This is a genomic window from Desulfoluna sp., from assembly GCF_030145185.1.
Taxonomy (GTDB): domain Bacteria; phylum Desulfobacterota; class Desulfobacteria; order Desulfobacterales; family Desulfolunaceae; genus Desulfoluna.
The window spans coordinates 1-87475 of sequence record NZ_JAQYWB010000019.1 but is presented as its reverse complement, the minus strand read 5'-3'; the positions used below and the strand labels follow the sequence as shown (position 1 = coordinate 87475).

The window sequence follows — 87475 nt, the reverse complement described above, 5'->3', positions numbered from 1 at the left end:
GGTATTCTGTCTGATTTTCTCACCCTTCGGGCGAGCCGGGTGCACTCATCTGCCGCGTTATCAGAGCTTTGAGGTAAACCACTACATCTTCAGCTCTGATGCCTTGCATATGAGCGCACCCAACTCGTGAAATATCCGGGCTAAGTAAGACTTTTTTTTGTACGATGTGTTGGCTTGTGCTGCATCTCCGTTTATAATAACGGGGTGCAGCATTTTTTTTTGTGTAAGGGGCCGCCTCAAGAGCTGCTCTGTTTTCTCTTCCTTTGTGCCCGTCAACCACCCTGTCAGAGCTCCCATTTTCTTTTTTGCCTTTCTTAACCCGTGTCCCAGGTGACGTCGATGAAAAAAAAGACGAATTCCCGGCTCCATGAACGCGAATTTCAGGCGCTGTTCGATAATCTTCCGGCATTGGCGGCCTATGTGAGATTCGATGAGATCTATCTCTTTGCGAACCGGCAGTATGAAAAGCTGAGAGGATGGGCGTGTCGGGATATTGTCGGGAAATCCATGGCCGATGTGTTGGGGCCTTTGGTGTATGAAAAGGTGAAACCTTTTGTTCTGAAGGCCCTTTCAGGTGTGGCCGTCTCTTTTGAGGTGGAACTGCCCTTTGCGGACGGGGGGCTGCGGTGGCTGTTTGTGGAGTATAAGCCGGAGATTGATGACAAGGGCTTCGTGAAGGGTTTTATCGCTCTTGCCACGGAAATTACCCGGTTGAAGCTCTCCGAGCAAAGTTTGAAATCCAGTGAGAAGAAATACCGGCAGTTGTTTGAACTGGCCCAGGAGGGCATCTGGGTGATTGACGTCGAGTCGGTGACGACCATGGTCAACCCGTCCATGGCCAGGATGCTGGGGTATTGCGAAGAGGAGATGGTGGGCAAGGTTCTCTTTGATTTTATGGATGCGCAGGCGCGTGAGCAGGCCACTGAAAATATTATGAGGCGCAACGGGGAACTTGGTGAATACGCTCGATTTGAATTTATCCGGAAAGACGGGGTCCGAGTTTACACAACCATGCATTCGGCTCCTATGTATGATGAACATGGGCGGTATGCCGGAGCCATTGCCGGAATTATTGATGTCACCCAGCGGAAAAAGGCGGAGGAAGAACGCACGCAGCTGGAAAATCATTTGATTCAGGTCCAGAAGATGGAGGCCATCGGCACCCTGGCCGGTGGCATCGCCCATGATTTTAACAACATTCTCTCTGTGGTGGTGGGCTTCTCCGAGTTGGCCTGTGAGGATGCCAGGCAGGGGTCGGTGCAGCTTGAAAATCTCGGGGAGGTTCTTTCAGCCGCCCGGCGGGCCCGGGATCTGGTGTCGCAGATTCTTATCTTTGCCCGGCAAGGGGATGTGGAGGTTCGGCCGGTTCGTTTTTCCACTATCTTGAAAGAAGCGGTGAGGTTTTTACGATCCACCCTTCCGTCCTCCATCGAAATTACCACCCGTATAATCTCGGATGCCAATGTGATGGCCGATCCGACTCAGTTGCATCAGATTATTATGAACCTGGGCACGAATGCGGCCCATGCCATGGGGGATAAAGGACACCTGACTCTTTGTCTGGAAGAGAAGACGCTGGGTGAGCGGGAGGTGCGTCATGCCCCGGAGGCAAAGCCCGGACGCTTTTTAAGGCTCCGGGTCTCGGACACGGGGTGCGGTATTGTCTCCTCCCTTGTTGCGTCGATTTTTAACCCCTATTTTACCACCAAGGACAAAGGGGAAGGTACCGGCTTGGGGCTCTCCGTGGTGAAGGGGATTGTGGATCAGATGAAGGGGATGATTGAGGTGGTGACGGTCCTGGGGGAGGGGAGCAGCTTTGATGTATTTGTTCCCCTGCTGGCGTGGGAAGCTCAGGATAAGGATCTCACGGGAAAAAGGGTGATCGGAGGCCATGAACGGGTTCTTTATGTGGATGATGAACCGGCCATCACTTTGATCGGGAAGGGGCTCCTTGAAAATGTTGGGTATCGGGTGGAGGTTAGCCAGAGTGCCATAGAGGCCTTGGAGAGGGTCCGGGAAAATCCGGAAGCCTTTGATGTGATTATTACCGATCTCACCATGCCCCGTATGCGGGGGGATGCCCTTGCACGGGAGATTCAGGCCCTACGATCCGATCTGCCCGTGATTCTTTGCACCGGTCAGGATTTTCCCGTTCCCCAGGAGCATCTGCAGAAGATGGGGATCTCTGCTTTGTTGAAAAAACCCATCGGTCGCCAGGAGTTGGCTCAATCCCTTCGCGAGGTACTGGACAGGGGAAAGGGCACCTGATGGGGAGAGGTTCCTGATGGGACGCCCGGCTGATGATTAAGGAAGCGCCCGCGGGTGACACTTCGCCCGTCCCGGATCCGCCGGGTTATCCTTGCCGCGAGGTGTCTCGGCCGAAAGGAATGCCCAGTCGTCTCAGTTGGTGGCGCAGGGTGCTGGGGTGAAGGCCCAGGAGGGCCGCTGCGCCGTTTTCTCCTTGTATTTTCCCCTTTGCCCGGTTCAGAACGTGGATGAGATGCCGGGTGATGACCGTCTCAAGGAGAGTGGGGTCGTCCGTCTGGAACCGATTATTCGTTTCGGTGGTCGGTCCGGGCGTGGTCATGTCGGAAAAATAGAGGGGCGTGTTGCGACTCCCTGAGTAATTGCGAATGAGTTCACGCTCCACGGCGTTCTCCAGCTCACGGACATTGCCGGGCCAGTGGTGCCCCTGGAGCCGTTCCAGGGCGCCGGGGGCCGGGACCGGGCAGTAGGGCAGCTTCATCTCGTGACTTTTTTTTTCGATGAAGTGATTTACCAAGGCTGGAATATCGGCTTTTCTCTCCCGCAAGGGGGGAATGGTGACGGGAAAAACGCTGAGCCGGAACCAGAGGTCTTCCCGGAAGGTATGCTCCCGGACCATGGCCCCAAGGTCCCGGTGGGTGGCGGTGATGATGCGCACGTCCACCTGAATCTGTTCGCTTCCCCCCACCCGTTCAAAAGTTTGGGTTTGAAGCACCCGGAGCAGTCTCACCTGGGCAGCATGGGGCAGCTCGCCGATTTCGTCAAGAAACAGGGTGCCGCCATGGGCCCGCTCAAACCGGCCTCTTTTCCGCGAGAGGGCGCCGGTGAAGGCCCCCTTTTCGTGTCCAAACAGTTCACTGTCCAGCAGGCTCTCGGGGATGGCTCCGCAGTTGACCTTGATAAAGGGCCCGGAAGCTCGCGGTGACCGGTAATGAAGGGCGTTGGCGATGACCTCTTTGCCGGCACCCGTCTCTCCCAGGAGCAGCACCTGGCTGTTAAGCGGTGCCACCTGCCTCACTTTTTCCATCACATCCTGAAGACCAAAATTTTCCCCGATAATGGTGTCTCCGCTCATGCGGTGGAGCTCGCTGGTTAAAAACCGGTTGTCGTCTTTGAGCATCTCCTGGAGGCGCAGCACCTCCTGATATCTTAGGGTGTTGCTCATGGCCACGGCAAAGGGGTCGTGGAGCAGGGAGAGGAGCCGGGCGTGCTCTTCGGTGAACTGTCCCTTTTGCAAGGCGCTGACGGCCACCACCCCCAATCGCTGATTTTTGGTCATGAGGTGCAGAACAGCCGATGAGAAGTCGGACGTGATGCCCATCTGTATTGCCACGCGTTTCGCCACCGGGTTGTCATCGGGCAGGTGGCTCAGGGTGGTTTGGCAGCACTGGGATTCGATATAGCCTACCTCACTTTCGGAGAGCTGGATAATGGTCCCTGGAGGCATGAGGGGAACACCGGCCTGGGCCACGGAGCAGATCCCTGGGATGGCGGGGTCCAGGTAATCCAGGGTGATATTATCGGCCGGCATGTAACGCTGCAGAAAGGTGAGGCACTCATTGAGGGCTTCGTTTATGTCGATGCTTCCACAGATGGCCAGGGTGGCCTCGTGGAAAAATTGGATGTCATCGGTGCGGGGCATGTTTGGGGCTCCATGGTTAAAGCCTGTTGAGGTCGTTTAGCCCGGATATTTTATGAGAAAATGATCAAGCCAAGACAATAAAACGATTATTACAGTGGCAGCTATGATGCCTTGAATATGGGTGCACTCGACTCGTGAAATATCCGGGTTAGGGCCTTTTGCCCTTCGTGCGAGGCGTCACTGTGAACCCTTCACGACGGCCTCTGTGTTCATCGTAGGTGAGGGCGCGCAGATTTCAAAATGTCATATAAGATATATATCGAAGATAAATACCATATACAACATTTTAAAGTGTCTTATGTGGTGCCTCTTGAAGAGGGCTCGTCCTAATTCACTGAAAATAAACAACAAAAATCATGGCACGGTTTTGGCAAACAAAATGGAGAAGAGTGCCGGTGGCGGCTTTTCTCCCCTTTCTCTGTTTCTTTCGGGTGAGAACCGGTGGTGAGCCCGGGGAGGCACCGCCGTCTGATTTACTTTTGGGCGGCACGGATTCCCCCTCCTTTTTTGAAAGGCTGGGAAGGTGGGACGATTTTCTGCGTTTCTGGACTTTTTATGGTGTGCCATTAACCAGGGTCATTTGCAGTGGGATGGAGCAAGAGACATGGATTCCAGAGAAGAGATCACGGTGAGGCTGACGGACTTGGGGAGCAGCCGCAATATTCCCCTGCTTTTTACCCGATTTTGTAAGGGGTACTGGGCTGGGGATGCCTGCCGGCTTTATCGGAACGCACGGATTCAAAACGATTGGTCCGTGGTCATTGAGTGGTCCCGGGTCACGGATTTTCAGACGATGAAGACCGAGCGGGATTGGCTGGTGTGGGCCCTTGAGAACTTGGGGTCTGTGCATGTCTCCTTATGGGAACAGTGGAAGTAAAGAGTGACTCGAAAGTGATGCATAGGGCGGGCGTTGCTGCGTTTCGGCAATGAATGAATCATACAGATCGTATGAACAACAACGAACAGGAACGACGAATGATGAAACGAAAAGGGAAGATGATAGTGCGGGCAGGGCTTCTGCTTCTGGTGGGGTTGATTTCGGCTCTGGCCCTGGCGGGCTGTTCGGAGAGTGAGGCGATTAAGATCGGGGAGGCGCAAGGAGGGCGTCCGGTCAAGACGGTGACTCTGGCCGGAGGCGATCAGAAAACGGCGTGGCGTTTTCCCGGGGCGGTGCGCTCCTTGCGGGATGTGGAGCTCTCCTTTCGGGTGGGCGGGCCTGTGGTGGCGATTACCGTGGACAGGGGGCAAAAAGTTCGCAAAGGGGCGGTGATTGCCCGCATCGATCGCCGTGATTTTGAGGTGGCGGTGAAGACCCTTGCGGCCAATCTCGCTGTGTCCAGAGCTCAGTTGAAGGAGGCGGAGCACCAGTACAGGCGTTATGAGACCTTAAGCGCTCAGAATGCTGCGGCCCAGGCTACCTTTGATGGCATCATCGCGGCTTATGAGGTGGCAAAAGCCAGTGTGGACGCCTCCGGCAAACGGCTTGAAGAGGCAAAAAACAGCCTGAACGACACCGTCCTTATCGCTCCCTTTGACGGGTATATTCATCGGAAATATATCGACAGCCATGAGACGGTGGCCCAGGGCCAGCCTGTGGTTTCGTTGGTGGACCTGGATCATCTGGAGGTGGAGGTGGCCATTCCTGAGGGGATGCTCCCCATTATTCGAGAGGTCGGCAGCATTGCCTGCCAGTTTGACGCCCTGCCGGGTGAGACGGTCTCAGCCACGGTTAAAGAGGTCTCCAAGACCCCGAACCCTTCGAATCGTTCTTATCCCCTTTACCTTACCCTTAACGGCAACGACGATCATCGGATTCGCCCGGGGATGGCCTCCGAGGTGACCTTGACCGCCCGTGGTCGACAGGTCGGGTTCCTTGTACCGGAAACCGCGGTGGTCAACACGTCTCAGGCCAGCACCTTTGTCTGGGTGGTGGATGAAAAGGAGATGTCGGTACGTCAGGTCCCGGTGCATTTGCTGGGCATGGCTCAATCAGGGCTTCGTGTTGACGGCGCCCTTGAAGAGGGCATGCGGGTGATCGCTGCTGGCGCGCGGGGACTGACAGAGGGTCGCAAGGTGCGATTGCTGCCGGCACCCAGCCCCACCAATGTCGGTGGGGAATTGTAAACGCGTGCCTCCGGCGGCGAGGTGAGCTACCTCGAAAGCTGCTTGCGAATGCGCTTTGCTCCCTTGTCACGGCGTAGTCGGCTTTTAAGCGAAGACGGATCGCTTGTCGCGCCGTAGACCACTGACGTGGGTTGAATGGTGATGGGCGGACTTGTCACGCCGGAGGCTTTTGCGTAGGCGGATTCCTCGGGCCAAATCACATCCGCATTTGGGCCGAGGTAATGCTGAAAGATAGTTAAGGCCTGTTTGTTAAACTTTTCAAAAGTTTAGCCCCCGGCAGGGCCGCCGGAGGCATATTTTGATCTAAATAAAGGAAAGAAGGGATGAACTTGCCCGATTTTTCGTTGCGTAATCAGACAACCGTGGTTTTTGCCATGGTGCTTCTGCTCCTGGGGGGCACCTGGGGCTATTTTCACCTCGGCAAGCTGGAAGATCCCGTGTTTACGGTCAAGACGGCCATGGTGATGACCCTTTACCCCGGGGCCTCCCCCCATGAGGTGGAGCAGCAGGTGACCCGGGTGATTGAGGAGGCGGTGCAGGGGGCCGATGAGGTGGACAAGGTGCGCTCGGAATCCCGCGCCGGTCTTTCCCTGGTCTATGTGGATTTGAATGAGTGGATCCGATCCGATGAGCTTCAGCAGCTCTGGGATATGCTGAGACGGAAGGTCGAGGCAAGTCAGGGCAAGCTGCCGAAGGGCGCGTTGCCATCTGAAGTGATGGATGATTATGGGGATGTGTACGGGCTCTTTATGGCCCTGTCGGCAGATGGGTACTCCCTGGCTGAGTTGAAGACGTATGCCGACTATATCCGGCGGGAATTGATGCTGGTGCCCGATGTGGAGCGGATCACCTTTTACGGGATTCAGCCGGAGGTGGTGACCGTCGAGGTCTCCCGGGCCCAGTGTGCCACCCTGGGCATTGCGCCGTCCCGCATCGCCGGGATGCTTTCCGCCCAGAACGCCATCGCACCGGCAGGGGCCATGGATATGGGCAGTTATCGGGTCCGGATAGACCCTTCGGGGGTCTTTGCCTCTGTGGAGGCGATTGGCGGGCTGGTGATTCAAGGGGAGGGAGAGGAGCAGGTGTTTTTAAAGGATCTGGCCACCATCTCCCGGGAGTATCAGGCACCGGCAGAGCCCATGATGCGCTTTAACGGCAGGCCCGCTATCGGGATCGCTGTTGCGGCTGCGGGGGGAGCCAACGTGGTGACCCTGGGAGAGGCGGTGAACCACCGCCTGACGGATCTTATGGCCGGTCTGCCTGTAGGAATTGATCTGGACAAGGTCTACTACCAGTCCGATTTCGTGAAGAATAAAATTGAGGGGTTCATGCTCAACCTGGCGGAGTCCGTGGCCATCGTTGTCGGGGTTCTGCTCGTCACCATGGGGTTTCGAAGCGGCTTGATCATCGCGGCCAACCTGGTCTTGACCATTATGGGGACCTTTCTGGTGATGCTGGTCTTGGGGATTGACCTGCAGAAGATCTCCCTGGCGGCGTTGATTCTTGTGATGGGCATGATCGTGGACAACGCCATCGTGGTGGCGGACGCCGGGCTCGTCAACCTTCAGAAAGGCAATGACCGTTTCTCAGGAATTGCCGATCCTACCCGGCAGAGCGCGATGCCCCTTCTGGGGGCCACCGTGATCGCCTGCCTGGCCTTTTTTCCCATCTACATGGCCCCCACCAACACCGGTGAGTTCTGCGCCAGCCTTTTTCAGGTGGTGGCCATCGCCTTGATGATCAGCTGGGTCCTCTCCATGACCCAGACGCCGGTGTTCTGTTATCGGTTTCTCACCGTTCCGAAAGGGAAGAAGGGCAGTGAACTTCATGTCGGTGTGTTTTTTCGCGGCTATCGGCGATTGCTGGCGCTGGCCCTGAGGCACCGTCTGGCGACCCTGGGCTTGATGGTCGGGCTCCTGGTCCTGGCCGGGGCCGGGATGGGCATGGTGGAGAAACGGTTCTTTGCCGATGCCGACACGGCTCAGTTTGTGGTGGACTACCGGCGGCCCGAAGGCTCCCGTATTGAAGCGGTCTCCGATGATCTTAAACTGGCGGAATCCTTTCTTCTGGAGTTGCCGGGCGTGACCGGCGTGGCCACCTGTGTGGGCCAGGGGCCGCCCCGCTTTATGAACTCCGTCAACCCCGAGCCCAAGCTCGCCAGCTACGGGCAGTTGATCATCAATGTGGATGATTACCGAAAGATAAATGGGATGATGGCGACGATAGAGCCCTGGTTCGCCGAGACCCTGCCGGAAGGGGAGCCTCATATCGCCAAGTACATCAGCGGCCCCAAGGCCGACTACCGGGTGGAGGCGCGTTTTACCGGGCCTGACCCGGCCGTGCTGCGTTCCCTTTCGGAGCAGGCCAAAGCGGTGATGGCAGACAGCCCCAACGCCATGAATGTCACGGATGACTGGCGGGAGCGGACCCTGGTCTGGGAGGCGCTCTATGCGCAGAACAAGGGGCGACGGGCCGGCGTGGAGCGGACGGATCTGGCCCGGGACCTTCTGGGGGGCACAGACGGCCTTCTTGTGACCCATTATCGTGAGAAGAATCACCTGATTCCTGTGAAGGTGGTTTATTCATCCCCTGATCAGACGGACCTGTCGGCGTTGCCCGTCTGGGGGGCGTCCTCAACCGGTGTGCCCGTGGCCCAGGTGACCGAAGGCAGCGGTCTGGTGTGGGAGGATCCTGTGATTCGTCGCTACAACAGGCGCCGAGTGATTCGCGCTCAGTGCGATCCCGTGGGGAACCTGACCTCTGATACCCTGCTGGCGCAGATTCGACCGGCCATTGAAGCCCTCCCCCTGCCTGCCGGCTATACCCTGGAATGGGAAGGGGAATATGAACTCTCACAAAATGGGAATGAGGGGGTGAAAGCCTTTTTACCGGTGAGCCTGGTCGCCATGGTGATGATTCTGGTGGGACTGTTCAACGGGATCCGTCAGCCCCTGATGATTTTCGTGACCCTTCCGCTGGCCCTTGTGGGCATGGCCGCTGGCCTGCTTCTCTTCGGGCAGCCCTTTGGGTTTCTCGCCATGCTGGGGGCTTACAGCCTCATTGGCATGATGGTTAAAAATGCCGTGGTGCTGATTGACCTGATTGATGAGGACATCCGTGGGGGCAAAGAGCCTCTCGACGCCGTCAAAGAGGCCTCCCTTGACCGGGTGCGTCCGGTGATGCTGGCGTCCATTACCACGATTTTCGGGATGATTCCCCTGGTATTTGACGTGATGTTTGTTTCCATGGCCGTCACCATTATGGTGGGGCTGGCCTTTGCAACGGTGCTTACCCTGGTGGTGATTCCCGTGCTCTACACGCTCTTTTTCAGAATTCAGACCGGAATGCCGGTAGGGGAGGTGGCATCATGATCAAGCGATACATTGTCTGGGGATGGATCGCCACACTCTGTGCTGTCCTCGTTTGTGAGGGCGGCGCCTGGGCCACGGAGAAGATGACCATTGACGCTGTGGTGGGGCAGGCCCTTCGCCGTAATCCAGCCGTGGCCGGGGCGGAGGCCGAGCTGGCGGCTTCCAAGGAGGTCCTGATCAGTGCCCGGGCCGATCGGCTGCCGTCCCTTTCTGCCGGGTACTCCTGGACAGGCCTCCATCGGGAGCCCATCCAGAAGAGTGTGGGGGGTGATTTTCCTGTGGGGTACCGGAAGCAGTCCGGTTGGGATGTCCAGGTGGCCCAGCCCCTGTTCACAGGGTACGCCCTGAAATCTGCCCATGGCCTGGCCCGACTCGGGGTGGACGCCGAAGGGCTGGAGCGGCGAGAAACCTTTCAGCAGTTGGTTCTTGCCACACGCCAGGCCTGCCATCGGCTGCTTCTGGCCCAGCGGCTCCTGGCTGTGGCTGAAGATGAGGTGGCCTCACTCACGGATCATAAACGGGTGGCCACGTTGAATCACGGGCAGGGCCTGATCCCCTTAAACGACCTGCTAAAATCCGAGGTGGCCCTGGCCGGAGCTGTGCAGAACCGCAACCGGGCCGAATCAGAGGCCGAGAAAGCCCGCATCGCCATCAACCGGCTCATGGCTCGAGCGCCCTCCACCCCTCTGGCCTTAGATGAGGTGCACGTCCCACCGGTCTGGAGCCAGGAGGCAGAGACGCTTGAAGGGCTGGCCGTCTCACGGCGACCCCGGGTCTCCCTCCTGCGCCTGGGGGTTCGTCAGGCCAGCCTTGGAGAGACCGCGGCCAAAAGCGGCTATTACCCCACCGTATCGCTGGTGGGGCGCTATGCCAAAAACGGCGAGGCTCCCTTTCCCGATGAGAATGCCTTTACCCACACCGATTCGGCCAGCCTGACGCTTGAAGCCTCCTGGACCCTCTGGAACTGGGGCAAGACTGGGGCAGGGGCCGCAGAAAAGGCTCACCTCCGGCGGGCTGTGGAGGCCGCCTTGTCCGATGCCGAGGCCGCGGTCCGGCAGGATGTGCAAAATGCCCTGCTGGATCGCAGCGTGGCCCGAAAGAACATCAACACGGCGGAACGGTCCCGTGTGCAGGCCCGTGAGAACTGGCGCATCACCAAGGTACAATACGATCAGCAGGTGGCCACCTCCACGGATGTGATCGACGCCCGAAGCTACCAGACCTCCGCCGACTCCAATTATTATCAGGCCCTGTACGCTTACATGGATGCCCTGGCCGTGCTGGACTACGCCACAGGGGAGCCCGTGGCACCGATGAGTCCTTAACGTTGATTTGTATCAGCGATTTTCAATTTGACGAGAGCCTTTTCGGCCCTCGTCGTTCGGTTTCGAAAGGTCTGAACAGCCTTTCGGAAGGTAAGTCTCCTTAGCGACCAGGGAGGGGCTGTGATTTTGGCCCCTCCCTGCTTCAGTAAATAATGATGCCCGCCTGGAGTCTGAATATGATATAGTGTGTTCGGTAAATATAATAATGACAGGTATCTATCCATGATAAAAAATATCCTTTCGAATCTCTTTTTTCGAACTGTCGCCTGGTGTTTATTTTATGCCTTCCTGACAGGAGGGATGGCTCTTTGTATTATTTGGGAAGCGGTCTATACGGATCTGAGCTCTCTTTTCAGTGAGAATTCGGTCCTGGAATATCTTCAGGTCACGGCCCTTTTTTTTACCCTTATATGTGTCTGTTTATCGGGTCAGCGGGATCCCTCCCGGGGCCCCCTTGTCGCGCTTTTGGCGGGCGCTGCAAGCATCGCCTGCATACGGGAATTTGATTTTTATCTGGACCGATGTTTTTTTGACGGCGCCTGGCAGCTTCTGGCTGTGGTCACCGCTTTTTCTGCTATCACCCGGGCCGGACGATATCCTGATGGGTTGAGGGCTTCCCTCCACGATTTTTTGGGCAGGTCAAGCTTTGGGCTGATGGCCGGGGGTTTTATGACGGTCTTTGTTTTTTCGAGGCTCTTTGGCTGGCAGGTGCTCTGGAGAGCGATTATGGGGGATGGGTACATGCGGGTCGTGAAGAATGCGGTGGAAGAAGGGACGGAGCTTCTCGGCTATACATTGATACTCATCGGTGCAATGGAGTTTCTTCGAGAGACCGTCCATGCCGTTGAAAAGGCACACCGTGTGGATATTGCGATTGATCATCTGCGGCAAAATGGGATAAACTAACTGTTCAAAGTAAGCGCGGCTGTGCCCATGCCGCCCGGGGAGGAGATCAGAGCAACCCGACATCAGAACCCGTTGGCGAGAGTGGAGGGAGGATGATGACGCAGGAACAGACGACCATACGCCGGATGGAGCAGGAAGAGCTGGCCCTTGCTATTTCGTGGGCCGGTCAGGAAGGGTGGAACCCGGGGATTCATGACGGGGCCTGTTTTTACGCCTGCGACCCGGAAGGGTTCTGGATGGCCGAAGTGGATGGCGAACCGGTGGCGATTCTCTCCTCCGTTCGATACGCGACCCGAATTGGTTTTATAGGCTTTTATCTGGTCCGGCCGGATTGCCGGGGGATGGGGGTGGGGCGCGTGGTGTGGCGCCAGGGCATGGATGCCTTGTCCGATTGCACGGTGGGCCTGAACACCGCCTCTTCCTGTGAAGCCAAATATGAAAAAATGGGGTTCAAGACCGCCCATCGCGTGATCCGCTACCGCGGGGATGCCGGGGGCGTGCTTCAATCGGACCCTTACCTGCTGCCCCTCACCGATATCCCTTTTGATCGCGTGGTGGCCTTTGATACGACTTTTTTTTACGGTCAGCGCGAATCTTTTCTCGCCTCCTGGATTACGCGGCCCGGGGTCATCGCTTTAGGGATTCTTCAGGACGGTCACTTGGCCGGTTACGGTGTCCTGCGCCAGGCCTGGGATGGTTTTCGCATCGGTCCTCTCTTTGCCGTGAACCCGGCCCACGCTCACCGGCTTTACAACGCCCTTAAAGCCTATGGTGGCGAAGGACCGGTCTATATAGACATGCCGGATACCAATCCCAATGCCCTGGATCTCGCCAGAGAATTCGGGTTGGAGCCTGTGAAGGAGACGGTGCGCATGTACCACGGAGCGCCTCCTCCCCTGCCGCTTTCTGGGATCTATGGACTGACGTCGTTGGAGCTTGGCTGATCAGGAGTTCTCATTACTCAGCAATAAAGAGGACGGGGCAGAGAGCATCGTTTCGGCCATTGAAAAAGACCCCGCCCCTATTGCCGATGGCCTATTGCTCTTTCCATGGCCGGCGTGACATCCCCTACACAAACAAAAAGAGCGTGATTCGTTTGAATCACGCTCTTTTTTTATCGAACGGGGCGCTGCCCTGCACGCCTGCAGAGGCTGCATGGGGCATGGCTTCCCTGCTTATTTGTCTTTGGTAAAGTAGACCACCAGGCTCTTGCCCATGACCGGGTTCAGGAGCCGGTCCATGAACTTGGTGATTTTAGGCTGAGAGAGGATGTCCCACTCCAGAAATCGTTTGTACAGGTTGACCGCCCAGTGATCGGTCCGGGTGGGGCCGACCAGGCATTTCAGCCACCAGTAAGGGGCGTGGATGCTGTGAGCATGGTGGGCGTTCCAGTAGGTGGCACCCTGTTTTTCGATGAGTTTTACCAGGGGCTTTTTCTTATAAATACGGACGTGACCCATGTTGGCGTTGAAGTATTCATCGGAGAGGAGCCAGCAGATCTTCTCGGGCCAGAAGCGGGGGACGGTGACCACGAGGTTATGCCCGGGTTTTAAGACCCTCAGGATCTCTTTGGCGGCCACATCGTCGGTGGGGATGTGTTCCATCACCTCTGAGCAGAGGACCACATCAAAGCTGTCGTCGGCAAAGGGGAGGTTGGTGATGTCTGCCATGGTAAAGGCCCAGGAACCCCCTTTGTGGGCGCCCAGGTGATCATGAAACTGAAGCCTTTTAACCCCTTGTTGCAGGTCTTCGTGGGAGAGGTCAGCCCCGATGGCGGTGACCTTTTCGTACTCGTAGGCGGCGCTGATGTGGCGGCCGGGGCCGCAGCCAATGTCCAGGATACGATAGCCGGGCTTGATGTCTAAAATATTAAATCTTACGGTAATCACGGATGGCCTCCCTGTATGCTGCCACGGTCTGTTCTGCGGCATTTTTCCATGTGAACTGCTCGTGAACACGCTTGTAGCCCGCCTCACCCAGTTTTTTTGCCTTCTCGGGGTTATCGAAAAGTTCGCAGATGGCCTTGGCAAGGGCCTCTGGATTCTCGGGCGGGACCATCATGGCCGCATCTCCGGCCACTTCGGGGAGAGCTCCTCCGGTGGTGCTGATGACTGGAATCCCGCTGGCCATGGCTTCACCCACGGGCAGGCCGAACCCCTCATAAACGGAGGGCACCACGGCGATGGAGGCCTTGGCGTAATGTTCCCGGAACTCCTCGTTGGAGACCCGGCTGGTGAAATCGATGAGGTGGCCGATATCCAGCTTCTTCACCAGCTTTTCGATGCCGCCGCCCTCTTTGGGGGTGCCGATGACGGTGAGGCGGATGTCCCGCTCTTGGCTGATCGCGTGTACCGCCTGGAGGAGATAGTAGAGTCCTTTTAAAGGGGTGTCCGCGCTGTTGGTGACGATGAGACGGTTCGGCTCTCGCTGGATGTGGGGCAGGGGATAAAAGAGCTCGGTGTTGATGCCGTTGGGCACCACGTGGAACCGGTCTGCCGGAACGTTGAACTCTGCGTGGATATCCGTTTTGGAGAACTCGGAGACCGTGATGAACTTGGGCAGTCTTTTGACCACGCGTTTCTGCATGCCGATGAAGGAGTACCATCTGAGGTGTTTCAGTTTCTTCCAGAAGCTTCGTACACTGCGTATCGCGATCTGGCGATCCCGTGTGATCGGATGGTGGATGGTGGCTACGGTGGGGACCTTGCGGCTCAGGGCCCAGATTCCATAGGAGAGGCTCTGGTTGTCGTGGATGATGTCAAATTCGTCGACGCGGTTCTTCAGGTGATTGTAGGCCCGGTACCCAAAGGTCTTGGGCTCCGGGTAACCCATGGTGGAAATACTGAGCCATTCCAGGAGATTGATGGGGTTACACAGCTCTCTGGCGGTGGGCGTTCTGAAGGGATTTTCCGCGTTGTAGAGATCCAGGCAATCCAGCATGGTGAGTTTGGCCGTCGAATTCAGGAGGGGGTCCGGAGGCCCGGCAACCACTTCTACGTGGTGTCCCAGTTCCGTGAGGGCGCTTGCGAGGTTCCTCACATAGACACCCTGGCCGCCGCAATGGGGATTGCTGCGGTAACTGATGATACAGATACGTAAGGGGCGATTTGAATCACAGGTCATACCGCTACCTCCCAAGAATATTGCCTGACGTCCTTGCACATAAAAAACTCCTCACCTTCTGAGGGCCTCGGGGGTCACCGAGGCCAGGGTACTGCCATTACTCTGGATATGCTTGAAACCTTAAAGATGTGCCGTGAACCGTGGCGAAAGCATAAGAAACTATACTTACCCAACGGCCTGAAACGAGGTCAAGCACTTTTTAGTATGTGGTAAAAATGGTCTACAAAACTATCAATGATAGCTGGAGTGGCAGACGTTATATCGGGGATGTTCTGGCACCTGGTTTTTTGAAGCGGCTTCCCCTTGCGGGCCGGATCTTACCCTGATAGCAATAGAATGTTCCTGCCTTAAAAAAACAAGAAACGGCGGGTCCCTTTTACAGGTATTGACCTGCCACCCGAGGAGAGACGATGAAGAATCCCATTGATACCTATTGGAGAACGCGCCTGGACTCTGTAAAGGCGCGCCTTGAAGAGAATAACTTTACCGTGTTTATCGCAGATGCGCCGGAAGATGTTCAAGGCATCGTAAAAGAAGAGATTCTTGCCAAATCAGACGGGAAAACCATCTCCTGGGGCGGTTCCCTGACCCATGTGGAGACGGGGCTCTACGAGATGTTGAAGAACACCGCAGGCCTTGAGGTGCTGGATACCTATGATAAAAATTTCACCCCGGAAGAGGGCCTTGAGAGGCGAAGGCAGTCCCTCCTCTCCGATCTTTACGTCACCGGCACCAACGCCCTCGCCGAAGACGGCTATCTCGTTAACCTGGATATGATTGGCAATCGGATCGCCGCTCTCACCTTCGGCCCCAAAGAGGTGATTGTCCTGGTGGGGCGAAATAAAATTGTTCCCGACCTGGAATCCGCCATGGACCGCGTGAAGAATTATGCGGCTCCGGTTAATGCCATGCGTCTGGATAAGAAAACCCCCTGCGCCAAAACGGGCATCTGCCATGACTGCAAAAGCCCGGACCGTATTTGCAACAGCTGGTCCATCATGGAAAAATCATTTCCCAAAGGCCGGGTGAAGATCATCCTTATTAACGCCGATCTGGGTTTTTAAAAAGAGGCCTCCTGCGGCCTTGTCTGCGGCGAAGCCCTGAGGGTGCAGAAAGAAAAAAAATGTGATAGAGTCATCGGCGGCTGCGATTGCCAAACTGCAATCCCAGCCGTTTTTTATGCATGAAACCGACAACTCAAAGACAAAACAGAAGGTGGTAGACCCATGGTCGTAGATTTCAAAAAAGTGAGCTATATCCTTGCCCAGAGCATCGGCGGCGACTTCAAGCACAAAGGCTTTGACATTGACGCGGAGATTTTTTGCGACTCCTTTAAAGCTGCCATGCGAGGCGAGCAACCCACCATGCCTCCCGGTGAGATGCAGCAGGTGATGATGGCTTTCCAGCAGATGCTCCAGGAAGAGGCTCAGAAAGCCCAGAGCGAAGTGGGGGACAAAAATCGCGCTGAAGGCCGCAAGTTTCTCGGCGAAAACGCCAAAAAAGAGGGCGTGGTTGTGACCGAATCCGGTCTTCAGTACACCGTGGTGGAAGAGGGCTCCGGCAAGAGCCCCAGCTCCAAAGATCAGGTCACGGTTCACTACGAAGGCCGCCTCTTGGACGGTTCCGTCTTCGACAGCTCTTACAAGCGGGAGCAGCCCGCCACCTTTCCTGTCAACGGTGTGATTGAGGGATGGCAGGAAGCTCTTCAGCTGATGAAGGAAGGCGCCAAGTACGAGCTGGTGATTCCCGCATCCATCGGTTACGGTGCCCAGGGCGCCGGCGATGCCATCGCTCCCCACGCTACCCTTTGCTTCACCGTGGAGCTGATCAAGGTTCTCGGGTAGCACGCAGCACCCGCTTTGCCCGGCAACACCACGCAGTGAATACAATGCGCAGGTCCCGTGGCCAGGACGTTTAAGCAAAAACCCTCGTTGAGCATGGATCAACGGGGGTTTTTGTTTGGCAGAGGCCGTCCCGTATTCTGGGGAGAGCCGGGACGTGAAATATCCGGGCTAAATGATTTGACATATGTTTGATGTCCAACTATATTGCCCAACAGCAAGTGTGGGGCAACGAAGGAATGGGAAGCGGTCCTTTTATCAGGCTTTTGGGAGGATGAGGAGGGTTTGATCGTTGGTATTGCGTTCGTCTGTGGCAAATCTATTTCAATCAAAATGACGTATTTACACTTGTTGTAAGTGGCTTGTAGGCTCTTCCGGTATCCCTCTGTCACATGTCGAGAAGGACCCGGGGTATGTCCCCTATGTAACGCTGAACAGTTGTGACGTTTTTTTTAATTAGTTTGATATCAAACCTAACAGGGGCCTTTGCATCATGCAGAGCGCCTGACTGACACAAAAAGGCGAATCGTATGAATTCTGGCATGGTTTCTTTGATCCCGGTAACGCTCACCCTGCTCCTGTCGTTTTATTCCAGGAACGTTATTCTGGCCCTGTGTGCCGGGGTGTTTGCAGGCGGTGTCCTGCTTGATCTGGCCCACGGCACCCTCTTTGCCGGAATCAACAGCATCACCTCTGTGTTTGAGAGCAGCGGGTCTGCCAAGGCCATTCTTTTCGTTTTGTTGACAGGCTCACTGGTTCATGTGCTGGAGCAGTCGGGGGGAGTGAAAGGGTTTGTCCGGCTTCTGACGGAAAAGCAACACGCGGTGAAGAGTGCACGGGGGGCGGAAGTCCTCGCTTATCTGCTTGGGATGATCCTGTTCGTTGATACCACATGCTCCATTGTGGTCAGGGGGGTCTCGATGAAACCCTTCTTCGATACGTATCAAGGGGACCGGGAAAAGCTGTCCTATATACTCGATTCCACGGCCTCATCCGTTGGGTTTTTGTTACCCGCCACCAGTGCAGGGGCTTTTCTTGGTGCGTTAATCGGGGTTCAGGTCTCCAGGGGGGTGATCCATGGCGATCCTTTCAGCTTCGTGCTTCAGGCCGTTCCGTTTCAACTCTATTCCATGGTCTCCATTCTCATCGTCGGTTTTACGATTGTTACGAGAAAATCCGTGGTTTCGGCAGGGCGGGACCTTGGGGACAAAGAGGTCGTACCCCACCCCGAAATCACCCAGAGCACCGTGGAACCGAAGGCCATTAACTTGCTGTTGCCCCTGGGGCTCTTTGTCACCGGTATTTCCGGGCTCGTACTTCTGACCGGCGACGGGTCCACCGCCATTTTTACGGGAATCATTTTGACACTGATGGCGACCGGCGCCTTCTACAAGGTCCAGGGTCTTGCAGACACCCAGGAGTATATGAGGTGGTGCATCCAGGGGATGGCTTCTTATCTTGAGATTTCCCTGATTTTGACCCTCTCTTTTGCTTTGAGCGATCTGTTGAATCAATTGGGGACGGGCGCTTACCTGGCTGGGTTCGGGCAGCATGTGACGCCAGCCTTCGTACCGGCCATGGTTTTTGTTTTCGGTGCTCTTATCTCTTTTATGAGCGGAACAGGGGGCGGAACCCTCTCTATTCTGGTTCCCCTCTCGATCCCCCTGGCCGTCGCCCTGGGTGTCAACGTTCCTCTGGTGATCGGGGCCTGCAGCTCCGGGGCCGTCTTCGGGGATCACTGCTCCCCCATCTCCGATACCACCGTTCTGGCCGCCAAAGTCTCGGAGGTGGCGGTTATGGACCATGTCAGGGCTCAGATGCCCTTTGCTTTGATCGGTGGCCTGATCAGTCTTTTGATGTTTTTAGCCCTGGGGATTGCCTTTTAGCATCCGCATACACTGAATTTAAAAACGGGAAGTGATGATGAACATAACGGACATTTACGGAAAATTTGATCGGATTGGTTGCCTTGTTTTTGCCACGCTTGACAAGGATACCCCGCAAACACGGATCGCCCATCTGTTTGCCTGCGATGACGAAGGCCTGTATTTTCGGACCATGGTCACCAAGGCCTTTTACAAACAGCTGAAAGAGACGGGAAAGGTGTCTATCTGCGGCATGTACCCGAGCACTCAGGTTCGTCATGATGAGGAAGGCATGCCCTGTTTTGATCCGGGGTATACCATTCGTGCGACCGGTGACATCAAGGAGGTCGCTCTTGAAACGCTTCGAGGTAAGGGTGAAGGAGATGAGAGGTTCAAGCTTGGGGTCATGGATATTGAACGGTACCCGGCCATGACCACCTTTTGCCTCCACCGTGCCTGGGGAGAGGTGTACGATTTTGATTTTGACATGGCGCATCGGTCCCACAAGTTGCTGCGAATCCCTTTTTCTTTTGGCGGGCAACCGGTTCCGTTTCAGGGGATGCGTATCACAGATGCCTGTCTTGGGTGTGGGGCATGTATGGACCACTGCTCCTTTAAAGCGATCTCTCAGGACCAGGATCAATTCGTGATTGATCCTGTCAGATGCGATGTCTGTGGAGACTGCTACACGGTGTGCCCGAACCACGCGGTGGAAATTGTTATCGAGGGCGCTGCGGCATCATATGAACGGGAGGGCTGCCATGTGTAAAACCGCTTGACGTCTGTTTGACGTAAAATTATATATGCGGGCAGAGGCATTGACGCAAAGGATTGACGCGAAGGAGTCGACAGTGAAGACGGATCACATTATCGCCCTGATCTCTCAGGTCAGGGAAAAATCGAACGCATTTATCCTGAGCAAGCTCAAAGAGCTGGGTATTGAGGGACTGGCTCCTTCCCACGGGGCCATTCTCGTTAATCTCTTCAGGGAGTCCCCCCTGGCCATGAAAGAGCTGGCGCTCAGGATCGGCAGGGACAAATCAACCCTGACCTCTCTTGTGAATAAGTTGGAGAAGCTCGGGTACGTTGAAAAACAAAATGATCCCTCTGACAGTCGGGTGACCCTCATTGCCCTGAGCCTTTCAGGAGACGAGTTGCAGCCCGATTTTGACTATGTCTCCGCCAAATTGCTTGGCCGGGCATTTTACGGGTTCAGCGAGCCGGAGAAAGAGCAGGTGGTGCGGCTTTTGGAACGCATGAAAGGCAATTTTTAAAGCGAGTACCGTCGCCTTCAGGGCGATGGCTTTTTAACGCAGCAGGTCGACAAAGACGCTGCTCCACTCTGTGGTCCGGATCCAACTGGACCTTCTTTCCGTATGGTCTGAGCGTCGCTCGAAGATATCGCGTTTTTCTTCTTCAAACAAAATGGGTTTCAGTCGACGGTCTGTTTGATTACGGCGGTCAAAAAGTTTGCGGGCGATACGTTCTTTTTCCGGCATGAGCTCTCCTTTGGAAGAACCTGGGTGTGAAAATCCGGTGCGTGGGGGACCTTACCTTGAAGAAAGGGGCGCTTTGGGTGGACACAGGGGAGCGGCGGTTTGTTATCTACAATAAATCAAGGCTGATAAAATTTAAATAAGAATGTGCCTGCTGACTCTCACCCTGGTTCGGTCTCACGCAAAAAAACGAAGAATTCACATCAAAATGCCGCTGTTATTTGACCCGAAGACCAAGGGTTAAATGACAACGGCAGTCTGCTTTCAAGGGGGCTCACCTTACGGCCGGAGGCCTCGGTTTTTGTACGTTTGATGCCGGCCCTTACATGATTTTATGCGTGCCATCTTCCAAAACATGCTCTTTAAGCTTGGCATGGGAGATATCTCTGGACAGCACGCGCCGTGAATTCGGTCCTGTGAGAATGGTTCCTTCCATGAGTAGGCCGGATGAATGAACCTCGGGTCTTTTCCCCTGCTTTGTGGTCCAGGAAGCCACGGCATGGTACTGCTTTTGAAGCTCTGCCCAGGCTTTTTCAAGGGGGACGATCGTCTCTTTCATACGGTCAATCGAGTCGCACAGGGCGTCATCTTGTGTGAAGTGTTCATGTATTTGGGTATCAACGGCGTGTAATTTTTTTTGCGTGGCGAAAAGCTGGTGTTTATTTTCATCCTTTCTTTCACGGTCCGGCTGTTTCAGGCCGGCCTCGTCTCGAAGCAATTGTTCATGCATGCTGACAAGGGAGGCTGTTTTGCTTTGAAGGGTGATCAGTCTGGATTCAAGGCCGGTTAAAAGGAGCTGTTCTTTGTCGAGCTTTTCTTTTGCCGATTTGAGCCGAATAGTCAGGTTGGTCAGGACATTTTTCACGTGGTCATTGACGCCGATTTTAAGGTGGCAGGGCCGGGAAACACCCGTTCCCACATTTTTGATAAAAAAACCCTTGAGGGCGGCAATTTCAGAAGAAATAATTTCCCCTCGTTTGTTGACGAAGCGGCCACTCAAGCGAAGGTTCGAGTCCATGATTTCATGGGCGATAATCACGTCTCCGAAGGCATCAATTTGTGAGTTGGAGACGTACTTGGCCTGAAGGCTGCCCTCAACGCTGACCTGGGAGTCGATAATACCCTCGGTGATCATGACCCCGGAGGATGCCTGGATGATGGCTCCTTTGAGGGCTCGGGCGGTGATATGCATTCCCTGGACACGAAAGCCCTCATGGACCACCCCTTTGATGAGAATGTTTCCATTAAAGATGATGTGGCCGGTGCGTAATCCGACATCCCCCTCAATGAGGATCTCTGGAGCCACGGAGACCGTTCCATCCAAAGCCAGATGGGGGGATCCATCACGCGCTGCATAGATCGCGAGGTTATCCGGAGAAAGAGAGGTCCCGGGACCTGCAGAGAGCATCTGACCGGTTGGCACAGGGGTCTTTATCTCTTTGCCCTGGACAGTGATTCCGGGGGTCTCCATCACAGAGGGAATCATTTCAGCCAGAAGGGTTCCTTCCCGTGTGAAGGGGATGGTTCCCCGGTTTTTGTAGTCGATGCGTCCATCAGCGCTGATTTGTCCTGCACACAAATAGTCTGTTTCAAAATGATACTGAAGGGTGGGCGCTCTGCCCGGGACCGGTTTTCGGCCATGGGCCACCTGGAGGGTGTTTGTCGGTTTGTCGAGTTGGGGCAGGAGGGTGGTGAACCAGGTCTCATCGGCCAGTCCGAAAACAATTCCGGATTGGGTAGCCATGTACCTTAAATGCGGATACGTCAAGGCACCAGCTTCCGCGCGGGTCAGGGTCAGGGTGGCTGATAAGCCGTCTTCTGAAATTTGAATCTGCAGGTTTTCCATTTCTGGAGATACCGGTGCGGCTTTGAGGGGGGGGGAGGCTCGACCCTTTTGTGTTCCGGAGATACGATGGCGCTGTCCCCCAAGATGAGCTGGTGAATTTTTTCCGCATCGGAACCCGAGAGCCGTTTTTTGATGACCAGAATTTCTGAAATGCTCCGGATCTTCCGGGTGGCTTTAAATTCCTCCAACTGCTGATGGAAGGCCCCCTGGAGGTCTTGTCCGTTGAGCATGCCCAACTCCATGGCCAGTTCACCAAATTGTTTGTCGGTGATTCCGATGTCCTCGATCGATTTCATCATACGCAGTCTGACGATGACATCGGGGGGCACCCATTCCTTGAGGACTAAAATTTCATCGAGGGAGCTCCTTTTTCCGGCATTGAGGTCATCCTTGAGTTGGTTCAAGGCCTCTCGAAGCCTGGCCTTTGTAATATAGCCGCTTTTGACCACAAATTTTCCGAACTCGACGCTGTTTTTCAGTTGCCTGTAAAGGTGGCGTTTGACCCATCTTTTTTTGGGGGTTACGGAGCGGGGGGATGCATCCACCGGACCTCGACCCTGGGATTGGAGAATCTCATTGCATTGATCGAGGGTTAACAGTCCGTTGTCCAGGAGGATGTCACTGACGAGACGGACCCCTGCTTTTTTGCGCCCTTTGTCCTGGATTGCCAGGGCCCGATGGACCTGATCTTCAGTGACTATTTTTTTTTCTAATGCAATGGCGAGGAATTTACGATCCAGAATGCGTTCGGTTGCCGCCATCAGATCTTTCAGTTTCTCTTGAGAAATCAGCTTTCGATCTAAGAGAATGGTGTCCAGGTTGGTTTTTTCATCGCAATCTTCCTGGTTCATCTCTTCTAAAATGGTTTCCAGCTGGGCGGGTTTTAACAGCTGCTCTTCAACGGCAATCATTCCGATGACATCTTGTTTCGTGTCAGGCGTCTCTGGATCCGCGTGCCGGGGAGGGTAGTCACTGGAAGGGAGAAACTTGTTCCGTTCCTGGTATCCGAACATAATCAGGTCGTAGTGCTGTTGTGACAGGTAGCCCTGCTCACGGAGCAGGTCTCCAATCTGGAGGAGTCGTGATTTTTTGAACTCTTCGGCTTGGGTTTTCAGCGCCTGGTCGATGGCATCGGAAGGAACGATTCCTTTTTCAAGGGCGATGGCTCCAAACTCCTGATCCAAAAAACGAACGGTCGCGGCAAAAAGATGATGCAGTGTGTGCAGGGAGATGAACCCCAACCGGTACAAAATGCTGTCCAGAGAGTGCTTTTTCCCGAGGGATTCGGCCATGGCTTGAACCTTGAGGGCGTAATTCAGCTGGGCTTCGGTGATCACCCTTTTGCTCAGGACAATGCGGGCCAGGGGAGAATAATCGGGGATCGTTGATGGGGCAGGTTCTTGAAAATTTTGGCCGATGGGATGGACCGACCGGTTCATTTCGTCCCGGTCTGCTGGCTTTGGGGGCACCTGTTTGCAATGTGGGCATGAGGTTGCAGTCATTAAATATTCCTCACAGGGTTTGCATTAAGGGCTTTTCCGCGTAATCGCAATGGCGCGGGGTGTGAGATCAGCCGGTGTCTGTTCTGCCCAAGAGACGAAAAAGGGTTCTGCCGGCAGAAGACAGGGAGATGGGTTTACACCGAATGGCTGATAGCACGATAAATATAATTTCTTGTGATGAAAAATGTTTTTTTACTAAATATCGGTTCTTTTCGCCTTTTTCTGAAATTGATTTTTTTTAACGATCTCATTAAAAGTCAGCTGAGTTTTAGATAGAAACCGATGCCGGGCATAATCCACGCTTTACGCTATGTCGTACTCTCCGTTTTCCATGGTTTTCTCCGTGAGACGGGGACGGATCATATTTTTTAACAGCACACGTTTCGAATGGGGTCCCGTCAGGAGGGTCCCTTCCATGAGAGTTCCCGAGGCCTGGAGTTGGGTTTTGCCTTTTTGATTCCTGGCCCAGAAGCTAAGAGCGTTATACTTTTTTTGAAGGGCTTCGATGGCTTCCTCAAGGGAGAGGAGCTTCCCTTTGATCTGGGTAATTTCATCGCTTAGCGTGTCATCCCGGTCAAAACAAACCTGTATCTGGGTCTCAATGGCTTTTAATTGTTCAGGGATCCCGCGGCTTGTTTTTACTATAAGAAGTTGTTCCTGCCTGTTGACCAGGGTGGCGGTTTTCCCCTGGAGGGTGGTCAGTTTCGCTTCAAGCCTTTTCAGGGCCTGGTTCTCTTTGTCCATTGATTTTTCGGTCGTTTTCAGTTGGTCCATCAGTTCGGCCAGCCACGCGTTGACGTGGTTATGGACTCCGATTTTAAGATGGCAGGGAGAGGACATGCCCGTGCCGACATTCCGAACAAAAAACCCCATCAGGGCGGCAATGTTCGATGAGATGATCTCACCCCGGCGGTTGATGCAGCGGCCACTCAAGCGCAGGGTGGAGTCCATAATTTCGTTTAAGACCACCACGTCCCCAAAGGCGTCGATCCGGGAGTTGGAGATGTATTTGGCTTGCAGGCTGCCTCCGGTTCTGATTCGGGCGTCTATGATTCCTTCAGTGACTCTCAGCCCTGCCGAGGCCTCGATCTGTCCCCCCCTGATGGCTCTCGCTGACACATGGATCCCTTGAACGTGAAATCCTTCTTGAACGGTGCCGGTGATCTGGATATTTCCGTTAAAATAGATGTGGCCGGTTCGCAACCCGACATCCCCCTCAACAAGAAACTCTGGCACCACGGAGATCGTGCTGTCCCATTCCGCATGGGGAGATCCGTCTATTTTTGCATAGACGGCCTGGCCATCCGGGGAGAGGAAGGCCCCGGATCCAACAGCGAGGGGGGGCCGGTCGGTAACAGGGGCGACTAGTGGTTCCCCTCGAACGTTGGTTCCGGGGGTCTCCAGACGCGATGGGGTGCTTTTTGCCAGCAGGGTGCCCGTCTTGACATAGGGGATGGTGCCCAGGTCCTCATCGTCGGTGTGCTCCTCCTCAAGGGTTTGACCGGCGCACAGGCAGTCGGTTTTAAAATGGTATTCGAGGGTGGCCTCCTCTTTTGAGACAGGCGCTTGGCCCTGAGCCACCAGGATGGCCCGTGATTTTGTATCGGGCTGCTGCAAAAGAGCGGTGAACCATGCCTCATCCACCAACCCGAAAACAATCCCTGCATCGGCGGCCAGGGTCTGCAGGTGCCGGTGAGTCATTGTATCCAACAGCTCATCAGGAACGATTAGGGTGGCCGATAAGCCGTCTTCGGACACGTTAATCCTCAGGGCTTCTATTTGCACGGGAAGTGCGGCTGCCTCTGGAGATTCACCGCCGTTTTTCTGGATGGGCTTCCGGGCTGCGGAAGGCGCGCTTTTTCTTTCGCTTATGAGGCGATGAATTTTTTCAGTGTCAGATCCCGCCAAACCGTGTTTAATCACCAGAATTTCTGAGAGACTTCGCAGTTCCTGATCATTTTTTACGTCATGGAGTTGCTGCCGGAAGGCTTCTTTGATGTCATGGCCTGTGATGAGTCCGAGTTCAATGGCCACCTCACCGAATTGTTTGTCTGTAGCCCCCCTTTGGGTTAACCCTTTGATCGTTCGCAGCATGGTGATGACGTTTTGGGGGACCCACTCTTTGATAACAAGGATGTCATCAATTGACGCTTTTTTCCCGGCGTTGAGCTCATCTTTCAGCCTGGTTAACGCCTCTCGGAGCTGGGCCTCGGAAATATAACGGTTTTTGACCATCATCTGGCCGAATTCCACCCCGCTCTTGAGTTGCTTGTACAGGGGACGTTTTATCTGCTTTATGGGGGCGACGTCTTTTTTTTGAGGGGATTCTATCTCGGTGTGTTGTTGGCTGCACAGAATGTCGTTGAACTTCATTTAAGAGGATCCAGGCCGTGTTTGTCATTTAGAAAAAAATGTCCCTGCGAGGCTCAGGCGCATGAACGGGTACATTGAAAAGGAGGGGAACGACAATGGCGCTGTGATATCAGCTTACTATATTTAATGAATCAGCATTGTTGAGTCCTGTCCTTTTGCCTTGAAAGGCACACCTATTATATATCGGATGGCTGTCGCAACTTATGAAGTTCCTTTTTAGGGAAAAAAGACTGTTGCGTCGTTTGTTGCGCATAAATGGTTGGCTTTTTTATTTAAGCTTTAAATAAAGACCCAGGCCTATCATGAGCATGGCCTTGGCAAACCACAGGGGAAGGGTCGCCCGTTTGGCGGCGCGGTGGATCTCTCTTTTGCGCAGGGCCAGCAAGGTGAGGGGAAGGGAGAGGAGAAACAGGAGAGGGTAAATCCAGACGAAGCCGACGATGATCCAGGCGAAGGGGTCTGATTCTGATCCGGGGCTGTCAAAGAGGAAGAGAGAGGCGACCCCGAAGGGGGTCCAGGCGAGAAGAATAAGAAAACAGAGGGCGTTTCGCATTCGGATGGCCCTGGGGGTGGCCGGGGCGATCCAGGTCAGATAGCTTTTTGTGAGGCGATATGCCAGGCTGGCCATCAGGCAGGCCCTTTTTGCAGGAAAGATTCTTTTAACGCCAGGATGCGGCCCGTCGCGACGGCATGAGCCTCGGGGCATTTGGCCGCCAGGGTTTTCAGGGTCTCTGCCAGGGTCTCGTAGCGGGGGCTTCGGTGGCAGATAAGGGCGATGTCGACGTCTGCGTTCACCAGTTGATGTGCCACGGTCTCCATATCGCAGGTGATGGCCTTCATGTCGAGGTCGTCGGTCATGACCACGCCCTTGTACCCCAGGCGTCCTCGGAGCAGTCCTTTGACCACCTCGGGCGAGAGGCTGGCGGGCCACTGGGGGTCAATATCAGTGTATTTGATGTGGGAGAGCATGACGGCGGAGGCGCCGGCATGACATGCCACCTGGAACGGGACCAGATCGGCTTGCATCAGCTCGGAAAAGGGGGTGGCCAGTTCCGGCAGGGTGAGATGGGAATCCAGGGTGGTGCGCCCGATCCCGGGGAAATGTTTGACCACGGAGAGAACCCCTTCCGCTTCAAGGGCTTCCATGACCTGAACGCCCCGTGTGCCCACCTCCCCAGGAGATCCCGGAAAAACCCGTTTTTCCATGATGCCGGAAAACCCCTCGGGCTGCACGTCCAGCACCGGGGCCATGTCCATGTTAAAGCCGATGGCGGACAGCTCTTTTCCCGTGGTGCGTCCGAAGTGCTGCGCCGCTTCAAACGAGCCTAAGGCTGGAGCCCCTTCTGGAAAGAGGGTCAGGGGTTCTTTCATGCGGGACACGACGCCCCCCTCTTGGTCTACAGCGATGAAAAGAGGGGGAAGCCCGCAAGAGGCCGCATGTTTTTGCATTGCATTGCAAAGGGAGGCCACCTGGTCTGGGGACTCGATGTTTCTGGCAAAAAGAATGACCCCGCCTACCTTGAGGGTGTCGATGAGGTATTGCAGGTCGTCGGTAAGGCCGGTGCCGTCAAAGCCCACAAGGAGTCGCTGCCCCACCTGTTCGACCAATGTCATGCTTGAAAAATGTGTCATATCACTTTCTCTGGTTTTCGGAATAAAACAATAAAGAAGCTGCCTCCGGCGCAAGGTGGGGGCACCTTGAAACCCAATGGCGAATGCGTGGAGGTCGTCGTTATGCGTGCGCTTTCGGGGCATTCGCGCGAAGGGTGAAATCCGGCAGCCGTCGCTGAAGAAGATGCCGGTTCTATTTTTCCACTGTTTGTTCTTTTATTCGTTGACGCCTCTAAGTCTTGGGCTACTCTCGCCTTTAGCCTTTAGCCTTTAGCCTTTCGCCTTTCGCCTTTCGCCTTTGGCCTTTGGCCTTTCGCCTTTAGCCTTTAGCCTTTGGCCTTTCGCCTTTGGCCTTTGGCCTTTCGCCTTTCGCCTTTGGCCTTTCGCCTTTAACCTTTACCTTTTCCTCAGCTGATACGTCCGCACGGCCTTCCCGTGTTCTTTTAAGCTTTGCGAAAAGTGGTGGGTCCCATTTTTTTTAGAAACAAAGTAGAGGTACGATGTTTTTTCGGGGCGGACGGCGGCGGTGAGCGCGGCCAGGCCTGGGCTGGCAATGGGGCCTGGGGGGAGTCCCCTGATGACATAGGTGTTGTAGGGGGTTTTTCGGCGCAGGTCTTTTCGGGTGATGTTTCCGTTGAAGTCTTTGATGCCGTAGATCACCGTGGGGTCCGTTTCCAGCCGCATCTTTTTTTTCAGGCGGTTGTGGAAGACCGAGGAGATCAACGGACGTTCAAAGGTGGCGCCGGTCTCTTTTTCGATAATCGAGGCCAGGGTTACCACCTCATTGGGGGTAAGCCCCAGGGCCTTTCCGTCGGTTTGCAGCTGAGGGGTAAAGACGCTTTTAAACCGTTTGACCATGGCTGTAATAATGGCCTCTTCGGTCGTTCCTTTTTCGAAAAAGTAGGTCTCCGGGAAGAGGTAGCCTTCCAGGGAAGGCGCTCCTTTCGGGAGGTTCATGCGGTGGATAAATTTTTTGGAGAAGCAGAGCTGGGAGAGGCGTTCCGCCTTTCCGAGTCCGTTTTGTTCCACCACCTTGGCGATCTGTGAGACCGTGTAGCCTTCAGGGATGGTGAGTTTGTGGAGGTGGACTTTGCCGCGGGTGAGGCTGGAAAGAATCGCTTCAGGCGTCATAGAACCCGACAGGCGGTATTCTCCGGCTTTGATTTTTTTGTCGAGGCCGTAAAGGGTGGCCATGAGCCGGAGTTTGGTTTCTGAGGTGCAGATCCCGGCCTGGGCCAGTTGACGCGCCGTGGTGTTAAAATTTTGGCCACGGCCGAGGGTATAGATCAGCGTCAGGTTCGGGTCTCCCTGGGGGGTGCGGTAGAACCGGTGAAGGTGTACTGCCGAGCCTCCGGCGGCCACTGCAAGAAAAAATATCAGGAGGAGGAGGGGCCAGAGGATCTTGAGTGTGCGTGGTTTGGTCTTTGTTTCCGTCATGGGTACCCAATTGTCTGGTTCAAATCACGGCATCGCTTTGTCGCTGCTGACGATGCACCATCACCGCGATCATATGTCAGGCCCTGGTTGTTTGTCAAAGTGTGCCTTGCGTGGGCCGTCGTCAGAGAGGGCGGGATTGTCCCCTCGGAACGTTCAGAACCGGGGAAGGGCCGCATGCAGAGCAGGCGACCCTTCGGTGGATCCGTGGGGCTCGAAATACAGTGCTTTACCGGTGACCCTTTTGGCGGATGCCACTCGACTCGTGAACGATCCGCGAGAGGGGTCGTTTCTCAGGCGATGATCGATCCTGCCCGAACGGCTTTCAGGTAATTCATGCAGAAGTTGTCCTGGCCCAGGATCATGGTTGAGGTCTTCAGGACCGCCATGATCTCGGTGTCCAGAGGGTCCATGATGGCGGAGTCAAAGCCACGTGCCATCATCATGGACAGGAAGATACGGTTGACCACTTTGCGTTGGGGCAGGCCATAGGAGATGTTGGAGAGGCCGCCGGTGGTGTGAACCCCTTTGAGCTCCGTCATGATTTTTTCCACCGCATCCATGGCCATGGTGCCGTTTTCGGCCGCCACGCTTATGGGCTGAATCAGCGGATCGATAAAGATGTCATTTCGTTTAAAGCCAATGCCTTCCAACTCTTCGACCAGGGTTTTGGCCCGGGAAAAGATGTCGTCTACGTCCTTGGGCATTCCAGAGTCATCCATGCACAAGGCGATGATGCGGCACTCTTTGCCTTTAAGAAAATGGATCATCGGGTCAAAACGATCTTTTTCGAGGCTGATGGAGTTGATCATCGGGGGCTGATCGACCATGCCGTAAGCCATCTCCAGGATGGCCGGGTCGGGGCTGTCGAGGCATAAGGGGAGCCGGGTCGCCTCTTTGACCACGGAAAGAAGCCATTGCATATCGTCTTCTTCGTGGCCGATGCGGGCGCCTGCGTTGACGTCGATGTAGGTGGCTCCGGCAGCCTGCTGTTTTTGCACATCGCCTCGGATGTAGGCAGCATCGCGTTCAGCGGTGGCGGCCTTTACTTTTTTAAGGGTGGTGTTGATGCGTTCTCCGATAACGGTAAACATGGCGTCTCCTTAATATGTAGTGCCTTGTTGAGCGCCTCGCAACATGACATCGGTGTTGCGAGGCCATCCTGAGGTTCCGATTAGTTGAGAAGGGCTTTGGCCAGTTTGCTGGCGGAACCGGCATCGGAGGCATACCCGTCGGCACCGATCTCGTCGGCAAAAGCCTGGTCAACGGGGGCTCCACCGATCATTATTTTCAGGGCCTTTCTGTCCGTCTGTGAGCTGATTTTATTGACTGTCTCGCGCATCATGGGCATGGTCGTGGTTAGCAGTGCGGAGAGGCCGACGATCTGGGGTTTGTGCTCTTCGATGGCTTTCAGGAAGGTGTCCGCGTCCACGTCGACGCCCAAGTCCGTGACTTCAAATCCCACGCTCTCAAGCATCATCACCACGAGATTTTTTCCGATATCGTGGAGATCTCCTTTCACGGTGCCCATGACCACGCGACCGGCTGAGGACGCCTCTCCGGCAGCAAGCAGGGGGGTCAGGATCTCTACGGCTGTTCCCATGCAGTGGGCCGACATCAGGACCTCCGGGATGAACATCGCACCGGACTCCATGCGTTCGCCTACGATGCCCATGCCTTTAATAAGGCCCTGGCTCAGGATATCACTGGCAGAGGTTCCCTGGTCCAGGGCTGCTTTGACCTGGGTTGTCAGGGTATCGAGGTCGCCGGAAATAAGGGCTTCAGTGATGGCATTCAAATCAGACATAATGACTCTCCATATTTAAATGTGACGTGTTGGGGCTTTCCTGTGAAAATGAAGGTCAGAGATCGGGAAGCCCGGGTGTGGGGGTTGTTCTCAGAGTGGCCTTCCCTTTTCCTGTTCAGCATATGAACGGTGTTATTTTTCAGGGCAGAAAAAATCATCCAGAGGAGACCTCATATGCTGTGCTGCTTCCGTGGGGTGGTACCTTTTCAGTCGATTTCTTTTTAAGCACATAATTCCATACTGTGCAATATATTAAATGAATATCCATATTATGGAATAATAATCGGCTCGGGAAGCCGTCGTCTGTTCGTTTTCGCGGGGGGCTCCTCGATTCAAATGGCAAGGGCATTTGTTTCTGGCGCGTTGCATTCTCGTCAGGGATGTCTACATTAGTGTATTGATGATGACTCTGGACAGAAAAGTGAGGATACGATGAAGACAACCTGTGAGTATGAAGGTTTTGAGCAGGGGCCCATCCGGCCTCCGAGTGAGGCCGCGAGCCTGTTGATTCGCGTGTCGCGGAACTGCCCGTGGAACCGTTGCACCTTCTGCCCGGTGTATAAAGGGGCGTCCTTTTCCCTGAGGTCGGTGGAGGATGTGATCCGGGATATCGATGCCGTGGCCCGGTATGCACTTCCCCTCCATGAGGTGCTGGCAGAAAAGGGTCGGGTGACGCGTCAAGACATCGAGGGGGTTCAGCAGACGGTGAGCGGGGGGGATATCTATGCATTTCAGGCGGCCGTCAACTGGAGCCGGGGGCGGATGAAGTCGGTGTTCCTTCAGGATGCCAACAGCCTCATCGTCAAGCCGGAAGATCTGATTCGGGTTCTGGAGTACATGAGAGAGGTTTTTCCATGGGCGTATCGGATTACTTCGTATGCACGGTCCCACACCGTCGCCCGCATCAGCGACGCACATCTCACCCGTATGTGTGCGGCGGGGCTTAACCGGATTCATATCGGCATGGAATCCGGCTCCGATGCGGTCTTGAAACAGATGAAAAAGGGGTCTACCAAGGCCATGCATATCGAAGGGGGCCAGAAGGTGAAGCGAGCGGGCATGGAGCTTTCCGAGTATGTCATGCCCGGTCTGGGGGGCAAGGCGCTTTCCCGGGAGCACGCCCTGGAGACCGCCGATGCCCTCACGCAGATCAACCCCGATTATATTCGGCTTCGGACCCTTGCCATCCCCGGTCACACCGAGCTCTACACGGATTGGAAAGAGGGGCGCTTTGAAAAAATCACCGACGAGCAGGCTGCCGGGGAGATCCTTCTCTTCCTGGAGTCGCTGGGGGAGATTACCAGCACCCTTGCCAGCGATCATATCCTGAACCTGTTTCAGGATGTGGAGGGGCGCTTTCCCGAGGACCGGGAGGCGATGTGCGAAAAGATCCGAGCCTTCCTTGCCATGGCCCCGGTTGAGAAGATGCATTACCAGGTGGGGCGGAGACTGGGGCTGTTTCACGGCATCGGGGGAATGCAGGGGTCTGCCCATATGAAGCAGGTGGAGGCGACGTGCCGGCAGTACGCCATTACGCCCGAGAACGTGGACGAGGTCATTACCCAGCTCATGACCCAGTTTATCTGATCGATCCCGTCTGCGGGTAACCCATGATGAGTCTGAAAAGGGGCACGTGCGGTTTCGCCCGCTCGGCATGCTTCATGATCTCGGCTCGCCGGTCAATCCGCCTGTTCGAGGGAGATGCGCTCGAATTCTTTTTCAACGGCAAAAAAGGCCTCCACGATTTCGGGGTCGAAATGTCTGCCCCGCTCCTCCCTGATAATCTGGCAGGACGTTTCGTGGGAGAAGGCCTCTTTGTAATACCTTTTCGTCCTCAACGCATCGTAGACGTCGGCCAGTGCCATGATTCGGGCGGAGAGGGGAATGCTTTTGCCGGCCAGCCCCGCCGGGTAACCGCTGCCGTCCCATTTTTCATGATGGGACAAGGTGAGCTGAACGGCAATCGTGAGAAAGGAGCGGAATTTAAGTTTCTCCTGGGCTTTGCAGATGATATCGGCGCCATATTGGCAGTGCTGTTTCATGATCTCAAATTCCTGGGGAATGAACGGCCCTTTTTTCTGGAGAATCTGATCCGGGATGGCGACCTTGCCGATATCGTGGAGCGGGGCGGACTTCACCAAATCCACGATATACTGATCTGTAAGATAAGAGGATTGGGTGGAGTCCTTTTTTAATTGCCGGGCAATGATGCCTGTGTATTCCGCAGCGCGGGTGACGTGGCGACCGGTTTCCCCATCGCGGAGTTCCGCCTGATAGGCCAGGGCCAGGATGGTGACGTCTTCGGTCTGGAGCAGCTGACGGTTGATGGTGAGGAGTTTTTCCTGCTCCTCTTTCAGCGCGATGCTGATGCTCACCGTGCTCTTGTAGCTTTCCTGGATGGTGCTGAGCATCCCTTTGTGAATGCCGTTGCCCATGGCCACAAAAATCGCTCCCCAAAAAAAGACCAGCGCCGTGATGAGCTCAATCCCCGTGTCGGCGCCTGCGAGAAAAAAGAATAAAAAGCCGATGTAGCCGAAGAAAAAGAATGCCATCATCGTCAGGTGAAGCGTGATCATCCGCGATAACTTTTTGCTTTTGCGAATATAAAAGGCTTGCAGCAGTTGAATTGTGCTTCGAAACTGCCGGATGCTGTATATCATTATTCCTGCACCTGAAAGAATAAAAAAGCTGATCATCAACGTGTAGAAGTCCATGGATACTCCAGGTTTAGAAATCAATTTGAAGGGCAGCGTTATTGTGACGGTACTCCCCTCCCGGGGATATTTTTTTCGGAACATACAGCCATCGTGTTGACTGGTTTTAGAAACAGAGAGTCACGTCTATTTTCTGATACTATCGGCAGCATGAGTGAAATCTTGAGGCAGGAAAAGAGTCCGAAGGGTCGGTTAGTCAAAGGATGAGAAAATTGAACAGAAAACCGAAAATGACATTTTGTGTTTTTCAAACACCCGATTCTTCTTCAGAGGAGACAGCCCCGCCTCCTGATTTGGGGGAGCGTTTACCGGTGCCGGCGGGAGCCTGACGGATCGCAATGGAAACGAGAACATCCATGGGGAATGTCTAAAATCGGCCGGTTCATTGATTGAAGGGTCTTGCCTTGTTTTTGAATGGGGAAAGATGAAATGATCGGGGGGCGTATCCATGGAACCAAGTTATTGAGGCAGAGGCCGCTGCGGGTGGGGAGGGCCGTTTTACGTGCTGAGGTGCGAATAATTTTTGGTGATTCTCCTTATTTTCATGGGCACGGATCAGTGACAAAAAATCTTGCTAAAGCCGATAGGCTTGGAATATACTAGCTAAAATAATTGAAGAGTGAGCGGTTCATGATGACCGCTTGATTCTTTTTGTCTTTCGTCCATAAGGGCCGCTCTCTTTTCCCCATCTCGGGGGTTGGACCAGAATATAAAGCATAGAAGGTATTATTATACATGTTAAATTTGTTCAGTCGATTCATCGCATTCTTACCTTTATCGTGGGCCATGGCCTTGGGACGCTGTCTTGGGTGGGTCTGGTTCAATATCATCCCGGTCCGAAGAAAATTGGCGTTGCAGAATATCAACCGTGCACTCGGGCATGAACTCTCGGCGACGCAACAGAAGCAGATGATTCGGGAACTGTATTCGAATTTTTGCATGTATATTATGGAAATTCTTCGTATCCCTCACATGTCCCTCGAAGAAAATAAAAAATTGGTTCAGATTGACGGGTGGGAACATGTTGACGCGGCCCTTGCGCGTGGGAAGGGGGTCATTCTGGTGGCGACCCACCTTGACAACGTGGATATCGGCGGGTGTTCCATGGCCATGCGGGGTGCTCCCATCGCAGTGGTCGTGAAAGCCATGAGTAAAAACGCGGAAGCGTTTATCTCCATGGTGCGTGAGAATACCGGTGTGACCATTATTTCCCGCAACGGAACCAAAAATTACATTAAAGAGCTGCTGGCAGAAAATAAAATTGTCACTCTGGTCATCGACCAGCATCTTGCCATGCATCGTTCCATCGTGTGTGAATTTTTCGGGCAACTGGCATCCACCACCCCGGCTCCCGCGCGTTTTGCCCTTGAAACCGGTGCCACCATTATCCCGGCGGTGATCAACCGAAAAGAAAAAGCCGGGTATCACCATGTCAAGGTCGGTCCATCCTTTGCCCTGGAAACCCCCTATGAAGACCGGGACCTGAATATCCGGCATAACACGGAACGGCTGAACCGCATCGCGGAATCCTGGATTCGTGAAACCCCCAACCAATGGTGGTGGTTTCACAAACGCTGGAAAGTTCAGGAAGACCCGGAGGGCTGGGACATCCCCGAATCCCTCATGAAGCTGAAGACCGAAAAATCGAATGCAAGCTGACAACACCTTCGGGTGCCGGTGACATAAGGATGATGCAATGAAGCAGCTATGGCCGGAAGAGCTGGGCAGGTTTTTGAAAAGGCATGGGGAAGGGGAGTACACCCTGGTGGACGTGCGGGGGGAAGAGGAGTACGAGGCAGAGCACATGCCAGGCTCCATCTGCATCCCGGCGCTTGAACTCGGTGCGCGTGCCGGGGAGCTGGATCCCAGCCTGAAGACCGTGTTTATCTGTGCCCGGGGAGCCAAGTCCCTTGCCACGGCACTGATCTTCGAGGAGAAGGTCCATCCCGAGGGGGACGTCTACAACCTCATGGGCGGTCTCGATGCCTGGATGGGCCGGCTCGCTTATGGCCTGCCCCGGATCCGACTCGTGAGCATCCATGACGACCTGCCCCGGATGCTGGTGACGGCCATGGACCTTGAAAAAGGGGCGTGGCGGTTTTACCAGCGGCTGGAGATGCTGATGGCAGGCGCTGGCCCTGAGGCCCTGGTGAGACGGCTCGCCGCCGTGGAAATCTCCCACCTGAACCTCCTTCATACCCGCCTCAAACGCATCGACCCTCAGGCCCCGGATAATATGGCCCTTTTTAATTCGCTTCCCGGCGTCCTGGCCGAAGGGGGGGAAAGCGTGTCCCTTTTGTTTCAGCGACTTGAAAACGGCGATCTGGGCTGGGAATCTCTCTTTGAGGTGGCCCTTGAAATCGAAATGGCCGCCTATGAAATGTACCGCAGTCTGGCAGCCGGCATGGACGGCGAAGGGCGCGGTACCTTCTACGCATTGGCCGAGGCCGAAAAAGGTCATATCCGTATGCTGTTGACTGAAATGGATGCTGAGGCGGGGTCTGTCTTGTAAGGTTATCTGATCGTTTGTGGCCTAGTCACTGCAGACGCTTTTGACCTCTGCAAGGGTGGTCTTTCCGTTGATGACTTTTCGAATTCCGTCCATTTTCAGGGTTCGCATTCCCTGGGTGAGGGCCATCTCTTTGATGGGGCCGGAGGCGCTTTGTCTGTGGACGAGGTCTTTGATGTCCGGTGTGGCCACGAGGAGTTCGTGGATGCCGGCTCTTCCCCGGTAACCGCTGCTGTTGCAGAAATCGCACCCGGTGGGTCTGTAGAGGGTCAATTCCGTAGTGTCCGTAAGGCCAAGCTCTTCGGCACGGGCCTTTCCGTACTCATTGATCAGGGCATCGACTTCCTGGGGGGCGGGGGTGTAGGCCTTTTTGCAGTGGTCACAGAGAAGGCGTACCAGGCGTTGTGCCAGAACCCCCAGCAGGCTGTCGGCGACGTTCATGGCGTCGATGCCCATTTCTGTTAAGCGGGTCACGGTTTCCGCGGCGGAGTTGGTGTGCAGGGTGCTCAGGACCAGGTGGCCGGTGAGGGAGGCCTCCACGGCGATTTTTGCGGTCTCCAGGTCGCGCATCTCCCCGATCATGATGATATCGGGGTCCGCGCGGAGAAGGGACCGCATGGCCCGGGCAAAATCCAGCGGGTCGGCTTTTATGCTGCGGTTTACCTGAACCTGGCGCAGGCCTTTCTGGGTGATTTCCACGGGGTCCTCCACGGTCCAGATTTTCTTTTCCGGGGTGTTTAAAATGTGGATCAGGGCGTGGAGCGTCGTGGTTTTTCCTGATCCTGTGGGACCCACTGCCAGGAGGATTCCATAAGGCCTGCGGATGATTCTGAGCAGTTCTGTTCGGTTGGCGTCCGAAAAATCAAGGGCATCCAGTGATAAAAATCCTCCTCCTCCTGAGAGAAGGCGGAGGACGGCGTCTTCTTTTCCGCCCATCGTCGGGGTGATCTCCACCCGTAATTCGATAATTTGATGGCCGTTTTTCAGGCGTATTTTTCCGGATTGGGGGAGGCGGTGTTCATCCAGTTTCAGGCCGGCCAGCAGTTTGATACGATTAAGGACAGACTGGGAGAGGGCGGGGGAAATGTCGGTGTAGGGAAAACAGGCACCGTCCGATCTGAACCGTACCACGGTCTTATCCCGTCCCGTGCCCGGCTCGAAGTGGATGTCCGAGGCCGATTTGTCGCAGGCATCCAGGATCATTTTGTTGACCACCTGGATGACCAGGGGGGCATTTTCGTTCAGGATGTCTTCAACGTCATTGTCCCGTTCATCCACCATGGGCTCTGAGAGTTGGGCTTCCATAAGAGAGGCAACGTCACCATGGGGGGATATCATGCTTTCGACGGCGTCAATGTACCTTAAAATGTCCTTTCTGAATCCGACATAGAGCTTGATTTCATCCACCATCATGGTTGTTTTTATCTCATTGACCACGTCAGAGTTCAGGGGGTCATCCAGAAGCAGGGAGAGGGTCCCCGCCTCCTTTGCAATGGGGATGGCAAAGGAACTCCGAAAATAGGTTGTGTTAAACCCTTTCAACAGGTCCGGGGAGATGATTCGTGTCTCGGAAAAGAACAGGAAATCGGTAAGATAGTGACGGGAGAGGGCGGCGGCCATCGCCTTTTCAGGGATCTGGAATCTCTCCAGCAGCACGCTCACCACATCGCCGTTCAGGGGGTCTGAGCTGTGCTCGCGTGCCGCCCGGGTGGCCTCGTTCAGTTCATCTGTGGTGAGTTCCCCTTTTTTCAGCAGGAGATCGAATTTTCCTGCGCCAGGGTGGCTGTGGTCACGGTGAAACAGGGTGGCCGATACGATTTTGCCGAGGTGGGTCAAAAAGTCGGCCACGTCGGGAGAACGGGAGGTCTCGTCTTCGGTGTTGATCAGCTGAATGATTCCGATCAGCTCTTTACCCTTTAACAGGAGAGGAACCGAGAGGATGGATTGTATCTGAACGCCGGTTTTTTCCTCATAGCGGGGGTCGTATTTCATGCCGGGGTACCTGGCGATATCCTCTGGATCCCGCACGTCATTGACATTGACCACGATTTTGTTCTGGGCGGTATACCCGGCCAGGGTGTCGTTGGAGACGGGAAACCTCAGACCGGTGTAGATGTCGTGGAACTTGAACCTTGTGAGAAGTTCATGGGTTTTTGCATCGAAGGCAAAGAGGCGGACCTTTTCAGCGTGGAACAGGGTGGTGATTTGTTCAGCCAGTTCGTTGAGGAGGCGTTCAACGTCGGTGGCCTGGCTGAGGGAGAGGGCAAGTTCCAGGATATCACTGGCCTTCGGGTGGCTGATGGAGATCATGGGCCGTTCCTGTGGTACTCATTGGGGTGAGGCGGGTGCCGAACCAGGGTTTTTTTGTGGGCCGTTTTCTAATCTGTCAGGGCGTCTTTCAGGAAGGCAATTTTATCGTCCCCTTCCTGGAACTGCAGCACTTTGCCGTTGAGTTTCATGGTCAGTGTGTAGTTGTCTCCCACCCGCCCATAGTCGATAAAATCCCTGGCATTGAGTGCTTCCGGGAGGTTGATGGGCAGCTCTCCCTGCTCGCTGCGGAACTGGTCAAGAAGATCGGCCGCCGTGATGATTTCCAGCCGGGCCGCGTGTTCGATCTGCCGTGCCTCGGGCCGGTGAAAGGGATGAAACATCTGGTCATAGTGCAGGATGAATGAGGCGATGAGGACAAGGAGGGTTATCACCAGGATCCATACGGTCAGGCGTGCCCTCTCCGGTGATTCTCCGTGGGCTTGTTTTGCGTGGGACATTTTGATTGCCTGGTCCTGGGCGGCTTGTACAAGTTCATCAATGGCTTTTGCATCGCTGATTTTTTTATGAGGATCATCTTGTGTGTTCTTTTGGTCAGCCATAGTTGCTCCCCTTGTGATTACATGATTTTTACCTTTGCCCAGCTGTGCCCCATATAAAATTTAAATCTGTCGGGTCCCATCATCTGCTGAAGGGTGATCAGGAGCTTGTCTGCTTTTCCATATTGTCTTGATCCGAATATCAGATAGGGCTCGTTCATTTCAGCGAAGCCCCTGTCGGCTCTAAATATGTTCGGCGCCCCGGATCTCAGACGGATCACAATGGTATCGGGACCATTGAAGATCTCATCCGTGAGGAAACCCTTCATGGAATTCGGTGCCTTGCCGGCGGCGGCTGTTTCAAAATCCGGGTACTTGTTCTCTTCTGCGTAGGCCACAGCCAAGGCGGTTTTAATGATTTCAATTTGGCCCACAAGTTTCACGGCTTCGGCCTTGAGAATATACTGGTGGTAATTGGGTAGAGCGATGGTGGCCAGGATGCCGATGATCGCGACGACTGTCATCAGCTCAATCAGGGTAAATCCGTTTTGGCTCTTCCATCGTGATGTCGTTTCCATATGTCCTCCCCTGGGTTTGGGATGAGGTGTTCCCTTTGTCGGGGAGCACAGGTCATGAAGAAGCGGGGTCTGTAAAGAGGGGCTGAACAACGCAGGCGGGTTACCGTGAGGGTGAAACAGAGAATTTCGATGCCTCTCTGTGTGTATTTGTTTGCATGAAAAAAGAATGGTGGCGCTTGTGGCGACTGGCTATCTCAAGGGGACGATTTTATTTATTTTATAGTGTTCGCGTGGCAAGCGCAATCTCAATATGAAGGGGCGGCTTTTTCAGGCTGGCGTAAGGAAAATCGGAAACTGGCGATACCGGAACCAGAATGAATGTGGGGGGGCAAGCTCTTCTATTCAAGTGCATATTGATCTGATTTGAGTAAAAAACCGTTGAGAGTGGTCGTCTGGAGCGAACGAAATTTGCCTGTCTTTTATGGCCTGTTTTTCGGTGGGGCAGGGTTTACAAACACACGTCTATAGACATGTCGCTGTGATTTGATCCGGATGTGAGGTGTATAGAATAGCGACAGCCGCAGAGCATTCGCAAACCCGCTTTTAAGGTGGCTCACCTTGCCGCCGGAGTTGTTCATGGGCTGAATCCTTCCGGTTAAGGTCAACGGCTGAGTTGAATTCTGCCCATCTACAGCTCATGCCCTTGCGACGCACTGTGCGTTTTCTTGCACTTCACGCGAATGCGGACGCGAGGTGTTTGGAATAGCGACAGCCGCAGAGCATTCGCAAACCCGCTTTCAAGGTGGCGCCACCTTGCCGCCGGAGGCATCGTTTATTGTATGTTTTATTTTTGCTTCGTCCCTTATCTTTCTAAAGGGCGTCCCCATGAATCTTCCGTGTTTCCCATGTCCGTTCTAAAAAGGCCAGGTACTGTGTTTTGGTCAGTCTTGGGGAAAAGCCTTCGATGATGGTTTTCCCCTTTTTGGCGTCGTCCCAGAGCAGGTCGATAAGGGTTCCGGCCAGGGCCTTGGCAGGGAAGAGGATGGCGGTTTCCTTGTCGGCGACGGTGAAATTTCGGGTGTGTATGTTGCCGGAAACCCCGCCGGTGAAGGGGTGAAGGCAGGGGATGAGGTGTGCGAGGTCGCCCATGTCAAAGGAGCCTGCAAACTCGGCGCCTTCGATGAGACGGTTTTCGCAGAAGGGGCGGGCATTTTCTTTAAAGAGGGTGTCGAGCTCCGGCGTGGTGAGAAGCGGCAGGTAACCCGGCAAGTTCTCGATGGTGACTGAGGCTCCCACGGCCATGGCGCCGGCGGCGATGGCACGGTCTACTTTTTTTGAAGCGTCCTGCATGCCGTGGAGGGTGCGTCCGCGGACGTGGCTCTCCATGCGGACATCGGCGGGGACGACGTTGACGATATCGCCGCCTTTGGTGAGGATGGGGTGGACGCGGATGTGGTCCTCGTCCTGAAAGGTTTCCCGTTGGGCGTGGATGTTGTTCATGGTGAGCATGGCGGCGTTGAGGGCGTTGACGCCCTCATGGGGGGCGGCACCCGCGTGGGCCTCTTTGCCGATGAACCGAATCTCTTTGCCGATAAAACCGTTGCCGGTGGCTCCGATGACGGCGGCGGGGCCGGGGCCGAGGTCCAGGGCATGGATCATCATGGCGATGTCTGTGGTGTCGAAAAGACCTTTTTGAATCATCTCCTGTTTGCCACCGTACCAGGTTATTTTTCCCTCTTTTTTAAGACGGGCCCGGAAATCCATCTCCACGAACTCTTCGGCGGGGACGGCCATGAAGTTCACGCTGCCACCCAGGAAGGGAAAGGCGTTGGCGCGCTGAAGGCCCAGGGCGATGCCCACCATGGCCGCGATCTGCAGGTGATGTCCGCAGGCGTGGACGGCCCCGGTCTGCGGGTCGGCGTCCGGGTGATCGGGACAGACGATGGCATCAAGTTCGCCGAGGACGGAGACAGTGGGGCCGGGCCGGGATGTCAGAGAGCGTGCGATCACCCCAGTGACGGCGATATTTTGTTCCACCTGAAAGCCTAACTCAGTCAAGAGTTGCGCGACCGTTTGCGTGCCGAAATGTTCCCGGTAGCCGAGCTCGGGGTGGGTGTAAAGGGCCTCTCCGAGGGCAAAAAGGGTCTCTTTTTCTGCGTCAATGGCCTCGAACACTGCTTTTTTCATCTGGTCGCGGGTCATGGGGCTCCTTTGCGGGGTTATGAATAAGAAGCGTGCCTGCTATGGCAACGGCGCAGGCGGGGTTATGCGCTGACAAAGGCTGCCATATTTTATAACGCGAAGAGGCGGAAAAACAGGCTTTTATCAGCCCTTGACTGCAGGGGGTGCCGTTCCGATTTGGTAGATCGCAAAGAGCATGATCGTGGCGCTGAACCACTGGATCGGAGAGAGGACGTTTCCGTTGAAGATGTAGTCGAAGAGGATACTGGAGATGGGAAAGAGAAGTTCGCAGATGGTGGCCACCCCGGCTGAGATGTGTCTCAGGCCGTAATAGTAGAGGAGAATGGCGCCGCTTCCGGTCGTCAGGCCGATGATGCAGAAGAAGACCCAGTTGGTTTGGGTGGTGACGGCGACCTGGGAGAGGGTCCCGGTTGCGAGGACGAAAACCAGCATGATCAGAGTCGTTAAGCCGTATCGGAAAAAAAGAGCCGTCTGAAACGGGAGCAGCCCTAAGATGCGTTTGCCGAAGACGGTGGCGCTGCCGAAGGAGAAGGCTGCCAGAAGCGCGAAGAGGGCTGCGGGCAGCATTTTACCGTTGTGGGCAAGGGTGGGGACATTGAATTCAAAGGTGAGAAAATACCCGCCGATGATGGCAATGATACTCCAGAGAAGAAAGTATTTGCTTAAGCGTTCCTTCAAGACAACTCGGGCCAGGAGAATGGCAAAGACGGGTTGCAGCTTTTGTAACAGCGCCACCACGGTCAGGTGCTTGAACTCCACCAGAAAGAGGGCCTTTACGATGGCTATGGTGCCGATGGCTCCCCCGAAAAGGGCCACGAGAAAGAGAAAGGTGAGATCGCTGGGCCGCATCTTTTTAATCCAGGCATATTCCCGGAAAAGGATGGGCTGCATGACAGCAAAGGGCAGGGCATGGAGCATGAACACGACATAGATCACGTTCAGGTTGAAGAGGCGCGGGGTAAGCACGACTGCGTCAAATCCCCACATCATGGCTGCCATAGCCACAAAATATGCTCCGATTTTTTGACTCAATGCCGACATGGAAAATCACTTTCAAATTTAGAGCCTCGATTCAAACGAATTGTTTGATATGAGGTCGCCTGATTTTTTTACACTCGTCTTATGGAGTGGTGGCACTGTGTCAAACCTCCCGGGGGAGGTCAAGGGTTTTGCCCCCATGAGGGCTGGATGTTCCCTGCCCGTCTACTTTTTCCGCTTCAGAGCCCCCAGGGCCATGGCCACCTGTTCCCTCCAAAGTCCCGGGGAGAGGTCCCATCGCTGCAGGTCCCCAGGCTCGGGGTCTCCCTGCATGGCGGATTTCAGGCGACGAACATCGCTGTGGTCGTAAAGCCAGGAGCTGTAGGAGCTGTCTTCCAGAAAGGTTGAGGGGGTGGCGTCCGGGTTTTCGCGCATCAGTTCAAGAAGGTGATCGTAGTTTCGGGCGTTCATAAAACCTCAAAAAAATCGGGTATAAGGTGAAGGGCAAAGGGCAAGAACGTTTTCTTGTAACTATTCAGACAGTGCCTCCGGCGGCCCTGCCGGGGACCAAACTTTTGAAAAGTTTGATAAACAGGATTTTTGCATGATTTCAAGATTACACTACAATCAAAGGCGGATGTGATTTGCCCGAGGAACGAGGGACAAAGCGCATCCGCAAGCAGCTTTCAAGGTGGCACACCTTGCCGCCGGAGGCTGCTTTTTAAGAGCTGAACAATTACGTTTTTTTTATACTGTCTCGGCCACAATCTCCACCGAGCCGACGTACTCCTGCACGGCGGTGGAGGTGAGATGGAAGAGGCGTGCGCCGTTGAGGGTGACAAAGGCGTTGTCCGGGCTTCCACAGAGAGAGGCGAACTTGGGGCCCACGGCCTGCACCGGCTCGCCGGAACCGGCCTCTTCCATGGCGGCAAGGTAGGTGTTGAGGCGCTCTTTAAGGGCCTCGAAGTAGTCGACCTCCGCCCCGGTGGTGAGGTGCAGGGTCTCGGAAAGGTTTTTGGAAAATTCCCGGATAATCAGCCAGAAATTTTCAGCCAGGGTCTCCTTTTCGGGTTTTCCATCCATGTAAACGTTGATGGCCCATCCGGCGCTGATGATTTTAAGGAGTTGGAGTTCGTACTCCACGGTCACCAGGTTAACGGTGTCATCGGCCGGGAGGGTGGCCAGGAGCTGCTTGATGTCCTCCCGATCCACGGCAAAGGCTGCCAGATTTTCACACATGGTTGAAAGGGTGACGTCGCGTTTTTCTGCTGTGGCCATGGGGGCTCCTTTATTCCGCATCGGCCAGTACCACGGCCCGGACAGGGGCGGGGTAGCCTTCCACGGTTTGGGTGGGGTCGTTGGGATCCAGGAACATCTCCAGGGATTCGGTGTTGACCCAGTCTGTTTTCCGCTGCTCGGCAAGGGTGGTGGGGGAGACGTCCACGCAGCGGATGTTGGTAAAACCAGCCCGCGTTAGCCAGTTGGCGAGGCAGGGGACGGTGGGGATGAAAAAGACGTTTCGCATTTTTGCGTAACGGTCCACGGGAAAAAGAGCGGTTTCGGAGTCCCCCTCAATGATGAGGGTTTCCATGACCAACTCCCCGCCAGGGCGCAGGCAGGCGTGGATCTCTTTCAGGGTGTCGATGGGTGATTTGCGGTGGTAGATCACCCCCATGCAGAAGATCGTGTCAAAGAACGCTTTGAGGACGGGCATCTCTTCCATTTTTGCGGGGATGAAGTAGAGACCGGGGATCTGCAGGTACTTTTGAAGTGCCTGGTACTGGAAATAAAACAGGATCTGGGGGTCGATGCCCAGGACCATCTCTGGCTGGTGGGCCGCCATGCGGAACATGTAGTATCCGGAGCTGGCGCCGATGTCCAGAATGCGTCGCCCTTCAAGGGAGGCGATGTGGGGGGCCAGGCGATCCCATTTGACGTCGGAGTTCCATTCGGTATCGATGTCGACGCCAAAGAGGCCGTAGGGGCCTTTGCGCCAGGGCCGGAGATCCTTAAGCCCCTGATGAAGGGCCTCGATCTCTGCGGGGTCGTGATCGTCTCGAGGCAGAACACTGACACGCCTTCCCGTGATGTCGATGTCGGCCCCGTGCATCTCGGGGAGGTTCTCCACCAGGGTGTGGAATTTTTTTTCATTGCCGAAATCGCGTCCTACCAGGGCTTTTTTCTCTTCAATCAGGGCGGTGAGCTCTTTCTGGACAGGGTCCAGGCCCAATCGGTTCAGGTCATGTAACAGGGCGTCCATCTTATTTCTTTTCCTCGTCTTTCATGCAGATAAAGCTGGTGAAGTTGAACCACTTCTGCCAGATGTCCACCTGGGTAAAGCCTGCGGCGTTGAATCGTGCTGTATGGGATTGCACGGTTTCGGGCACCAGCACGTTCTCCAGGGCGTCTCTTTTCTGACTGATCTCCAGGTTAGAGTACCCGTTTTCCCCTTTAAATCGGTAGTAGAACTCCTGCTGAAGTGCGGAGAGGCTCTCCATTTCGTGCACCACTTTTTCGGTGATGAGAAGAATGCCGCCGGGGATGAGGGCCTCGTGGATGCGGGCCACAAGGGTGTCCCGCTCCGCCATGGGGAGGAACTGCAGGGTCAGATTCAGGACCACCACCGAGGCGGGCTCCATGGCCAGCTCCTGGATATGGGCTTGAACCAACTCGATCTGATCGCCTGAGGGGTGGTTGTCAAGGCGTTCCTGATAGATTTGCAGCATGGGTGCCGAGTTGTCCACGGCCACCATGTGAAGGGGGTGTTTGCCCATCTCATTTAAGAGGCGCATGCCGAAATTGCCGTTGGAACATCCCAGATCGATGACCGCTGTGCCTTCCTTATAAAAACGCGCGGCGAGTTGGGCCTGCCGCTTGACCGTCTCCCGATAGAGGGGGACGGAGCGGTGAATCATGTCATTAAAAACTCCGGCCACATTTTCATTGAATTCAAAGGGCGGTACGGAGGGCAGTTTTTTTGAGTAAATTTTATCCTGGCTCATATTCTCATGTGATCCTTGGTGCATCAGACGCGTGAAATCCTCGGGAGAGGGTGAAACCGGCATGTACGGTGTGGCGTAAATTCCCATTAACAGTTGAAAAAAAAGGGAAACCCATTCATGATGGAAAACCGCACCAGCCATTTATTACCAATCGCAAGGCGGGTGTCAAGGGGATTTCAGCCTGATCCATCCCCCCTTGCGTACCGCGGCATCCGTCTGTGTGTTCTTTGTTTGGGGGTTTTTACAAGAAACCGAAACCGGGAGAGACCATGCATATCTGGCATCAGGCCGTGACCCTTGAAGAGGTGAAACCCATTGTGGAGGTGGCGATGCTCCATCATTTGGGGATTGAACTGGTGGCCCTGGGAGATGACTGGCTGAAAGGGCGTATGCCCGTCAACGAGAAAACAAAACAGCCGGCCGGGCTCCTTCATGGCGGCGCTACCTGCGTGCTGGGGGAATCCCTGGCCAGCATCGCCTCCGCCCTTTGCGTTGATCTGACAAGCCATGGCGTGGTGGGAACCGAAATCAGTGCCAGTCACATTCGAAGCGCCAAGGACGGGTGGGTCTACGGCACGTGCAGACCTTTTCACCTGGGGCGGCGCAATCACGTCTGGGATGTGCGCATCACCGATGAGAAGGAGAAGCTCATCTCCGTCGTCCGCATGACCGCGGCCATCCTGGCCTATTGATCTCACGAAGTGGCCGGTAATTTGCAACGGCTACAATCAACGGAGTCCTTATGGTGCGCATGAAACGCGTGAGATTACGGATCAGCGGTGGGGTGCAGGGGGTCGCCTTTCGGTATCATACCGTGGATGCCGCCCAGCGATTTGGGGTGACCGGCTGGGTTCGGAATGTCCCTGACGGGACGGTGGAGGTTCTGGCCGAAGGGGAGACCGCCGCTGTGGATGAGTTTGCTTTCTGGTGCCGGATGGGTCCGCGTATGGCACGGGTTGAGGACGTGAAGGTCAAGGTGGAAGCCTATGGGAACAGTTTTGACGGGTTTGAGGTGTGGGGATGAGCGGTTGGATTCTTAGAGCTTGAGTCTGCTGCTGGGGTTGGTATAGTAGCGTCCAACATGGACCCATGTTTTGTTTTAATCTGCAGAGCCGTGCTTTACGGCCGAGACCTTCAACCCCCTTTTATTGAGAATCACGCCTCATGTCATTTTCTTCCCTTGGACTCTCTGCTCCACTGCTTCGTGCCGTTAACGACGAGGGGTATTCGGCCCCTTTTCCCATTCAGGCCCAGGCGATCCCTGCGGTGCTTTCCGGCCGGGATGTCATGGCCGCGGCCCAAACCGGCACGGGCAAAACCGCCAGTTACACCCTTCCCATGCTTCAGCGTCTTGCAACCGGCCCCAGGGCCCGAGCGAATCATATTCGTGCCCTGGTGCTGACGCCGACCCGTGAGCTGGCGATACAGGTTGCCGGGAACGTCGCGGTTTATGGCCGTCATCTCTCCCTGACGTCGGGCCTCGTTTACGGCGGGGTCAAGATTAATCCTCAGATGATGAGATTGCGCAGAGGCATCGATGTCCTGGTGGCGACTCCGGGGCGGTTGCTGGATCTTTTTTCTAAAAACGCCGTCACGTTTTCGCAGGTGGAGATCCTCGTTCTCGATGAAGCGGATCGTATGCTGGATATGGGGTTTCTTAAGGATATCTATAAGTTGATGGCCCTGTTGCCGAAAAAGCGGCAGAATCTTCTTTTTTCTGCCACCTTCTCAGAGGAGATCCGCCAGCTTACCGATACCTTCCTTGAGGCCCCGGTGATGATTGAGGTGAGTCCCCGAAATACCTCGGCGCAGAGCGTGAAACAGTGGGCCTACGAAGTGGATAAGGGCAGGAAGGGGGCCTTGCTCAGCCACCTGATCCGTACCCATGGCTGGGCGCAGGTGCTGGTTTTTACCCGCACCAAAAAGGGGGCCGACCGCCTGGTGCGAGACCTGGGTGAGGACGGGGTGCTGGCTGTGGCGATTCACGGCGACAAGAGTCAGGGGCAGCGCAGTCGCGCTTTGGCTGATTTTAAGGCGAACAAGAGCCGGGTCCTGGTCGCGACCGACCTGGCTGCGCGTGGCCTGGATATCAACGAATTGCCCCGGGTGATCAATTTTGAGTTGCCGAAAGTCTCTGAAAATTACATTCACCGCATCGGGCGTACCGGGCGCGCCGGCCTGGAAGGGGAGGGGATCTCTCTGGTCAGCGCCGATGAGGTCACACTCCTGTCCGCCATTGAGAGCCTGATCCGCCAGACCCTGGTGCGTGAGGTCGATCCTGATTTTGTCCCCACATTTAAAGTGCCCCTCACCCGTCAGGTGAACGTGCGCCCCAAGAAGCCCAAAAAGCCGAAAAAAAAAGGGAACTCTTCAGCTTGTGCCTCCGGCGGCCCTGCCGGGGACTAAACTTTTGAAAAGTTTAACAAACAGGTTTTAAATACATATTCCAGATTTACGTCGACCCAAATGCGGGTGTGATTTGACCCAAGGACTCCGCCTTCGCCCGTGCTTGTGTGTCATCATGACAACCCGCGTCGGTGGGCTACGGCGCGACAAGCAATCCGTCTTCGGCTGCGGCTTCGCCGTGACAAGGGGGCAAAGCGCATTCGCAAGCAGCTTTCAAGGTGGCACACCTTGCCGCCGGAGGCTGCTTTTCCTGAGCTGAATAGTTATTTTTTTTTGTTTTGGAATTGAACCAAAAAACCGGGTTCTCCCTTATGGGAGACCCGGTTTTTTGTGTTTTGCGATGGCTGATCTTGCATAGCGCCTATTGTGTGGGGGATGGCGCCGTGGGTCGTTTCGTCTGCATCGGTTGCGGTCGGGGCGGATGCGCTGTGCCTAAGATTTAGAGGGAACGAAGCGCATCCGCCGGAGGCCTTTTTTGTTTTAATGAATGGAAATTTCCTTGCCTTCCGGTTCTGTGGCGTTGGGGATCGTGATGTGCAGAACCCCGTTTTTGAATTCTGCCTCGATGTGATCCACATCGGTTTTAGGCGAGAGCCTGAACGCCCGCTCAAAGCGTCCGGAGAAGCGTTCGCGTCGGTAGATATTTTTCTTTTCGCTCTCTTCCTCGGCTTTTCGCTCGCCTTTCAGGGTAAGAATTCCCTCCTCGGTGCGGATGGAAATGTCTTCTTTTTCAATGCCGGGGAGATCAGCCTTGATGATCACGTTCCCCTCCTCTTCGTAGATGTCCACCTCCGGGCTCCAGCACTTTGCAGGGTTTGCGGGAAGGCGATTTGCGTCGGTAAAAAAGTCGTCAAAAAGGCGGTTGATTCGGCTGTTAACGGACGGGGCGGTTACAAAGGGGTTAAATCTGACACGTTCCATGATGAGGCCTCCATATGTGTTGTTGAGTGTGTTGTTTCTTTTGTCTGAAACAAAAATAGTCATGATCTTTATTGTGTCAATTAAAAAATATGATATTTTTGTATCATTACGTAAAACAAATAATAAAATAAAGTAATGAGAATGACGAATGGGCTTATCTTTGATATAGAAAGGAGAGGAGGTCATATGAAAAAAAAGAACGATCCAATAAATATAATGGCAGGCCCCGGCGGTGCATCGTTGCGGGATCTCATGGGCAAACAGTCGGTGCGGGCCACCTTTCGCATCTCATCACGGGCCATTGAGTCCATGGCCGTGGTGGCGGAACATTTCGGGATTAAGCAGAAATCCCTTTTTGATCATCTGGTGGAGGATGTGGACACGCTCAACGCAATTGCCGGAAAGTTGACCGCCGATGCCATGAAAGAGGTCCCGAGGGTGCAGAAGACCTTTGTGATCAGCCGCCGGACCCTGGATTCCCTGGAGCTGGTGTCCCGGCAGTTTGGCGCTCCCAGAGACGCCCTGGTGGAGTTTTCCATCCAGCGGTTGGGGGAGCTTATTGATGGCGAGCGCAAGCGCCATGCCATCCGAAAGGCCTTGTTAAAAAGGGTTGAGGAGAGAAAAGAGCTTTTTTACCTGAGTCTCTCTGAGTCGGCTCAGGCGTTGGGGGAGGCGGATCCCTTTGTGGAGCGTCTGGCCCATATTTGCGGCACCCTGGAACACACGGTGGACGATTTGAAAGCCCTGGTCAAACGGGGTGAGGGACTGGAAGGGTTATGATGGAACGTCGTCTTGATCAGACGCAGGCAGGGGTCCGCCCTTTTGCCTTGGATTATGAGGGGTTTCGTGACGCCATGGTGGCACGGCTGGGGCTTGATCGGTACGCATCGGCGGAGCTTTATTCCATGGTGATCCGCACCGGATCAGTGGACCTTGCCGCCCTGACGCGGCTTCCCGACCGGGACGGTTTGGCCGAGGCCATCAGGGGGACCCTGGTTTTTCCCGAGCCTGAGCTGGTCACCGTCAAAGAGGCGGAGGGCGTGGTGAAATTCACCGCCCGCCTTCACGATGGGCATGAAGTGGAATCGGTGGTGCTTCCCATGATGAACCATTATACCCTTTGTGTCTCCTCTCAGGTGGGATGCAAGAGGGGCTGCGTTTTCTGCACCACCGCGAAAATGGGTTTTGTCCGGGATCTCACACCGGTTGAGATTATCGATCAGCTTTATCTGGCTCGTCACCGGTTGAACTATCCCATCCAGAATATCGTTTTCATGGGGATGGGAGAGCCCCTGGACAACTTTGATGCCGTCGCCGATGCCGTTGCCATCATGAGCGATCAGAGGGGGTTTGATATCCCTTTGAGGCGGATTACCGTCTCCACCGTGGGGAGTGTCGAGGGCATTGAAACGCTGGCCGGTTCCGATATCTCGGGCGTGAATCTTGCCGTCTCCATTAACGGCGCCACCAATGAGGTGCGTTCGTCCCTGATGCCCGTGAATCGCAAGACTCCCTTGGAGCGTCTTGTGAAAACCCTGGCAAGGTTTCCTTTTGCCCGAAAAGGGGCTCTTTTTGCTGAGTACATCGTCATCGAAGGGGTGAATGACAGCCTCGAGGATGCAGAGGCACTGGTGGCGATCCTTTCCCCTCTTTCTGTTCGTTACAACCTGATTGGCTTTAACGCGGGCCCCGGAGCCCCCTTCCCTTCCACCTGCCAGGGCGCTGTGGAGCGTTTTCGTGACCTGCTGATCGCCAGGGGTGCTTACGTGCGCATCCGGGCCTCTAAAGGGCGTGATCTTGTGGCAGGCTGCGGGCAGCTGGGGAAGAAACATGTGCCGTCGCAGTGACCTGAGAATCGTATACAAAATAATGTGTACCCAAAAGCGATGCCTTTTACGCCTGAACTTTATCCCCACGATACAGAGGCCCTGCCCAGGGGCAGGCCCTCGGAGGAACATATCATGAAACGAATCGGAGCCCACGTGAGTGCGGCGGGTGGCGTGGAGAACGCACCGTTGAACGCAGCGGCCATCGGAGCCACGGCTTTTGCCGTGTTTACGAAGAATCAGCGGCAGTGGAAGGCCAAGCCCCTGACGGAACAAAGTATTTCGGCGTTTCGGACGAATTGCGAGGCCCACGGTTTTTTACCGGCGCACATTCTTCCCCACGACAGTTACCTGATCAACCTGGGGCACCCGGAGGCCGAGGGGCTGGCCAAGTCCAGGGAAGCCTTTGTCGATGAGATGATCCGGGTGCGTCAGCTGGGGTTGGATCGATTGAACTTTCATCCCGGCAGTCACCTGAAAAAGCAGGATGAGGCGACCTGCATCGCCCGGATTGCCGAGTCCATCAATATGGCTCACCAGGAGGTGGCAGGCGTCTGCGCCGTGATTGAGAACACGGCGGGGCAGGGGACCAATATGGGGTATCGTTTTGAGCATTTGAGGGACATCATAGCTCAGGTGGAGGACAAAAGCCGGGTGGGGGTCTGCCTTGACACCTGCCATACCTTTACGTCTGGGTATGATCTTCGAACCGTGGAGGCCTGCAATGAAACGTTCGCCCGGTTTGAGGCGGTGGTGGGATTTCCGTATCTCAAGGGCATGCATTTGAATGACGCCAAGCCGGAGCTGGGAAAACGAGTGGATCGCCATGCCTCGCTGGGGAAGGGACAGCTGGGGATGGCGGTGTTTCGTTGTGTGATGAACGACCCGAGATTCGAAGAGATTCCCATGGTTCTGGAAACACCGGATTCCAGTCTCTGGGAGGAGGAATTAGTCCTTCTTAAATCACTATGTTAAAAAGTATTTCATAAAATCATACGACTCAAAAGGCACCGTTACTCCTTTCACAACAAAAAATGAAGTTTTTTGGGGGCCGTCACAGGAGGGTGACATGCAGAAGTGTTCACCAGAAACGGGCCATGGCACAGGACAATGGAAAAAGTCGAAGATCGCCGTATTCAGGGCGTCTCAAGAGTTAGTATACCTCGAATAAGCCAACAAATGCTATGCAGAATTCTTGAAGTGTTTCTTAATACAGACCATTCTGAAGGGTGAAAAATTTTACCGGAAGTTAAAAAAAACTGTACAGCCTCGTTTGGTTTTAGTAATATCCCGCCTTTGGTTAAGGGTTGTTGTTTTGACTGTTGAAGGAAAGAGGTTGGAAATTATGATGACTAAATTGTGTTCCAAGTGTGGAGAGGAGAAGCCGGTAAACGAATATTATCGGCAGAAAGGCGGGAAAGACGGGCTTCGTGCAGCATGTAAAAAATGCTTCATCAAAGCAAATACGGAGTACAGGGCTCGCAGCAGCGATAAACTTCGTATGGGGTCAAAAGAGTATTTTCGAAATCTTAAAAAAGTCAAAGCAAGTTATGATTACGAGACCGTTTATTGATCTCGTGACGCTTTGAAAGCATGAAAAAGCATGGCAGCCCATGGGATGCGCAATCCTTTGGCCAGTCCCATGGGCATGCTGTTATGAATGGCCTTGATGCCTGTGTTTCCTTATTCGGAGACAAGGTGTTCGGGTTGGTTTGAACGGGCGGTTTCGAGTGTTTGCCTCTCGCCTGTCTCTTTTCTGCTTTTCTGCGGGCTTTCTCTCCGTTGAGGAGAGACGTGCGCCCACGTCCCCCTATCGTCTTTCGACGTCCAATGAACCTTCTGTCATTAGATCCTGTCTTTATTTGCGTTGCAGTTTCTCACGGCCTGTCCGTCTTAGCCCGGATATTTCACGAGTCGAGAACGGTGAATTACATTTTGCATTTTTGAAATGTCTATGTCTTTTTCGGCAACCAGCTGTAATAACGGATTATCTTCTTACTCAGGTCGTTTTCTCATGAAATATTCGGGTTAGTAGACGTCTCGGATTCCTTCATAGGTCAGGAGCTCCGGGGGTCTTCCGGCCGTGGATTTTACCTTCTTCTCTTTCAGGCTTCGGATCGTGTAGTGGGTCCTGATCATCTTTCGGAAATTGGCCGGGTCAATGGGCTTTTCCAGCACCGCTTCATAGATGCACCGCAACTCCGTCCAGGTGAACCGGTTTTCCAGGAGGGCGAAGGCGATAGGGGTGTAGGATATTTTCCCTTTGATTCGATCGTAAAAATCGCGGAGCAATGCCTGATGGAACGGCGACATAGAGGGTTTTTCGGTGTGTGTGATCTCTCGAAGGGAGAACCATGCGTCTGCCTGATGGGCCATGGCGTTTTCCGAGACCAGGGCAAAATAGCTGGTCACGAGATGCCGTGCCCCGTCGTATGTTTTCAATTGTTCCATCCAGGTGTTTTTCAGGCCGGTCATGGCCTCCAGGATATGGGTGGCACACGCTTCAAGGGCGCCGCCATCGGAGGGGGTGAAGGGCAGGAAGGGGAGGGCTCGAAAGTCAGGCTTACCGGGTTTTGGGGGCAGCAGGACCTTTATTTCTCCTTGTGAAAAGGCGGCAATGACCATCTCCACCGAGACCGTGGGCAGGGGGCAGGTGGTTTTAACGTTGTAGATGCTCGGATCGCTTCCGGCCTGGGTGGCGTGCCACTCTCCGCCTTTGGCAAGGGGAGGGAGTGCTTCGTCATGGGGCATCCCATCCATCAGCCGGGCGTAGGGCGTGGAGAAGTATTTGCCGTAGATGTCCGAATCGTCGATGTGGAGTTCAATGCCGTTTCTCCGGCAGTATTCTGCCTTTGAACGGCTCCAGATGCGGTTGTCCATGTAGGGATTGCCGTCGATGTACGTGACCTCGGTGCCCTCTTTTTTGTGGTAGGTGGTCACGGAAAAGAGGTGGGTCCAGGAGAGGCCCAGTTGATCTTTCAGATAGAGTTCCAGGGCTCGGGTGTGTTCGGCTCCTGTGATGATGTGTACTTCATGGCCCTGGCTCACGAGTTCCCGGCTTACCTTGGAAAAGAAGTCGGGAAAGGTGTCGGCCACCCCATGGACATCAATACCCAGCTTGATGATTTCATCCTTTTGTTTCATGTTTGGTTCACAGCTTTAGTGGAAGGGGCGGAGGAAGCCGCCGTTGTTTATTAAGGGCCCAGGATTAAAGGAGCCCTGGTTCGCACGACGCAAAAGGCAGACGAGACTCTGGAGAGGATGGGCCGTGACGGAGCCCGGGCCTGGCCTTGCGCAGACGGTGTTTTATCCGACCTCGGTGGAGGTCGTTGAGGTTCGGACACCGGCCGCAGCCATCTCGACAAAAAAGGCTTCACTCAGGTGGTGAAAACCGCTAACGGGGCTCATGGCATCGGTGAGGAGTGTGACCCGTGTCGCCAGCGTGGGACGTGCGGTGATCAGGTCTCTGAGGCTGTCGGCCACGCAGTGGGACGAGGCTTCGCCGGCGACATAGATTTCATCAAAGCCAGAGAGGTCGTCCAGCAGGGCCTTGTGAAACAGGGCGGCAGGTTCTCCCTCCCGTTTGACTTTGGGCTGAAAAATGGAAAAGTGTTCCGTGTGCCGGCAGTGGCCTTTGGGGATCATGACAAGATCGGTGTGCCGGTTGGCCCAGCGGTTTAAAATGGCGTCCAGGGGGTGGTAGACCGCATGCCCCCAGGTGCCCATGATGCAGTGGGGGGGCCAGATGACGTGGGGGGCGCACTGTGCCAGGTACGCCTCGCTCCACGCCTGGTCGGAAGGGTTTGCAGCGCGCCAGGCACCGTTTGTCACCTCCTCTTCGGAGAGGAGGGTGAAGGGCGCTGGAGGGTTGCCTTGTTTGTCCACCCACCAGGCGGGGTGGGCAATGTGCATGCGGTTATGAGAGTCCAGGGTCACCACGATCCGGTCGAAGGCGTCGCCGTTCATTTCAATGAAATCGGTGAGACGCTCCATGTCTCGACTGGCCCCTTCCACAAAGAGCTCGCCTGCGGGGTCGCAGAATGAATTCTGGGGGTCAATGATCAAAAGAATCCGTTTCATGGTTTTTCTCCTCGGTTTAGGCCTTCTTTCTCTTAAGGTTTTCCAAACACCCGCTTCATGTAGGCCAGGTATCCCTGATCGTCGCACATCTGTTTGCCCGGCGAGTCGGAAAGTTTGGCCACTGGCGTTCCCTGGCAGCGTGTCATCTTGATGACGATTTGAAGGGGCTCGCCTACGACGTCATTGGTCAGGTTGGTGCCGATGCCGAAATAGGTGATCAGACGATCCTTGAAGTGACGGGCGATTTCAAGGGCTTTGGGGAAACTGAGGCCGTCGCTGAAGACCCCTACCTTAGAGGTGCTGTCAATGCGCAGCTTCTGATAGTGGCTGATGAGTTTTTCGCCCCATTCGATGGGATCGCCGCTGTCGTGGCGACATCCGTCGAAGAGTTTAGCAAAGTACATGTCAAAATCTTTTAAGAAGGCGTCGAAGCCCGCCACGTCGGAGAGGGCGATACCGAGGTCGCCTCGGTACTCCTGGGCCCAGTGCTCCAGGGCGAACTTCTGGCTGTCCACAAGCCGGGGGCCTAAGGCCTGACTGGCCATGAGCCATTCATGGGCCATGGTGCCTACGGGCGTGAGGCCGTATTTCCAGGCATAGAGAATGTTGCTGGTGCCCATGAAGTTTTCGGGAATGGCCTCGGTGAGGGTTTTGATGACGGTCTCCTGCCAGTCCCGTGAGAAGCGTCGGCGCGTGCCGAAATCGGAAAATTTAAGAGGCAACCCTTGGGCGTTCGCGTTTTTTACCAGGTCGATTTTTGTCTGAAGCCTTGCGAGTCCCTCGGCGAGGTCGGCGTGGGGGTGGTGGTGCCGAAAGTAGACCTCGTTGATGATGGCGAGGACCGGGACCTCATAAAGAATGGTGTGAAGCCAGGGCCCCTTGATTTTCAAGACATAATCATCGCCGTCCATTTCGGATGTGATGAATTTGCGATTGAGTTGAAAAAGGCGGAGAAATTCGATGAAATCCCGTTTGATAAATCGCAGGCCTTGAAGAAACTCGAGCTCTTCTTCTGTAAATCGAAGGCCGCAGATGTGATCGAGCTCTCGATCCACTTCGTCGGTGACGGATGCAAAGTCGATACCATGATTGCGGCAGCGAAACTCATATTCCACTTCCGCCCAGGGAAACTGGTGAAGAACGCCCTGCATCATGGTGAGTTTATACAGGTCGGTGTCCAGCAAAGATTGAATGATCGGGGTTGTCAACGGATGGATCTCCACTGTTGTGGCGCCGAAAAGGCGAAATCATTTCAACGGGCGCCCCTGCCCGGGGTCACCAGGAGTCGGTCTCCACGGCCTGAGTGCTGAGGAGGGTGAATGCATCGAGCCCGGAGGGTCGTATTCAAGGCGCTTCAACCGGGGTGGATGGCCCTTGGAAATCATCCAAAGGTAGGCCAAAGGTATACCCACCACACCAAATGTCAAGTTGAATTTATGTTGTTTATACCAAAACTATAAATCAGGGGAAACATGCAGGCAATCTCAAAGGCTGGCGGCCGTCTCAGCTCGATTGGTTTTGTCTTTGGCGTTGCCGGGAAATGGTGATTTTCTCGAGTCGGATGGAGTCTGGGGCTCCCTTTCAGGGAGCCCCTTTTTTTGAGTGCCTGTTGAGCTGAAATTATGCGAAATCGGTTTGAGATTTAGAAATCAATGGCTGTTCCGTCGTAACAGGCCTGGAAGATCGCTTTAATCTCTTCAAACTCAGGTTTTCTTGGATTGAAAAGGGTGCAGGGATCCTTCATGGCATTTTCGGTGAGAGTATCCAACGCGGCTTCCCACTCTTTTTTATCGATGCCATACTCTTTCAGTGAGCCGGCAACCCCTGTCGAGGCACGCAGGTCTGAGACGGCCTGGGCAAACTCTTCAGCGGTTGATTTACCCGACAAGGCTGCCAGGTCCTTATACTTGTCGGTTACCTTGGCGTTAAAACGAATGACGTTGGGCATGAGGATGGCATTGCCGCAACCGTGGGGGACGCCGAAGGTGCCTCCGATCTGATGCGACATAGAGTGAACAATACCCAACCACACGTTGGTAAATGCCATGCCTGCCATGCAAGAGGCGTCGTGCATGGCCTGGCGAGTCTCTAAGTGGTTGGGCTCTTCAACGGCAGTGGGAAGATGCTTGAACACCAGATCAATCGACCCCTTGGCCAGGGCATCATTATAACGGTCCGCAATGTTCGAGACATAAGCCTCCACACCATGGCTCAAGGCATCGAGACCGGTATTGGCCGTAATGTGCCTGGGCATGCTGGCACAAAGCTCACCGTCAATAATCGCCACGTCAGGGGTTAATTCGTGGGAAACGATGGGGTACTTTGTCCCTTTTGCTCTGTCGGTAATGACAGAAAGACCGGTGATTTCGGTGCCCGTGCCGCTCGTTGAGGGAATGGCCACGAAATAAGCCTTCTTGCGCAGTGGCTTCACCGCGAAGGGAGCGGCCAGTTCTTCAAGGGTTGACTCCGGGTGCTCATAAAAAACCCACATGGCCTTGGCCGCATCGATGGCTGAACATCCGCCCAATCCGACAATGATGTCGGGCTGCTCCTGCGTGAAGAACTCCGCACCTTTCATAACGGTTTCAATGGACGGATCGGCCTCGACACCCCCAAAAACAGCGGATTTAATATTCGCTTCAGACAAGAAGTTCTGAGCTTTTTCCAAGGTCCCGTTTTTCTGAACGGAATGGCCGCCGATCACAATCACCGCTTTTCCGCCTTTGAGTTCTTTGAGGTTCTCAAGAGTTCCTAACCCGTGGTAGATTTCTTTGGGGACGATAAATTTTGTCATGGTTTTTCCTGCCTTTTTTCGTGACGTGCTTTTGTAAGAACAAAGCCGTATTGTTCCGATATGGCTTTTCCTGGGATCGTCAATTCTTTGTTGGTTTGCTTCTGCCTGTATAATGCCGGGCCAGCTGTTTCGCCCCTTGCGGAATTTACTTTCCGCAGGAGACGTTTTTTGTCCGACGTGGGGCAATAAACCTTTTTTAAAATTCCCTGTAAAGTAGGCACTTTTTCGTGTTTCAGTATGCTTTTGGTGGCGTGGTTCCCAAAAGGGAACTATCTTTCGGCTGGGTGCAATTCTGTGTTATGGCAGGAAATGCATGCGATGGAGGGTTTCCAGGAAGAAGCCTTTCGGGCCTTGCGACCGGGTGCTCGATTCGGAAAAAAATAGGATAAGATAGCTCTTAGAGCAGAAATAGAAGGCTGGAGGTGCGTGATGCCGGAAGACAGGACCCATAAAGTCAGTTGCAGTTCGTATGTTAATGAAGTGGAGGTCGCCTTTGAAATTCTCTCAGGAAAGTGGATTCCGCTTATCGTCTGGACCCTCTCAACAGAAGGCACAAAAAGGTTCGGCGAGTTGAGACGCATCATGCCGTCGGCAACCCAGAAAATGCTGACTCAACAACTGAGAGCCCTTGAAAAGCATGGAATCGTCAGCAGAAAAATCTACCCGGAAGTTCCCCCTGTTGTTGAATATTCGTTAACGGACATTGGCCGGAAACTAAGCCCTGTCTTGCAAGACATCAGCACCTGGGCCATTGAATACCTGGCGGGCCGAAATTCCAGCTCCCGGTGATTCTGGCGCACCTTGCCGCCGAGGCACGTTTTTGCCTCGAACTTTAACCATAGAAGGCTGCTTTTCATGAGCTGAAGGGTGGGACAAACATCCCTTTCAGCCAACCCCAAAAAGCCCGTCTCCAGACATATTTTGGAGACGGGCTTTTTAGCGTTCATAGCGTTTGATTTTGCGTCATCCTCGGCTTTATTTACTCTGTAAAAATGAGATACTCCCGGATTGGGGCGTCGGACCGGAAGGAGGGCAGAGGGTTGTTCTTTTGGCGCGGCTTGATGGTGATGATGAGAACCCTTGCCAGGGGATCGTAGAGGGACAGGTGTTCGGGAATACCCAGCCCCCCTTCTGAGTGGAAGGTGCCGGAGATATGCATCACGAGGTTTTTCGGGTCCTGTTTTCGGGCTTCGGAAATGGACCAGGCCATGGTGGCATCCCAGAGGGCCTGGGCATCGGGGAGACTGTGTTGGGTTGGTTTTTTTATCCCCTTTGTCTCCTTTATCCCCTTTGTCTCGAAGCGTTCTTCAAGGGCTTTCAGCTTGGCGAGATAGGCGGGTGAGGCCCCCTGGTAGGGAAGGGGGGCGATCCAGCTCCGGGCTTCGGGGCTGAGCTGTTCGAGGGCCGCTTTTCCTTTACGTGAGACAAGGTTGACATAGCGCCTTGGGGCATTGGCAGCGATGACGGGGGCACCCTTCTCTTTGGCCAGGTTGAGCGTTTTTCGGTATGAGGGGCCGTAGTTTCCCCAGGGGCGGGAGGCCGCCATGAAGTGCATCTCGGTGATGAGGCCGGAGAGGTATTCGTCGGTGACGGGCTGGAGATCCCGGGCCAGCATCTCAAGGGAGAGAGCCACCCCAGGGGTCTCTCCCGACTTTGCCCGCCTTTCAAGGATTCCTTTGAAAAGGGCATACTCCAGATGGTGGGCGGAGGGGTTGTCGTGGGTCTCCCCCACCAGCAGCACGTCTGCCTGTGCGGCCTCGTCCAGAAGATCAGCCTGGCTTACCTGGGTACCGTCGGGATGGAGGATGGTGTAGCGGGGTTGTTCCATGGTTTTTTTTCCGAAGCTGTTGCATCCGGTTGTCAGAAGAAGGGTCACGATGAGAAGGCCCAGGGCGTAAAGGGGACGATTTATCACAGGGCACCTTTGGGGTTGGGCTCCCCATTAAAATGGGGAGCGCCATGGGGGGTCAGGGGATTAAAAATTACGGTGGATGCGGATGGTGCTGTTTGCGATGCGTCGGTTAAACATCTCTTTGGCCCATGCCTTGATGCGATTCCGGGAGGTGGGGATCAGCAGAAGGATGCCTGTACAGTCGGTGAGGAGGCCTGGAGTGATGAGGACGATACCCGCGATGAGGATCATGAAGCCGTCAATGAGCTCTTCGGTGGGCGTGATGCCCTGATCCATGCATGCCCTGATCTTCATGATGGTTTGAAGTCCCTGGATTTTGGCAAGGGAAGCCCCGGCAATGCCGGTGCCGATGACTAAAGCAATGGCGGCAAAGGGCCCCATGATTGACCCGATCTTGATGAGGAGCCAAAGCTCGATAACCGGGATCAGGGTGAACAAAAGGAAAAGACGTAAAACCATGGGGCATTTCTCCATTCAAATCGTGAGGGGTGGCCCGCAGTGATGCGGTTCCTTAACAAGATGGGGCAGATTTGGGAAATGTCAAGTCAGGGGTTTTCCAGCGAAGTCTTGCCACGGGGGCGGGCTGAGGCGTCACGATTCAGCTTATGAAAAGCGGCCTCCGGCGGCAAGGTGTGCCGCCGGAGGCCGGTGTTTTATTTCTTTTTGCTGCGCGGGTGTTTTTTGATGGATTTTAAAAAGCGGTCCACACGGGTTTTGACGATGGGGAAATCGTCCCCGCGGTCGTCGATGCAGTCCCCGTCGATGGTGAGGATGGGGATGCCCGCTTTCTTGAACATTTCGTTTTCCATGATGGATCCGCCGTGGAAGTGGCGACAGGACTTCGGGTAGTAGGCAATGATCCCCTCGGTGTCGTCCGGGAGCTCTTTGATGGCGATTTCGGTGCGCGCCGTGACCGATGAGAAGGCCGGGTGGAGGACGGTTCGCCTGGCAATGGAGCGGATGGGATCGGATGGATCCAGAGGCTCCCAGAAGGCAAAGTTAACCTGAGACGCGGAGATGTCGATGCGCTCATCCAGGTAGGGCATCAGGGGGGACTTGAAGTAGGGGCGCAGGTGGAACCAGGCGATGCGCGGACGGGTTTCGCTTTCGTCGGGCGCAGGATTTGCCTTGTATGCTTTGCAGCGGGATTTGTAGACATCCACGATGCGTTCGGTGCCCCAGGTTTGCATGAGGTTGGCGGCGTAGTCGAGCTCGCGCACCCCTTTTTTGGCCGAGGCGAACTGCTGAAGGATCACGTCGTTGCCTTCATTGAGCCAGGTGCGGGCTTCGTTGGTCCATCGGATGACCTGGCGGAGTGTCTCTTCTTCCAGGGTGAGGCCGGTGTGCTCGGTGATAAAGGCGATCATCTCAAGGAGCTGTTCGTGAACGTAGGCCACGCCCTCTTCCACCCGTTTGATGTCTTTTTCATCACGGCTGCTTGCCAGATCGTAGAGGCCGTAGGGGATGTCTAAGACAAACTCCGGGCGTTTGTAGGTGTGGGAGGCCAGCTCGGCGTATTTGGCCGAAGGGTCGCAGAGGTGGGTGGAGGTGATCAGGACATCCGGGGTGGGGAGGATGTCTTCAATCACGCCGCCTGCCACGGTCTTCATAAAGGAGCAGAGGTCGATGGAAAAGTCGTTGGCCTCGGCGGTCTCGATGCGTCCTCTGGCTGCCCCGGTCATGGCAAGCTGGGAGGCAACCATCTCCGAGGTGAAGGGGAGCAGGCCCATGGCGTACATGATTTCAGTGGGGACAAAGAGGCTTCGCCAGGCCATGGGCTGGTAGACGAATTCTCCGTTGGTATCGAGATTATAGGCGTTAAAAAACTGCTCGGTGTTGAGGTAACCCCTTTTGGCTGAAGGGGAGAGCGTGTCAAACGCTTTGGGAAAGGCCATCTTGACCGCATCCCCCGGTTCGATCCCCTCAAGGCCGTTGACGCGAAGCAGGTTTTTTACCTGGACCTTTCGTTGCTCCGTGTTCTCTTTTATCATGTCCGCTCGGTTCATCTGTTTCTCTTTCTTCTTTTTTTGAGTCGCTTGATAAATGACTGAATTTCACACTCGTTGATCTCGGTGCTGATGTCTCCGTCCAGGACCTTCATGGGTACATCAATGGGGCTATCATTTTTAAGGCGTGCCCACTGCATCTGCATGTTGGAGCAGAACTGCATGGAGTAGTAAAGGACGCCATCCACCCGGTACTCTTTGATCAGAGATTCGATTTCGCTGATGGCATCCTGGGCCGCCTTACCGAGCATGCGGGGGCAGGGGGTCTGGGTGAGGTAGAGGTCGGCCAGCTCAAGGAAGGGGTCTTCGTTGAAGGCGGCCTCGCCGGTATAGGCGCGCAGGCCGGTGCACATGTGTTCTACCACAGAAAGAGCCCCTGCAGCCTCGATGGTTTTTATGAGAGAGCCGTTGCCTGGACCGCCGATGATCATGATGCGCGGGGCGTTCTTGTCTCCGGTTTGGCCCTCTTTGTCGGCGATGAAGGTCTCTAACCGGGCGTTGAAGGTCTCCCTTGGCATCTCCCAGGATGCCGCAATCAGTTTCTCCACCTCCCGCCCGGTGACGGCCGGGGCCTCCTTTTTACGGAGGGCGTCGATGGCTCTGCAAAGGGCTCGGGTTTTGTTGCATGTGGCCATGGAGGCCCTTAAGGCCTCTTCAGAGATGGGTCCGACATGGGCCTCTATGTCCTCTTTCATTCGTCTCAGGCCGCCGGCAAAGAAGGCGATGCTGGATTGGGTGACGATCTTCGGCACGTCTAAGAGGTGGAGCATTTTAGGCTTGATCTCATCTTGGCGATAGAGCCAGCCGTCGGCTAAACGTCTCATGCACTCGCAAGAGTGGGCGATGACCACGCCAGAGAGGGCGTCGTAGGATCCGGTGAGGGCGCCTCCCATGCAGGATCGGACATAGGAGCACATGGAGTCTCCCAGGACCACGTCCTCATGCTCGGCGCCGGAGTCTGATTTGAGGCCCACGGGAAGGGCTCCTGCCGCGTGGAGTATTTCTACGGGGGTGTACGTGCAAAACCATCCGATTTTTTTCAAGTGGGCTAGCCTCCGACCTTTGTGGTTAATATCTCATCTGCATAGGCCGCGGGAGTGTTCTCGTATGCTTCGCAGGCGTAAAGGGTCTGGATCACCTCGTCGCCTCTGGTCAGGTGTACGAGGTCGCAGAGCATGGTCCGGTTGCAGCCGATTTCCCTCGCGCGGGTGCACTCGGTGAAGGTGGAGGTGATCTCCTGGATGGCCTCAATGCCTCGGAAAGAGCCCCTTTCTTCCACTTCGTCACGGGCAAACAGGGCCATGCCGATGGCGCCCATGACCTTGTGGTGTATGGGGATAAAGAGTTCGGCCTTTTCGCCCCGTGCTTCACCGAGGATATCCTCCATGGCTTTTTTGACCCCGCTGTTGGAGGCCACGCCTCCCTGGAAGGCGATGGGGGTTTTCAGGCGTTTTTTGTTGATGCCCAAGGTGGAGTAGAAGTTCATGGCCAGGGACCGGTGAAGGCCGGCGATAATGTTCTCTTTGGTGTTGCCCTTGGCTTGCTCGGCGATGAGGTCGCGTCCCACGAAGACCGTGCACATGCTGGAAAAGGTGTAAGGTTTTTTGGCTTTCAGGCCCGTCTCGCCGAATTTTTCAATGGGGATGCCGAGGCGGTCTGCCTGGGCGTCGAGGAAGGCGCCGGTCCCTGCGCCGCATTTTTTGTTCATGCACGCATCCTCCAACTCGCCATCTTCGATGTACATGACCTTGGAGTCCTGGCCACCGATATCGAAGATGACCTGGGTCTCGGGGAGGAGGTGGAGGGTCGCCTCGGCGTGGGCGTCCAACTCCGTTTCGTAGACATCGGCGCCCAGCAGAGCCGCAGAGATCTCATGGCCGCTTCCGGTGACGCCGGAGCCCAGGATGTCGATGTTGGCGGGCAGCTTTGCCGATATGCGGGAAAAGGCTTTTTTGATGTTATTGATCACGTCCCCTTCTGTCAGGGTGTACTCGGTATCAAGGACCACGCCTGCCTCGTCAACGAAGGCGATGTTGATGGAGATGGAGCCGGCATCCAGGCCGATGAAGCCCTTGATGGTGTTGCCCCAGGTGCCGCAGACCAGGGGAAAGGCCAATACCCGGGTTTTTTCGCTGATGTATTTGTAGGCCGGTTTTTTCAGCCCCTGGATGAGGGTGTCAATTTTTTGAAACGGGGAGGCCGGGGTCTGGTCGGCTGTTTCTGCTTTGATCCAGAGGTCAGAAGCGGTGGTGCTGATCTCGACTCTGGAGCCGTCTTCACATGTAAAGGTGGCGGTGTCTTCTTCGTTGATGGTGTGGGTTCGCGTCTCTTTTTTAAGGATGTCGATGACCGGTGCCACAGACCCCCAGGCATCCTGGACACGGTCTTTTGCTTTTTGAAGAAACAGGTAGGGGATTCTATAGAAGATCTGTCCCGGCTTGAGTGGCAAAGACGCAAAGCCTGTGATCTTGTTGGTTGAGATTGTGCCATTATTTATCATGCATTTTCTCTCTTACTCTGTGTTTATAAATGTTTTTGGCCATGAATATGGATAGCCTTTGAAAACGCTGTTTAACTTGAGTTCGACAAAAAATATCGGTTTCCCGATCTGCCCCCCTCCCCTCTGGTGTTACCGGACCGTAAATTCAGCATCCACACCTTTATAAAAAAAACCGTTAGAAAGGTGATTTCTTTGAAAAAGTTGCTGGTAAGCGATCTGCGGTTGATCTTCGACTTCGACAGGCGAAGCCCCGAAAGGGGTGGCTTATTTTTTCCGCATTGATTCATTTTAACTCATCTCTCCTGTTCTGATCTTACATCAGACGCTCGGGAAAAACCTTGATTTTCACCTATTCCCAAGTCTTAACCGGGCGCAGGGAGACGGTCATCAAAACAAAAAAGGATTACCATAAGATCTATCATTCGACAAGTATGGAATGGGAAAGGGGTCTGGGGCCAGACGATGGCGATGGCGGCAGATGTCGTTAAATAAAGTTTTAAAAAGGGTCGTGTGGTTTTCGCTGGACGGTTTGAATGATTTGCCTGGGGGGTCGTTATCCGTTTGTCTTGGAAGGCCTTTCGATAAGAATTTAGTCTTTTTGCTTTTAAGCTAACGATGTCTAAATTAAAGACTGGCGATATATAACCAATTTAGCTAAAATGCCCGCATTGATTATTCAGGCGTAATGAAACTCCTGGTGGGGCGCATTGATTCGTTGGTTTGTGACATGTCTCTGGGCAAGCTGCTTATTTATTGGATTATTGTCTCAAGCCGTCGCGCACGTATGCATACGCAGTGAAAGGAAATTCATGATAATTTTGGAAAGATTGAAAATTGGGACCAAGATACTGATTACATTTTTAATTGTTGGTATTGTTCCCTTTGCTGTGATTGGCTCTGTGTCTCTTTTTAAATCGAGTGAAGCCCTCTCCGAGCAGTCCTTTGAAAAACTTAAAATTGTTCAGGAAATTAAAAAAGCTCAGGTTCGTGAATACTATTCCCGTTGTCTCGGTGATCTTACCGTGCTCTCAAAAAACTATGCCCTTTCTGAGGCCCTCAACCGGTTTCCCCTGCTCTTTGATGAAGATGGGGCCATCAATATGGAGGGTTACGATTTTTACGATACCCGGTATGGGGATTCGATGAAGCTTGCCGTCAAGGAGTATGGATACAATGACCTGCTTCTGATTCAAGCCAGTGGCCGGATCGTCTATTCGGCCCGGAAGTCGCCGGACCTTGGGCTGTCGGTCCTGGAGGGTCCTCTTGCTGAGTCTCATCTGGGTCGGGCTTTTAAACAGGGGCTTGAGGGTATAACGACCACTGATTTTCACCCGTACGCGCAGGCTGATAATCAGCCCATTGCGTTTATTCTTGCCCCCATTGAGGTGGTTGACAAACTGACTCAGGAAACCAAGGTCACGGGCCTTGTGGTTCTGAAACTCGATAACAGTCAGCTCAACACGATGACCAATCGCCGGGAAGGGATGGGGGAGACCGGTGAGTCCTTTCTTGTTCGAAAATCAGGCGGTGGCACCTACTTTCATACGGATAACAAAACCGGCAGTGCCGGTGATGTGGCCTCTCTGACGTACCTGGAGGATGCCTTTTCCCAGGACAGCGGTGCAGGGACCTATACGGAAAATGGCGTCAAACAATTGATCTCCTATGGTAAGATGGGACTTGATGGCCTTGACTGGGTCTTGATTTCAAAGATGGATCAGAAAGAGGCCTTTGTCGCGGTCAGTCAGCTGAAGACCTTGATCGGCATTGTGGCCTTCCTGGGGGTGGCGGCCATCATCCTCGTGGCCTTTTTCATTGCACGATCCATCACACGGCCCATCAACGAAATTGCGGCGGGAATGAAAGATATTGCCGATGGTGAGGGGGACTTAACCGTTCGCCTGGAAATTAAAGGCAGGGACGAATTGTCCGAGCTTTCCCATTGGTTTAACACCTTCATTGAAAAGGTGCAGGAGATTATTCGGCTGGTGTCGGAAAATGCGGATAAACTCAACGGATCTTCCACCGCTCTTGCCAGGATTTCGCATATGATGAGTGAGGGCGCTGATGAAGCCTCTTCCAAATCCATCATCGCGTCGGCCTCATCGGAAGAGATGAGTGCCACCATGCAGTCCATCGCTGCCGCAACCGAGCAGGCATCGACCAACATGAACATGGTGGCCTCAGCGGCAGAAGAGATGACGGTCACCATCTCTGAAATCGCGCAAAATTCCGATAAATCCCATGCTATCACCGGTGAAGCGGTTATCCAGGCTCAAAACGCGGCAGATAAGATGGACACCTTGGGAACCGCGGCCCGGGAGATCAGCCAAGTCACCGAGGTGATCACGGAGATCTCAGGCAAAATTAATCTGCTGGCTTTGAATGCCACCATTGAAGCGGCACGAGCCGGGGATGCGGGGCGCGGGTTTGCCGTTGTGGCAAACGAAATCAAGGAACTGGCCAATCAAACCGCCCAGGCCACCCAGGAGATCCGCAGTCACATTGAAGGCATACAGACGTCCACTGCGGAAACGGCTGATGAGATTAGCCAGATCACCCAGGTGATCAATCATGTCAACGGCATTGTCGCCACGATTGCGTCTTCCGTTACAGAGCAAACCGTCACCACACAGGAGATCGCCGGGAATGTCGCCCAGGCCTCAACGGGCATTCAGGAGGTGAATGAAAACGTGGCCCAGAGTTCTTCGGTTTCAAACAGCATAGCCGATGAGATCTCTCAGATTAATCGAATCTCCGGCGAGACCTCTTCCAGCAGTGCTCAGGTGAGCAACAGTGCCGAGGAACTCTCGGCTCTTGCCACGGAGTTGTCCGAACTGGTGGGGCGTTTTAAAGTGTAGGTACCGCCGATGTCTCCCCTGCCGTATTTACTTGGAAGCGTCTGTGAGGTCGGTTACCAAGAGGCAGGTTTTGCCCCCCCCCCCATGTTTTTAAGGGTGTTTTCTTTGCCTGGGGGTTGAGATCGTGAGACAACTCCTGTAAAAGATGCGTTTGTTTAAAAATACGGTTGAATGTGCCTTGTCACATCCTGCTGCGCGTTGCGGTAACCCGGCGGGATTTTTGCGAACGCCTGGCCCGGGTTCGTCCGTTTTTTCGCGTTTTTCGCAAGGCTGTCTGCAACCTCGCCTTGCCAGGGTCGCATTTATTTTTTATGGCGGTGCCTGTCGTTACGCAACTCGCCATTGTCCATACTCGCCCTCGTCGGGGGTACCAAGAAAGGAATCGTCATGACACAGCGAACAATTACCGTTATTCCCGGGGACGGGATCGGTCCCGATATTATTGATTCAGCCCTTAAAATTTTGGATAAGGCCGGATGCGATTTTAAGTATGAGTTCGCAGACGCAGGCCTTACCGCACTGGAGAAGCACGGTGAGCTCCTTCCCCAGCGTACCCTGGATCTGATTAAGAAAAACGGTGTCTCCCTGAAGGGCCCGCTCACAACGCCCATCGGCAAGGGCTTTACCTCCATCAACGTGACCTTGCGCAAGACCTTTAATCTCTATGCGAACCTGCGGCCTGTGGTCTCTTTTAAAGGGACGAAGGCACGCTACGAGAACATCGATATCATTACCGTGCGCGAGAATACCCAGGGGATGTACTCCGGCCTGGGCCAGACGGTGTCGGAAGACGGATGCACCGCCGAAGCCATGAGCCTTGTCACCCGTGAAGGTGCCGAACGCATCGTCATCTTTGCCTATGAGCTGGCACGAAAAGAGAACCGTAAAAAAGTCACCATCGTACACAAGGCCAATATCTTGAAGTCCACCTCCGGTCTTTTTCTGACCGTAGCCCGGGAGATCAGCAAAAAGTATCCCGACATCGAAACCGCCGAGATGATCGTGGACGCCACCTGCATGAAACTGGTCATGAATCCGGAGGAGTTTGACGTGATTGTTACCACCAACCTCTTCGGGGACATCATCTCCGACCTCTGTGCCGGCCTGGTGGGTGGTCTTGGCATGGCCCCCGGCGCCAACATCGGCGATGACGCCGCCCTGTTCGAAGCCGTCCACGGCAGTGCCCCGGATATCGCCGGAAAAAACCTGGCCAACCCCACCTCCGTGATCCTGGCTTCCATTCAGATGCTGGAGTACCTGGGGATGCAGGAGAAGGCCGATGCCATTCGTACAGCCGTTACCGCGGTTATCGAAGAGGGCGACCGGACCACCTGCGACCTGGGCGGAACCCACGGTACCACCGATTTCACCCAGGCGGTGATGGAGAGACTGTAAGGCAGGGGGCTGGAAAAAAGGGGGAGACGTCGTCTGAGTTCAGCCGGAAGGCCACCGGCAGTCCGGCAAATCCCCCTGGCTCGGGCAGTTGTGACCTGTTTGTTGAATGTTTCAAAAGTTTAGCCCCCGGCAGGGCCGCCGGAGGCGTAAGCTGAATAGTTACTTTATTTCTTCCATTGCCTTTGTTCAGTGCGTCTCATCATGTGTCGGTCCAGGAAAGTCAGCGTCAATATAGGACCACACCCCTAACTCCATGACAAGATATCCTACCGCCACCAATTGGTTGTCTTTAAACGTGTATTTCCAGATCGGGCATTTGCCGTATAAAAAATAAAGGGTCTGAGGGTCTTCATCGGTCAAAGATAAATCTGATTCTGACCGGGTGAAATCCTGAATGACGTCTTCTTTCGTCATGCCCATGCTTCCCGCTGGTGGGCTTTCCCGATATGTGTACGTTGCCCCGATGTTTCTGCATTTGTAGGTGGTCGGGCAGAGATAGACCCAGCAACCGGACAGACAGGATGCAAGGATGATGAACAGGAGCGTCCAGAGCACGATGCGTTTATGATAATCCATGTTTGAAGGCCCTTTTGTCACAGGGTTATGGCCGTTTGTGGGTGTCTCTGCACTCGATATGGCCGGGTGTGTATTCGGGATACGAGGCGGCTGGTTTTAAATGGTTCTTGTATAAGGCATGGTTATTTTCAGGGACGGCCGCCGAGTCGGTTTCTTTTGAGGGCGGTGAAGCGGTCCATAAATTTCAGTTTGTCGCGTTTCTTTCGGGGGCCTGTGGTGCTGTCTTAATTCTTGAATGAGCCGTTCGAGGATTCTGTTGTCACCTTATATGATATGCCATATTCATTTTCCACACAAAGGTTTGGGCGGGCTGGGTGTTGCTATTTTAATCATTCGCATGTAAGTGGATGAACCGAAACGGCAAAAAACAAATGGGTTACAGGCCATGGGTGACGCGTCATCCTCAACCGCCCTGGCACCCCATGGACAGAATAACGAAGGAAACCGAATGAAATTCGATCAATACTATATATCCGATGACCTCAAGAAAAACCTGGCGCAGCTGGGGTTTAAACGGCCCACGGACATCCAGTACAAGGCCATCCCCTCCATTCAGAAAGGGGAAGATGTGCTGGCTATTGCTCAGACGGGGACGGGAAAAACAGCGGCCTTTGCCATTCCCCTCATCGATAAGATCCAGCGCAGCAAGAGCAGCAAGCGGACGTATGGCCTGCGCTGTATCGTCATGGTACCCACGCGGGAGCTGGCGGCACAGATCGGTGAGGTATTTGAAAGCCTCTCCCGCCACACCAAGGTGAAAACCTTTGCCCTGTATGGGGGGGTAGAGCAGGATGCGCAGATTAAAAAGCTCCAGGATGGGATCGATATCCTGGTGGTGACACCGGGGCGTATGTTCGACCTTATCAGCCAGGGGTTTATCCGGCTGGATCGCATCGACACCCTGGTGCTGGACGAGGCCGACCGGATGCTGGATCTCGGGTTTATCGATGACATTCGCTTTGTAAAGAAAAAGCTGACCCGTAAGCACCAGACGCTCTTTTTTTCCGCGACCATTAACGAAAAAATCAAGAAGCTGGCCTTTTCGCAGGTGAAGAGTTCTGCCATCCGTATTCAGCTCTCCCCGGAAGATCCGGTCTCTAAAAATGTCTCCCATGCGGTGATGTTTGTGGAGATGGACGACAAACGGTTCTTTCTGGAACGCTACGTGAGGGACCACCCCGAGAGTAAAATGGTGGTCTTTGTGCGAACCCGGGTGCGTGCCGAACGCGTGGCCAAGGCCATGGCCCGTGTGGGCATCGAGGCGCTCTCCATTCATGGTGACAAGGATCAAAACGAGCGGCTTGAGGCCATGAAAATGTTTAAGCACGGGGGCCGCGGGATGCTTATCGCCACGGATGTCAGCGCGCGGGGCATCGATATTCCAGATGTCGCCGTGGTGATCAACTACGATCTTCCCGAGGTGGCTGAGAATTATGTCCACCGGGTGGGCCGGACCGGTCGCGGCACGAACAAGGGGGTTGCTATTTCGTTTTGCAGTACGGAAGAGAAGGAGCGCCTGGAGGAGATTCAGGCCTTTCTCGGCAAGGAGATTGTGGTGCTTCATGTCGGAAAGACAGATTACACGCAAACCCTTCAATTTTCCAATGAGTTGACTCCCGAAGAGATGGTCGCTGAGCAGGAGGCCTTTGAAAAGACCCGAAAGAAGAAAAAGAGGCGAAAGTAGGGTTCCTCTTTAAGAAACCGCAGCGGTGGGACGATAATAATGAAAGGTGTTCTGGCGCGTGCAGGCAGTTCTTTGTCTGAACAGGGGTTACCAGGTAGGGCTCGCTGGCGGGGAGGTGTTGTGACGGCATATTCGGGTTTTTTGCGCGGGAACTTAAAAAGGGTGGCATGGGCTGTTTTTTCAGGGCTCCTGTTTCTTTGGGCCTCTGTTTTTTTTGCGGAGGCCTCACCTCAGACGTACAGCCATATTCTTTTTATCAGTTCGCATCACCCCGGCTACCCTCCCTTTTACAGGCAGGTGGAGGGCGTTCTGTCCGTCCTGGAGTCCAGGGACACGCATCTCGATATTGAGTTTATGGATTCGAAACGGTTCGATCCGAAGGTTATCGAGGCGCCTTTTCATAAACTTCTCTCCTATAAAATGGCCCACCTTCCCGCTTATGATCTGGTGCTGGCCGGTGATGACAACGCCTTGCGTTATGTGCTGGCCCATCAGGAAGGCCTGTTCAAAAATATTCCCGTTGTTTTTTTAGGCGTGAGCAATCGGAACCTGGCCCTTGACCAGAACGGAAATCCTCATGTTACCGGTGCGATAGAGTCGGTTGCCATGGCCGAAACATTGACCTTGGTTACCCAATTGCAACCGGATGTACAGCGGATCGTCGCCATCTCCGATGGCACCGCAAGTGCCCGGGGGCTCCTGGATCGCTTCTATGCGGTGTCCCGTGACTTCAAGCCCATTCAATTTTCCAATCTTTCTTTAAAAAATCTCAGTTTTGATGAGCTGTCAGAGGTTCTGAAGACGTTTGACAAGCGGGATGCGGTGCTGTTGCTGTCGGCCTTTGTGGACAGCACCGGACGTCGATTCCCCTTTGGCGCGTCACTTAAAAGGGTGACGGATCACCTCGGGGCTCCCTTGTACCATCTCTGGTATCACGGCATGGGGGCGGGTGTCATCGGCGGCAAGCTGATCAGTGCCTTTGATCAGGGTCAGGTGGCCGCGAAGATAGCCTCGGAGATTCTCTCAGGCCGGCCGGTGTATGAAATTCCCGTGGAGGAAGACAGCCGGTATCGGTTTCTGGTAGACCCCAAGGCGATGAGGGACAGGGGGTTGTCTCTGTCCTTGATTCCAGGCGGGGTGGGCCGTTTTCAGGAGGACGTTCAGGAGGTCGGTACGTATGGTGTTTACGCGCGGCTGACCTTGTGGGGCATCGGTGTGTTTTCTTTTTTGATCTGCGTCATGGCTGTGATTACCTTTCATCGGCGACGTGCAGACGAACAGGTGGCGCGAAGCGAGTTGCGGTTCCGGCGGTTGACCCGGCACATGCAAGAGGTGTTTTGTGTGGGGTCCATGGAGTCTTTGCAAATTCATGAGGTCACCCCTGCCGTTGAAAATATCCTTGGGATGTCCCCTGCAAAAATCCGTCGCAACCCTGAATTGATTGTCGAAGCGGTGCACGAGGCGGATCGGGAATCGGTTTTTGCGTATTTGGCTCAGATTCAGTCCGGGCAGGAGAACCTGGCGGCCATTGAGTTCCGTATGCGGGACGTCAAGGGTCAGTTGCGTTGGGTCCGTTTTCAAGGCTTCAGCATTCAGCAGGCTGGCAGCGGGGATGTGGAGATCGCCGGTATGGCAACGGAGATTACGGATGCCAAGCAGGAAGATATCGCCATGAAAGCCCTGGTGGAGACCTTGGCGAGTCGCGTGGAGCAGGATTTTTTTGATGGCGCTGTCCGTCAGCTCTGCTCCTTTCTGGATTGCAACCTCGCCATCATCGGTGAATTAAAGAACGATACCATGGTTCAAACCCTGGCCATGGTGCAAGATGGGTGCATCGACAGCTTCATGGACTACCCTCTGTCGGGCACGCCCTGTTTTGAAACGATGAGCGAAGGCGTCTGTATCTATGCCGAGGGGGTCCAGTCTTATTTCCCGTCGAATCTTATGCTCAAGAAAGTGGGGGCCGAAGGGTACCTTGGCTTTCCCCTGCGGGATCGTCATGGGAAGGTCATCGGGATTATGTCCGCGGTTTCCAGGAAACGGTTTTCCATCCCCAAACACACCCAGGAGGTTGTGGCGATTCTGGCCCAGGGGATTGCCAACGAGATGGAACGCCTGAAGAACGAACGGGAAAAAAAGGAGATGGAGATCAGCCTGATCCGTTCTCAGAAGATGCAGGCCATGGGGACTCTGGCCGGGGGAATCGCCCACGATTTTAACAACATGCTTTTTCCTATCATGGGGTATGTGCAGATGATGCAGGAGGAGACCCTTCCGGAGAGCCCCCATGGCCGGTATTTAAGTAAAATTCATGCCAGCTCTCTGCGTGCGAAGAAGTTGGTGGACCAGATTCTGGCCTTCAGCCGAAAGGGCGATCAGGTTTTTGAACCGGTGACGGTGCCTGATGTTCTCCGGGAGGTGCTGGATCTCGTTCGGGCCAGTCTGCCAGCCACCGTGGATATGAAGATGGATATTGCCGACGATATTCTGCCGGTGATGGGAGATGCCACGCAGATTCATCAGGTGGTCATGAATCTTGTGACCAATGCCTTCCATGCCATGGAGGGGCGGGGTGGATGTATCTGGGTACGGCTGGCTTCCAGTGAGAGGCCCGCCACCGAGGGCGCCGGTGGGGTGGCCCCCGGGCTTTGTCTCACCATTCGGGACTCCGGCTGCGGCATCGACCCTTCGGTGATGAACTGCATTTTTGACCCGTATTTTACCACCAAACCCAAAGAGAAGGGGACCGGACTCGGGTTGGCGGTGGTTCACGGGATCGTCGATAATCACGGCGGCGAGATTGACGTTCAGAGCACTCCCGGCGTGGGAACGACGTTTACGGTGACCCTTCCCGGTCTGAAGGCCGCCAGCATCCGCAACACCCCCCAGGAGAAGGTTCCTATGCCCACCGGGCATGAGCACATTCTCGTGGTGGACGATGAAGAGGAGGTGGGCGTGGTGGAGCAGATGATGCTCGAGCGCTTGGGGTATCGGGTCTCGGTGGCTTCAAGCGGGCCGGAGGCATTGGAACTCCTGGCGACCGAACCGACGGTGCACCTGATGCTGACCGATATGACCATGCCGCAGATGACCGGTTTGCAGCTGGTGGCGAGGGTTCGTGAGACAGGGCTCTCTTTTCCGGTTCTTCTGTGTACCGGCCTGAAAGACGCAAGCCAGGAACGAAGCGCCAAAGGGCTCGGAATTGTGGGGATTGTGAAGAAGCCGGTGAGTATGGATGAGTTGGCGACCCAGGTGCGAGGCGCCCTGGATACGTCGGGGTGAACCCTTTGTTCATTCCGGGCCGCTGGTGCTGCCCGGAATGAAGGATGCATCCGTCTGACTCAGGAAGGGGTCAGATCCCTGCGATGATCGCTTGCAGGGTGTCGGCCACGTGGGTGTGGCTGACCTGTGGGTCCGGGTAGAGGGTGTCAAAGCGGGCTTGAAGTGTTGAGGCCAGAGGCGCTCTCAGGTCGGCCGGGACCTGGGCGATTTCCGACAGGGCGGTGAGGGACTCCCCGCCACCGGAGGCAATATCTACGGCGAGAGTGTCCATGTTATCCGCCACGAAGCGCTCAATTTTCTGATTGATGACCAGGTTGCGGGTTTTTCCACACTCAGAGGTTCCACTGGACATGCCGAAGGTTTGATTGCCGCTGATACCGTTCAAAAAGGTACCCAGAAGGTTCCAGCCGAGTCCCACCTTTTCCCCGATCGCTACCTTTCCCAGGCCGCAACCGCAATCCTGAGCCACTGTCGCACCGTAAGAGGTTCCCGCCAGAATAAAAAAAAGCCCTGTCACGATAATCCATTTTTTCATTTTTATTCTCCTGCGTTTAAATAAGGGGGGTTGTGCAGCCATGGACCGGTACAGGGGAAGAGCTGCCGTGGATGATGTGATGGGATATCTTGGTTAATATATAGTATAAACCGTTTCTATTCAAGGCTTTCGGGTCTGCGGAGTAAGGCGAGGAGGTGGCGGACCAGCCGTTGCCGGTAGGTGGCCCGGTGGGTCATGAGTGCATCTGTATGGTCTCCCCCGTCGACCGTCCACATGGCTTTGGGAGCGTTTGCGTCTTGATAAAGGCGGCATCCCTGCGCGTAAGGAATGACCCGATCTTTCGTTCCGTGGATGATCAGAACCGGCGTGGGGGCGAGACGGGCGATGATGGGGCCGGGGCTGTGGCCGTTGGTGGCGGTGATAAAGGAGAGGGGCCACTTGAACCACCCGAGAATGGGAATGAGCCCGATTTTATCGCGGGCAATGGATCGGTAGGAGTAAAAGGCGCTGTCCACGACCACGCCTTTCAGGGGCACCTCGGGCGTGGCGGCGGCCGCGCTGACGGCATTGGCCCCTCCCAGGCTCTGGCCGAAGGCGATGAGGCGGGTGGGGTCCACATCGGTTCGTGTGGCCACATATCGGAGGGCCGCGACGGAATCCTCGAAGACACCCTGTCGGTTCGGGTGCCCCTCGGAGTCACCGTATCCCCTGTAGTCAAACAGGAACACGTTAAAACCCGCCTCGGGAAGCCAGCCGACAAAGCCGTAGTGGTTCGAGATGTTGGCGGCGTTACCGTGGAAATGGATGATCGTCGCCACAGGGTTTTTCGCCTCTGCCGGGAGAAACCAGCCCGTGAGCTGCGTGCCGTCAAGGCTTTGAAAGGCCACTTCCTCGTAAACGCTCGAAGGGGTCTGATAAAGCCGGTTGTCGGGCTGGTAAAAGAGACCGTTGGCGCAGCCGGTGGTGACGAGCAGCAGCAGGACAAGATAAGGGGTCTGTCGGGTCATAGTGGTTTCCTGGGGGGCAAGGGGTCGTGGTGGCAGGGGCGTGGATGCCAGCCATAATGAATGGTGCCTCTATATCACAGGTGACGGTGGTTTGCGTTTTGTTTTACATGTGAAACATTGATTTTTAAATTATGGTGTGGAAAAGTTAAGGGATATTTTGCCGTCGTTGACAGAGCCAGTGACAGTGTATTCTTGAACAGGAGATGATTTCATGGCCGCAGAGGTATACATCACAATTGCCGAGAGGATAAACCGGAACCCGATGAGGACGCCGCGGGTGGAGGGTGAGTTCACACCCTCATTTATCAACTATCTGGAACTTGTCTATACCCTCGAAGAAGCTGAAGTCGTTCAGCATCTGGATATCCTTCCTGCCTTTGTCACCTTTGAGCAGGTGGCAGAAGCCACCGGACTTTCCCTTGACGAGGTGGAAAAACGGATCGCATCCGCCCACAGGAAAAATGCGCTGGTGGGGATGGGGAACATGTTTTGTCTCCCACCCATTCCGGTCCTCCTCAACCTTCATCATTTCTACGCCGACCTGAAAGAGGATGATCTCGCATCCATTGCCCTTTACCGTGATTTTTTCATCGACAAGGGATACTCCCGTTATTACGAGACCAGCGAGGCTGGAAGCCCTGTTTTTCGGACCATTCCGGTGGAGGAATCCATTCGCTGTGGGGAGAAGATTCTGACTGCGGACGAGGCCCACCGGTTTGTGAACAGTCTCAAAACAGAGGACTTCGTGCTGGTTCCCTGTCCTTGCCGGACCCGTGCGGAAAAGGCAGGGGATCGGGCATGCAAAGACAAGTTCCCCATCGCCAGCTGCATCATGATCGGCTTTACCGCTCTGCATTTTGAGGGGCTGGGGTTGGGCAGACGGGTGACGAGAGAGCAGGCCCTGGTTTACATGGATGAGATGATCCGCCTCGGACTGGTTCCCAACACCGAGAATGTTGAAAAGGAGAGCTCCACCATCTGTCTCTGCTGTGAGTGCTGCTGTTCCCAGGTGCGGGGGCGGACTCGCTGGGACAACCCGGAGTCCATTTCTCCGTCCAATTTTATTCCTCGGGCTAATGATGACTGCGTCATGTGCGGCCAGTGCATGGAGCGCTGCTTCTTTGGCGCCCTCTCTCTGGACGAAACGCAGGGAAAAGCGGTGGTCGACCCGGAAAAGTGCATCGGATGCGGTCTGTGCACGTTTAATTGCGAGGCCGAGGCCCTCAAGCTGGAGCGCTTTGAAAGGTCCACGCCCTTTGCCTCCTCCGGAAAAATGTTGAAAGCTTTTCAGGCAGAGAACACACTTTAAAAGGATTGCCTCCAGTGGCCCTGCCGGGGCCAAACGTTCGCCTATTTTGATGGCCTTGGCTTGACAAACAGGTCATGGTGGTTTTTTGAGAAAATATTGCGAATGATCTTGACCCGAGGAACGAGGGGCGAGATCATTCGCAAACCAGCTTTCAAGGTGGCTCACCTTGCCGCCGGAGGCAAGCTCCCCCCGCTTTATTCCGGCTCGCTGAAACGGCCTTTATCCCTTCGAAACCGTTTTTTGTTCTCTTTCCAGCTCTCTTTGTCCTTTTTGCCCTTGATCGCCTTGTTGGGGTTGACGGGTATGTCATCGGTGTCGGGTAAGAAGCTGCCCGGTAACGGAGCGGGCTTCGCCTTTTTTTTGGTGGCCTTTTTTTTCGGCTCGTCGGGTTTGGGCAAGCCAGGTCCCGAGAGGGCTCCGGCCGGTATCTCGTCGGCCAGGAAGAGGTGGGCGGCGGCTTTCAGGAACACAATGCCGGCGTCTTCGGCCCGGGCGGTTTGCACGGTGAGAATAACCGGGTTGCCGTCGATGCGTTTCCCCAGGCGAGTCGAAAAAGTTTTTTCGGTTGCCAGACGAATCAGGGTGTCGTCCGTGGCGGCAAGCCCCCGGTCGTGTACTCTGGGCCAGGCCTTTTGGCGAATGGCGACATAGAGCTCTCCGGGGACCTCCTCCCCGTAGCGGGGAAGGGTGAGGCGGCTCCGGTCTGTCGCTCGGATTTTTTTCTCATTCATTTCGACGGGGCAGGGGCTGATGGTGAGGCACACCTCTTTGATATGGCCCTCCCGGATGTGCCGCCACCCCTCCTCCTCGTTGATGGCTTTGAGGAACTCTTTGATTTTGACGTATCCGTCCGCATCAGGGATGAGGCCGAACTCATAGGGATCCACTCCCAGGGTGTAGGCGAGGATTTTTGCGAAGGCTTTGGCCGCTTTGATCTGACTCATGATCTCTCTTTTCTCAATCCTCACCCCTGACCGCATCAATTCTTGAAAATGGCTGTTGCATTTTAAGCCGTTGATGGTAAGTCAAGAGTGTCTGGAGACGGTCCGAAGATCCCTTGGGTTTTCGGCCCAGACCCCATGTCTGTTTTCTATGATGGCTCTTCAAAAAAAATCGGAGCGTTGATTTTGCCATCGCATCATAACACAAGGAGCTTTGAACTCGTATGGATACAAAATCAAAAGCGCTTTTTGAGCGGGCCCAGAGGGTGATTCCCGGTGGTGTGAACAGTCCGGTGAGGGCTTGCAAGTCTGTGGGGCGTGATCCCCTTTTTATAGAACGTGCCAAGGGTGCCAGGGTCTATGACGCTGACGGCAATGGATATCTTGATTATGTAGGCTCCTGGGGCCCCATGATTCTGGGCCACGCCCCAGAGCGCGTGAACGCCGTTTTAAGGGACGCCATTGAAAAAGGGACCAGCTTTGGCGCCCCCACGGAACTTGAGATCGATCTGGCAGAGCTGGTGATCGATACCGTGAAATCAGTGGATGTGGTGCGGATGGTGAACTCCGGCACCGAGGCCACCATGAGCGCCATTCGTCTTGCTCGGGGCTTTACGGGCCGGGATGTGGTGATTAAGTTTGACGGTTGCTATCACGGGCATGCCGACCCCTTTCTCGTGGCGGCCGGATCCGGTGTGGCCACCTATAATATTGCCGGCAGCCCCGGCGTGCCCGAGGACACCACCAAACACACCCTCTCCATCCCTTATAACGATATCGACAAGGTGCGTGAGGTGATGACGGCCATGGGGGACCAGGTGGCTTGTATTATCGTGGAGGGCATTGCCGGCAACATGGGCTTTATCAAACCCCAGAACGATTTTCTCAAGGTGCTCCGGGAAGAGACCGAAAAGCACGGGGCGCTTCTGATTGTCGATGAGGTCATGACAGGATTTCGTGTGGCTCTGGGTGGCGCGCAGTCTCTTTACGGCATCACCCCGGATCTGACCACCATGGGCAAGATCATCGGCGGAGGGCTCCCCGTGGGTGCCTACGGCGGGCGGGCCGATATTATGGCCCATATCTCTCCCAACGGTCCAGTGTATCAGGCCGGCACTCTTTCCGGCAACCCCCTGGCCATGGCCGCGGGTATCGAGACCCTGAAAGCGATCCGAGAGCCGGGTTTTTACGAAGCCCTCGCTGAAAAAACCACCCGCCTGGTGAGTGGCCTTGTCGGGGCTGCCGAAAAAGCGGGCATCCCTTGTACCGCCGATACCGCAGGCTCCATGTTCGGGCTCTATTTCACCGGGGTTTGTGTGGCCAACTTTGAGGACGCCAAAACCTCCAATCTGGAACTTTTCAGCGCTTATTACAATCGCATGCTCGAAGAGGGCGTTTATCTCGCTCCCTCCCAGTTTGAAGCGGCCTTTGTCTCTGCCGCCCATACGGATGAAGACATCGACTTCACCATCGCCGCCGCCACCAAGGTACTGGCCGAATTGGCCGATTAAAAAGCATGCCTCCGGCGGCCCTGCCGGGGGCCAAACTTTTGAAAAGTTTGACAAACAGGTCTTAAAAAACAATCTTGGGTAAATATAAAGCCCAAGGCAATGTGATTTGACCCGAGGAATCCGCCTGCGCCCATGTCTGTGCGTCACCATTTGACCAACGTCAATGGGCTACGGCGCGACAAGCGATCCGTCTGCCGTGACAAGGGGGCAAAGCGCATTTGCAACCTGCTTTCAAGGTGGCTTACCTTGCCGCCGGAGGCACGTTTTTGCCCCGTACTTTAACCATAGAAGGCATCTCTTTACTTTGCCTCTGTGGTAGCCCTGAAAAAAAGGAAGCACATGCAGCAGACACCACCCCATCATCTTGACCCGTTGTTGAATGTTATCCCCGAAGGGGTGCGTCGGGTGCATCTCATTGCCGTCTGTGGGACGGGCATGGGGGCGTTGGCCCTGATGCTTAAAAAGATTGGTCTGGAGGTGACCGGCTCCGATGCCGGGATTTATCCCCCCATGAGTGACCTGCTTTCCGAAAGCGGGATCACCCTATTGGAGGGATTTAAGCCCGAACATATCGGAGATGCGGACCTGGTGGTGGTGGGCAACGCCATTCGTAAGGAGAACCCCGAGGCGTTGGCGCTGGGGGAGCGCAAGCTCCCTTATTGCTCGTTTCCCCAGGCGGTGGAGGGTTTTTTTGGCCGGGGCAAGCGCACGGTGGTGGTGGCCGGGACCCACGGCAAGACCACCACCTCGTCCATGATGGCCTGGGTGCTCGAGTATGCAGGGCTCGACCCCAGCTTTATGATTGGCGGGGTGCTGCAGAATTTTTCAAGTAACTGCAAGGTGGGGGCCGGGGATTTCCTGGTGGTGGAGGGTGACGAGTACGACACCGCCTTTTTCGACAAGGGTCCCAAGTTTTTGCATTATGATCCTGAGGTGACGATTTTAACCAGTGTAGAGTTCGATCACGCCGATATTTATCGGGATCTTTCTCACGTGGTTTCCGCGTTTACAGCCTTTATGAAAAAGCATCGACCGGAGGCGGCGGTGATGGCCGGGCCCGGGGAGAACGTGGCCCGTGTTGTGGCCCAGGCCCCCTGTGATGTGTTTACCTATGGTTTTCGCGGAGCGCCTGTCTGGCGTCCGGAGGTGATCAAGGACACAGCTCCGGAGACGAGGTTTCGCCTTTTTTATCAGGGCCGTCTCTATGGGGAGTACACCCTGCCCATGCCCGGCGGGCACAATGTGGAAAATGCCGTCTCCGTCATTGCGGCCTGCCATCGTCTGGGGCTGGATCGTGGGCGGGTGGCCGAGGCCCTCGCGACCTTTAAGGGTATTCGGCGCCGGCAGGAGATCCGGGGGCAGGTGGGAGGCGTTCTGGTGATGGATGATTTTGCCCATCATCCCACGGCGGTGGCCAGTACCCTGTCAGCGGTTCGCTCCTTTTACAAGGGGCACCGGCTGGTGGCCATTTTTGAGCCCCGCACCAATTCGAGCATGCGCGATGTTTTTCAGGAGGCCTATACCCATGCGTTTGAGGCTGCGGATCTGATTTGTGTGCGCATGCCCCCCCACCCGGAAAAGGTGCCCGAAGGGCAACGGTTCTCCTCGGAGGCCCTGGTGGAGGCCCTGAAGTGCTCGGGTAAAGAGGCGCACCTCTTTCCTGATGCCGGGGCGATTGTGAATTATTTTCAGTCCGAGGCACGTGCCGGTGATCTTTTGATGGTGATGTCCAACGGCGGGTTTGAAGGCATTCATGGCCGGTTACTGACCATGCTGGAGGCAAGGCAGGTTTCGCCTGCTCTTTCCGGCGTGGGGAAACCGTGATATTATAGATAGCGTCTCTTCGGCGCGTTTCTGCTTGAGACACGCCTTTCTTTTCTCTTCCGGATGACTTCCGGAGGCGTCCGGACCGGTTAACCATGACATCCCAACGAATCATCGTACTACAATTCTATTGATAATTCAGTGAAGGCCTCGTAAATGTAAGCGATGATTTTCGAATTGATATCGAACGAAAGATGGACGATGGAGCCCACCCTATGTTGAAAACCCTCCGCTCATGGAGTCATTTGGTCAGCGGTTTTTTTTTCAGGCGTAATCGCGATGATATGATCATTGGCGAAGTGTTGATTGCCCGAAACGTGATTACGCGTAAAGAGCTGGAGACAGCTCTGGATGTGCAGAGAGACAAGCTGTTTCAAAGGGGCGTGGCGGTTCCGTTGGGAAAGGTGGTGGTGGAGCTCAAGTACGCCACGGAGGCGCAGATTGTTCAGGCCGTCAATGAGCATTATCGCATTCATGTCACCTCGTTGTCTGACAACATCCGGGGATTGATTCGCCGAATTGGTGACTCCCTGACCGAGGAGGTCCCTGCTCCCCGTGTGCCCATCTGGCTACAGCTCTCCGTGACCATGACGGTGGTGATGCTTCTGACCGTCGGTCTTTTAAGCTATGTTATTCTGGAACGCCAGAAAGAGAAACTTTACAATCATGCCGTCAAACTCGGCATGGTGAGCCTCGGTTACTTCGGCAGCAACGCGAAGACCCTCCTCCTTGAAGACAACATCCTCTCCCTGAATGCTTTGATTAAAAACGCCGAAGGCGTCGATGGCCATTTGTATGCCCTGATTGTGGACAACAAGGAGGTCATCAAGGCCCACACAGATGCCTCTCAAATCGGCAAAACCATGGTGCGTTATCCCCCCACAGGGGAGGTGGAGTCCCGGGGTGAGGTGACCTACTTTACCCACGACGGCGGTGGGGTGGGGCCGGTTTTGAACATGAGCGTGCCCATCATCTTTAAAGAGAAGCGGCTCGGCGAGGTGCATGTGGGGCTCTCCATTGACTTTATCGATCAGCTTTTTTTAGAGGAGCGGGCGTTTCTGGCGATCAGCACGATGATCATCGGGCTGATCGGACTGGTGGTGGCGGTGCTTTTCGGTCGCCGTTTTTCCAAGCCGATTTCAAGCCTTGTGGTGGCGACCCAGGAGTTTGCCAAGGGCAACTACAGTCACCGGGTGGACAGCCGTCGAAATGATGAGCTGGGGCGTCTGGCCACCGCCTTTAACCGCATGGGCAAAGAGCTCTTTAAGCAGTCCATGATGCGGGAGTCCTTCGGCAAGTATGTGGGCTCCGACGTGCTGGAACTGATCATGCAGAATCCAGAGACCACCTGGCTTAAGGGGCGAAAAAATCAGGCCACGGTTCTTTTTGCCGATATTCGGGGGTTTACCGCCTACACAGAGACGCGGGCTCCGGAAACGCTGGTGGAGGAGCTTAACCAGTATTTTGAAATTGCCACCACCATTATCCTTAAACACGGTGGGTACGTGGATAAATTTATCGGGGACGCGGTCTTGGCGGTGTTTGGTGTGCCCGTTAACTATGAGAATCATTCGGAGCGGTGTCTCCGGGCTGCCGTCGAGATGCAGAAGGCCTTTCGGCAGGCCGCTGAATCCGGCCGGAATCCCCTTCTTTCCCGTGTGGGCATCAGCATTAAGAGTGGGGTCGTGGTGGCGGGCAGTATCGGATCTCAGGCGAAAATGGAGTACACCGTCATCGGGGATACGGTCAACGTGGCCGCTTATATCAACACGCTGGCCCAGGGCGGTGAGATTGTTGTGGGGAGCATCGTCATGGAGCGCCATCGAGACATCCTGGAGGTGGAGTCCCTGGTTCCACAAAAGGTGAAAGGGCGCTCCGGGTTGGTGGAGGTCTATCGCGTCACGGGGATTCGTGGTTATGGAAAGTAAAGCCATAACGCCATATTGGCTTTTTTTGCTCGGGGTGTTTTTTTTCGGGGTCGCCTGTGTGGGAAGCCCTTGGCACCGTCAGGCGGGGGAGTATGAGGTGGTTCAGCCGGCCCCAGGGGAGACCTTAGAATCGGTGGCCGAGTCCTTCGGGGGCGGTGCGGCTGGATTGAGGACCATAGAATCTCTCAATCCCCGGGCCTTGACGCCGGGAAATACCCCGCTGCTTGTTCCGAGCAAGCCCGTCTATGAGTTGGGGATTCGTCCCGATGGGTACCCTGTGGTTCCGGTTCTTTCCTACCGATGGGGACCTGAGGCGGGGACAGGCCCTTCACTCGCCCGTGTTCAGGCCGATCTTCTTCAGCTGGAAGCCTCCGGTTGTACCCTGCTCTCACCCAGCGATTTTCTGGCCTTTATCCGTATGGAACGATCCATCCCTGAACAGTCTGTGTTGCTTGCCTTTGAAGTGTCACGAGCCGAAGCGTTCAGGGCACTGGTGTCCTCGCTCTCCACGCCAGGCCTGACCGGGCTTCTCTTTGTGGATCCGGCTGGGGTGGGCGAAGAGGGGGCGTTGACCTGGGAAGAGGTGCGACGTCTATCCGGAGAGGGGATAGAGCCCGCGCTGCTCCCCCCGACAGAGACGGGGCTCTCTGCCCCTGTCGGGGAAGAGAGCCTGGTGGGGTATGCCCGGCGGGTTAAGGACGTGATCTCTACCTCCCATGCGCTGTTGGTTCAACAGGCAAAGATGCCCGTAAGATTTGCTGCTTATCCGGACAATCAGGGCAACAGCGTCATGGCCTCGGTGATGGTCTCTCTGGGGATCCAGTGGATCTTCATACAGGGGACCGGAGGCAACCCTTTTTTTTGTGACCCTTTGAGTGTGGTGCGCATGGATGTGGGGCGTCGCGGTGCGGAGGTGCCCCTCAGCCGGTACCTGGATACGTTTCGGAGGGCCGATTTGTCATGGTGAGGCTTGGACGATATCTGTGGGTTCTGTGCGCCATTTTTTTTATGGGGGCCTGTCAGTCCCTGACCTTACCTCGGGCGTCGGTGCCCTTCCCCGATGCCTTGCAGACGCGGGCGCTGGCATTGGAAGATCGCGGTGATTTTACAGAGGCCCTTCGGTATTGGGAGGCCGCTTCGGCGGTGGCGGCAGAAAAAAGGACGACCCTTCAGTCCCTTCGAAGGGCGACGATTCAAGGGGCACTCACGGCTGCGGACCAGGCCTTGGCCCAAGGCGAGATGGATCAGCAAAAAGTGCATCTCCTCAAGGTGTTACGCATGGCTCCTGCCCACGCCATGGCCCGGCAGCGACTTCGGGAGAGCCTCTCTCGACGGCTGGTGCTGCCCTACACGGTGCAGGGTGGAGAATCTACGGTCACCATCGCCGGTCGGGTTTACAAAAATGTGCAGCTGGCCTCTCTGGTTGAGGTTCTTCATGGCCCGGGCACAGTGGCGGGAGAGGTGCTCTGGCTGCCCAGGGTGGAGGCCTCTCTTGTGGCCGCACAGTTCAGTTACAGAAGGGCTATTTTCGAGGCGCGCAGGCAGTATAAATCAGAAACCTGGGATGCCTTGCTGACCGTCTCCGAGGAGATCCTCAGTTATGCCCCGGATGATCAGGAGGCCTTGTATTTAAAGAACACGGCCACCCACAATATGGCCAGAGAGCTGTTTGAGGCCGGGCGTTACCCGGAAGCCCTGGTCATGTACCGCCGGGTGGACGTTTATTTTAGAAATGAGAAACCGCAGATTGAAGCGATTCTCTCCATCCAGAAGAACCGCCGGGAGGCAGCTCAGGTATCCAAGAATGCCGCTTTGTTGAAGGAGGCCACCCTTCTTGAGCAGCAGGGGGCGCTGGTGGCGTCACGGAAGGTCCTGAACACCATCGACCCGGGTTTTTCCGGGCGCGATGCGTTGGAACGACGACTTACGAAGCGAATGAACCAAAAGGCAGAGGCCCATTATCGAATCGGGGTCCGACTCTTTCTGGAGGAAAATCTCGTGGGTGCCATTGCCGAGTGGAAAAAGAGTCTGGAACTGAACCCTGACTTTGTGAAAGCCGGAGAGGGTGTCGCCAATGCCGGATATTTGCTTGAAAAGGTGAAAGGCATTCAGTTGGAAAAAAGGGGAAAGAAACCATGATATTGGATTTGGTCACCATGGGCTCGCATGATGAGGTGCGTGACGAGGTACGCACTCTTTTTTGTCTGATCTGGCCCGATGGAGATGTGTCTCTTCTGGATGAGGCCTGGGGGGACGTGGCGCGTCTTTATAATGGCCAGTGGCCAGGTTATCACGCCTGTGACACGCCCTATCATAATCTCACCCATGTGATCACGGTGACCCTGGCGATGGCCCGGCTTCTTCATGGGGCCGTTCTGGACGGATATCCGGTGTCGGAACGAGAGGGGCTTCTCTCTATCGTGGCGGCACTTTTTCATGATGCAGGGTTGATTCGGCGCACAGAAGATCCCGAAACCAGAGGCGCTGAGCTCACGACAGAGCATGTGGCACGGGGCATGGTGATGCTGGGAACCTACCTGCGGGAGCGGGGCTGGGGTGAGGATGCCTGTGGTTTTGTCGCCTCTCTATTGGCCTGTACCGAACTTTCGGCCGACTCCTTTCTCGTCGTCTTTGAGAATCAGGAACAGCGATATCTGGGTGCGCTCTTGAAGGCGGCGGATCTGGCGGGGCAGATGGCGGACATGCGTTATGGGGAGAAGATCCTGCTCCTTGGTGAGGAACTTCATGCTGCCGAAAAACAAGCCTTTATAGGGGAAAAAACGCTTCTGGAAAATTCTCCGGCCTTTTGTCGTCGCATTCTTGCTGAGATGGTGGATGAGACGGGGAAGAGTGTGCTGGACCATTTCCAGACACATTTCAGGGTGTACCGGGGCATGGATCGGAACGTGTATGTCGACCAGATTCGAGGGCAGATTTCTTTTCTGGAAGAGGTGATCGCCAAGGGTGGCGATGCGTACCGGGAGACCCTTCGAATGGGTCCTGTGAAAATGAGTTGTCCCCCCCATGATATCGATGCTATATATTCAAAACAGTAACCAGATCGTCAGAAAACAATCGTACGAATGATACCGTATCATGCCCGGTGGCGACGTTGCGGGCAGATCGTCCGATCCACATATCATACACATAAACTGATCGGCGCAAAGGAGACAGGTACCCTATGGAAGGACTTGCTTGGGATGATTCCTGCAAAATACAGATTTCGTTGATGGACGAACGCAATCAGCGTCTTATGGAGATTGCGGCGAAGCTCGTTGAGCTTAATGCCGTTAAACGCAAGAAAGAAGAAGATTTTGAAGCCATTGGTGAAGTACTTGCCGATATGATGGAATTTGCCAGAATGCATTTCAACGAAGAGGAAAAACTTCTGGTGGGCAAGCAGTACCCCGAACTGAATCAACACAGACGGGAACACAAAAAATTTATCAAGAAAATGATGGGTTTCCGCCGCCTTTTCTCGGAAGATCCCGGAAAAGTGACTGACGATGCTGTGGGTTACGTCAAGGAGTGGCTCCCCTCGCATATTAAAGAAGAGGACGCTCGTTATGCACCCTTTGTTCGGGTGCAGAATTATCTGGCCGAGTGCCAGGCCATGGGGCGCCGCGGACGAAGCTGATTCGGGCAAGAGTCAAAAAAAATACAAAATGGGGACCCGGCATTGAGCCGGGTCCCCATTTTTATTTTTGATAGCCACCCTTTCTCAGCTACGATCAAGGTGATCGTGGCTGGCAGATGTCGCACGCCGTTATGGACCCCATAGAGATGGCAGCTGCTCCTGGTATGAAATTCCATTATTTCGAATCGTTGAGGCTGGGTATACGCATCTGGCGATGGCTGTAAATGGCACGGATGAAGCGGGCAGCCCCGGTTAGTCGTCTTCAGACTCTTCGGCGGCTTCACCGAGGACAAGTTGATTCAGGATTTCAGTGATGACCGGTGTGTCCTGTTCAATGGCGTAAAGACGTTCCCGGTCGAAAATGGACTCTGTGCTCGGCAGGTCGAATGTAAATTCGCTTTGTTTTCGGATCGCCTCAAAGAGAATGGAGAGAGCATAGCAGGAGAGGTTCTCAAAAAAGAGGCCTTCATCCACTTGCTCATCTGTCTCGCCGGGTACGTAGTTTTTTTGGGATTGGGTCAGTTCGGTGACGGCGGAGAGAAGCATCATGGAGTTTTCATCCCCGAAGGGCTCTTCTTCTAAAGCTTCCTCATGTATGGCGAGGGCAAGAAAATCTTTTGCCGCCGTAAAGAGGATGTCAAGCCACTCTTCTTCAAGGTTTTGGGGTAAAACCGCTTCCGCTCCCCGTGAAATAACGTCGTCCATAAATCGGTTGATGCTCATGTGGTCTCCTGTGGCAGGGTGTTCCTGCGAGTTGAATCGGAAGCGCAGAGAGCTTCTGATGGTTTCGATGCGCGGCATTATGACATACTCTTCGAAAATGTGAAACCTGGGAGAACGAACCGTGGGGGTGTACTCGCGGATCACTGTTTATGCTGTCAAACAGAACTTGACATCGGGTGGGTGGGCCGTTAACTTAAAGTTAACTTTAAATAGAGGTAGGGTGGGTGATGGAACAAAAGCAGTGGACCATTTCGGAGTTGGCGTCGAGTTTGGAACTCAGCCCGTCAACCATTCGGTACTATGAAGAGAAGGGGTTGATTTCGCCTTCTCGAACACCTGGAAATCAAAGGGTTTATACGTCGAAAGACAGGGCGCGGTTGAAGCTTATTCTTCGAGGGAAACGGTTTGGCTGTTCCTTAGAAGAGATCGCAGAGATCATCGGTCTCGCTTCCACCGAAGTCAGCGAGGTGGGCCAGATCGAAAAGAGCCTGGCCTATGCGGAGCTGAAAATCGAGGAGGTCCAGGAGCGCAAGCGGGAGCTGGACCTGATGGAAAAAGATATCAGGGCCATGAAGGATGCCCTGGCGCTTCGCCT

At 54.8% G+C, this 87475-nt stretch carries 73 protein-coding genes; 36 read left to right on the top strand and 37 right to left on the bottom strand.

The genetic code is table 11. The annotated features are described in order from the left end of the window. The first annotated feature begins 339 nt into the window (after positions 1 to 339). On the top strand, positions 340 to 2268 hold the full coding sequence (locus Q1Q75_RS08210; RefSeq protein ID WP_300669134.1) for a PAS domain-containing sensor histidine kinase: 1929 nt from the start codon (positions 340 to 342) through the stop codon (positions 2266 to 2268). Between the two features lie 85 nt (positions 2269 to 2353). Here the strand turns inward: Q1Q75_RS08210 and Q1Q75_RS08205 are convergent, their stop codons facing one another. Then, the gene (locus Q1Q75_RS08205; RefSeq protein WP_300669132.1) at positions 2354 to 3907 is read right to left on the bottom strand and encodes a sigma 54-interacting transcriptional regulator; all 1554 of its coding nucleotides are present in this window, start codon (positions 3905 to 3907) and stop codon (positions 2354 to 2356) included. 604 nt (positions 3908 to 4511) lie between these two features. Here Q1Q75_RS08205 and Q1Q75_RS08200 point away from each other — a divergent pair. From Q1Q75_RS08200 to Q1Q75_RS08175, 6 genes are all read left to right on the top strand, one after another. Further along, on the top strand, positions 4512 to 4784 hold the full coding sequence (locus Q1Q75_RS08200; RefSeq protein WP_300669130.1) for a hypothetical protein: 273 nt from the start codon (positions 4512 to 4514) through the stop codon (positions 4782 to 4784). Between the two features lie 98 nt (positions 4785 to 4882). Continuing rightward, on the top strand, positions 4883 to 6031 hold the full coding sequence (locus Q1Q75_RS08195; RefSeq protein ID WP_300669127.1) for an efflux RND transporter periplasmic adaptor subunit: 1149 nt from the start codon (positions 4883 to 4885) through the stop codon (positions 6029 to 6031). A 323-nt stretch (positions 6032 to 6354) separates the two neighbouring features. Next, the gene (locus Q1Q75_RS08190; RefSeq protein WP_300669125.1) at positions 6355 to 9402 is read left to right on the top strand and encodes an efflux RND transporter permease subunit; all 3048 of its coding nucleotides are present in this window, start codon (positions 6355 to 6357) and stop codon (positions 9400 to 9402) included. Next, a complete protein-coding gene (locus Q1Q75_RS08185; protein WP_300669123.1) occupies positions 9399 to 10727 on the top strand; it encodes a TolC family protein in 1329 nt (442 codons plus the stop codon). The genes Q1Q75_RS08190 and Q1Q75_RS08185 overlap by 4 nt, the downstream gene beginning before the upstream one ends. A 300-nt stretch (positions 10728 to 11027) precedes the next feature. Beyond that, complete coding sequence (locus tag Q1Q75_RS08180; RefSeq protein ID WP_300669120.1) at positions 11028 to 11633, top strand: hypothetical protein; 606 nt, start codon at positions 11028 to 11030, stop codon at positions 11631 to 11633. Between the two features lie 92 nt (positions 11634 to 11725). Beyond that, a complete protein-coding gene (locus tag Q1Q75_RS08175; protein WP_300669117.1) occupies positions 11726 to 12577 on the top strand; it encodes a GNAT family N-acetyltransferase in 852 nt (283 codons plus the stop codon). Between the two features lie 231 nt (positions 12578 to 12808). Here the strand turns inward: Q1Q75_RS08175 and Q1Q75_RS08170 are convergent, their stop codons facing one another. Continuing rightward, positions 12809 to 13522: a class I SAM-dependent methyltransferase gene (locus tag Q1Q75_RS08170; RefSeq protein WP_300669114.1), complete on the bottom strand. Its 714-nt coding sequence runs from the start codon at positions 13520 to 13522 to the stop codon at positions 12809 to 12811. Further along, a complete protein-coding gene (locus tag Q1Q75_RS08165; RefSeq protein WP_300669111.1) occupies positions 13503 to 14756 on the bottom strand; it encodes a glycosyltransferase family 4 protein in 1254 nt (417 codons plus the stop codon). The genes Q1Q75_RS08170 and Q1Q75_RS08165 overlap by 20 nt, the downstream gene beginning before the upstream one ends. Positions 14757 to 15166: 410 nt before the next feature. On the opposite strand from Q1Q75_RS08165, the gene Q1Q75_RS08160 reads away from it, so the two are divergent. From Q1Q75_RS08160 to Q1Q75_RS08140, 5 genes are all read left to right on the top strand, one after another. Next, positions 15167 to 15820 carry a lactate utilization protein gene (locus Q1Q75_RS08160; protein WP_300669109.1) on the top strand — a complete coding sequence of 218 codons (654 nt, stop codon included), beginning with the start codon at positions 15167 to 15169 and terminating at the stop codon, positions 15818 to 15820. 162 nt (positions 15821 to 15982) lie between these two features. Further along, complete coding sequence (locus Q1Q75_RS08155; RefSeq protein WP_300669107.1) at positions 15983 to 16600, top strand: FKBP-type peptidyl-prolyl cis-trans isomerase; 618 nt, start codon at positions 15983 to 15985, stop codon at positions 16598 to 16600. 527 nt (positions 16601 to 17127) lie between these two features. Beyond that, positions 17128 to 18483, top strand: a complete 1356-nt coding sequence (locus Q1Q75_RS08150; protein ID WP_300669105.1) for a Na+/H+ antiporter NhaC family protein — start codon at positions 17128 to 17130, stop codon at positions 18481 to 18483. 37 nt (positions 18484 to 18520) lie between these two features. Further along, positions 18521 to 19231: a 4Fe-4S binding protein gene (locus tag Q1Q75_RS08145; RefSeq protein WP_300669102.1), complete on the top strand. Its 711-nt coding sequence runs from the start codon at positions 18521 to 18523 to the stop codon at positions 19229 to 19231. Between the two features lie 82 nt (positions 19232 to 19313). Continuing rightward, on the top strand, positions 19314 to 19736 hold the full coding sequence (locus Q1Q75_RS08140; RefSeq protein ID WP_300669100.1) for a MarR family transcriptional regulator: 423 nt from the start codon (positions 19314 to 19316) through the stop codon (positions 19734 to 19736). A 33-nt stretch (positions 19737 to 19769) separates the two neighbouring features. Here Q1Q75_RS08140 and Q1Q75_RS08135 read toward each other — a convergent pair whose 3' ends face one another. From Q1Q75_RS08135 to Q1Q75_RS08095, 9 genes are all read right to left on the bottom strand, one after another. Continuing rightward, positions 19770 to 19961 (bottom strand): hypothetical protein, encoded by a 192-nt coding sequence (locus Q1Q75_RS08135; RefSeq protein WP_300669098.1) that lies wholly within the window; start codon positions 19959 to 19961, stop codon positions 19770 to 19772. Positions 19962 to 20280: 319 nt separating this feature from the next. Then, positions 20281 to 21804, bottom strand: coding sequence for a DUF342 domain-containing protein (locus tag Q1Q75_RS08130; protein WP_300669095.1), 1524 nt, complete (start codon positions 21802 to 21804; stop codon positions 20281 to 20283). Then, on the bottom strand, positions 21753 to 23243 hold the full coding sequence (locus Q1Q75_RS08125; protein ID WP_300669093.1) for a hypothetical protein: 1491 nt from the start codon (positions 23241 to 23243) through the stop codon (positions 21753 to 21755). The genes Q1Q75_RS08130 and Q1Q75_RS08125 overlap by 52 nt, the downstream gene beginning before the upstream one ends. A 366-nt stretch (positions 23244 to 23609) precedes the next feature. Next, positions 23610 to 25679 carry a FapA family protein gene (locus Q1Q75_RS08120; protein WP_300669091.1) on the bottom strand — a complete coding sequence of 690 codons (2070 nt, stop codon included), beginning with the start codon at positions 25677 to 25679 and terminating at the stop codon, positions 23610 to 23612. Between the two features lie 268 nt (positions 25680 to 25947). Then, positions 25948 to 26307 (bottom strand): hypothetical protein, encoded by a 360-nt coding sequence (locus tag Q1Q75_RS08115; protein WP_300669089.1) that lies wholly within the window; start codon positions 26305 to 26307, stop codon positions 25948 to 25950. Beyond that, complete coding sequence (locus tag Q1Q75_RS08110) at positions 26307 to 27311, bottom strand: glycoside hydrolase family 3 N-terminal domain-containing protein (protein ID WP_300669087.1); 1005 nt, start codon at positions 27309 to 27311, stop codon at positions 26307 to 26309. The genes Q1Q75_RS08115 and Q1Q75_RS08110 overlap by 1 nt, the downstream gene beginning before the upstream one ends. A 375-nt stretch (positions 27312 to 27686) precedes the next feature. Next, positions 27687 to 28727, bottom strand: coding sequence for an endolytic transglycosylase MltG (mltG, locus tag Q1Q75_RS08105; protein ID WP_300669086.1), 1041 nt, complete (start codon positions 28725 to 28727; stop codon positions 27687 to 27689). 290 nt (positions 28728 to 29017) lie between these two features. Further along, a complete protein-coding gene (locus Q1Q75_RS08100) occupies positions 29018 to 29818 on the bottom strand; it encodes a dihydropteroate synthase (RefSeq protein WP_300669083.1) in 801 nt (266 codons plus the stop codon). An 80-nt stretch (positions 29819 to 29898) separates the two neighbouring features. Then, positions 29899 to 30531, bottom strand: coding sequence for a corrinoid protein (locus Q1Q75_RS08095; protein WP_300669081.1), 633 nt, complete (start codon positions 30529 to 30531; stop codon positions 29899 to 29901). A gap of 432 nt (positions 30532 to 30963) precedes the next feature. Between Q1Q75_RS08095 and Q1Q75_RS08090 the strand changes: the two genes are divergently transcribed. Further along, the gene (locus Q1Q75_RS08090) at positions 30964 to 32118 is read left to right on the top strand and encodes a radical SAM protein (protein ID WP_300669079.1); all 1155 of its coding nucleotides are present in this window, start codon (positions 30964 to 30966) and stop codon (positions 32116 to 32118) included. 92 nt (positions 32119 to 32210) lie between these two features. Here Q1Q75_RS08090 and Q1Q75_RS08085 read toward each other — a convergent pair whose 3' ends face one another. After that, positions 32211 to 33245 carry an HD domain-containing phosphohydrolase gene (locus tag Q1Q75_RS08085; protein ID WP_300669075.1) on the bottom strand — a complete coding sequence of 345 codons (1035 nt, stop codon included), beginning with the start codon at positions 33243 to 33245 and terminating at the stop codon, positions 32211 to 32213. 735 nt (positions 33246 to 33980) lie between these two features. Here Q1Q75_RS08085 and Q1Q75_RS08080 point away from each other — a divergent pair. Both Q1Q75_RS08080 and Q1Q75_RS08075 read left to right on the top strand, forming a co-directional pair. After that, a complete protein-coding gene (locus tag Q1Q75_RS08080) occupies positions 33981 to 34904 on the top strand; it encodes a hypothetical protein (RefSeq protein ID WP_300669072.1) in 924 nt (307 codons plus the stop codon). A 37-nt stretch (positions 34905 to 34941) separates the two neighbouring features. Continuing rightward, positions 34942 to 35757 carry a rhodanese-like domain-containing protein gene (locus Q1Q75_RS08075; protein ID WP_300669070.1) on the top strand — a complete coding sequence of 272 codons (816 nt, stop codon included), beginning with the start codon at positions 34942 to 34944 and terminating at the stop codon, positions 35755 to 35757. 21 nt (positions 35758 to 35778) lie between these two features. Here Q1Q75_RS08075 and Q1Q75_RS08070 read toward each other — a convergent pair whose 3' ends face one another. The 9 genes from Q1Q75_RS08070 to cmoA form a co-directional block, all read right to left on the bottom strand. Further along, complete coding sequence (locus Q1Q75_RS08070; protein WP_300669067.1) at positions 35779 to 38064, bottom strand: GspE/PulE family protein; 2286 nt, start codon at positions 38062 to 38064, stop codon at positions 35779 to 35781. Between the two features lie 68 nt (positions 38065 to 38132). Beyond that, positions 38133 to 38624, bottom strand: coding sequence for a hypothetical protein (locus tag Q1Q75_RS08065; protein ID WP_300669065.1), 492 nt, complete (start codon positions 38622 to 38624; stop codon positions 38133 to 38135). A 17-nt stretch (positions 38625 to 38641) separates the two neighbouring features. After that, entirely contained in the window at positions 38642 to 39139 is a 498-nt protein-coding gene (locus Q1Q75_RS08060; RefSeq protein WP_300669062.1) for a prepilin-type N-terminal cleavage/methylation domain-containing protein, read from the bottom strand. A gap of 810 nt (positions 39140 to 39949) precedes the next feature. Then, positions 39950 to 41281, bottom strand: coding sequence for an amidohydrolase (locus Q1Q75_RS08055; protein WP_300669060.1), 1332 nt, complete (start codon positions 41279 to 41281; stop codon positions 39950 to 39952). Positions 41282 to 41404: 123 nt separating this feature from the next. Further along, entirely contained in the window at positions 41405 to 42322 is a 918-nt protein-coding gene (locus tag Q1Q75_RS08050; protein WP_300669058.1) for a DMT family transporter, read from the bottom strand. A 162-nt stretch (positions 42323 to 42484) separates the two neighbouring features. Beyond that, complete coding sequence (locus Q1Q75_RS08045; protein ID WP_300669055.1) at positions 42485 to 42730, bottom strand: hypothetical protein; 246 nt, start codon at positions 42728 to 42730, stop codon at positions 42485 to 42487. A gap of 276 nt (positions 42731 to 43006) precedes the next feature. After that, on the bottom strand, positions 43007 to 43537 hold the full coding sequence (locus Q1Q75_RS08040) for a hypothetical protein (protein ID WP_300669053.1): 531 nt from the start codon (positions 43535 to 43537) through the stop codon (positions 43007 to 43009). A gap of 10 nt (positions 43538 to 43547) precedes the next feature. Continuing rightward, positions 43548 to 44519, bottom strand: coding sequence for a tRNA 5-methoxyuridine(34)/uridine 5-oxyacetic acid(34) synthase CmoB (gene cmoB, locus Q1Q75_RS08035; protein WP_300669050.1), 972 nt, complete (start codon positions 44517 to 44519; stop codon positions 43548 to 43550). A 1-nt stretch (position 44520) separates the two neighbouring features. Continuing rightward, on the bottom strand, positions 44521 to 45261 hold the full coding sequence (gene cmoA / locus Q1Q75_RS08030; protein WP_300669048.1) for a carboxy-S-adenosyl-L-methionine synthase CmoA: 741 nt from the start codon (positions 45259 to 45261) through the stop codon (positions 44521 to 44523). A gap of 269 nt (positions 45262 to 45530) precedes the next feature. On the opposite strand from cmoA, the gene Q1Q75_RS08025 reads away from it, so the two are divergent. The 3 genes from Q1Q75_RS08025 (at position 45531) to Q1Q75_RS08015 (ending at position 47667) form a co-directional block, all read left to right on the top strand. Then, positions 45531 to 45953, top strand: a complete 423-nt coding sequence (locus Q1Q75_RS08025) for a hotdog fold thioesterase (protein ID WP_300669045.1) — start codon at positions 45531 to 45533, stop codon at positions 45951 to 45953. Positions 45954 to 46012: 59 nt separating this feature from the next. Continuing rightward, positions 46013 to 46285: an acylphosphatase gene (locus Q1Q75_RS08020; protein ID WP_300669042.1), complete on the top strand. Its 273-nt coding sequence runs from the start codon at positions 46013 to 46015 to the stop codon at positions 46283 to 46285. A gap of 140 nt (positions 46286 to 46425) precedes the next feature. Continuing rightward, entirely contained in the window at positions 46426 to 47667 is a 1242-nt protein-coding gene (locus tag Q1Q75_RS08015) for a DEAD/DEAH box helicase (protein WP_300669039.1), read from the top strand. A gap of 480 nt (positions 47668 to 48147) precedes the next feature. On the opposite strand, the gene Q1Q75_RS08010 is transcribed toward Q1Q75_RS08015, so the two are convergent. Then, a complete protein-coding gene (locus Q1Q75_RS08010) occupies positions 48148 to 48588 on the bottom strand; it encodes an Hsp20/alpha crystallin family protein (protein ID WP_300669037.1) in 441 nt (146 codons plus the stop codon). 186 nt (positions 48589 to 48774) lie between these two features. Here Q1Q75_RS08010 and Q1Q75_RS08005 point away from each other — a divergent pair, with 186 nt between their 5' ends. The 4 genes from Q1Q75_RS08005 (at position 48775) to Q1Q75_RS07990 (ending at position 51987) form a co-directional block, all read left to right on the top strand. Then, a complete protein-coding gene (locus Q1Q75_RS08005; RefSeq protein ID WP_300669034.1) occupies positions 48775 to 49368 on the top strand; it encodes a hypothetical protein in 594 nt (197 codons plus the stop codon). Beyond that, positions 49365 to 50435 carry a 23S rRNA (adenine(2503)-C(2))-methyltransferase RlmN gene (gene rlmN / locus Q1Q75_RS08000; RefSeq protein ID WP_300669031.1) on the top strand — a complete coding sequence of 357 codons (1071 nt, stop codon included), beginning with the start codon at positions 49365 to 49367 and terminating at the stop codon, positions 50433 to 50435. Before Q1Q75_RS08005 ends, rlmN begins: the two co-directional genes overlap by 4 nt. A 114-nt stretch (positions 50436 to 50549) precedes the next feature. Further along, on the top strand, positions 50550 to 51389 hold the full coding sequence (gene nfo, locus Q1Q75_RS07995; protein ID WP_300669028.1) for a deoxyribonuclease IV: 840 nt from the start codon (positions 50550 to 50552) through the stop codon (positions 51387 to 51389). A gap of 370 nt (positions 51390 to 51759) precedes the next feature. Further along, positions 51760 to 51987: a hypothetical protein gene (locus Q1Q75_RS07990; protein ID WP_300669026.1), complete on the top strand. Its 228-nt coding sequence runs from the start codon at positions 51760 to 51762 to the stop codon at positions 51985 to 51987. Between the two features lie 455 nt (positions 51988 to 52442). On the opposite strand, the gene Q1Q75_RS07985 is transcribed toward Q1Q75_RS07990, so the two are convergent. The 4 genes from Q1Q75_RS07985 to Q1Q75_RS07970 form a co-directional block, all read right to left on the bottom strand. After that, positions 52443 to 53558 (bottom strand): hypothetical protein, encoded by a 1116-nt coding sequence (locus tag Q1Q75_RS07985; RefSeq protein ID WP_300669024.1) that lies wholly within the window; start codon positions 53556 to 53558, stop codon positions 52443 to 52445. A 162-nt stretch (positions 53559 to 53720) separates the two neighbouring features. Further along, a complete protein-coding gene (locus Q1Q75_RS07980; RefSeq protein WP_300669022.1) occupies positions 53721 to 54494 on the bottom strand; it encodes a hypothetical protein in 774 nt (257 codons plus the stop codon). Between the two features lie 32 nt (positions 54495 to 54526). Continuing rightward, the gene (gene pncB, locus Q1Q75_RS07975; RefSeq protein ID WP_300669020.1) at positions 54527 to 55702 is read right to left on the bottom strand and encodes a nicotinate phosphoribosyltransferase; all 1176 of its coding nucleotides are present in this window, start codon (positions 55700 to 55702) and stop codon (positions 54527 to 54529) included. A gap of 434 nt (positions 55703 to 56136) precedes the next feature. Next, positions 56137 to 57288, bottom strand: coding sequence for an iron-containing alcohol dehydrogenase (locus Q1Q75_RS07970; RefSeq protein ID WP_300669017.1), 1152 nt, complete (start codon positions 57286 to 57288; stop codon positions 56137 to 56139). Positions 57289 to 57717: 429 nt separating this feature from the next. On the opposite strand from Q1Q75_RS07970, the gene Q1Q75_RS07965 reads away from it, so the two are divergent. Next, a complete protein-coding gene (locus tag Q1Q75_RS07965) occupies positions 57718 to 58077 on the top strand; it encodes a helix-turn-helix domain-containing protein (protein WP_300669014.1) in 360 nt (119 codons plus the stop codon). Between the two features lie 190 nt (positions 58078 to 58267). Here the strand turns inward: Q1Q75_RS07965 and Q1Q75_RS07960 are convergent, their stop codons facing one another. From Q1Q75_RS07960 to Q1Q75_RS07940, 5 genes are all read right to left on the bottom strand, one after another. Beyond that, the gene (locus Q1Q75_RS07960; RefSeq protein WP_300669011.1) at positions 58268 to 59203 is read right to left on the bottom strand and encodes a ChaN family lipoprotein; all 936 of its coding nucleotides are present in this window, start codon (positions 59201 to 59203) and stop codon (positions 58268 to 58270) included. 60 nt (positions 59204 to 59263) lie between these two features. Next, positions 59264 to 59659 (bottom strand): FxsA family protein, encoded by a 396-nt coding sequence (locus tag Q1Q75_RS07955; protein ID WP_300669009.1) that lies wholly within the window; start codon positions 59657 to 59659, stop codon positions 59264 to 59266. Between the two features lie 194 nt (positions 59660 to 59853). Continuing rightward, entirely contained in the window at positions 59854 to 61206 is a 1353-nt protein-coding gene (locus Q1Q75_RS07950; protein WP_300669007.1) for a 2-hydroxyacyl-CoA dehydratase family protein, read from the bottom strand. Continuing rightward, positions 61203 to 62249: a 2-hydroxyacyl-CoA dehydratase subunit D gene (locus Q1Q75_RS07945; RefSeq protein ID WP_300669004.1), complete on the bottom strand. Its 1047-nt coding sequence runs from the start codon at positions 62247 to 62249 to the stop codon at positions 61203 to 61205. Before Q1Q75_RS07945 ends, Q1Q75_RS07950 begins: the two co-directional genes overlap by 4 nt. Before the next feature lie 5 nt (positions 62250 to 62254). Then, positions 62255 to 63706 carry an acyl-CoA dehydratase activase gene (locus tag Q1Q75_RS07940; RefSeq protein WP_300669002.1) on the bottom strand — a complete coding sequence of 484 codons (1452 nt, stop codon included), beginning with the start codon at positions 63704 to 63706 and terminating at the stop codon, positions 62255 to 62257. Positions 63707 to 64515: 809 nt separating this feature from the next. On the opposite strand from Q1Q75_RS07940, the gene Q1Q75_RS07935 reads away from it, so the two are divergent. Further along, positions 64516 to 66567 (top strand): methyl-accepting chemotaxis protein, encoded by a 2052-nt coding sequence (locus Q1Q75_RS07935; RefSeq protein WP_300668999.1) that lies wholly within the window; start codon positions 64516 to 64518, stop codon positions 66565 to 66567. Positions 66568 to 66954: 387 nt separating this feature from the next. Beyond that, entirely contained in the window at positions 66955 to 67962 is a 1008-nt protein-coding gene (locus tag Q1Q75_RS07930; RefSeq protein ID WP_300668996.1) for an isocitrate dehydrogenase, read from the top strand. Positions 67963 to 68148: 186 nt separating this feature from the next. Here the strand turns inward: Q1Q75_RS07930 and Q1Q75_RS07925 are convergent, their stop codons facing one another. After that, complete coding sequence (locus Q1Q75_RS07925; RefSeq protein ID WP_300668994.1) at positions 68149 to 68376, bottom strand: hypothetical protein; 228 nt, start codon at positions 68374 to 68376, stop codon at positions 68149 to 68151. Positions 68377 to 68986: 610 nt separating this feature from the next. Between Q1Q75_RS07925 and Q1Q75_RS07920 the strand changes: the two genes are divergently transcribed. Together Q1Q75_RS07920 and Q1Q75_RS07915 are read left to right on the top strand one after the other, a co-directional pair. Continuing rightward, positions 68987 to 70222 (top strand): DEAD/DEAH box helicase, encoded by a 1236-nt coding sequence (locus Q1Q75_RS07920; RefSeq protein ID WP_300668991.1) that lies wholly within the window; start codon positions 68987 to 68989, stop codon positions 70220 to 70222. A gap of 120 nt (positions 70223 to 70342) precedes the next feature. Beyond that, positions 70343 to 73504, top strand: coding sequence for an ABC transporter substrate binding protein (locus Q1Q75_RS07915; protein ID WP_300668989.1), 3162 nt, complete (start codon positions 70343 to 70345; stop codon positions 73502 to 73504). Between the two features lie 70 nt (positions 73505 to 73574). Here Q1Q75_RS07915 and Q1Q75_RS07910 read toward each other — a convergent pair whose 3' ends face one another. Both Q1Q75_RS07910 and Q1Q75_RS07905 read right to left on the bottom strand, forming a co-directional pair. After that, a complete protein-coding gene (locus Q1Q75_RS07910; protein WP_300668988.1) occupies positions 73575 to 74039 on the bottom strand; it encodes a DUF3015 family protein in 465 nt (154 codons plus the stop codon). Between the two features lie 116 nt (positions 74040 to 74155). Beyond that, complete coding sequence (locus Q1Q75_RS07905; RefSeq protein WP_300668987.1) at positions 74156 to 75007, bottom strand: alpha/beta hydrolase; 852 nt, start codon at positions 75005 to 75007, stop codon at positions 74156 to 74158. A 211-nt stretch (positions 75008 to 75218) separates the two neighbouring features. Between Q1Q75_RS07905 and Q1Q75_RS07900 the strand changes: the two genes are divergently transcribed. Then, complete coding sequence (locus Q1Q75_RS07900; RefSeq protein WP_300668985.1) at positions 75219 to 76316, top strand: 4Fe-4S binding protein; 1098 nt, start codon at positions 75219 to 75221, stop codon at positions 76314 to 76316. A gap of 194 nt (positions 76317 to 76510) precedes the next feature. Here Q1Q75_RS07900 and Q1Q75_RS07895 read toward each other — a convergent pair whose 3' ends face one another. Continuing rightward, positions 76511 to 77260, bottom strand: a complete 750-nt coding sequence (locus Q1Q75_RS07895) for an RNA 2'-phosphotransferase (protein WP_300668984.1) — start codon at positions 77258 to 77260, stop codon at positions 76511 to 76513. Positions 77261 to 77481: 221 nt separating this feature from the next. Between Q1Q75_RS07895 and hemL the strand changes: the two genes are divergently transcribed. From hemL to Q1Q75_RS07860, 7 genes are all read left to right on the top strand, one after another. Further along, positions 77482 to 78768, top strand: coding sequence for a glutamate-1-semialdehyde 2,1-aminomutase (gene hemL, locus Q1Q75_RS07890; RefSeq protein WP_300668982.1), 1287 nt, complete (start codon positions 77482 to 77484; stop codon positions 78766 to 78768). Between the two features lie 339 nt (positions 78769 to 79107). Beyond that, a complete protein-coding gene (gene murC / locus Q1Q75_RS07885; protein ID WP_300668980.1) occupies positions 79108 to 80592 on the top strand; it encodes a UDP-N-acetylmuramate--L-alanine ligase in 1485 nt (494 codons plus the stop codon). A 284-nt stretch (positions 80593 to 80876) separates the two neighbouring features. Beyond that, on the top strand, positions 80877 to 82520 hold the full coding sequence (locus Q1Q75_RS07880; RefSeq protein WP_300668979.1) for an adenylate/guanylate cyclase domain-containing protein: 1644 nt from the start codon (positions 80877 to 80879) through the stop codon (positions 82518 to 82520). Further along, entirely contained in the window at positions 82510 to 83487 is a 978-nt protein-coding gene (locus Q1Q75_RS07875; RefSeq protein ID WP_300668977.1) for a hypothetical protein, read from the top strand. The genes Q1Q75_RS07880 and Q1Q75_RS07875 overlap by 11 nt, the downstream gene beginning before the upstream one ends. Beyond that, positions 83481 to 84659 (top strand): hypothetical protein, encoded by a 1179-nt coding sequence (locus Q1Q75_RS07870; protein ID WP_300668976.1) that lies wholly within the window; start codon positions 83481 to 83483, stop codon positions 84657 to 84659. Before Q1Q75_RS07875 ends, Q1Q75_RS07870 begins: the two co-directional genes overlap by 7 nt. Next, entirely contained in the window at positions 84656 to 85576 is a 921-nt protein-coding gene (locus Q1Q75_RS07865) for a hypothetical protein (protein WP_300668974.1), read from the top strand. The genes Q1Q75_RS07870 and Q1Q75_RS07865 overlap by 4 nt, the downstream gene beginning before the upstream one ends. Positions 85577 to 85701: 125 nt before the next feature. After that, positions 85702 to 86157, top strand: coding sequence for a bacteriohemerythrin (locus tag Q1Q75_RS07860; protein ID WP_300668972.1), 456 nt, complete (start codon positions 85702 to 85704; stop codon positions 86155 to 86157). 252 nt (positions 86158 to 86409) lie between these two features. Here Q1Q75_RS07860 and Q1Q75_RS07855 read toward each other — a convergent pair whose 3' ends face one another. After that, entirely contained in the window at positions 86410 to 86880 is a 471-nt protein-coding gene (locus Q1Q75_RS07855; RefSeq protein WP_300668970.1) for a hypothetical protein, read from the bottom strand. Between the two features lie 227 nt (positions 86881 to 87107). Here Q1Q75_RS07855 and Q1Q75_RS07850 point away from each other — a divergent pair. Beyond that, positions 87108 to 87475, top strand: a 368-nt coding sequence (locus tag Q1Q75_RS07850) for a MerR family transcriptional regulator (RefSeq protein WP_300668968.1), incomplete at its 3' end; no start/stop codon positions are given.

Excerpts from the sequence above, each read along its gene's own strand:
- Q1Q75_RS07900 (WP_300668985.1), top strand. The coding sequence starts at position 75,219 with ATGGCCGCAGAGGTATACATCACAATTGCCGAGAGGATAAACCGGAAC.
- Q1Q75_RS08095 (WP_300669081.1), bottom strand. The coding sequence starts at position 30,531 with ATGTCTGATTTGAATGCCATCACTGAAGCCCTTATTTCCGGCGACCTC.
- Q1Q75_RS07925 (WP_300668994.1), bottom strand. The coding sequence starts at position 68,376 with ATGACGAAAGAAGACGTCATTCAGGATTTCACCCGGTCAGAATCAGAT.
- Q1Q75_RS08165 (WP_300669111.1), bottom strand. The coding sequence starts at position 14,756 with ATGACCTGTGATTCAAATCGCCCCTTACGTATCTGTATCATCAGTTAC.
- Q1Q75_RS07935 (WP_300668999.1), top strand. The coding sequence starts at position 64,516 with ATGATAATTTTGGAAAGATTGAAAATTGGGACCAAGATACTGATTACA.
- Q1Q75_RS08125 (WP_300669093.1), bottom strand. The coding sequence starts at position 23,243 with ATGAACCGGTCGGTCCATCCCATCGGCCAAAATTTTCAAGAACCTGCC.
- murC (WP_300668980.1), top strand. The coding sequence starts at position 79,108 with ATGCAGCAGACACCACCCCATCATCTTGACCCGTTGTTGAATGTTATC.
- Q1Q75_RS07880 (WP_300668979.1), top strand. The coding sequence starts at position 80,877 with ATGATCATTGGCGAAGTGTTGATTGCCCGAAACGTGATTACGCGTAAA.
- Q1Q75_RS07905 (WP_300668987.1), bottom strand. The coding sequence starts at position 75,007 with ATGACCCGACAGACCCCTTATCTTGTCCTGCTGCTGCTCGTCACCACC.
- Q1Q75_RS07930 (WP_300668996.1), top strand. The coding sequence starts at position 66,955 with ATGACACAGCGAACAATTACCGTTATTCCCGGGGACGGGATCGGTCCC.
- Q1Q75_RS07980 (WP_300669022.1), bottom strand. The coding sequence starts at position 54,494 with ATGAAACGGATTCTTTTGATCATTGACCCCCAGAATTCATTCTGCGAC.
- Q1Q75_RS08040 (WP_300669053.1), bottom strand. The coding sequence starts at position 43,537 with ATGGCCACAGCAGAAAAACGCGACGTCACCCTTTCAACCATGTGTGAA.
- nfo (WP_300669028.1), top strand. The coding sequence starts at position 50,550 with ATGAAACGAATCGGAGCCCACGTGAGTGCGGCGGGTGGCGTGGAGAAC.
- Q1Q75_RS07920 (WP_300668991.1), top strand. The coding sequence starts at position 68,987 with ATGAAATTCGATCAATACTATATATCCGATGACCTCAAGAAAAACCTG.
- Q1Q75_RS07865 (WP_300668974.1), top strand. The coding sequence starts at position 84,656 with ATGATATTGGATTTGGTCACCATGGGCTCGCATGATGAGGTGCGTGAC.
- Q1Q75_RS07870 (WP_300668976.1), top strand. The coding sequence starts at position 83,481 with ATGGTGAGGCTTGGACGATATCTGTGGGTTCTGTGCGCCATTTTTTTT.
- Q1Q75_RS08090 (WP_300669079.1), top strand. The coding sequence starts at position 30,964 with ATGAAGACAACCTGTGAGTATGAAGGTTTTGAGCAGGGGCCCATCCGG.
- Q1Q75_RS08175 (WP_300669117.1), top strand. The coding sequence starts at position 11,726 with ATGATGACGCAGGAACAGACGACCATACGCCGGATGGAGCAGGAAGAG.
- Q1Q75_RS07910 (WP_300668988.1), bottom strand. The coding sequence starts at position 74,039 with ATGAAAAAATGGATTATCGTGACAGGGCTTTTTTTTATTCTGGCGGGA.
- Q1Q75_RS07985 (WP_300669024.1), bottom strand. The coding sequence starts at position 53,558 with ATGAAACAAAAGGATGAAATCATCAAGCTGGGTATTGATGTCCATGGG.
- Q1Q75_RS08110 (WP_300669087.1), bottom strand. The coding sequence starts at position 27,311 with ATGACACATTTTTCAAGCATGACATTGGTCGAACAGGTGGGGCAGCGA.
- Q1Q75_RS07940 (WP_300669002.1), bottom strand. The coding sequence starts at position 63,706 with ATGATAAATAATGGCACAATCTCAACCAACAAGATCACAGGCTTTGCG.
- Q1Q75_RS08050 (WP_300669058.1), bottom strand. The coding sequence starts at position 42,322 with ATGTCGGCATTGAGTCAAAAAATCGGAGCATATTTTGTGGCTATGGCA.
- Q1Q75_RS08210 (WP_300669134.1), top strand. The coding sequence starts at position 340 with ATGAAAAAAAAGACGAATTCCCGGCTCCATGAACGCGAATTTCAGGCG.
- Q1Q75_RS08100 (WP_300669083.1), bottom strand. The coding sequence starts at position 29,818 with ATGTTTACCGTTATCGGAGAACGCATCAACACCACCCTTAAAAAAGTA.
- Q1Q75_RS07990 (WP_300669026.1), top strand. The coding sequence starts at position 51,760 with ATGATGACTAAATTGTGTTCCAAGTGTGGAGAGGAGAAGCCGGTAAAC.
- Q1Q75_RS08200 (WP_300669130.1), top strand. The coding sequence starts at position 4,512 with ATGGATTCCAGAGAAGAGATCACGGTGAGGCTGACGGACTTGGGGAGC.
- Q1Q75_RS08145 (WP_300669102.1), top strand. The coding sequence starts at position 18,521 with ATGAACATAACGGACATTTACGGAAAATTTGATCGGATTGGTTGCCTT.
- rlmN (WP_300669031.1), top strand. The coding sequence starts at position 49,365 with ATGATGGAACGTCGTCTTGATCAGACGCAGGCAGGGGTCCGCCCTTTT.
- Q1Q75_RS08155 (WP_300669107.1), top strand. The coding sequence starts at position 15,983 with ATGGTCGTAGATTTCAAAAAAGTGAGCTATATCCTTGCCCAGAGCATC.
- hemL (WP_300668982.1), top strand. The coding sequence starts at position 77,482 with ATGGATACAAAATCAAAAGCGCTTTTTGAGCGGGCCCAGAGGGTGATT.
- Q1Q75_RS08195 (WP_300669127.1), top strand. The coding sequence starts at position 4,883 with ATGATGAAACGAAAAGGGAAGATGATAGTGCGGGCAGGGCTTCTGCTT.
- Q1Q75_RS08130 (WP_300669095.1), bottom strand. The coding sequence starts at position 21,804 with ATGGAAAACCTGCAGATTCAAATTTCAGAAGACGGCTTATCAGCCACC.
- Q1Q75_RS07875 (WP_300668977.1), top strand. The coding sequence starts at position 82,510 with ATGGAAAGTAAAGCCATAACGCCATATTGGCTTTTTTTGCTCGGGGTG.
- Q1Q75_RS08185 (WP_300669123.1), top strand. The coding sequence starts at position 9,399 with ATGATCAAGCGATACATTGTCTGGGGATGGATCGCCACACTCTGTGCT.
- Q1Q75_RS07970 (WP_300669017.1), bottom strand. The coding sequence starts at position 57,288 with ATGACAAAATTTATCGTCCCCAAAGAAATCTACCACGGGTTAGGAACT.
- Q1Q75_RS08070 (WP_300669067.1), bottom strand. The coding sequence starts at position 38,064 with ATGATCTCCATCAGCCACCCGAAGGCCAGTGATATCCTGGAACTTGCC.
- Q1Q75_RS08085 (WP_300669075.1), bottom strand. The coding sequence starts at position 33,245 with ATGGACTTCTACACGTTGATGATCAGCTTTTTTATTCTTTCAGGTGCA.
- Q1Q75_RS07855 (WP_300668970.1), bottom strand. The coding sequence starts at position 86,880 with ATGAGCATCAACCGATTTATGGACGACGTTATTTCACGGGGAGCGGAA.
- cmoA (WP_300669048.1), bottom strand. The coding sequence starts at position 45,261 with ATGAGCCAGGATAAAATTTACTCAAAAAAACTGCCCTCCGTACCGCCC.
- Q1Q75_RS07955 (WP_300669009.1), bottom strand. The coding sequence starts at position 59,659 with ATGGTTTTACGTCTTTTCCTTTTGTTCACCCTGATCCCGGTTATCGAG.
- Q1Q75_RS08075 (WP_300669070.1), top strand. The coding sequence starts at position 34,942 with ATGAAGCAGCTATGGCCGGAAGAGCTGGGCAGGTTTTTGAAAAGGCAT.
- Q1Q75_RS08015 (WP_300669039.1), top strand. The coding sequence starts at position 46,426 with ATGTCATTTTCTTCCCTTGGACTCTCTGCTCCACTGCTTCGTGCCGTT.
- Q1Q75_RS08150 (WP_300669105.1), top strand. The coding sequence starts at position 17,128 with ATGAATTCTGGCATGGTTTCTTTGATCCCGGTAACGCTCACCCTGCTC.
- Q1Q75_RS08045 (WP_300669055.1), bottom strand. The coding sequence starts at position 42,730 with ATGAACGCCCGAAACTACGATCACCTTCTTGAACTGATGCGCGAAAAC.
- Q1Q75_RS07860 (WP_300668972.1), top strand. The coding sequence starts at position 85,702 with ATGGAAGGACTTGCTTGGGATGATTCCTGCAAAATACAGATTTCGTTG.
- Q1Q75_RS08010 (WP_300669037.1), bottom strand. The coding sequence starts at position 48,588 with ATGGAACGTGTCAGATTTAACCCCTTTGTAACCGCCCCGTCCGTTAAC.
- Q1Q75_RS08060 (WP_300669062.1), bottom strand. The coding sequence starts at position 39,139 with ATGGAAACGACATCACGATGGAAGAGCCAAAACGGATTTACCCTGATT.
- Q1Q75_RS08180 (WP_300669120.1), top strand. The coding sequence starts at position 11,028 with ATGGCTCTTTGTATTATTTGGGAAGCGGTCTATACGGATCTGAGCTCT.
- Q1Q75_RS08005 (WP_300669034.1), top strand. The coding sequence starts at position 48,775 with ATGAAAAAAAAGAACGATCCAATAAATATAATGGCAGGCCCCGGCGGT.
- Q1Q75_RS08065 (WP_300669065.1), bottom strand. The coding sequence starts at position 38,624 with ATGGCTGACCAAAAGAACACACAAGATGATCCTCATAAAAAAATCAGC.
- Q1Q75_RS08135 (WP_300669098.1), bottom strand. The coding sequence starts at position 19,961 with ATGCCGGAAAAAGAACGTATCGCCCGCAAACTTTTTGACCGCCGTAAT.
- Q1Q75_RS08080 (WP_300669072.1), top strand. The coding sequence starts at position 33,981 with ATGTTAAATTTGTTCAGTCGATTCATCGCATTCTTACCTTTATCGTGG.
- Q1Q75_RS08160 (WP_300669109.1), top strand. The coding sequence starts at position 15,167 with ATGAAGAATCCCATTGATACCTATTGGAGAACGCGCCTGGACTCTGTA.
- Q1Q75_RS07895 (WP_300668984.1), bottom strand. The coding sequence starts at position 77,260 with ATGAGTCAGATCAAAGCGGCCAAAGCCTTCGCAAAAATCCTCGCCTAC.
- Q1Q75_RS07950 (WP_300669007.1), bottom strand. The coding sequence starts at position 61,206 with ATGAACCGAGCGGACATGATAAAAGAGAACACGGAGCAACGAAAGGTC.
- Q1Q75_RS08115 (WP_300669089.1), bottom strand. The coding sequence starts at position 26,307 with ATGGCCAGCCTGGCATATCGCCTCACAAAAAGCTATCTGACCTGGATC.
- mltG (WP_300669086.1), bottom strand. The coding sequence starts at position 28,727 with ATGACGGAAACAAAGACCAAACCACGCACACTCAAGATCCTCTGGCCC.
- Q1Q75_RS08190 (WP_300669125.1), top strand. The coding sequence starts at position 6,355 with ATGAACTTGCCCGATTTTTCGTTGCGTAATCAGACAACCGTGGTTTTT.
- Q1Q75_RS08120 (WP_300669091.1), bottom strand. The coding sequence starts at position 25,679 with ATGAAGTTCAACGACATTCTGTGCAGCCAACAACACACCGAGATAGAA.
- cmoB (WP_300669050.1), bottom strand. The coding sequence starts at position 44,519 with ATGGACGCCCTGTTACATGACCTGAACCGATTGGGCCTGGACCCTGTC.
- Q1Q75_RS08020 (WP_300669042.1), top strand. The coding sequence starts at position 46,013 with ATGAAACGCGTGAGATTACGGATCAGCGGTGGGGTGCAGGGGGTCGCC.
- Q1Q75_RS08205 (WP_300669132.1), bottom strand. The coding sequence starts at position 3,907 with ATGCCCCGCACCGATGACATCCAATTTTTCCACGAGGCCACCCTGGCC.
- Q1Q75_RS08025 (WP_300669045.1), top strand. The coding sequence starts at position 45,531 with ATGCATATCTGGCATCAGGCCGTGACCCTTGAAGAGGTGAAACCCATT.
- Q1Q75_RS07965 (WP_300669014.1), top strand. The coding sequence starts at position 57,718 with ATGCCGGAAGACAGGACCCATAAAGTCAGTTGCAGTTCGTATGTTAAT.
- Q1Q75_RS08055 (WP_300669060.1), bottom strand. The coding sequence starts at position 41,281 with ATGACCCGCGACCAGATGAAAAAAGCAGTGTTCGAGGCCATTGACGCA.